The 115343-nt window shown below is 59.7% G+C and carries 107 protein-coding genes and 2 tRNA genes (1 of these 109 running past the window's edge); 58 read left to right on the top strand and 51 right to left on the bottom strand.

Going from position 1 to position 115343, the window contains the following annotated elements; genetic code table 11:
* Both ACGHU1_RS07115 and ACGHU1_RS07110 read left to right on the top strand, forming a co-directional pair.
* On the top strand, window positions 1-708 hold the 3' portion of the coding sequence (locus ACGHU1_RS07115; RefSeq protein ID WP_390585102.1) for an SDR family NAD(P)-dependent oxidoreductase. It extends 105 nt beyond the left edge of the window; 708 of the gene's 813 nt are visible here — the last part of the coding sequence; its start codon lies beyond the left edge, outside the window; the stop codon is at window positions 706-708.
* A gap of 6 nt (window positions 709-714) precedes the next feature.
* Window positions 715-1602 carry an alpha/beta fold hydrolase gene (locus tag ACGHU1_RS07110; RefSeq protein ID WP_390585099.1) on the top strand — a complete coding sequence of 296 codons (888 nt, stop codon included), beginning with the start codon at window positions 715-717 and terminating at the stop codon, window positions 1600-1602.
* A gap of 6 nt (window positions 1603-1608) precedes the next feature.
* Here ACGHU1_RS07110 and ACGHU1_RS07105 read toward each other — a convergent pair whose 3' ends face one another.
* Window positions 1609-2715: a DUF2332 domain-containing protein gene (locus ACGHU1_RS07105; protein ID WP_390585097.1), complete on the bottom strand. Its 1107-nt coding sequence runs from the start codon at window positions 2713-2715 to the stop codon at window positions 1609-1611.
* A gap of 85 nt (window positions 2716-2800) precedes the next feature.
* Here ACGHU1_RS07105 and hisG point away from each other — a divergent pair, with 85 nt between their 5' ends.
* The 6 genes from hisG (at window position 2801) to ACGHU1_RS07075 (ending at window position 9510) form a co-directional block, all read left to right on the top strand.
* Entirely contained in the window at window positions 2801-3487 is a 687-nt protein-coding gene (gene hisG, locus ACGHU1_RS07100) for an ATP phosphoribosyltransferase (RefSeq protein WP_390585094.1), read from the top strand.
* Window positions 3487-4779 (top strand): histidinol dehydrogenase, encoded by a 1293-nt coding sequence (gene hisD, locus ACGHU1_RS07095; RefSeq protein ID WP_390585091.1) that lies wholly within the window; start codon window positions 3487-3489, stop codon window positions 4777-4779. Before hisG ends, hisD begins: the two co-directional genes overlap by 1 nt.
* Window positions 4776-5249 (top strand): transcription antitermination factor NusB, encoded by a 474-nt coding sequence (gene nusB / locus ACGHU1_RS07090; RefSeq protein ID WP_390585089.1) that lies wholly within the window; start codon window positions 4776-4778, stop codon window positions 5247-5249. The genes hisD and nusB overlap by 4 nt, the downstream gene beginning before the upstream one ends.
* A 17-nt stretch (window positions 5250-5266) precedes the next feature.
* Complete coding sequence (thiL, locus tag ACGHU1_RS07085; RefSeq protein WP_390585087.1) at window positions 5267-6139, top strand: thiamine-phosphate kinase; 873 nt, start codon at window positions 5267-5269, stop codon at window positions 6137-6139.
* 213 nt (window positions 6140-6352) lie between these two features.
* A complete protein-coding gene (locus ACGHU1_RS07080; RefSeq protein WP_390585085.1) occupies window positions 6353-8470 on the top strand; it encodes a sodium-translocating pyrophosphatase in 2118 nt (705 codons plus the stop codon).
* A gap of 116 nt (window positions 8471-8586) precedes the next feature.
* The gene (locus tag ACGHU1_RS07075; protein ID WP_390585083.1) at window positions 8587-9510 is read left to right on the top strand and encodes an acyl-CoA thioesterase; all 924 of its coding nucleotides are present in this window, start codon (window positions 8587-8589) and stop codon (window positions 9508-9510) included.
* A gap of 13 nt (window positions 9511-9523) precedes the next feature.
* Here the strand turns inward: ACGHU1_RS07075 and ACGHU1_RS07070 are convergent, their stop codons facing one another.
* A complete protein-coding gene (locus ACGHU1_RS07070) occupies window positions 9524-10342 on the bottom strand; it encodes a universal stress protein (RefSeq protein WP_390585081.1) in 819 nt (272 codons plus the stop codon).
* A gap of 141 nt (window positions 10343-10483) precedes the next feature.
* Here ACGHU1_RS07070 and ACGHU1_RS07065 point away from each other — a divergent pair, with 141 nt between their 5' ends.
* A complete protein-coding gene (locus ACGHU1_RS07065; protein WP_390585078.1) occupies window positions 10484-11977 on the top strand; it encodes a carotenoid oxygenase family protein in 1494 nt (497 codons plus the stop codon).
* 505 nt (window positions 11978-12482) lie between these two features.
* Window positions 12483-13097, top strand: coding sequence for a superoxide dismutase (locus tag ACGHU1_RS07060; RefSeq protein WP_390585077.1), 615 nt, complete (start codon window positions 12483-12485; stop codon window positions 13095-13097).
* Window positions 13098-13182: 85 nt separating this feature from the next.
* On the opposite strand, the gene ACGHU1_RS07055 is transcribed toward ACGHU1_RS07060, so the two are convergent.
* Both ACGHU1_RS07055 and uvrC read right to left on the bottom strand, forming a co-directional pair.
* Window positions 13183-14238, bottom strand: coding sequence for a fatty acid desaturase (locus tag ACGHU1_RS07055; RefSeq protein ID WP_390585074.1), 1056 nt, complete (start codon window positions 14236-14238; stop codon window positions 13183-13185).
* 71 nt (window positions 14239-14309) lie between these two features.
* Window positions 14310-16253, bottom strand: a complete 1944-nt coding sequence (gene uvrC / locus ACGHU1_RS07050) for an excinuclease ABC subunit UvrC (protein WP_390585072.1) — start codon at window positions 16251-16253, stop codon at window positions 14310-14312.
* A gap of 243 nt (window positions 16254-16496) precedes the next feature.
* On the opposite strand from uvrC, the gene ACGHU1_RS07045 reads away from it, so the two are divergent.
* The 4 genes from ACGHU1_RS07045 to ACGHU1_RS07030 all read left to right on the top strand — a co-directional run bounded on the left by ACGHU1_RS07045 (window position 16497) and on the right by ACGHU1_RS07030 (window position 21761).
* On the top strand, window positions 16497-17930 hold the full coding sequence (locus ACGHU1_RS07045) for a heme peroxidase family protein (RefSeq protein ID WP_390585069.1): 1434 nt from the start codon (window positions 16497-16499) through the stop codon (window positions 17928-17930).
* Window positions 17931-18053: 123 nt separating this feature from the next.
* Window positions 18054-19259 carry an NAD(P)/FAD-dependent oxidoreductase gene (locus ACGHU1_RS07040; protein WP_390585066.1) on the top strand — a complete coding sequence of 402 codons (1206 nt, stop codon included), beginning with the start codon at window positions 18054-18056 and terminating at the stop codon, window positions 19257-19259.
* A gap of 229 nt (window positions 19260-19488) precedes the next feature.
* Window positions 19489-20955, top strand: coding sequence for a wax ester/triacylglycerol synthase family O-acyltransferase (locus ACGHU1_RS07035; protein WP_390585064.1), 1467 nt, complete (start codon window positions 19489-19491; stop codon window positions 20953-20955).
* Window positions 20955-21761, top strand: coding sequence for an esterase/lipase family protein (locus ACGHU1_RS07030; protein ID WP_390585062.1), 807 nt, complete (start codon window positions 20955-20957; stop codon window positions 21759-21761). Before ACGHU1_RS07035 ends, ACGHU1_RS07030 begins: the two co-directional genes overlap by 1 nt.
* Here the strand turns inward: ACGHU1_RS07030 and ACGHU1_RS07025 are convergent.
* Window positions 21758-24751, bottom strand: coding sequence for a hypothetical protein (locus tag ACGHU1_RS07025; protein ID WP_390585060.1), 2994 nt, complete (start codon window positions 24749-24751; stop codon window positions 21758-21760). The genes ACGHU1_RS07030 and ACGHU1_RS07025 overlap by 4 nt on opposite strands.
* 233 nt (window positions 24752-24984) lie before the next feature.
* On the opposite strand from ACGHU1_RS07025, the gene infA reads away from it, so the two are divergent.
* The 9 genes from infA (at window position 24985) to purQ (ending at window position 32007) form a co-directional block, all read left to right on the top strand.
* Complete coding sequence (infA, locus tag ACGHU1_RS07020; protein ID WP_007163491.1) at window positions 24985-25230, top strand: translation initiation factor IF-1; 246 nt, start codon at window positions 24985-24987, stop codon at window positions 25228-25230.
* Window positions 25231-25239: 9 nt separating this feature from the next.
* Window positions 25240-25812: a Maf family protein gene (locus ACGHU1_RS07015; RefSeq protein ID WP_390585055.1), complete on the top strand. Its 573-nt coding sequence runs from the start codon at window positions 25240-25242 to the stop codon at window positions 25810-25812.
* A complete protein-coding gene (locus tag ACGHU1_RS07010; RefSeq protein WP_390585052.1) occupies window positions 25805-26773 on the top strand; it encodes a ribonuclease E/G in 969 nt (322 codons plus the stop codon). Before ACGHU1_RS07015 ends, ACGHU1_RS07010 begins: the two co-directional genes overlap by 8 nt.
* The gene (gene yacG, locus ACGHU1_RS07005; protein ID WP_390585049.1) at window positions 26770-26958 is read left to right on the top strand and encodes a DNA gyrase inhibitor YacG; all 189 of its coding nucleotides are present in this window, start codon (window positions 26770-26772) and stop codon (window positions 26956-26958) included. Before ACGHU1_RS07010 ends, yacG begins: the two co-directional genes overlap by 4 nt.
* 120 nt (window positions 26959-27078) lie before the next feature.
* Window positions 27079-27153 (top strand) — tRNA-Phe (locus ACGHU1_RS07000).
* Window positions 27154-27192: 39 nt separating this feature from the next.
* Window positions 27193-27999 (top strand): phosphoribosylaminoimidazolesuccinocarboxamide synthase, encoded by an 807-nt coding sequence (gene purC / locus ACGHU1_RS06995; RefSeq protein ID WP_390585046.1) that lies wholly within the window; start codon window positions 27193-27195, stop codon window positions 27997-27999.
* Window positions 28000-28065: 66 nt separating this feature from the next.
* Window positions 28066-30948, top strand: a complete 2883-nt coding sequence (locus ACGHU1_RS06990) for a M16 family metallopeptidase (RefSeq protein WP_390585044.1) — start codon at window positions 28066-28068, stop codon at window positions 30946-30948.
* Window positions 30949-31066: 118 nt separating this feature from the next.
* Window positions 31067-31318 (top strand): phosphoribosylformylglycinamidine synthase subunit PurS, encoded by a 252-nt coding sequence (gene purS / locus ACGHU1_RS06985; protein WP_390585042.1) that lies wholly within the window; start codon window positions 31067-31069, stop codon window positions 31316-31318.
* Entirely contained in the window at window positions 31318-32007 is a 690-nt protein-coding gene (gene purQ, locus ACGHU1_RS06980; RefSeq protein ID WP_390585039.1) for a phosphoribosylformylglycinamidine synthase subunit PurQ, read from the top strand. The genes purS and purQ overlap by 1 nt, the downstream gene beginning before the upstream one ends.
* Window positions 32008-32019: 12 nt before the next feature.
* On the opposite strand, the gene ACGHU1_RS06975 is transcribed toward purQ, so the two are convergent.
* The 3 genes from ACGHU1_RS06975 to ACGHU1_RS06965 form a co-directional block, all read right to left on the bottom strand.
* Entirely contained in the window at window positions 32020-34251 is a 2232-nt protein-coding gene (locus tag ACGHU1_RS06975) for a putative bifunctional diguanylate cyclase/phosphodiesterase (protein WP_390585036.1), read from the bottom strand.
* Window positions 34252-34502: 251 nt separating this feature from the next.
* Window positions 34503-36338: a glutamine--fructose-6-phosphate transaminase (isomerizing) gene (gene glmS / locus ACGHU1_RS06970; protein ID WP_390585033.1), complete on the bottom strand. Its 1836-nt coding sequence runs from the start codon at window positions 36336-36338 to the stop codon at window positions 34503-34505.
* 100 nt (window positions 36339-36438) lie between these two features.
* Window positions 36439-37449, bottom strand: coding sequence for a DMT family transporter (locus ACGHU1_RS06965; protein WP_390585030.1), 1011 nt, complete (start codon window positions 37447-37449; stop codon window positions 36439-36441).
* 114 nt (window positions 37450-37563) lie between these two features.
* Here ACGHU1_RS06965 and ACGHU1_RS06960 point away from each other — a divergent pair, with 114 nt between their 5' ends.
* On the top strand, window positions 37564-39099 hold the full coding sequence (locus ACGHU1_RS06960) for a CpaF family protein (protein ID WP_390585027.1): 1536 nt from the start codon (window positions 37564-37566) through the stop codon (window positions 39097-39099).
* A 9-nt stretch (window positions 39100-39108) separates the two neighbouring features.
* On the opposite strand, the gene ACGHU1_RS06955 is transcribed toward ACGHU1_RS06960, so the two are convergent.
* Complete coding sequence (locus ACGHU1_RS06955; RefSeq protein ID WP_390585025.1) at window positions 39109-39354, bottom strand: hypothetical protein; 246 nt, start codon at window positions 39352-39354, stop codon at window positions 39109-39111.
* 64 nt (window positions 39355-39418) lie between these two features.
* Here ACGHU1_RS06955 and ACGHU1_RS06950 point away from each other — a divergent pair, with 64 nt between their 5' ends.
* The 3 genes from ACGHU1_RS06950 (at window position 39419) to ACGHU1_RS06940 (ending at window position 40774) form a co-directional block, all read left to right on the top strand.
* The gene (locus ACGHU1_RS06950) at window positions 39419-40399 is read left to right on the top strand and encodes a DMT family transporter (RefSeq protein ID WP_390585022.1); all 981 of its coding nucleotides are present in this window, start codon (window positions 39419-39421) and stop codon (window positions 40397-40399) included.
* On the top strand, window positions 40396-40524 hold the full coding sequence (locus tag ACGHU1_RS06945) for a hypothetical protein (RefSeq protein WP_390585020.1): 129 nt from the start codon (window positions 40396-40398) through the stop codon (window positions 40522-40524). Before ACGHU1_RS06950 ends, ACGHU1_RS06945 begins: the two co-directional genes overlap by 4 nt.
* Before the next feature lie 121 nt (window positions 40525-40645).
* Window positions 40646-40774 carry a hypothetical protein gene (locus tag ACGHU1_RS06940; protein ID WP_390585017.1) on the top strand — a complete coding sequence of 43 codons (129 nt, stop codon included), beginning with the start codon at window positions 40646-40648 and terminating at the stop codon, window positions 40772-40774.
* Here the strand turns inward: ACGHU1_RS06940 and ACGHU1_RS06935 are convergent.
* The 15 genes from ACGHU1_RS06935 to ACGHU1_RS06865 form a co-directional block, all read right to left on the bottom strand.
* On the bottom strand, window positions 40771-41367 hold the full coding sequence (locus ACGHU1_RS06935; protein WP_390585014.1) for a DUF938 domain-containing protein: 597 nt from the start codon (window positions 41365-41367) through the stop codon (window positions 40771-40773). The genes ACGHU1_RS06940 and ACGHU1_RS06935 overlap by 4 nt on opposite strands.
* A gap of 2 nt (window positions 41368-41369) precedes the next feature.
* Window positions 41370-42935 carry a long-chain-fatty-acid--CoA ligase gene (locus ACGHU1_RS06930; RefSeq protein ID WP_390585011.1) on the bottom strand — a complete coding sequence of 522 codons (1566 nt, stop codon included), beginning with the start codon at window positions 42933-42935 and terminating at the stop codon, window positions 41370-41372.
* A gap of 89 nt (window positions 42936-43024) precedes the next feature.
* Window positions 43025-43471, bottom strand: a complete 447-nt coding sequence (locus tag ACGHU1_RS06925) for an ABA4-like family protein (protein WP_390585008.1) — start codon at window positions 43469-43471, stop codon at window positions 43025-43027.
* On the bottom strand, window positions 43471-44223 hold the full coding sequence (locus ACGHU1_RS06920; RefSeq protein ID WP_390585006.1) for an NAD(P)H-binding protein: 753 nt from the start codon (window positions 44221-44223) through the stop codon (window positions 43471-43473). Before ACGHU1_RS06920 ends, ACGHU1_RS06925 begins: the two co-directional genes overlap by 1 nt.
* Entirely contained in the window at window positions 44216-45400 is a 1185-nt protein-coding gene (locus ACGHU1_RS06915; RefSeq protein ID WP_390585537.1) for a deoxyguanosinetriphosphate triphosphohydrolase, read from the bottom strand. Before ACGHU1_RS06915 ends, ACGHU1_RS06920 begins: the two co-directional genes overlap by 8 nt.
* A 350-nt stretch (window positions 45401-45750) precedes the next feature.
* Window positions 45751-46449 (bottom strand): aspartate/glutamate racemase family protein, encoded by a 699-nt coding sequence (locus ACGHU1_RS06910; protein ID WP_390585004.1) that lies wholly within the window; start codon window positions 46447-46449, stop codon window positions 45751-45753.
* 77 nt (window positions 46450-46526) lie between these two features.
* Window positions 46527-47531: an alpha/beta fold hydrolase gene (locus ACGHU1_RS06905; protein WP_390585001.1), complete on the bottom strand. Its 1005-nt coding sequence runs from the start codon at window positions 47529-47531 to the stop codon at window positions 46527-46529.
* Window positions 47528-48565 carry an SO2930 family diheme c-type cytochrome gene (locus tag ACGHU1_RS06900; protein ID WP_390584999.1) on the bottom strand — a complete coding sequence of 346 codons (1038 nt, stop codon included), beginning with the start codon at window positions 48563-48565 and terminating at the stop codon, window positions 47528-47530. Before ACGHU1_RS06900 ends, ACGHU1_RS06905 begins: the two co-directional genes overlap by 4 nt.
* On the bottom strand, window positions 48562-49752 hold the full coding sequence (locus ACGHU1_RS06895) for a parallel beta-helix domain-containing protein (RefSeq protein ID WP_390584996.1): 1191 nt from the start codon (window positions 49750-49752) through the stop codon (window positions 48562-48564). Before ACGHU1_RS06895 ends, ACGHU1_RS06900 begins: the two co-directional genes overlap by 4 nt.
* A 72-nt stretch (window positions 49753-49824) precedes the next feature.
* Window positions 49825-50184: a hypothetical protein gene (locus ACGHU1_RS06890; RefSeq protein WP_390584994.1), complete on the bottom strand. Its 360-nt coding sequence runs from the start codon at window positions 50182-50184 to the stop codon at window positions 49825-49827.
* A 13-nt stretch (window positions 50185-50197) separates the two neighbouring features.
* The gene (locus tag ACGHU1_RS06885; RefSeq protein WP_390584992.1) at window positions 50198-51646 is read right to left on the bottom strand and encodes an NAD(P)(+) transhydrogenase (Re/Si-specific) subunit beta; all 1449 of its coding nucleotides are present in this window, start codon (window positions 51644-51646) and stop codon (window positions 50198-50200) included.
* Window positions 51647-51649: 3 nt separating this feature from the next.
* Window positions 51650-51931, bottom strand: coding sequence for a proton-translocating transhydrogenase family protein (locus ACGHU1_RS06880; RefSeq protein ID WP_390584990.1), 282 nt, complete (start codon window positions 51929-51931; stop codon window positions 51650-51652).
* A complete protein-coding gene (locus ACGHU1_RS06875; RefSeq protein WP_390584989.1) occupies window positions 51931-52128 on the bottom strand; it encodes a hypothetical protein in 198 nt (65 codons plus the stop codon). The genes ACGHU1_RS06880 and ACGHU1_RS06875 overlap by 1 nt, the downstream gene beginning before the upstream one ends.
* Before the next feature lie 239 nt (window positions 52129-52367).
* Entirely contained in the window at window positions 52368-53489 is a 1122-nt protein-coding gene (locus ACGHU1_RS06870; protein ID WP_390584986.1) for an NAD(P) transhydrogenase subunit alpha, read from the bottom strand.
* Between the two features lie 16 nt (window positions 53490-53505).
* Window positions 53506-53628 (bottom strand): hypothetical protein, encoded by a 123-nt coding sequence (locus tag ACGHU1_RS06865; RefSeq protein ID WP_390584983.1) that lies wholly within the window; start codon window positions 53626-53628, stop codon window positions 53506-53508.
* A gap of 255 nt (window positions 53629-53883) precedes the next feature.
* Here ACGHU1_RS06865 and ACGHU1_RS06860 point away from each other — a divergent pair, with 255 nt between their 5' ends.
* Together ACGHU1_RS06860 and ACGHU1_RS06855 are read left to right on the top strand one after the other, a co-directional pair.
* On the top strand, window positions 53884-55341 hold the full coding sequence (locus ACGHU1_RS06860; protein WP_390584981.1) for a sigma-54-dependent transcriptional regulator: 1458 nt from the start codon (window positions 53884-53886) through the stop codon (window positions 55339-55341).
* 44 nt (window positions 55342-55385) lie between these two features.
* On the top strand, window positions 55386-56144 hold the full coding sequence (locus ACGHU1_RS06855; RefSeq protein WP_390584977.1) for an SDR family NAD(P)-dependent oxidoreductase: 759 nt from the start codon (window positions 55386-55388) through the stop codon (window positions 56142-56144).
* Window positions 56145-56147: 3 nt separating this feature from the next.
* Here ACGHU1_RS06855 and ACGHU1_RS06850 read toward each other — a convergent pair whose 3' ends face one another.
* From ACGHU1_RS06850 to ACGHU1_RS06830, 5 genes are all read right to left on the bottom strand, one after another.
* Complete coding sequence (locus ACGHU1_RS06850; RefSeq protein WP_390584974.1) at window positions 56148-57380, bottom strand: alkaline phosphatase D family protein; 1233 nt, start codon at window positions 57378-57380, stop codon at window positions 56148-56150.
* A 78-nt stretch (window positions 57381-57458) separates the two neighbouring features.
* Window positions 57459-58586 carry a dihydropteroate synthase gene (gene folP, locus ACGHU1_RS06845; RefSeq protein ID WP_390584972.1) on the bottom strand — a complete coding sequence of 376 codons (1128 nt, stop codon included), beginning with the start codon at window positions 58584-58586 and terminating at the stop codon, window positions 57459-57461.
* Between the two features lie 199 nt (window positions 58587-58785).
* Window positions 58786-59934 (bottom strand): site-specific DNA-methyltransferase, encoded by a 1149-nt coding sequence (locus tag ACGHU1_RS06840; protein ID WP_390585534.1) that lies wholly within the window; start codon window positions 59932-59934, stop codon window positions 58786-58788.
* 556 nt (window positions 59935-60490) lie between these two features.
* Window positions 60491-61414, bottom strand: coding sequence for a calcium/sodium antiporter (locus ACGHU1_RS06835; protein ID WP_390584970.1), 924 nt, complete (start codon window positions 61412-61414; stop codon window positions 60491-60493).
* A 30-nt stretch (window positions 61415-61444) separates the two neighbouring features.
* Complete coding sequence (locus ACGHU1_RS06830; protein WP_390584969.1) at window positions 61445-62062, bottom strand: ribonuclease HII; 618 nt, start codon at window positions 62060-62062, stop codon at window positions 61445-61447.
* An 18-nt stretch (window positions 62063-62080) separates the two neighbouring features.
* On the opposite strand from ACGHU1_RS06830, the gene ACGHU1_RS06825 reads away from it, so the two are divergent.
* From ACGHU1_RS06825 to ACGHU1_RS06800, 6 genes are all read left to right on the top strand, one after another.
* Window positions 62081-63265: a PQQ-dependent sugar dehydrogenase gene (locus ACGHU1_RS06825; RefSeq protein WP_390584967.1), complete on the top strand. Its 1185-nt coding sequence runs from the start codon at window positions 62081-62083 to the stop codon at window positions 63263-63265.
* 62 nt (window positions 63266-63327) lie between these two features.
* Window positions 63328-63885 (top strand): GNAT family N-acetyltransferase, encoded by a 558-nt coding sequence (locus ACGHU1_RS06820; protein WP_390584965.1) that lies wholly within the window; start codon window positions 63328-63330, stop codon window positions 63883-63885.
* An 89-nt stretch (window positions 63886-63974) separates the two neighbouring features.
* Window positions 63975-64535 carry a DUF1285 domain-containing protein gene (locus ACGHU1_RS06815; RefSeq protein ID WP_390584963.1) on the top strand — a complete coding sequence of 187 codons (561 nt, stop codon included), beginning with the start codon at window positions 63975-63977 and terminating at the stop codon, window positions 64533-64535.
* A 17-nt stretch (window positions 64536-64552) separates the two neighbouring features.
* Entirely contained in the window at window positions 64553-65152 is a 600-nt protein-coding gene (locus ACGHU1_RS06810) for a CoA pyrophosphatase (RefSeq protein ID WP_390584962.1), read from the top strand.
* Window positions 65149-66342 carry a CCA tRNA nucleotidyltransferase gene (locus tag ACGHU1_RS06805; RefSeq protein WP_390584960.1) on the top strand — a complete coding sequence of 398 codons (1194 nt, stop codon included), beginning with the start codon at window positions 65149-65151 and terminating at the stop codon, window positions 66340-66342. The genes ACGHU1_RS06810 and ACGHU1_RS06805 overlap by 4 nt, the downstream gene beginning before the upstream one ends.
* 249 nt (window positions 66343-66591) lie before the next feature.
* Window positions 66592-67140: a hypothetical protein gene (locus tag ACGHU1_RS06800; RefSeq protein WP_390584957.1), complete on the top strand. Its 549-nt coding sequence runs from the start codon at window positions 66592-66594 to the stop codon at window positions 67138-67140.
* A gap of 85 nt (window positions 67141-67225) precedes the next feature.
* On the opposite strand, the gene parC is transcribed toward ACGHU1_RS06800, so the two are convergent.
* From parC to ACGHU1_RS06780, 4 genes are all read right to left on the bottom strand, one after another.
* Window positions 67226-69520 (bottom strand): DNA topoisomerase IV subunit A, encoded by a 2295-nt coding sequence (gene parC, locus ACGHU1_RS06795; protein ID WP_390584954.1) that lies wholly within the window; start codon window positions 69518-69520, stop codon window positions 67226-67228.
* 86 nt (window positions 69521-69606) lie between these two features.
* Window positions 69607-70092 (bottom strand): hypothetical protein, encoded by a 486-nt coding sequence (locus ACGHU1_RS06790; RefSeq protein ID WP_390584951.1) that lies wholly within the window; start codon window positions 70090-70092, stop codon window positions 69607-69609.
* Window positions 70093-70167: 75 nt separating this feature from the next.
* Window positions 70168-71880 carry an AbgT family transporter gene (locus ACGHU1_RS06785; RefSeq protein ID WP_390584949.1) on the bottom strand — a complete coding sequence of 571 codons (1713 nt, stop codon included), beginning with the start codon at window positions 71878-71880 and terminating at the stop codon, window positions 70168-70170.
* Window positions 71881-71948: 68 nt separating this feature from the next.
* On the bottom strand, window positions 71949-72725 hold the full coding sequence (locus ACGHU1_RS06780; RefSeq protein WP_390584946.1) for an ion transporter: 777 nt from the start codon (window positions 72723-72725) through the stop codon (window positions 71949-71951).
* 143 nt (window positions 72726-72868) lie between these two features.
* Between ACGHU1_RS06780 and ACGHU1_RS06775 the strand changes: the two genes are divergently transcribed.
* The 3 genes from ACGHU1_RS06775 to ACGHU1_RS06765 all read left to right on the top strand — a co-directional run bounded on the left by ACGHU1_RS06775 (window position 72869) and on the right by ACGHU1_RS06765 (window position 77326).
* Window positions 72869-73423 (top strand): type 1 glutamine amidotransferase domain-containing protein, encoded by a 555-nt coding sequence (locus tag ACGHU1_RS06775; RefSeq protein WP_390584943.1) that lies wholly within the window; start codon window positions 72869-72871, stop codon window positions 73421-73423.
* 218 nt (window positions 73424-73641) lie between these two features.
* Window positions 73642-74610, top strand: coding sequence for a DUF4349 domain-containing protein (locus ACGHU1_RS06770; protein ID WP_390584940.1), 969 nt, complete (start codon window positions 73642-73644; stop codon window positions 74608-74610).
* Window positions 74611-74689: 79 nt separating this feature from the next.
* On the top strand, window positions 74690-77326 hold the full coding sequence (locus ACGHU1_RS06765) for a M14 family metallopeptidase (RefSeq protein WP_390584937.1): 2637 nt from the start codon (window positions 74690-74692) through the stop codon (window positions 77324-77326).
* A gap of 7 nt (window positions 77327-77333) precedes the next feature.
* Here the strand turns inward: ACGHU1_RS06765 and ACGHU1_RS06760 are convergent, their stop codons facing one another.
* Genes ACGHU1_RS06760 through ACGHU1_RS06750 form a run of 3 tightly spaced genes read right to left on the bottom strand, consistent with a single transcriptional unit; the run spans window position 77334 to window position 79722 of the window.
* Entirely contained in the window at window positions 77334-77663 is a 330-nt protein-coding gene (locus ACGHU1_RS06760) for a 2Fe-2S iron-sulfur cluster-binding protein (protein WP_390585531.1), read from the bottom strand.
* 2 nt (window positions 77664-77665) lie between these two features.
* Entirely contained in the window at window positions 77666-78739 is a 1074-nt protein-coding gene (locus tag ACGHU1_RS06755) for a cysteine desulfurase family protein (protein WP_390585528.1), read from the bottom strand.
* Complete coding sequence (locus ACGHU1_RS06750) at window positions 78736-79722, bottom strand: cysteine desulfurase family protein (protein ID WP_390584934.1); 987 nt, start codon at window positions 79720-79722, stop codon at window positions 78736-78738. The genes ACGHU1_RS06755 and ACGHU1_RS06750 overlap by 4 nt, the downstream gene beginning before the upstream one ends.
* A 128-nt stretch (window positions 79723-79850) precedes the next feature.
* Here ACGHU1_RS06750 and ACGHU1_RS06745 point away from each other — a divergent pair, with 128 nt between their 5' ends.
* Together ACGHU1_RS06745 and ACGHU1_RS06740 are read left to right on the top strand one after the other, a co-directional pair.
* The gene (locus ACGHU1_RS06745) at window positions 79851-80507 is read left to right on the top strand and encodes an alpha/beta hydrolase (protein WP_390584932.1); all 657 of its coding nucleotides are present in this window, start codon (window positions 79851-79853) and stop codon (window positions 80505-80507) included.
* Window positions 80508-80960: 453 nt separating this feature from the next.
* Window positions 80961-81647: an energy transducer TonB gene (locus tag ACGHU1_RS06740; protein ID WP_390584929.1), complete on the top strand. Its 687-nt coding sequence runs from the start codon at window positions 80961-80963 to the stop codon at window positions 81645-81647.
* A 24-nt stretch (window positions 81648-81671) separates the two neighbouring features.
* Here ACGHU1_RS06740 and ACGHU1_RS06735 read toward each other — a convergent pair whose 3' ends face one another.
* Entirely contained in the window at window positions 81672-81881 is a 210-nt protein-coding gene (locus ACGHU1_RS06735; RefSeq protein WP_390584926.1) for a hypothetical protein, read from the bottom strand.
* 102 nt (window positions 81882-81983) lie between these two features.
* Between ACGHU1_RS06735 and ACGHU1_RS06730 the strand changes: the two genes are divergently transcribed.
* From ACGHU1_RS06730 to ACGHU1_RS06710, 5 genes are all read left to right on the top strand, one after another.
* A complete protein-coding gene (locus ACGHU1_RS06730) occupies window positions 81984-82352 on the top strand; it encodes a DUF3597 domain-containing protein (RefSeq protein WP_390584924.1) in 369 nt (122 codons plus the stop codon).
* A 51-nt stretch (window positions 82353-82403) separates the two neighbouring features.
* Window positions 82404-84284, top strand: coding sequence for a DUF885 domain-containing protein (locus ACGHU1_RS06725; protein WP_390584921.1), 1881 nt, complete (start codon window positions 82404-82406; stop codon window positions 84282-84284).
* A 38-nt stretch (window positions 84285-84322) separates the two neighbouring features.
* The gene (locus ACGHU1_RS06720) at window positions 84323-85954 is read left to right on the top strand and encodes an FAD-dependent oxidoreductase (RefSeq protein ID WP_390584918.1); all 1632 of its coding nucleotides are present in this window, start codon (window positions 84323-84325) and stop codon (window positions 85952-85954) included.
* A gap of 76 nt (window positions 85955-86030) precedes the next feature.
* Window positions 86031-87587, top strand: coding sequence for a hypothetical protein (locus ACGHU1_RS06715; RefSeq protein ID WP_390584916.1), 1557 nt, complete (start codon window positions 86031-86033; stop codon window positions 87585-87587).
* Between the two features lie 99 nt (window positions 87588-87686).
* The gene (locus ACGHU1_RS06710) at window positions 87687-89291 is read left to right on the top strand and encodes a DUF1570 domain-containing protein (protein WP_390584914.1); all 1605 of its coding nucleotides are present in this window, start codon (window positions 87687-87689) and stop codon (window positions 89289-89291) included.
* A 26-nt stretch (window positions 89292-89317) separates the two neighbouring features.
* Here the strand turns inward: ACGHU1_RS06710 and ACGHU1_RS06705 are convergent, their stop codons facing one another.
* From ACGHU1_RS06705 to ACGHU1_RS06690, 4 genes are all read right to left on the bottom strand, one after another.
* Window positions 89318-90169, bottom strand: coding sequence for a glutaminyl-peptide cyclotransferase (locus ACGHU1_RS06705; RefSeq protein WP_390584912.1), 852 nt, complete (start codon window positions 90167-90169; stop codon window positions 89318-89320).
* A 28-nt stretch (window positions 90170-90197) separates the two neighbouring features.
* Window positions 90198-90722 carry a DUF937 domain-containing protein gene (locus ACGHU1_RS06700; protein WP_390584911.1) on the bottom strand — a complete coding sequence of 175 codons (525 nt, stop codon included), beginning with the start codon at window positions 90720-90722 and terminating at the stop codon, window positions 90198-90200.
* A gap of 42 nt (window positions 90723-90764) precedes the next feature.
* Window positions 90765-91088, bottom strand: coding sequence for a hypothetical protein (locus ACGHU1_RS06695; protein WP_390584909.1), 324 nt, complete (start codon window positions 91086-91088; stop codon window positions 90765-90767).
* Between the two features lie 164 nt (window positions 91089-91252).
* Window positions 91253-92869: a phosphoenolpyruvate carboxykinase gene (locus tag ACGHU1_RS06690; RefSeq protein WP_390584907.1), complete on the bottom strand. Its 1617-nt coding sequence runs from the start codon at window positions 92867-92869 to the stop codon at window positions 91253-91255.
* Between the two features lie 373 nt (window positions 92870-93242).
* On the opposite strand from ACGHU1_RS06690, the gene ACGHU1_RS06685 reads away from it, so the two are divergent.
* From ACGHU1_RS06685 to ACGHU1_RS06655, 7 genes are all read left to right on the top strand, one after another.
* Window positions 93243-94001, top strand: coding sequence for a response regulator transcription factor (locus ACGHU1_RS06685; RefSeq protein ID WP_390585526.1), 759 nt, complete (start codon window positions 93243-93245; stop codon window positions 93999-94001).
* Window positions 93994-95577: a stimulus-sensing domain-containing protein gene (locus tag ACGHU1_RS06680; RefSeq protein ID WP_390584904.1), complete on the top strand. Its 1584-nt coding sequence runs from the start codon at window positions 93994-93996 to the stop codon at window positions 95575-95577. Before ACGHU1_RS06685 ends, ACGHU1_RS06680 begins: the two co-directional genes overlap by 8 nt.
* Complete coding sequence (locus ACGHU1_RS06675; protein WP_390584901.1) at window positions 95574-96014, top strand: HPr kinase/phosphorylase; 441 nt, start codon at window positions 95574-95576, stop codon at window positions 96012-96014. The genes ACGHU1_RS06680 and ACGHU1_RS06675 overlap by 4 nt, the downstream gene beginning before the upstream one ends.
* Before the next feature lie 68 nt (window positions 96015-96082).
* Window positions 96083-97042 carry an RNase adapter RapZ gene (gene rapZ / locus ACGHU1_RS06670; protein WP_390584899.1) on the top strand — a complete coding sequence of 320 codons (960 nt, stop codon included), beginning with the start codon at window positions 96083-96085 and terminating at the stop codon, window positions 97040-97042.
* A gap of 17 nt (window positions 97043-97059) precedes the next feature.
* Complete coding sequence (locus tag ACGHU1_RS06665; RefSeq protein WP_390584896.1) at window positions 97060-97485, top strand: PTS sugar transporter subunit IIA; 426 nt, start codon at window positions 97060-97062, stop codon at window positions 97483-97485.
* An 8-nt stretch (window positions 97486-97493) separates the two neighbouring features.
* Window positions 97494-97772: an HPr family phosphocarrier protein gene (locus ACGHU1_RS06660; RefSeq protein ID WP_390584893.1), complete on the top strand. Its 279-nt coding sequence runs from the start codon at window positions 97494-97496 to the stop codon at window positions 97770-97772.
* A 44-nt stretch (window positions 97773-97816) separates the two neighbouring features.
* Window positions 97817-98611 (top strand): TrmH family RNA methyltransferase, encoded by a 795-nt coding sequence (locus tag ACGHU1_RS06655; RefSeq protein ID WP_390584890.1) that lies wholly within the window; start codon window positions 97817-97819, stop codon window positions 98609-98611.
* Between the two features lie 229 nt (window positions 98612-98840).
* Here the strand turns inward: ACGHU1_RS06655 and ACGHU1_RS06650 are convergent, their stop codons facing one another.
* From ACGHU1_RS06650 to ACGHU1_RS06640, 3 genes are all read right to left on the bottom strand, one after another.
* Window positions 98841-99443 carry a hypothetical protein gene (locus tag ACGHU1_RS06650; protein WP_390584887.1) on the bottom strand — a complete coding sequence of 201 codons (603 nt, stop codon included), beginning with the start codon at window positions 99441-99443 and terminating at the stop codon, window positions 98841-98843.
* A gap of 147 nt (window positions 99444-99590) precedes the next feature.
* Window positions 99591-100673, bottom strand: a complete 1083-nt coding sequence (locus tag ACGHU1_RS06645; RefSeq protein ID WP_390584884.1) for a GIN domain-containing protein — start codon at window positions 100671-100673, stop codon at window positions 99591-99593.
* Window positions 100674-100744: 71 nt separating this feature from the next.
* Window positions 100745-102163, bottom strand: coding sequence for a DNA recombination protein RmuC (locus ACGHU1_RS06640; protein ID WP_390584881.1), 1419 nt, complete (start codon window positions 102161-102163; stop codon window positions 100745-100747).
* A 103-nt stretch (window positions 102164-102266) separates the two neighbouring features.
* Between ACGHU1_RS06640 and ACGHU1_RS06635 the strand changes: the two genes are divergently transcribed.
* A complete protein-coding gene (locus ACGHU1_RS06635) occupies window positions 102267-102671 on the top strand; it encodes a four-helix bundle copper-binding protein (protein WP_390584879.1) in 405 nt (134 codons plus the stop codon).
* A gap of 34 nt (window positions 102672-102705) precedes the next feature.
* Here the strand turns inward: ACGHU1_RS06635 and ACGHU1_RS06630 are convergent, their stop codons facing one another.
* From ACGHU1_RS06630 to recR, 3 genes are all read right to left on the bottom strand, one after another.
* Window positions 102706-102981 (bottom strand): hypothetical protein, encoded by a 276-nt coding sequence (locus ACGHU1_RS06630; RefSeq protein ID WP_390584877.1) that lies wholly within the window; start codon window positions 102979-102981, stop codon window positions 102706-102708.
* A 24-nt stretch (window positions 102982-103005) separates the two neighbouring features.
* Window positions 103006-103584 carry a peptide deformylase gene (locus ACGHU1_RS06625; RefSeq protein ID WP_390584875.1) on the bottom strand — a complete coding sequence of 193 codons (579 nt, stop codon included), beginning with the start codon at window positions 103582-103584 and terminating at the stop codon, window positions 103006-103008.
* Between the two features lie 98 nt (window positions 103585-103682).
* The gene (recR, locus tag ACGHU1_RS06620; protein WP_390585523.1) at window positions 103683-104276 is read right to left on the bottom strand and encodes a recombination mediator RecR; all 594 of its coding nucleotides are present in this window, start codon (window positions 104274-104276) and stop codon (window positions 103683-103685) included.
* Window positions 104277-104328: 52 nt separating this feature from the next.
* On the opposite strand from recR, the gene fmt reads away from it, so the two are divergent.
* From fmt to ACGHU1_RS06605, 3 genes are all read left to right on the top strand, one after another.
* On the top strand, window positions 104329-105234 hold the full coding sequence (gene fmt / locus ACGHU1_RS06615) for a methionyl-tRNA formyltransferase (protein ID WP_390584873.1): 906 nt from the start codon (window positions 104329-104331) through the stop codon (window positions 105232-105234).
* Window positions 105231-106004 carry a tRNA pseudouridine(38-40) synthase TruA gene (gene truA, locus ACGHU1_RS06610; RefSeq protein ID WP_390584871.1) on the top strand — a complete coding sequence of 258 codons (774 nt, stop codon included), beginning with the start codon at window positions 105231-105233 and terminating at the stop codon, window positions 106002-106004. The genes fmt and truA overlap by 4 nt, the downstream gene beginning before the upstream one ends.
* A gap of 70 nt (window positions 106005-106074) precedes the next feature.
* Window positions 106075-107190 carry a zinc-binding dehydrogenase gene (locus tag ACGHU1_RS06605; protein ID WP_390584869.1) on the top strand — a complete coding sequence of 372 codons (1116 nt, stop codon included), beginning with the start codon at window positions 106075-106077 and terminating at the stop codon, window positions 107188-107190.
* Window positions 107191-107298: 108 nt separating this feature from the next.
* On the opposite strand, the gene ACGHU1_RS06600 is transcribed toward ACGHU1_RS06605, so the two are convergent.
* Entirely contained in the window at window positions 107299-108279 is a 981-nt protein-coding gene (locus ACGHU1_RS06600) for an asparaginase (RefSeq protein WP_390584867.1), read from the bottom strand.
* Window positions 108280-108388: 109 nt separating this feature from the next.
* Between ACGHU1_RS06600 and ACGHU1_RS06595 the strand changes: the two genes are divergently transcribed.
* Window positions 108389-108464: transfer RNA gene (locus ACGHU1_RS06595), tRNA-Val, on the top strand.
* 256 nt (window positions 108465-108720) lie between these two features.
* Here ACGHU1_RS06595 and ACGHU1_RS06590 read toward each other — a convergent pair.
* Both ACGHU1_RS06590 and ACGHU1_RS06585 read right to left on the bottom strand, forming a co-directional pair.
* Complete coding sequence (locus ACGHU1_RS06590) at window positions 108721-109971, bottom strand: aromatic ring-hydroxylating dioxygenase subunit alpha (RefSeq protein ID WP_390584864.1); 1251 nt, start codon at window positions 109969-109971, stop codon at window positions 108721-108723.
* 169 nt (window positions 109972-110140) lie between these two features.
* On the bottom strand, window positions 110141-111361 hold the full coding sequence (locus ACGHU1_RS06585; RefSeq protein WP_390584862.1) for a phosphotransferase: 1221 nt from the start codon (window positions 111359-111361) through the stop codon (window positions 110141-110143).
* Window positions 111362-111550: 189 nt separating this feature from the next.
* Between ACGHU1_RS06585 and ACGHU1_RS06580 the strand changes: the two genes are divergently transcribed.
* Window positions 111551-113380 carry a winged helix-turn-helix domain-containing tetratricopeptide repeat protein gene (locus ACGHU1_RS06580; RefSeq protein ID WP_390584859.1) on the top strand — a complete coding sequence of 610 codons (1830 nt, stop codon included), beginning with the start codon at window positions 111551-111553 and terminating at the stop codon, window positions 113378-113380.
* Between the two features lie 383 nt (window positions 113381-113763).
* On the opposite strand, the gene ACGHU1_RS06575 is transcribed toward ACGHU1_RS06580, so the two are convergent.
* A partial coding sequence (locus ACGHU1_RS06575; RefSeq protein ID WP_390584857.1) for a hypothetical protein occupies window positions 113764-115343 on the bottom strand: 1580 nt, incomplete at its 5' end.

The raw sequence follows: 115343 nt of genomic DNA, 5'->3' as shown, positions 1-115343 counted from the left end.
GGACGCGATGAAGCGCGATTGCAAGATGTGGCGAAAGACTGCGGCGAGACGCTAATCCTGCCGTTCGATGTTCGCGATGATAACGCGCTGGCCGATGCCACTTCCAAAGCGATAGCGTGGAAGGGCGGCGTAGATGTTGCCTTTGCCAATGCTGGAGTGTCCCAGCGCAGCCGCGCGCTGAACACCGATATGCAGGTCTACCGGGACATTATAGCCATTGATCTGACGGCGCAAATCGCGTTTTCCCAAGGTCTGATCGGGCATATGACGCAGCGCGGATCGGGCGCGCTCGCTTTCATTTCCTCAATTGCCGGCAAGGTCGGCGTGCCGATGCGCACGGCGTATAGCGCGGTCAAATTCGGGCTTGCGGGATATGGCGATGCCCTGCGCGCCGAGCTTTCGCAAACGGGGGTGCAGGTCCACGTCATCTATCCCGGATCAGTCGCGACCGATGTGGCGCGCAACGCGATGCTTGGCGATGGCCGCAAACGCGGGCGCAGTGACAAGGCTATCGATGAAGGCATCCCGGTCGCCGATGCGGCCAAGGCAATGCTGGACGGGATGGCCGCCGGAGAGCGGGAGATCATCGTTGCGCAAGGCGCAGAGGCAGGCATGGGCGAAGTGCGCCGCACGCCCGAGGCGCTGCTCGACCAGATGGCGGGGATGGTCGCAAATGGATATATGGAAAAGATGGAAAGCGAGGGCTGAGGCCAGATGGAACAGAAACGCGTCGCGCTCGCCAATGGCATCCACCTCGACTGTGTTGATGAAGGGCCGGTTGATGCGCCTGCGCTTATCTTCCTGCACGGCTTTCCCGAAAGCCACCGCACGTGGCGTCACCAGATCGCGCATTTCAAAGATCGCTATCGCTGCATCGCCCCCGACCAGCGCGGCTATCGCGGCTCGTCAAAACCGCAGGAGGTCGATGCCTACACGCCTGACAAGCTGATCGGCGATGTCTTCATGCTCGCCGATGCGCTGAACGTTGGAAAATTCACGATTGTCGGCCACGACTGGGGCGGCGCGATCGCATGGGGCGTGGCACTTGGCGGGCAGCATATGCGCGTCGAGCGGGCGATTATCGCCAATGCGCCGCACCCGGCAATCTTCCAGAAACTGCTTTACACGCATCCCGGCCAGCGAGAGGCAAGCCAGTATATCCGCGGTTTTCGCGACCCGGCCAACGATCCGCTGATTAAGGATCAGGGGCTTACCGGGCTGATGCAGCAAGAGGTCAAATGGGACAGGCCGCAGGCGATGGAGCCGGAAGAGCGCGACCAGCTGCTGCGCGACTGGCAGAACCGCGATTCGGCATTCGGCATGATCAATTATTACCGCGCCAGCCCTATCACGGTGCCCACGATGGACGAACCGTTTGAGATCCCCGCTGCCTATGTTGCGCCTGTCCTGCCAAAACTTACGATCCCTACGCTCGTAATCTGGGCGCTCGACGATCTTGCATTACCGCCGGAAAATCTCGAAGGACTGGACGAGATAATCGACCCGTTGACCATCGAACGCGTGCCCGATTGCGGGCATTTCGTCCCATGGGAAGCGCCAGGTGCTGTGAATGCGGCCATGACGCAATTTCTAAACCGGTAATGGGCTTTAGCCACCGCTCCATTCGACCCAGGCCCCGTGCGGGTGCGCGTGGCTTAGCAGCACCGTTTCGCCGCTATGATCGCCGCCATCCCAAAGGCGCACTTTCAGCTCGTGCCGGAATGTCTTGGGATCGGTTTCCAGCGATACCCAGCCGAGCGGCCGATCTGAAGATGCAAGCTCGCCAGCAGCCTCGAATTGCGCAGTGATGGCGGCCTGCGTGCTTTCGGGCATGTATTGCCACATGATCGAATGGAACATGACCCGCGCGGTGCTGCCCGCTTGCGGCTGGGCAAGAAACCATTTGACGAACGCGCCCGCATCTTCTCGCGTTAATACAGGGGGCTGATTGCTCGCCAATTCGATTGCCGCGTCGATCCGTGCCATTCTTCCCGGTGCGTCAGGCCAGACATAGCTTTTCAGCTTTAACGCACTGTCAGCATCCGACAGGTCAATTGGTGCAAGATCGCATCCGGCCACGGACAGGATCTCGAAATCCTCAGTTGCAGCTGGCGGAGAGGCGCCTTTCCATTCCGGCGCGATGTGCATGGGCGAATTTGCAGGCCCGACCACTGTCTCGCCTAAAGTGAACCGGTACCGGTCAAGCATGGTGATCACACCCGCGCTCGCGCCCAGTTCAAACAGCTCAAATTTCCTTTGCGTCCGCTGCGCCAGCCATAACAGTCCGCCCATGATGCTGGCTGCCCGGCCAGCCTCGTTCGTCTGCGGCGGTCCATCCAGCCAAGGGAGCAGCTGCGCATCGAATTGTTCGACCAGTTCGCATACGAGAGCGTCAACGCGCTGCTGATCGGCGATCTGGCCGCTGTAAACGCGCGCCAGCCTGTCGTCCTGTCCCGAAAGCAGCAAATGGTGCAATCCGCCTGCAACGCGCAGCGGCATCGCATCTTTCAGCGTCAACCCCTCCCACCCGGCGATCCGTCGCCCTGTCAGCGTGTCTGTGCGCAAAACCGCCTTCAGTGCGCGCACGATCCGCGCGGTGCATGGCGCAGCGTTGATTTCGGCATGTTCAGCCTGCCAGTCGATCGCCGCGCCGATATCCTCAATCGCCATTACGGTGCTGTAATCCGGTCCCGAATTCGCATCTGTCGCCGACATTTCCGCATCTCTCCTGTGCGTGTGTCCATTGCCCTTTCGCATGCCAGTGCCTAAGTGCCCCAGCGCAATCGGACAAAGACACGAAATGACTATCGATCAAGCCAATGACGCATTCGGGCAGCTGACCTTTGCTGTTCCCAAAGGACGTATCCTCGACGAGGCGCTGCCGGTTATGGCTGAGGCCGGAGTGGTGCCCGAAGACGGCTTTCACGACAAGTCCAACCGCTCGCTGTCCTTTGACTGCACGCGCGAAGACATGCGGATTATCCGGGTGCGCGCATTCGATGTTGCGACATTTGTCGCGCACGGCGCAGCGCAGATCGGCATCGTCGGATCGGATGTGATCGAGGAATTCGATTACGCCGACCTCTACGCGCCTGTCGATCTCGATATTGGTCACTGCCGTCTGTCCGTCGCCCGGCTAGAACACGATACCGCAGAAAATGCCGGCAGCAGCCATCTGCGCGTTGCGACCAAATATCCCAATCTCACTCGCAAGCATTTCGAGGCTGCGGGTATTCAGGCCGAATGCGTCAAGCTGAACGGCGCAATGGAGCTTGCCCCCTCGCTCGGACTTGCGCGGCAAATTGTCGATCTGGTGTCGACAGGCCGGACGCTTGCGCAGAACGGTTTGGTCGAAACGAGCAGGATCATCAACATTTCCGCCCGATTGATCGTCAACCGGGCTGCATTGAAAAAAGATCCGCGCGTTGCCGACCTGGTTTCGGCTTTCCGCAGCAATGCTGAAACTCGCACTGGAAAGGCCGCCTGATGCAGTCGCTTTATTCACAAGACGCAGGATTCGAGGCCGCGTTTCAAAAGCTGGTCAATGGGCGGCGCGAAACCGATAGTGATGTCGCAAAACAGGTTCAGTCGATCCTCCGCGATGTAAAGGGTCAGGGTGACAAGGCGCTGTTTGAATACACCCAGCGTTTCGACCGGTTTTCACTGAGGACCGAGGCGGACTGGTCGATCACAGCGGATCAATGCAAGCAGGCCTATGATGATCTCGATGATGAGCTGCGCGATGCCCTGAATCTCGCGGCAACGCGGATCAGGGCCTATCACGAGGCACAATTGCCCGAGAACCGCGATTATACCGATGATGCTGGCGTGCGGCTGGGCGCGATCTGGCGCCCGGTGGATGCTGCCGGTCTCTATGTGCCGGGCGGCCGGGCGGCATATCCGTCTTCGCTGCTGATGAATGCAATCCCGGCCCGCGTGGCAGGGGTTGAACGGCTTGTAGTCGTGACCCCGACACCCGGCGGCACTACCAACCCGATGGTGCTTGCCGCCGCGCACATCGCCGGTGTCGATGAAATCTGGCGCGTTGGCGGAGCGCACGCGCTCGGTGCGCTTGCTTATGGCACGGACAAGATCAAACCGGTCGATGTGATCACCGGCCCCGGCAATGCTTATGTGGCAGAGGCGAAACGCCAGCTTTACGGTGTTGTCGGTATCGACATGGTGGCCGGCCCTTCGGAAATCCTCGTCATCGCCGATGGCAAGAACGATCCCGATTGGATCGCAGCCGATTTGCTAAGTCAGGCAGAGCACGATCCGACATCGCAGTCGATCCTTATCACCGATGATGAAGGTTTCGGGTTGCTCGTGCGCGATTGCCTGAGATTGCAGCTCATGCAGCTTTCAACGGGCGAAACCGCCAAAACGAGCTGGGAAGCCAATGGCGCTGTCATCTATGTTGAGGATTTGGCGGCGCAGGCCCCTGCCCTTGCCAACCGGCTCGCCGCTGAGCACGTCGAACTGGCGGTCGACAATCCAGAAGCGCTGATGGCCGACATCCGGCACGCAGGCAGCGTCTTTCTTGGCAGGATGACACCCGAGGCCATCGGGGATTATGTCGCGGGTCCAAACCATGTTTTGCCGACCGGACGCCGAGCACGCTTTTCCAGCGGGCTTTCGGTGCTCGATTTCATGAAGCGCACCAGCTTCCTCAGCCTCGACGAGGCGTCCTTTTCAGCTATCGGCCCTGCCGCAGCTGCCCTTGCCCATGCCGAAGGTTTGCCGGCACATGCCAAATCGGTGGAGCTCCGCATCAAATGAATACGACCGCCCGATCCGCCGCCCGTTCGACCGCGCGCCTTGCCGCCGTGCAGGCATTATACCAGCAGCAGATGGAAAAAACCCCGCTGCCGAAGCTGCTCAATGAATTTCACCAGCACCGGCTAGGCCGCGAGATTGATGATGAGGATCACGAAGGCGAAGTTTACACCGATGCAGAAGTCGAATTTTTCGACGATATTGTGCGCGGTGTCGATGCGCGCCGGGATGAGATCGACGCGATCCTGACGGCCAAGCTGGCAGCGGGCTGGACCCTCATGCGGCTGGACAAGACCATGTTGCAGGTGCTGCGCGGCGGCGCATACGAATTGCTCGCCCGCGCAGACGTGCCAAAGGCCGCAGCAATCAGCGAATATGTCGATGTCGCCAAAGCGTTCTTCGATGACCGCGAAGCCAAGTTCGTAAACGGCATTCTGGATGCGGTGGCCAAGGACGCGCGTCAAGTTCGCTAGGCTGTGACGGGCATGGTATGCACGCCGCCATGATGACCGAGCGCGAATTTTTGTCTGCCCTGCAAACCTTGCCGCTGCATCCGGGCGGGCGCGGGTTGAAAGATGACTGCGCGCTCATCGAAATCGGCGGCGAGACGTTGATCTTCAACCATGACATGATGGCCGAAGACACGCATTTTCGCCGCGACGCGGACCTCGCCGATGTCGCGTGGAAACTGGTCGCAATCAATCTGTCCGATCTTGCGTCAAAGGGCGCAGAACCTGTCGGCATCATGCTGGGCCATTCGCTAGGCGGCAACGACCAACGGTTTATCACCGGTCTGCGCGAGGCGATGCACGAATATTCGGTTCCGCTGATGGGCGGAGACACCGTCGCCGCCACTGGCGCAAGCACATACAGCATCACCGCAATTGGCCGCGCCACAAGCCAGCCAGTGCCCTCCAGAACGTCTGCAAAGCCCGGCCAGCTGCTATATGTCACGGGTACAATCGGGCGCGCGATGCTGGGTTTCGAAGGGGTTTCCAAGCACCTCGAGGCATTCAATCGGCCCCGCGCCTGTATTGCAGAGGGGATCGCACTGGCACCGCAGGTCGGCGCGATGATGGATGTGTCGGACGGCCTGCTGCTGGATGTCTACCGCATGGCAGAGGCCAGCGGCGTATCGATTTCGCTCGATCTATCCGCGATACCCGTAGCTGACGCGAAAAAGCGTGACGAATGCATCCGATGGGGCGATGATTACGAGCTGCTTTTCACCCTGCCCCAAGGCGTGCCACCAGCCGTATCAGCGACACTGATAGGCACGGTGGAGCAGCGCGGATTTGTTCCGATATTTATTGACGGGCACCCGGTCGCCAACAGCGATGGCCTTGGCTACCAGCACGGCTGAACGCGCGTCAAAGCCGCGCGGCCAATCGCGGCAGGTGTGACACCCTCCACCCCTCCCAAAACTGCCTAGAGGCAGGCTCTATCCACCGCGCAGACTTGTCAGCTTGCGGCAAGTTCGTATGACTGTGCGGATTGCGCCGCAAAAAATATAAGCGGGATCTTTTAAAAAGGGTGCAATTCTCAAAAATTTCCGCGTCTTGAGAGGGGATATTTCGTGGACTTAATTCTGATATCAATCGGGCTGGGACTGCTCGCCGTGATTTACGGCGTAATTACTCGCAGCCAAGTGCTGAGCGCCAGCGCCGGAAATGCAAAAATGCAGGAAATCGCCGGTGCCATTCAAGAAGGCGCGCAGGCCTATTTGAACCGCCAATACACCACCATCGGGATCGTCGGCGTTGTCGTCGCGGTCATAGTCGGGGTTTTCCTCGGATTGATCCCGGTGGTCGGATTTGTCGTTGGCGCCGTACTCTCCGGCGCTGCTGGATATATCGGCATGAACATTTCCGTTCAGGCCAATGTCCGCACCGCGCAGGCGGCAAGCACGGGTCTGCAAGAAGGTCTGACCCTGGCATTCCGCGCCGGCGCGATTACGGGCATGCTGGTTGCCGGTCTTGCGCTTTTGGCGATCGCTGTGTTCTTTTATGTACTGATCGGACCCATGCAGCTTGAGCCTAACAGCCGCGCCGTTATCGACGGACTGATCGGGCTCGCATTCGGTGCTTCGCTGATTTCGATCTTCGCGCGTCTCGGCGGAGGTATCTTTACCAAGGCGGCCGATGTGGGCGCCGATCTGGTTGGCAAGGTTGAGGCCGGGATACCGGAAGATGATCCCCGCAACCCAGCCGTGATCGCTGACAATGTGGGCGATAATGTCGGCGATTGTGCCGGTATGGCTGCCGATCTGTTTGAAACATATGTTGTGACTGTCGGCGCGACCATGGTTCTGACCGCACTGCTGCTAACCCAGCTGGGCGAGCTGCTGCTGCCATTGATGGCGTTGCCGTTGCTGATTGGCGGGGCATGTATTGTCACCTCGATCATCGGCACATATTTCGTGCGGCTTGGCGGGGGAACGAATGTGATGGGGGCCATGTATAAAGGCTTCATCGTCACCGCCGTGCTTTCTATCCCGCTGATCTATCTCGTGACGCAATATGCGCTCGGCTCGGTCGGAACGGACATGAACACGGTGATTAACGCGGGAACAGGAATGGTCGAATTTACCGGCATGGACCTGTTCTATTGCGCGATTATCGGCCTGCTTTTGACCGGCATCATCATCTGGATCACAGAGTATTATACGGGCACCAATTTCCGCCCGGTGCGCTCCATCGCCAAGGCTTCGGAAACGGGCCACGGCACCAACGTGATCCAAGGGCTGGCCATCAGTCTGGAATCGACCGCCCTGCCGACACTGGCAATCATTGCTGCGATTATCGGCGCGTACCAGCTGGCAGGTCTGATCGGCCTAGCTTACGGAGCAACCGCGATGCTGGCGCTGGCCGGTATGGTCGTCGCTCTCGACGCGTATGGACCGGTGACCGACAACGCAGGCGGCATCGCTGAGATGGCCGGTCTGGACGACAGCGTTCGTGAAAAAACCGATCTGCTCGATGCAGTCGGCAACACAACGAAAGCCGTGACCAAGGGATATGCAATCGGTTCTGCCGGTCTTGCCGCTCTGGTCCTGTTCGCTGCCTACACCGCCGATCTCCGGGCTTACTTCCCCGAAGCGACGGTCGATTTCAGTCTGGAGAACCCGTATGTGATCGTCGGTCTCCTGCTGGGCGCATTGCTGCCGTATCTATTCGGCGCAATGGGCATGACCGCCGTTGGCCGCGCAGCAGGGGACGTGGTGAAAGACGTGCGTGAGCAGTTCAAAGAGAAGCCCGGGATTATGGATTTCTCCGAGAAGCCTGACTACGCACGGACCGTCGATCTGGTGACCAAGGCCGCGATCAAGGAAATGATCATTCCTTCGTTGCTGCCAGTGCTTGCGCCAATTGTGGTCTATTTCGTCATCACTCTGCTTGCCGGTCAGGACAACGGCTTTGCCGCTCTTGGCGCGTTGCTGCTGGGTGTGATTGTCGGCGGTCTGTTCGTCGCACTTTCCATGACAGCCGGCGGCGGCGCTTGGGACAATGCGAAGAAATACATCGAAGACGGCAATCACGGCGGCAAAGGGTCGGAGGCTCACAAGGCCGCAGTTACCGGCGACACTGTCGGCGACCCGTACAAGGACACAGCCGGGCCTGCCGTGAACCCGATGATCAAAATCACGAACATCGTTGCGCTGCTTTTGCTCGCGGCTCTGTCTGGGGCGCATTAACCCGCCCATCCGATTGATCGGAAGTTGACCCCGCCCGGAGCGATCCGGGCGGGGTTTTCCTTTGCCGGTCCGCTGCAATCTTGACCTTAAACCGTCCTGACCGCATTGCCGCACGCATGAGCGACAATCCGACCCCTGAAAAGCTAGCCGACGGGCTGGTCCGCCTCCTCACAGTCGAAAAACGCGGCGCCGATATTTATGCGGGCCACCCGCAAAAGGGCGGCGTCGGGCGCGTGTTTGGCGGGCAGGTACTAGCACAGGCCCTGCAAGCGGCTCAGGCCTCGGTCATCGATGGCAAGACCGCCCACTCGCTCCACGCATATTTCCTGCGCGGAGGCAAGGAAGGGATGCCGATCGAATACAGGATCGAGCGGGATTTCGATGGGCGCAGCTTTTCAAACCGGCGCGTGGTCGCCGCGCAGGAAAACGAGGACGGGACCAGCACGCCTATCCTCAACCTGACCGCGAGCTTTCAGACGCCGGAAGACGGGCTGGAGCACATTGACGCAAAAATGCCCGACGTCGCGCCGCCCGAAGAGCTTAAGTCCGATATGGAAATGCGGCGCGCAATGGCCGACAAGATCGGCGACAAGCTGTCCGACGCACAGCGCGCGCTGATGCTGCGCCCTCGCCCGATTGAAATGCGCACGATTGACCGGCTGCACTGGATGAATTCCGAGCCGCGAGAACCCAAGGCGCATACTTGGTTCAAAACGGCGGCGGCGCTGCCCGATGATGCAGACCTGCACCGCGCGATCATCACCTATGCCAGCGATTACACGTTGCTGGGGACCAGCGCCCTGCCCCACGGCCTAAGCTGGATGCGCGGCGAGCTTGTGGGTGCCAGTCTCGATCATGCGATCTGGTTCCATCGGGAGGCGCGCGCGGACGAATGGCTGCTTTACGCGACAGACGCGCCATGGTCGGGCAGCGGGCGCGGCTTTAACCGGGGCCGCATCTTCAACCGGGCGGGCGATCTGGTCGCAAGCGTTGCGCAAGAGGGCATGATGCGAAAGCGCAAGGCCAAGCCCGCCGGCTGAGATCAGCGCAGCTTTAGTGCGCTAGGAAAATCGGCAATTTCGGGTCGGTTAGCGACCGGCGCGTGACCCCGCCCAGCAGCATCTCTGCCAGCCTTGAGTGTCCATAAGCGCCCATCACCATCATCGAACAATCGCGCTGGCTCGCCGCGGCAAACAGCGCGTCCGAGATTTTCGCATCGCCGCGAGGGATCTCGACAATTTCGGCCTCGATATCGTGGCGGCTGAGGTATTTTGCCCCTTCGCTGGCGGGGAAATCAAACCGGTCCTTGTCATCTTCCTCTGCAACGCTGATCAGCTGCACATCGCTGTCGAATTTGAGCAGCGGAACCGCAGCACGCAGTGCGACACAGGCCTCTGACGAACCGTTCCACGCGATCATGACAGGGCTCGTCAGATCAAGCCGCTTTGTTTCGCTCGGCACAACGAGAACCGGAACCGGCGCTTTCAAAGCCAGAGTGCCTGCCATGCTGGATGGGCGCCGGGTGCCTTCTTCGCCTACATCGTGGGGGCCGACAATGACGAGGTCATGCAGGGCCGATTGTTCCATCAACCGGTGTTCCGCCATTCCGTAAAGGAATTTCCATTCCCAATTCACGTCCTCGTTTTCGAGGTCAGCGGTGATCCGTTCGCGCACCTCTGCGGCGGCCTCCCTGATACGGGGCATCGCGGCGGCCATTGCCGATCCGTAAAAATCACCGGGGGCAAAAACCTCGAAACTTACAGCCTGAAGGAACGTGATATGCGCGCCAGTGACGCGGGCAATATCCAGGGCGACCTGCATTCGGGCCTCCATTGCGTTGTCACCGTCAGCGTGAACCAGAATAGATTTCATTGGGACTCTCCTTGTGTATGCCGGAAAGTGTGCGCCGAATGGTCCGTTGCCGCCTTGATCCACGTCAAAACACCCGCAAAATTTAGGCGTTTTCTTGGCTGCTGCTCTTCTATAACCTGCATGGGAGGAGAGAAACCCAATATGCAGATTACCCGTCAGCCCCCTGTCAAAATTACGCTTCAGCCGTCGAACCATCCGTATTTGTCAGGGCCGTGGACGCCAGTTCACGAAGAGGTTGTCGTTGAAGAGCTGGAGGTGATCAAAGGCGAAATTCCTGCGGATATTGACGGAATTTATCTACGCAACACCGAAAACCCGGTGCATCAGCCGCTGGGGCGGCATCACCCCTTCGATGGGGACGCGATGATCCATCAGGTCAGCATTTCGGGCGGTAAAGCCAGTTATCGCAACCGCTTTGTGCGCACCCAGTGCTTTGTCGAGGAACAGCTATCCGGCGGTGCGATCTGGGGCGGGCTAATGGACCCGCCATCGCTTTCCAAACGGCCCGGATTTGGCGCGCATGGCAGCCTTAAAGACACCGGAAGCACCGATATCATCGTGCATGCGGGAAAGGCGCTGGCGACGTTTTATCAATGCGGAGAGGCATGGCAGCTCGATCCTTTAACGCTGGACAATCTGGGCAAAGCGCCGTGGGGGCCGCTGGACGGCGTCTCCGCGCATCCCAAGGTGGACGAGGCAACCGGAGAGTTGATGTTCTTCAACTATTCCAAACATGCCCCTTACATGCATTACGGCGTGGTAGACCGCGATGGCACGCTGTCGCATTATGTGCCGATCCCGCTATCCGGCCCGCGCCTGCCGCACGACATGGCGATCACCAAAAGCTGGTCGATCCTTAACGATATGCCGCTGTTCTGGGATGCAGACCTTCTTAAACGCGGTATCCATGCCGCGCGTATTCACGAAGGTATCCCGACGCGTTTCGCGCTCATCCCGCGCCGCGGCCAGCCGGAAGACATCCGCTGGTTCGAAGCGTCTCCGACCTATGTCCTGCATTGGACCAACGCGTGGGAGGAAGGCGAAGAGGTCGTCTTGGAAGGGTATTATCAGGACAAGCCCATGCCCGATCCGATTGAGGAGGCGGGCGAGTTCAGCCACATGATGGCTTATGTGGATGAGCATTCATTTCAGTCGCGTCTGCACCGCTGGCGGTTCAACCTTTCCACCGGGGAATGCACAGAGGAGCGATTGTCCGACCGGATTGTAGAATTCGGCATGATCAACCCAAACCGGCTGATGAAAAAGTCGCGCTATGTGTGGTCCACAACCACGCGGCCCGGCTGGTTCCTGTTCAACGGGTATTGCCGGCAGGATACGCTTACCGGTGAGGAGCAATTGTTTGAGCTGCCGGACGGTGTCTATGCCAGCGAAAGCCCGATGGTCCCGCGCACCCCTTTGCCCGGCGAACAGATCGCCGATCTGGCCGAAGATGATGGTTATCTGGTGACGTTCCTGATTGATGAGAATTCTGGAAGTTCGCAACTGGCGATCCTCGACGCGGCTGACGTTACCAAGGGGCCGATTTGCCTCGCAAAACTGCCGCACAAGATCAGCAGCGGTGTCCACTCGGCATGGGTGGGCCATGGTCAATTGCAGGCCGACCGGGCAAGCTAAATCTGTTTTGCCTACACACCGTCAGGGTCATCACCACTGCCAGATCAGCGTTCCTCTGATTTCGGCTCCGGTCACGCTCGCAGGTGTCTCGTTGGAAGACTGATATTTTCGCATACCTCGAAGCGAGTACCGCCCGTTGCGCGCCCGCGCTGCGACCGTTTTCACAAGTGTTCCGAAATGCGGATGATCCACCAGGACAACATCGTTTTTCAAGACCGTGCGTTTCCGCCGGAAAAGCGCAAGTGTTCCGCCAGGCAAGGTCGAGTCCATTGATTGCGCATTTACGCGCAGCAAAGTAAAACCAAACAACCTCAACCTATGCTCCCTCGCGCATCGCTTTCATGTCCCGGTATTACCGAGAAAGGTGTGGTACGGCGCTGAACGGGGGGATCAGGACATTCCGCTATTGCCTGACGCGTATAAATCCGACCGAGGGTATGCAACCTTTCCGCGCGGAATGCGTTGTGGTTAAAAGAATTCAAGTTTTACAAGAAGAGGTATCATCGTGACTTTCCAACTCATCGACCTTCCCTATGACGACACCGCTCTGGAACCGGCCGTTTCAGCGAAAACCCTGTCGTTCCATTATGGCAAACACCACCAGGCCTATATCGACAAAACCAACTCCGCGATCGAAGGTACCGATCACGCGGATGCTTCGTTGGAAGCGGTTGTTTCCGCGGCACGCGGCAGCAATCAGGGCCTCTTCAACAACGCGGCGCAAAGCTGGAACCATGCATTCTACTGGCATTCGATGGCTGGCGAAGAAACCGCCCCGTCCGATGAACTGAAAGCGAAAATCGAAAGCGCGTTCGGCTCCGTCGATGCGCTTAAAGATAAGCTGAAAGAGCGCGGTGCAGGACACTTCGCCAGCGGCTGGGTCTGGCTCGCTGAAAAGAACGGCGAACTCACCATCGAAGAAACGCATGATGGCGACACCATCGCCGATCAGGACGGCGTAAACCCGCTGCTCGTCGTCGATCTGTGGGAGCACGCATACTATCTCGATCACCAGAACAAGCGGCCGGCCTATCTCGATGCGGTCGTTGGTTCCAAGCTGAACTGGGCTTTCGCCAGCGAAAATCTCGCGCGCGGTGAAGCGTGGACTTACCCGAAGTAAGCGCCTTATCCGAACAATGAAAAGGCCCGGCCCGCACACTGCGGACCGGGCCTTTTTCGTTGGACCGCTGCTTCTATCAGGCGGCCTATGCGGCGAGCCGTTTGGCTTCGCGGAAACTCACCAGCTTGCGCCGGTTTTCGTCCCATAACGTAAGCAATAGCGGCTTGAACGTTTGGCGAGTCGTATACCTGTTGACCTCTGCCAGCTCAGGATGAGTTTTCAGCACGTCGGGCAGGCGGTAAAATGGAATCCGGCTCATCAGGTGGTGGACATGATGGATGCCGATATTGGCAGTAAACCAGCGCAGCCCGATCGGCAGGTCAAGATACGTGCTGCCGAGCAAGGCCGCATCGTGGAATGTCCACTCACGTGCATGATCCCAGTGCGCGTCCTCAAACTGGTGCTGGATATAAAACAGCCAGACACCGACAGAAGCCGCCGTAAGCAGCACAGGAACGAACACAAGCACGGTTGCAAGCAGACCGAACTGATAGATCAGGCCAGCCATGATAACCGCAATCACGGCATTGGTGGCCATCGCGCTGATCCAGTAAATTGAACCCGCTTTCATCAGACCGATGGGAAGCCGGTGGCGAAGCATGAACAGATATGCCGGACCAAATCCCAACAGGACAATCGGATGGCGATAAACCCGGTAACCGAGCCGGCCTAGCCACGACAGCTCACGAAATTCGCGTACTGTCAGCGTATCGACATCGCCAAATCCGCGCGCATCCAGATTGCCGGTGCTGGCATGGTGAAGCGCGTGCGAGCGTTTCCAGCAATCGTACGGGGTCAAGGTCAGCACACCGATCGCCCGGCCCAGCCAGTCGTTCATCTTTCGGTTGGAGAAATATGATCCATGCCCGCAATCATGCTGGATGATGAACAGCCGCAGCAGGAACAGTCCGGCCAGCGGTGTTGCCAGCAGCGCAAGATAATACCCGGCGGAAACCGCCGCCAGCAACGCTGCAAACAGCGCCGCGAACGGCACGAACGTAATTGCAAATTCCCACCAGCTACGTGCGGCATTCGGCGTGCGGAACTTGGCCAGGTCCCGCGCAATCTGTTTCGGGTCAAGACTGGTGTCGACAGGCTGCGGGGCCGCAGGTGTGAGGCCGTCAGTCGTATGATATGTCACGAAAGATCCTATTGGTAAGTTGGCTTACGTGGCTAGCTGCCAATTGCGACTTTGTCACGACACACTGCCGATCAACCGCTTGTATGATAAAAATCGTAAACTTTCCGCGCAACCGTCTCGCTGACACCGGGTGCGCGCTGCAAGTCTTCCAACGCGGCGGCGCGAACTTTGCTGGCGGTTCCGAAATGCAGCAGTAATGCACGTTTGCGGGCCGGACCGATGCTGGGAATCTCATCTAGCGGAGAGGCGGTAATCGCCTTTGACCGTTTCGCCCGGTGCGCCCCGATGACATAGCGGTGCACCTCGTCGCGCAGGTTCTGAAGATAGAATAGCAGCGGCGAATTTGTCGGCAGGGTTTTCTCGCGTCCATCCGGGAAATGGAACACTTCGCGCCCCTCGCGGCCATGATGTGGCCCCTTGGCAATACCGATGACTGCCAGATCTTCGATGCCGAGTTCGCCCAGCACCTCCATCACGCTCGACATTTGGCCCTTGCCACCGTCAATCAGGACGAGGTCCGGCCACACTCCGGCGCGTTCGCGGTCGGGATCGTCTTTCATGGCGCGAGTAAAGCGCCGCTTCATCACCTCGCGCATCATTGCAAAGTCATCGTTCGTCTGCGCTTCGCGGATGTTGAATTTCCGGTACTGTGATTTCTCGAAGCCTTCGGGACTGGCGACAATCATGGCGCCGACGGCCTTCGTCCCCTGAATGTGGCTGTTATCGTATACCTCGACGCGCTGCGGCGGGGCATCCAGTTCGAGGAATTCCGCCAGCTCGCGGTTCACCTTTGCCTTGGTCCCGGTTTCGGCCAAGCGGCGCTCCAGCGCATCAGTGGCGTTGCGGCTGGCCTGCGCCATAAGTTTGCGCCTGTCGCCGCGCTGCGGGATAGAAAGCACGACTTTCTTTTCCGCGACTTCGGACAGGGCCGCTTCGATCAACTCGCTTTCGGGCAATTCGCGATCAACCAGCACGGTCGATGGCGGCGGCACCTCTTCATAAAATTGAAGCATCACGTTGGAGAGGACCTGCGCCTCTTCGACGTCTTTCGTGTGGCTGGGGAAGAACGCGCGGTGTCCCCAATTCTGCCCGCCGCGAATGAAGAATGCCTGCACGGCAATATGACCGCCTTTGGCAGCGAGAGCGAAGACATCAGCGTCCCCCACCCCGCTGGCGTTGATTGCCTGGCTACCTTGAATGAACGTGGCGGCGCGCAAACGGTCGCGCAGGATCGCAGCCGTTTCAAAATCAAGCTCTTCCGCCGCTTTTGCCATTTGCTTTTCAAGGTCGGCCTGCACTTTCCCCGACCTTCCGGCGAGGAAGTCCTTCGCTTGGTTTACCAGCCCGTCATATTCGTCTTTTGATATCCGGTCGACGCACGGGGCCGAACACCGCTTGATCTGGTAGAGCAGACAGGGCCGGTCACGATTGTTGAAAAAACTGTCAGTGCAACTGCGCAGCAGGAACAGCTTTTGCAAAGCATTCAGGGTGGTGTTGACGTTGCCCGCGCTTGCGAAGGGGCCGTAATAATTGCCTTTCGCCCGCCGCGCGCCGCGATGTTTGTGGATACGCGGAAAAGCATGATCCGCGCGCAGCAGAATAAACGGAAAACTTTTGTCATCGCGCAGCAGCACGTTGAACGGCGGGCGAAACCGCTTGATCAGCTGCGCTTCCAACAGCAGCGCCTCCGCTTCGGAATTGGTCGTCACAATTTCCATGCTGCGGCATTGGCTGACCATGCGTTGCAAGCGGCCTGTCAGACCGTTGATCTGCGTGTAATTCGCCACCCGCGCCTTTAGACTGCGCGCCTTGCCAACATACAGCACATCGCCGCGCGTATCGCACATCCGGTAAACGCCGGGCACAGGCTTCAGCGTCTTTACCGTTTCGCGAATGGCGGTGACGCCCGCCTCCAGGTTCGGTTTGGCACTGGAGACCGTGTAGGCCGCGCGTTCCTCGTTGAAACGTTCGGCTCCTCTGGGGTCATGCGGTGTTCCAGCGGGGGTTTTCGACATGATGTGCAGATAGGGTCTGAGCCGCCCGGATGGAAGCGGGGACCTGTGCAAAGGCCCCCCCTTGTATACTTTCGCCAATTACTGCGCCCCATCAATCACTCGTCGCTAAATATACACCTTATGACGAATCTAATAGAGTAAAAATACGGGACCGATTTAGTGTTTGGATAAATATAAAAGTAACGGGTTGTCTAACTATAACTAACAGGAGGATAACCCGTGTCCAATTCAGAACATCATGGCATGAAGCAGTTCGAAGGATTGTCGCCATATTGCAGTGCCAGCCAATATGGTGAACCGCAGCGCGACGACCGGTTCGGACGATTATTCAAAGACATACCGCCAAACTACACGCACCCTGATATTCTGATCGAAATCGGCAGGGTCGGCGGCAACATGGAAGACCCCGATGACAAGGGCCGCACCATGTCCGTACCTGTGGGGATGGTCTTCTTTGGCCAATTCGTCGATCACGACATCACGCTGGACGCCTCGACCACATTCGATAGCGTTGTCGACAATCCCGGCGAAATCGCCAATCTTCGCACGCCGACGCTGGACCTGGATTGCATCTATGGCCTCGGCCCGGAGGCGCAGCCTTACCTATTCAATCAGGATCGTGACCCCGGTCCTCCCTCCCGTCCCGGACCGTTTGCGGGCGTCAAACTGCTGACGGGCGCGGACAATCCCGGTCAGGCCGGCATCCCGGAAAGCGATCTGCTGCGTTCGCCCAATGGCCGCGCGATCATTGGCGATCCGCGTAATGATGAAAACCGGATCATCAGCCAGATACAGCTCGCAATTATCCGCTTTCACAATCACGTGGCGCAGACACTCCATGACGAGGAAGGGCTGAGCGGACACGACCTGTATGAGGCTGCCCGCGAAGAGACGACATGGCATTACCAATGGGCAGTCGTGAACGATTTCCTGACCGACATGTGCGGGGAGCCGGTGGTCGAGAAAATCCTTGGCTGCGGACGCCAGGTTTATTGCGGTAAAGTGCCTTTCATCCCGGTCGAGTTTTCGGTCGCGGCATACCGGTTCGGCCATTCCATGATCCCGATGAAACTGCAGGTGCAGATGAACGGCGACCCGCTGGAATTGTTCGGCGATGAGCTGGGGCAGGGTTTTGACCCGCTCAACAACCCTGCCGCTATCGTGGACTGGCATGAACTGCTGTTCACACCGGAAAACAGGCAGGTCGAACGCGCGCAAAAGCTCGATACCAAATTGGCGAAAGACCTACTCGACCTACCGTTTATCGATCCGGCGGCCCCTGCAAAGGAAAAGTCATTGGCGACACGCAACCTGCTGCGCGGCAACACTTTCCTGCTGCCCGCCGGAGAGAAGATTGCGAAGGCAATCGGCGAAAGCGATGCCAACATCAAAAAGGTCGTCGATAAGGCCAACGATGTGAACGGTGATCTGGGCGCGGAGGGCATTCCACTGTGGCTCTATATCCTTGCAGAGGCCGAAGTCATTGGCCGCGCCCGCAAGAACGAAAACGCGAAAAAGGGCGAAGGGCTAGGCCCAGTTGGCGCGACCATTGTGGCAGAGGTGATTATCGGCCTGCTCGAACTTGACGATCATTCCTATCTCGGCGCGAACCGCAATTGGTCCCCGCGTGAAGAATGGAACACTCTGGGTAAACTTCTGACGGTGGCCCAACCCTAACCATCCGCCGTCAATCCGCGCGGAGCGGAACTGGATTATTCGCCCCCGATCCGGTTTCGCTCCGCGCATTTCTTTCGGCCAAAGCGCATTGGCAAAACCGCTGACAAAGCCTAGCGCCGCGTTATGCCTGCCCCATCCAATTCGTATGATGTCATAATCCTGGGCGCAGGCGCCGCTGGCCTGATGTGCGCTGCACGGGCAGGCCAAAAGGGGCTGCGCGTCGCGGTGCTGGAAAAGGCTGAGAAACCGGGCAAGAAAATCCTGATTTCGGGCGGCGGGCGGTGCAATTTCACCAATATCCATGCCGGTCCGGGAAATTACCTGTCCGACAATCCGCACTTCGCGAAATCCGCGCTAGCCCGCTATTCTCCGCAGGATTTTATCGACCTTGTTGATCGCCACGGCATCGCCTGGCACGAAAAGACCTTGGGCCAGCTGTTCTGCGACGGCTCGGCCAAACAAATCGTGCAAATGCTGCTGGATGAATGCCCGCCGGACACTGTGGATGTCATCTGCGATGCCGAAGTAAGCGCGGTGGAGCTTGTGGAGGGCAAATATGGCGTGATAGCCAGCGGCAAAGTGTACACAGCGGGCAAACTGGTCATCGCCACCGGCGGCCCTTCGATCCCGAAAATGGGCGCGAGCGGGTTTGCCTACGATCTTGCACGGCAGTTTGGCCTGAAAATCGTGGAGCCGCGCCCTGCGCTCGTCCCGCTGACGCTGGGCGGAGACGACGTTCTGTTCCGCGAACTCTCCGGCGTGTCTGCACCCGTTTCTGCCAGCGCGGGCCGCGGCAAGGCAAAAGCCCGCTTCGATGAGGCGGCGCTGTTCACGCATAAGGGGCTGTCCGGTCCGGCCATCCTCCAAATCTCGTCCTATTGGCGGCATGGCGAAGAAATCGGCATTTCGTTTCTGCCGCAGGCCGATGAAGAATGGCTGCTGTCGTTGAAACGCGATCACCCGCGCGCCACGATCCGGGCGGTCCTGCGCGAACATTTGCCCGCACGGCTCGCCGATGCGCTGTCCGAACGCATCGGGCTGGAGCGCGAATTTGGCAATGTGCCGGATAAAGACCTGCGCGCTGCCGGGCGCAAACTGGTTGACTGGCGCTTCTCACCGAACGGAACCGAAGGGTTTGCCAAAGCGGAAGTTACCATTGGCGGGATCGCCACTTCCGAGCTTTCATCGCGAACAATGGAAGCAAAAAAAGCGCCGGGCCTCTATGCAATCGGTGAAGCGGTGGACGTGACCGGATGGCTGGGCGGATACAATTTCCAATGGGCCTGGGCCAGCGGCGTCGCCTGCGCCGAAGCGATGGCAGAGCAATAAAGTTGCGCGCACCCTTTCCCTAGCGGCAATGATTGCCGTCCGCGTGAGGTTGTAACGGAACTGAAACAGGCTTACGCCCGTAACCAAGAGCCAAAAGGCCGGGTCATCCTCGAACTGTTTCGCCTTCATTTTGCGCAGCGGTAGGGTGACAAGAAAGCAGGAGAGCGCCTTGCGGCAATTGCAGGGAATGGACTCGTCGTTTGTCGCGCTGGAGTCCCCTAATTCGCCGATGCATATCGGCAACTTGCTGATCTACAACCCGGCCACGGCTCCGGGCGGCTTTGTCCGTTTCAAGGATATCCTGAAATTTTTCGAAGACCGGATGCACCTGTCAAAGACCATGCGGCAACGGCTGGTGCGCGTCCCGCTCGACCTGGATTATCCATACTGGATCGAAGATCCGAATTTCGATCTGGAATACCACCTGCGCCATGTCGCCCTGCCCAAGCCCGGCGATTGGCGGCAATTGTGCATTCAGACCGCGCGCATCCATTCCCGCCCGATGGATCTCAACCGACCGCCATGGGAATTTACCGTGATCGAAGGGCTGGAAAATGTCCGCGACTTCCCGCCGGGCTGCTTTGCATTCGTGACCAAGGTGCACCATTCCGCCATCGACGGGATGAGCGGGATTGACCTGATGGAGGCCGTCCACACGATGACCCCGTCGACTGCACCGCCAAATTCGGCCGATGACTGGAAGCCTGAAAAAATCCCTGGTCCGGTTGAGCTGCTCGGCAAATCCTATATCAATGCCCTGCTTAATCCGCTGAAACAGGCGCAGGTTGCGGCGCAGGCCGTCCCGGGCGTTGCCAGCGCGATCAAAGGCCTCGTCACACGCGATTTCAAGCTGACGACCGACCTCGTCCCGCCGCGCACCCGTTTTAACCGCTCCATCTCGCCGCACCGCGTTGTCGAAGGGCGCAGCTTTTCGCTTGCCGAAATGAAGTCGATCCGCGCGCTGTTGCCGGAGGCAAAGGTCAATGACGTGGCGCTGACTGTGATAGGCGGCGCGCTTCACAAATACCTAACGGCCAAGGGTGATCTGCCCAAATCGACCATGACCGCAATGGCCCCTATCTCCGTCCGGTCTGACAATGAGAAAGGGGACATGGGCAATCAGGTCGCAGCCATGATCGCCCCGCTCGGCACACATATCGCAGATCCCAAAGAACGGCTGGAATATGTCTTTGGACAAACCAGAAATTCCAAGGCAATGACAAACGCCTTGGGTGCGCGCACCATGACCGAGGTGAGCAAGGTCAACCCGCTGCTATACATGGCTCTTGGGTCGCAATTGTTCAGCCGGGTCAGCTTGGCGCATAAGGTTGCGATGCCGTTCAACACGGTTGTCACCAATGTGCCAGGACCGCCGATCCACATCTATTCGGCTGGCGCGCGGATGGAGAGCATGGCGCTGTCCCTCATCTGCCTGACAGACGGGCTGGGCCTTGCGCATATCGTGCAAAGCTATGTCGATGAGGCCATTATCAGCTTTACCGCTTGCCGCGATATCATGCCTGACCCGGATTTTTACGCCGAGTGCATTCAGGAGAGTTTCGACGAAATGCTAGCCGCAGCCACACCGGCCAGCGCAAAGCAGACCAGACAAACGCCACGAAAGACGGCGGCCAAGAAACCGGCAAAACGAACGCCAAAGAAAACAACGCGTCGCATCGCGAAGGAGATCGAATAATGGCCAGCATGGCACCCAGCATTCACGGAAACGGACAGGACACGCCCGCAGCGGTTCCGCCAAACCGTTTCTGGACCTTCGCAGAGGGGCGCGCCCTTTTCGAACTTGGGGCGTTTTACGCCGCGACCCCGCTCCTGTCGGCGTTACCGAAAGGCGATGGCCACGCGGTCGTCACCCTTCCCGGCTTTATGGCGACGAACAATTCGACTGTGCCGATGCGCCGGTTGCTAAGCCGCCTTGGCTATGATGCGCACGGCTGGGATTCGGGCCGCAATGTCCGTGTGAACGAGGCGCTTCTGTCGCGGCTCGAAAAACAGCTTCAGCGACTGCACAAAAGCACCGGGCGCGCAGTCTCCCTGATCGGCTGGAGTCTGGGCGGCGTGCTTGCTCGCGAACTGGCAAAGCTACACCCGGACAAAGTGCGGCTGGTCGTCAGTCTGGGCAGTCCGATTTCGGATGATCGCAATCACACCAACGCAGCGCGCCTGTTCAAATTCTTTAATGGAGAGGAACCTGAAAACCTGCGCGGCGGCCAGTTTCAGGGCCTGGACACCGCGCCGCCCGTGCCCACAACATCGATCTTTACCAAGACCGATGGGATCGTGCACTGGCGCGGAAGCGTGCAGCAGCCGGGCGATCACCCGACCGAGAATATTGAGGTGTATGCCTCCCACTGCGGGATGGGTGTAAACCCGTCGGTGATGGTTGCATTGGCTGATCGGCTGTCGCAGGCCGAAGGGGAATGGTCACCCTTCGCACCAAAGCTGCACCAGCGCATTCTCTTTCCAAAAACGCGGATTGATTAAAACAGCTTCCGCAGATCAATTCCTACAAACCGGCCTGTCGGATCGATCAGGAACGGCTGGTAATTGATCGGCGTGTCGCCGTTTTCATCGGTCACCTGTCTGCGTGCGTCGAAGACATTGTCGACGCGAAAACTGACGCGAAAGTTTTTGAGCAAGCCGTCATTGCGGCCCACGAGTTCGCCGACATTGGTGAACACGCGAAGGTCGAAGGTCGCAAGATCATCCAGAAAGATATCGGTGCTGCCCGGTAAATCCGATCCGTTTACCGTGGCGGAACCGGTGTATTGGCCTGACAGCCGCATCCCGATCCCGTTGCCGAAGATGCCGGCTTCCAACCGCGCCGAATGCTGGGCCAATCCGAACGCACTGGTGGAATCGCCATCCAGCTGGTCGAGGACTGGCACGCCCGGTGCGATCAGAATCTCGTTCTCCAGCTCCATATTGTAGGTCAGGTTCGCGAAATAGCGCCAGCCTCTGCGTCCTCCCGGAGGCCCAGCGAGCGGGTTGAAGCCGCCGCCGCGGCGGGCCTGCTGGCCGCCACTTTGACCGCCTCCCGCTTGCTCTGCGCCGGCTTGCTCTCCGCCCGCAGCTTGACCGCCGCCCTGACCTTGTCCGCCTCGCGGACTGCGCGCGCAGAAAAATTCGCGGAATTGGGCAAGGCGCTCTGGCGCGATTTCGCCGTTCTCGTCGCGGGCGCGTGACAGCATGCGCTCCATCCGCTGCATATCGACGCCGGGAAACTCGCTGGACATGTCTTCCCCGCTCTCCGCCGCTGCGACAAGCCGCGTGAGGAAATCCAGTCCGTCATCGGCGCAGACCTTTTCGCGGAATGCAGCGATTTGTGCGCGTTGCTCTTCGGTTGGGGGGCTGCCGTCACCGCGCGGCCCGCGCCGCGCGCCGGTGCCCGGCTGGCCGGATGCGGCATCTGGGGCCGATTGCGGGCGGGATGGCGCAGTTCCGGCATTGGCAGGCCGCCCGCTAGCCGCTCCGCCTCCAGAACCGCGCTCGCCGCGAGCCGAACTGTCGCCGCCGCCGAAACTGCCGCGCGTGGTTAGGATAAATTGCAGCCTGTCGGCGCGCGTTTCCGCGTAGGAAACCGGGCGGCGGTCAAGTGCGATTAGGGTTCCGCCCGCATCGCGGGTCACTCGGTCGGCAAAGGCATCCTCGATCGCCGGCGTCAGCGCCGGGAAGCTTGACGTAACATCGTCAGAGCGGTTGCGGATATATTCGATGGAAAAGCGTGTTCCGTCCCAGAACGGCAATTCCCAATTGGCCGCGAATTTCCAGTCGCGCTGGGTTTCGGCGGGCAGCAGCGGGTTGCCGCCGGTCGTAACGGTCGCCAGCACGGATTCGCCATTGGTGAAGTCGAATACGGCGGTGTTGAACGATGTAACTTGCGGATTGCCCAGATTGCCCAGCGAAGAAGCGACCTCGCGAACGATGTAATTGGCGGACAGGTCAAGATTGTCGAACGGCGACCAGTTAACGCCCACATTGAAATCGCCCAGCAATCCAAAATCGGACAAGTCCTCCAGACCGGCCTGCGCCGTGAAGGTTAAACTGCCCAGTGCATCTGCAAATCCGTTGCGGCGGCTTGTGATCGGAATGACCAGATTGGCCCCTGTCGATAGATCGCGGCGTGTCAGCTGCGCGGACTGCGCGGTGCGGGTGTCGGAGCTTTCGATCTGCTCCCAATCCACGCCCAGATCGAAGGTCGCAATCACCTCTCCGCCGGGAAGCTCAGCTACGGGGCCGCGCAATGTCGTGAGCGCCGTTCCCGCAATCGTCTGCGTTTGCGCGATATCGAAACCGCGATCGACAGCGCTTGGCAGTTCGCCGTCCAGTGCAAGTGTGCCGGCGAGCGCATCTGCCTCTAGCTGATTGGTATCGAATTGCTGGTCGATCTCGCGCTCGACCTCGGTCAGGCTCGCATCGAAGGTTGAGGTCAGCTGAAAGGCATTGACCTGTTTGCTGATCGACCCGGCAGCCGAAACCGTATCGGTCGCAACACGCTGTTCCAGCGGCGTGTCTTCGCCAAATGTGCGAAGCAGGCTGTTGCCATCCGCATCGGTTAGCGTGACGGTATCGAGGCCGGAGAGGGAACGGCTGTCATTGCGGGTGTAATTGAGGTTGGCCGAAACCGAAGTTCCGCTTTCGAGATACGCCTTTGCCCAGCTGATATTGGCTTCCAGTTGCCGGGCATCGGAAACGAGGCTGCGCGCAAGCGCCGGGTCGGGATCGGTAGCGATGCCGGAAACCGATCCATCGGTCTGGATGATATCGCGCTCTGCCTCGGTCAGCAGCGAGGTGTCATTCGCCTCCAGATTGATGTTGAAGCGGCCGCCATCGGCAATTTTGAGATAGCCAAACTCCTGTTCATTCACCCAATAGCCGCCGCGATCCGGCCCCTCGAACTCCAGCTCGATTTCGCGGCTTGCATAATTTTCTTTGAGGATGAGGTTGATGACGCGGCGGTCAGGCGAAAATCCAAAACGCTGCGCGACTTCTTCGGGAAACACCTCTACCCGTGCCAGCGCCTCTGGCGGGTATGAACGCAGTTCGCGGAAAGAGCCGACGCGGATGCCGTTGACCAGAATGATCGGGCGTCCGCCATCGCCGCGCCCGCGCGCAGAGCCTGTCTGGTTGGTGACCTGCGTTACCAGATCGGCAATCGAGGCCACGCCTTCTGCGGCGATATCTTCTTCGTTCAGTTCCAGCAGCGGGGCGGTTTCGACGTCCAGTTGCCCGCGTAGGCGCTGGGCGGAAACCACGATCTCGCCCTGCTCACCATCACCGCCAGAGGAGACATCAATGCCGTCATCGTCCTGCGGTGCTTCTGGCGCTGGCTGCAATTCGAGTGTGCCTGCACCTGAATACAATGCGTTGCGGGTGTCATCGGCAGTGGCGGGTTGGGACAAGGCAGCTGCTGTCAGGCAGGCAATACCGGTGGATACGCGAAGCCGCGCACGGGCGGAGAGGGGGAGGATCATGCGCACCCTTTTTACCATGTTGGAGCAGCGGACAAGCGGCGTAATTGTATCGGTTTGCACCAAAACTTACGGTCGAACAGCACAACTGGACGCACCGCCCATTGTTCCCGATGAAGCAATTGCGCGGCTTGAGGCTTCCAATTTGGCGTTCGCATCGCTAAATGGCCCGCCAGACCCGATCGTGGGTCGATTTTTTTAGCGCCCATGGCGCACATACATATTGAAGGAACTACATGGCCAAGGAAGAACTCCTCGAAATGCGCGGGCGCGTCGTCGAGCTGCTGCCCAATGCGATGTTCCGGGTCGAGCTTGAAAACGGTCACGAAGTTCTGGGCCACACGGCGGGCAAAATGCGCAAGAACCGCATCCGTGTGCTGGTCGGTGACGAAGTGCTTTGCGAGCTTACCCCGTATGACCTCACGAAGGCGCGCATCACATACCGCTTCATGCCGGGCCGCGGCGGACCCGGACCGCAATAAACCAAGCAGTTGACCGCGCTGCACCTCACTCTCGCATCAGCCAGTCCGCGCCGCCGCGAATTGCTTGGCCGGTTGGGCATAAGCCCCGATGCGGTAGTGCCAGCCGATATCGATGAAAATCCGCTAAAGGCGGAGCGTCCTCGCGACTATGCGCTGCGCATGGGCGAGCAGAAAGCCGCTGCGATTACCGCGCCCGGCTATGTGCTTGCCGGTGACACCGTCGTTGCGGCCGGCCGGCGCATCCTGCCCAAGACCGAAACCGAGGGCGAGGCACGCGATTGCCTGCAATTGCTTTCCGGGCGCAGGCACACCGTGCTTTCCAGCATTGTTCTGCGCGCACCCGGCGGATCGCTGAAATCGCGGATCAGCGAGAATGTCGTCCGTTTCAAATCGCTCTCACCGGAAGAAATCGATGCTTACATCGCTGGCGGAGAATGGCACGGCAAGGCAGGCGGATATGCCATCCAGGGCGCAGCCGAGGGGCTGATCCAGTGGATCAGGGGCAGTCATTCCAGCGTAATGGGCCTGTCGCTTTACGAGACGCGCGCGCTGCTGAAATCGGCTGGTTTCGCCATTGGCTGACTGGCTGATCGAGCGCGGCATAGGCGAGGAGCGCGCACTTCTTGTCGAAAACGGCGACGTAATCGCTGCAAAGCTGCGCTGGCCCGGCGAACTTTATTGCGGCAAGCCGGCCCTTGCTAAACTCGTTTCCAAGCAGAGCGGCAGTCGCCGCGGTCTTGCCGTCGACGACGATGGCAATGAGCTTTTGATCGATAAATTGCCTGCCAATGTTCAGGAAGGGCAAAGCTTCGGCGTGCAGGTTACTCGCGCAGCCATAGCCGAACGTGGCCGCCTGAAACGCGCGACTGCGCAGATCGTAAATAAAGACCGGCCCGCCCAGCTACCCGACCAAGGCAATTGCTTTGCCCTTGGAGCCAATGTGCACCGCTTTCCAGCGGGGCTATGGGATGAAGTGTGGTCTGCGGCATCATCGGGCAGCATTGCGTTTGCGGGCGGAGAAATCCTTGTCAGCACCACACCGGCCATGACGGTAATCGATATCGACGGTGATGCGCGGCCTCGCGACCTCGCCCTCGCTGCCATCCCAGCCATCGCTCAGGCTCTTCGCTGGTTCGACATTGGCGGTTCTGTTGGGATCGATTTTCCGTCCATCGCCGAAAAGGCTGGCCGCAAGGAAGTGGATTCGGCCTTGGAGAACGCGCTGGGCGACTGGCCGCATGAGCGCACCGCCATGAACGGGTTCGGCTTTGTGCAGCTCGTCGCGCGGCTTGAGGGTCCTTCGCTGCTACACCGGTTCGCCGCCTCACGGACAGGCATGTGCGCCCGCATGGCGCTGTGCCGAGCAGAGATGGCGGAAGGTGCAGGCGCGGTGCTGCTTGTCACGGTCCACCCCGCGCTCAAGGCGAAACTGAAACCTGATTGGCTTGCGCAGCTCGCCCGGCGCACCGGTAAACAGGTTCGCATTGAAACCAGCGCCGCCCTTGCACTCGAGGCGAGCCAGGCCCAGATAATCGGGGCATGACTACGAAGCCGACAAAACCCTGCCCGATCTGCAGGAAACCCCGCAGCGAACAGCACACGCCATTTTGCTCCGTAAGGTGCAAGGACCGCGATCTCGCGCAATGGTTTGGCGATGGCTACGCCGTGCCAACCAGGCCTGCATCGCCTGAAGAAATCGCCACGGCTGACTGGGACCAACAGGACTAGGCAAACAAGATCGGGTTTTCGCCCATTTCCTCTTGCCAAGGGCGCGGCACTTCGCCATAGGCCCGCTCTCATTTGCTCGCCGGTTTGGACGATTCAGCTCAGATCGTCGCCGCAGCAAGGGCCCGGGTAGCTCAGGGGTAGAGCAGCGGATTGAAAATCCGCGTGTCGGTGGTTCAAATCCGCCCCCGGGCACCACTTGCTGAAGGTTCAATGCCGAGCTGGGAGGCTGTTTTCATGTCCCGTCGTCGCCAGATTTACGAAGGCAAGGCCAAAATCCTCTATGAGGGGCCAGAGCCGGGCACGATCATCCAGTATTTCAAAGATGATGCGACCGCGTTCAACGCGGAAAAAACCGGCACCATCAATGGCAAGGGCGTGATCAACAATCGCATCAGCGAACATGTTTTCAGCCGCCTGTCACATATCGGCATTCCCACCCACTTCATCCGCCGCCTCAACATGCGGGAGCAATTGGTGCGGCAGGTCGAAATCGTCCCGATCGAAGTGGTCGTGCGCAATGTCGCCGCCGGTTCGATCTGCAAACGGCTCGGCATCGAAGAAGGCGAGCCGCTTCCCCACACGCTGATCGAATATTATTTCAAAGATGATGCGCTGGGCGACCCGCTGATCGCGGAGGAGCACATTGCGTGTTTCAACTGGGCCAGCAATGAAGAGATGCAGGACATTTCTTCGATGGCGATCCGCATCAATGATTTTATGTGCGGAATGTTCGCCGCCATCGATATCCGCCTTGTCGATTTCAAACTTGAGTTCGGACGGCTTTATGACGGGGATTACAGCCGCGTCATCCTCGCCGATGAAATCAGCCCCGATGGCTGCCGCCTGTGGGATATGAAATCGGGCGAGAAACTGGACAAGGACCGGTTCCGCCGCGATCTTGGCGGTGAGGAAGAGGCCTACCGCGAAGTCGCACGCCGTCTCGGCCTGCTTCAGGAAGAGGATAACGGTCCGGGCGAGGTGTTCGACCTGTCCAGCCACCGCTCACGCCTGCGCGGCACTCCGCCCACTCCAAAGAAATAGACTGACAGCACCCGTTCATTCGCTAAGCTGCAATGCTTGAGGGATGAGAAGGTACTTTCAGACACAATGAAATCGACGGCACGCGTGTTCGCTGCGGGGCTTTTGCTTGCCCTGCCCAATACCGCTTTGACCACTGCACTCGCCGCACAGGAAAGCGGTCCTGCGCAAACGCAGACTGCTGATGAGGAGCCGGTCTGGGCATTCGAGACAAGCGATATAGAGGTCGATCCCGGTTACGTTTTCGGCCAGCTTGATAACGGCATGCGCTATATCCTGCGCGAAAACGCGACGCCGGAAGGAACAGCAATCGTCCGCATGCGGATCGATTCAGGTTCGCTGGACGAGACTGAGACCGAACGCGGGCTGTCGCATTACCTCGAACACATGGCTTTCAATGGCTCGACTGGCATTCCAGAGGGCGAGATGATCAAGCTGCTGGAACGCGAAGGGCTGGCCTTCGGGGCCGATACGAATGCGGCGACCGACCTTTCTGCCATTACATATATGCTGAACCTGCCCCGCAATGACGAGAGGCTGCTGGACACCGCGCTGATGCTGATGCGGGAAACCGCGTCCGAACTCACCATCGCCCAGGATGCGGTAGAGCGCGAACGCGGCGTCGTCCTCGCCGAACGGCGCGACCGTGCAGGATACAGGCAGCGCGCGCAGGAAGACGCGTTTGAATTTCTGGCACCGGGTGCGCGCTTTGCCCAGCGCCTGCCCATCGGCACGATTGAAAGTCTGGAGGGCGCAACCGCGCAGAAACTCCGCGATCTATATGCCCGCGTCTACACGCCCGCGAACACCACTCTGGTGATTGTCGGCGATTATCCGGCAGACGTGATGGAAGCGATGATCCGTGCCAAGTTTTCCGATTGGGAAGGCGGCGCTGCCCCGGTCGATCCCGAAACCGGCCCGGTCGACATAACACGCGCCGGGCAGACAGATATCTATATCGATCATGCCCTGTCCGAAAGCGTGTCTATGACAATGCTAGGCCCGTGGCGCGACCGCCCTGATACCGCCGAAGAGCGCAAGGCGGCGACCATTCGCGGGATCGGATACCGGATCATCAATCGCCGCCTCGCCCGCTTGGCACGCGGCGAGGACGCTCCTTTCAGAGGGGCGCGCTATGGCAGCAATGACCTGTTTGAGGACGCCCGCACCTCTTCGCTTACTGTATCGAGCGCGGATGGCGAATGGCGCAAAGGCGTGCTTGCCGCCGTTAGAGAGGTGAATGAGGCGCTTACCTACGGGTTCACTCAGGCAGAGATCGATGAACAGCTCGCCAATACGCGTGCCAGCCTTGAAAACGCAGTTCAGGGCGAGGCAACACGGACGAACAATTCGTATGTCGGACCGGCCCTCTCATTGATCTCAAATGATCGCATTCCGACTACCCCTGCCTATCGCCTCGCCCTGTTCGCGGAATTGGAGGGCGAATTCACGCCGCAAAACGTGCTGGGAGCCTTGACGATGGATGCAGCGCCGCTGGTTGCTCCTCTGATCCGGTTTCAGGGGCGTCAGGCTCCTGCGGGCGGCGAAGATGCCCTGCGCACCGCGTTCTCCGATGCAATGGCATTACCGGTTGCTACGCCTGAAGATACCGGCCCTGCCAAATTTGCTTACACCGACTTTGGCGAGCCGGGGATTGCTGTATCGGATGAACGCGAAGACCGGCTCGGCTTTCGCTACGTCACCTTTGCCAATGGCGTGCGCCTGACCTTGAAACAGACCGATATTCGCGAAGACCGGGTCAGTTTCCGCATGTCGGTGGACGGCGGCAATCTGATGAACACAGCCGAAAATCCGCTCAAAACCGCGATGGTGTCCGCCCTTGCCGGTGGCGGTCTGGGTCGGCACAGTCAGGATGAACTTGGCTCCATCCTTGCGGGAAAGACGGTTTCGTTTGGTCTGGGCAGCAGCGCGGAAAACTTCGTGATGAGTTCCAGCACCACGCCGCGCGATCTGGATCTGCAATTGCAGCTTGCAGCAGCCACCCTGACCGATCCCGGCTATCGCCGCGAAGGTGCAGAGAGATACCGGCGCGGTATCGAGAGTTATTTCGCCAGCCTCGACGCGACCCCTTCCGCTGCACTGGGAACCCAGATCGGCGCGATCCTGTCAGACGGCGACCCGCGTTTCTCGCTTCAACCGAAAGAGGCGTTTCTCGACCTTGATTATGCCAAACTTGACGCGGCAATCGGCGACCGGCTGGCGAATGGCGCAATCGAAATCGCCCTTGTCGGCGATTTTGACGAGGATGCCGCAATTGCTGCGGTTGCATCCACGCTGGGCGCCCTACCCCCGCGCGAAGCTGATTTCCTGCCAAGGGAGGATGCCCGCACGCGGACATTCACAGGCGACCGCACCTCACGCACCATCACTCATGCAGGCGAGCCTGATCAGGCGATCCTGCGGCTTTATTGGCCGACAACCGACGATGATGATTTTGCCGAAACCGTGCGTCTCTGGCTGCTTTCGCAAACCGTCAGGCTCGAAATGATCGAACGCCTGCGCGAAGAATTGGGACAGGCCTATTCGCCCTACGCCACCATGTCGAATAGCCGGGTTTACCGCGACTACGGCACATTCTCGCTCGGCGCGGCGATTGATGTCGATCAGGTCGCTCCGACACGAGCGGCGATCGACGCATTGATCGCAGATTTCCGCAGCGGGGATGCCATAAACGACGACTTGGTCGAACGCGCGCGCAAGCCGCTGCTCGAAGGGTATGAAAACGCGCTGAAGAGTCTGGGCGGATGGATGGGGCTGGCCGACAACGCTCAGAGCCAGCCCGAAAGACTGGATCGCTTTTTCGACGGGCCTGATCTGCTTAAATCTCTAACGCCCGCCGATTTGCAGGCCGCTGCGGTCCAATATCTTGATCCCGCCGCCGTGCTTGAGGTGAAAGTTGTGCCCGGAGAGGATGCCCGAACGCCGGATTGATACATCGGCGCGTTGCAGTCTGCGGTGGGCAATTTGCCGGCGGGCGATTGCGCCGCGCCATATCGCCGCTATAGGGTCGATCACGTCACAGCCACAGTCCTGATCTAGGAACCAGCCCATGAAAGTCCGCATTCTCGTCCGTCTGAAACCCGGCGTTCTGGATCCGCAAGGCCGGGCAGTGCACCACTCGCTTGAGGGATTGGGGTTTGATGGTGTCGAAGATGTGCGCATCGGCCGTATGATCGAAATGGATGTTGCCGACGACACCAGCGACGAAGCGTTGAACACGATGTGCGAAAAATTGCTCGCCAATATGGTGATCGAGGATTTCGCGATTGAAAAACTGGACGGCGCGAAGGAGCCGGCCTGATGGCTTTTCGCGCTGGCGTAATCACTTTCCCCGGATCGAACTGCGACCGCGACATGGCCGTCGCTCTTGAAGCGGTTTCGGGCGAACAGGCGATCCGCATCTGGCACGGCGATGCCGACCTGCCCGGCAATCTTGATCTGATCGCCCTTCCCGGCGGGTTTTCCTACGGCGATTATCTGCGATCCGGCGCGATGGCGGCCAACAGTCCGATCATGCGGGCCGTGGTTGCAGCGGCGGCTCGCGGTGTGCCCGTGCTTGGCGTTTGCAACGGATTTCAAATCCTGACGGAAAGCGGGCTTTTGCCCGGCGCACTGATGCGCAATGCAGGCCAAACGTTCATCTGCCGCACCGCCTCTTTGTCGGTTGAGAACACATCCTCACCATTCACCAGCGGGTTTGCCCAGGGTGAGACGATCCGCGTGCCCGTCGCCCATCATGATGGCAATTATTTTGCCGAGGAAAGCGTGCTCGACGCACTCGAAGCGGAAGGCCGCGTCGCCTTTCGTTATGGCGAGTCGGTCAATGGGTCGCGCCGCGACATTGCCGGCATCCTTAGCGAAAATGGCCGGGTGCTGGGAATGATGCCGCATCCCGAACGCGCGATGGAGGCTGCATCGCATCCCTCCCTTGGCGGAGCGGATGGCCGGCGCCTTTTTGAAAACCTGATCGGATCGCTTGTCAGCGCCTGACCGGAAGCGGCGTCAGCCTGCTTTCAAATCGGTTTTCTTGATGTCGAAAAGACGGCGCGCTTCTTCCTTTGACATCGGGCGGCCAAAATAGAACCCCTGAATCTTGTCGCAGCCCAGACTGCGGATCAATTCCGCTTCCTCGGATGTCTCGACGCCCTCTGCGGTCGTCGTCATTTCCAGGCTGTTGGCCATCGCGACCACGGCGTTGATGATCGCCAGGCTTTCATTGCTGTTTTGCGCCGCCCCCTGAACGAAGGTGCGGTCAACCTTGATCGTTGAAAAGCGCAGCTTGCGCAGATAGCCAAGCGAAGAATAGCCGGTTCCAAAATCATCCAGCGCAACCGAACATCCCAGCGCCATGATCTGTTCCAGCGAGTTGCGGGCCGTAGTCGCATCGCGCACGAAAATGCTCTCGGTCACCTCGACCTCCAACCGCTCGGGCCTCAGGCCGCTATTGGTCAGGGCATCGATGACGTCCTGATGAAATTCCGGCTCGAGCAATTGCTCAGGCGATACGTTGACGTTGACCTTGATGTGATCCGGCCAGGTGCGTGCTTCAAAACAGGCCTGTTGCAACACCCACCGGCCAATAGGGATGATAAGCCGCGTATCTTCAGCCAGCGGGATAAATTTGCCCGGACTGACAAAGCCATGTTCCGGACTGTTCCAGCGCACCAGCGCCTCGAAACTCACGATCTCCTCACTATGGGCGTCAACGACCGGCTGATAGTGGAGGACAAACTCGTCACCGCTCAGCGCCTTGCGAAGCGAAGCCTCCAGCCGGCGGCGTTCCTCTGCGGTGGCGTGTAATTCCGGTTCGAAGCGGCAGTGTTCGCCGCCGCCGACATCCTTTGCGCGGTAAAGCGCGAGGTCAGCGTTGCGCATCAGCTCCTCGACAGAATTGCCGTCGCGCGGACCGACGGCAGAACCGACGCTGGCACCGACATAAAGGGTATGTTCGTCAACCTGATACGGTTCAGACAAAGCTTCGATAACCAGCCGGGCAATCTTGTCGATCGCGTCGTGATCGTCGGCTGTGCGAATTACGATTGCGAATTCGTCGCCGCCCAGTCTGCCGCAAAGCAGCCGGTCGCCAATGATGTCCCGGAGCCTTGAGGACACCTGCGCCAACAACTTGTCACCGACCATGTGGCCCAGCGAATCGTTGACGGCTTTGAACCGGTCGAGGTCGACCATCAGAAGAGCGCATCGGCTGCGCCGCTTATGGGCATACCGCAGCGCCTCGCCGAGCCCTTCGTTGATTTGCAAACGGTTGGGAAGCGAGGTCAGCGTATCATACCGGGCTAGGTAAGCGATCTTTTCGCTGGATGCGCGCTTTTCGGTTACGTCCGAACCTACCCCGCGAAAGCCAAGGAAGCGCCCGCGATCATCAACTATCGGCGTGCCCGACAGCTCCCACCAGCGTTCCTCACCCCTGATCGAGACATGCACGATCAGGTTCGAGAAATTTTCGCGGTGCTTCAGGCGTTCTGCCAACTCGCGCAGACTCGGCGCGTAATCGCGCGGGTTGCAATCGGGCAGAGCGATCAGCTCCAGCAGCGGTTTGCCCTCCGCTTGTTTTTGTTCCTGCCCTAAAGCAAATGCGAAGCGCGGGCTTACTGAACGCAGCTGCCGATTGGTATCGACTTCCCAAAGCCAGTCAGCCTCGTTCTCCTCAAACTCGCGCAGCAGCAGGGAGACTACTTCCTCTTTTTCCGCGATGGTGGATTCGGCGGTTCGCGCGACCAGATGCAGCCGCGCCATTTCAATCGCTCCCAGAATGGCGGCAATCATGAAGATAAGCGCCGCAGCCATCGTGAGCCAATACCCCTGGAGCGCGCAGTGTATCATCGTCGCTGAACAGAGGATAATTGTTGAAGTTACGATGTTGATGGGCGAGTTCGTGAAGAAGAAAATCGATCCCGCGATCAAGGCACCGTAAATCATCAGCAGCGCGGCAAAATCGGCCTGACTGCCAAATGGCGCAAACGCCAGCACCGGCACCGACCAGACGAGCCCTGACATCATCGCGCCTGATAGGTTTTGCGTGTAATTCTGCGGCACGGGGCGCTGGCTTTTCGCTGCCAACCGCTTGTCGATCAGTATCCCGCGAACGTGAACCGCAGCCAGCGCCGCAGTCCAGAGGCACAGCCAAACGGGCTCCACTTTGCCCAGGAACATGCGGATGACAAACAGGGCGAGCACCGCATTGGCGTAAGCTCTCTGGAACGTGAATTTCGCCATCGCAGAATCTTGCATACCGCGCAGGCGCGCCCATTCAGCATCGCTGCCGCCCCCTAACTCAAGGACATCAGAAACGGACAAATGAGGCTCGATGACCTTTGGCGGAGTGGCGGCAGGTGTATTCACAGTGCCGAAGGAATAGTTTGTAAAGGTTAGGACCGGGTAAAACCCGCGCGCATTCTTTAAAACAGCGACATCCCAGGAAAGCCCCTTAAAATATCGAAATATCAGAGACTTATAAAAAACCCGGATTATTCGACCGTTACCGATTTGGCCAGATTACGCGGTTGATCAACATCCGTGCCTTTCACCACCGCCACATGATAGGCCAGCAGCTGGACCGGTATTGCGTAGACAAGCGGCGCGATCAACGGGTGAACCTTTGGCATTTCGATCGTTGCCATACAGCCTTCGCCAGCGTCCTCCAGACCCTTTGCATCGGAAATCAGGACAACCTTGCCGCCGCGGGCGCGGACCTCTTCCATATTTGAAACAGTTTTTTCAAATAGCGGCCCGGACGGAGCGATAACGACCACGGGCACATCATCGTCAATCAGCGCAATCGGGCCATGCTTCATCTCGCCCGAGGCATAACCTTCGGCGTGAATGTAACTGATTTCCTTGAGTTTTAACGCACCTTCTAGCGCGAGTGGATAATCTTGCCCCCGCCCCAAATACAGCACATCGCGCGCCGGTGCGATCAGCGGAGCCATCGCGGCGATGTCATCGTCATGATCCAGAGCGGCGTTAAGGCAGGCGGGCGTTTCGAGCAGGTGCTCGACAACTTCGATCTCCTCCTCGCGGCTCATCAGCCCTTTTCTCACCGCCATATGCGCAGCAAGTGCCGCCAGAACGGCAAGCTGGCAGGTGAATGCCTTGGTCGATGCGACGCCGATTTCCGGCCCCGCATGAGTGGGCAGCAGCAGGTCGGCCTCGCGCGCCATCGTGCTGGTCGGCACGTTGACGACGACGCCGATGGTCTGCCCTTCAGCCTTGCAATGACGCAGTGCCGCCAATGTGTCTGCGGTCTCTCCGCTCTGGGAGATGAACAGCGCAAGCCCGCCCTCCTCCAGAACAGGGTCGCGGTAACGAAATTCACTCGCCACATCGATGTCGACCGGGACGCGGGCGAAATGTTCAAACCAGTATTTCGCCACCATCCCGGCGTAGAACGAAGTTCCACACGCCACGATTGTCAAACGGCGGACGGAGGAGATATCGAAATCGAACTGCGGCAGCGCGACGGAATTGTCATCGCGGCGCAGATACGACCCGAGCGTTTGCGCCACGACCGTGGGCTGCTCGAAAATCTCTTTCTGCATGAAATGGCGATAATTGCCCTTTTCCGTCGCGGATGCTGACGCACCGGATGCACGGATCTCTCGGGTGACTTCGCCGCCTTCAGTATCGAAAATCTGGACGCTGTCGCGGGTGATGACCGCCCAGTCACCTTCTTCAAGATAGGAAATACGCTGCGTCAGCGGAGCCAGTGCAAGCGCATCCGATCCCAGATACATTTCCGGCTCTTCGCCTTCGGGACCGTACCCGACCACCAGCGGCGAGCCGAGCCTTGCACCGATCAACATGCCGGGGTGCTGGCGGAATGCGATGGCGAGTGCGAACGCTCCGCGAAGGCGCGGCAGCACATCGCGCACAGCCTCTACCGGGGTTTCACCGTTTTCGACGCGCCGGGAGATAAGGTGCGCGATAACCTCGCTATCGGTTTCGCTTTCAAAAACGCGGCCATCCTCGCGCAGCTCAGCGCGCAGCTCTTTGAAATTTTCGATGATGCCGTTGTGAACAATGGCAACCTCGCCGGTCGCATGGGGGTGCGCATTTTCCGATGTTGGCGCACCGTGGGTGGCCCAGCGGGTATGCGCGATACCGACCATCCCCGGCGCATCATCTTCGCGCAGGACACTGACGAGATTGTTCAGCTTACCCTTCGCCCGGCGGCGGATCAGTTTGCCATCGTGAAGCGTGCAAATCCCGGCGCTGTCATATCCGCGGTATTCCATCCGCTTCAGCCCATCGACCAGCCGGTCCGCAACAGGTTCGCTTCCAACAATTCCGATAATGCCGCACATGTCTGAAACTAGTCCCTGTTGCCGTCTAAGCCATCAATTCTAAAGGCGAATGCTGCCTTCTCGATTAACAAGCGATCGAGAGGTGCGTCGTTTCTAAACGCTATTGATCCGGCGGCAAGCCTCGTGATGCAACTGTCCCGTTCAGGCCATCTCGCCATAGATACAAGCCTGCGCCGATAATCAGCGATGCGCCGCCGATCGTGTATGCGTCGGGACGGTCCTCAAACCACCACCAGCCCAGCGCAATGGCGACCAGCATCTGCACATAGATTGCAGGGGCGACCTGCGATGCGCCCGCTTTCGACAGCCCGATATAGGCGAGCCAATGGGCGGTGCTGGCAGTGCCGGCAACTACAATACAGCGCAGCGCGATGTCCCAGCTCGGCCAGTCGAAATCGAGCGCCGGTATACCGGACAGTTTGATCCCTGCGCAGAGCAATATCAGGATCGGGGCACAGATCGCAGCCACGAAAACCTGCATCGATAAGGCGCTGGCTTGCCCCGCACTTGCCCGGTTCGCGATCATCATCAATGCAAAGAATATGGCCGAAATCAGCGGAAACAGCGCGCCCAGACCCAGCTCGGCCAGATTGGGCCGCAGGATGATTGCAACGCCCAGCAGCGAAACCAGCGACACGGCCCACATGGACGGGCGGACCCGCTCTCCCAACAGCGGCACGGACAGCATCTGCGTGAGGACAGGTGCAAGAAACCCGATCGCCATCGCCTCGGCCAGCGGCATGATATAAATGGCGGAGAAAAAACAAACCGATGCAATCGCCAGCGATGCGCCCCGGCCTATTTGAAGCCAAGTGTTGCGGGGCCGAAAAGCTGACGCGCCCTCCTGCCTCAGCAAGAGCGCAGACAGAACGATGGCACCAATCGAAAACCGCAGCGCCGCGACAGCGTATGCCGGCGAAGCGCCTGCCATGCTTTTGACGACTGCATCGCCAACAGAAAGCAGCGCAAAGCCCGCAATGGCATACGCTACGCCGGTGCGTTCGCTCGCCGTCATCTGCCACGTCTCATCGCTTGAACCATGCTGCCCCTGAACGTCGATCCGGCCAAACGCAAGCGAAACGCCGATGCGTGCGTGAAACCGGTTTCGCATGGTTCGATTTTAGGAAAAAAATAAGGTTTCCGAATTATTCACCACTCTTCGAGAGGCACTGTTCGCTGTATTGCGAGCAAGTGCGATTATGAAATTTGTCCTCGGGGGCTTGGAATGAGCGCATTCGGTAAAAAAGGTGGAGCAGGCGGTTCGAAAACGGGCGGCCGCCCGGCATTCGGCGTTGCGCGCCCTATGAAAACCGGGACACCTTCGGGCAATGATTCCAAAGGCGGCGATCAGTTTCCGCCGCTTCCTGGCGAAGGCGAGAAGGCTAAGTCGGCCGCGCCTCCTTCGCAAAGCTCCAAACCTCAAAACGCGGCAGAGGCGATGGATCGCCTGACCGAGCGGATGAACGCAACGCACGATACCGAATCCGAAACCGGAGGGTTCGAGGCGAGCGTCCACAAGATCAAGGAACAGGTTCTCCCCCGCTTGCTTGAAAGGGTTGACCCTGAAGCCGCAGCGACGCTGACCAAAGAAGAGCTGTCAGAAGAATTTCGTCCGATCATCATGGAAGTGCTGGCCGAACTGAAGGTCACGCTGAACCGGCGCGAACAATTCGCGCTTGAAAAGGTTCTGATCGACGAGCTTTTGGGCTTCGGTCCGCTTGAAGAGCTGCTTAACGATCCAGACGTTTCCGATATCATGGTGAACGGTCCCGATCAGACCTATATCGAGAAAAAGGGTAAGCTTACCATCGCGCCGATCCGGTTCCGCGATGAACAGCATCTTTTCCAGATCGCCCAGCGCATCGTGAACCAGGTTGGCCGCCGCGTCGATCAGACCACGCCGCTGGCCGATGCCCGTTTGAAAGACGGTTCGCGTGTGAACGTGATTGTCCCGCCGCTCTCGCTGCGCGGGACCGCGATTTCCATTCGTAAATTCTCCGAGAAACCGATCACGCTCGATATGCTGAAAGAATTCGGCTCAATGTCGGACAAGATGTGTACCGCGCTGAAAATCGCGGGCGCTTGCCGGATGAACGTCGTTATCTCTGGCGGTACGGGTTCGGGTAAAACCACCATGCTCAACGCCCTGTCGAAAATGATCGACCCGGGCGAGCGCGTGCTGACGATCGAGGATGCCGCCGAACTCCGCCTGCAACAGCCGCACTGGCTGCCGCTGGAAACACGTCCGCCGAACCTCGAAGGGCAAGGCGCGATTACCATCGGTGACCTTGTGAAAAACGCCCTGCGTATGCGTCCTGACCGCATCATCCTGGGTGAGATTCGCGGCGCGGAATGTTTCGACCTTCTCGCCGCGATGAACACGGGCCACGATGGTTCGATGTGTACGCTTCACGCTAACAGCCCGCGCGAATGCCTTGGCCGTATGGAGAACATGATTTTGATGGGCGACATCAAGATTCCGAAAGAAGCCATCTCGCGCCAGATTGCTGAATCGGTCGATATCATTGTGCAGGTGAAACGTCTGCGCGACGGCTCGCGCCGCACCACCGACATCACCGAGGTTATCGGGATGGAAGGCGATGTCATCGTCACGCAGAACCTGTTCAAGTTTGAATATCTGGACGAAAGTGACGACGGCAAGATTCTGGGCGAATTCCGCTCATCGGGTCTGCGTCCTTACACGCTGGAGAAAGCGCGCCAGTTCGGGTTCGACCAGGCCTATCTGGAGGCGTGCCTTTAAGGGCTGCCGTCAGAGGTTTCCCAAGACGACCGGCAGGCTCATCGCAAGCAGGCCGCCGCCGATCACAGCGCAGGCCAGGAAAAGCCCTGTCCACGGCATGAAGCCGACGCGCTCCAGCTGGGCGACATTCCTGCGCCGGTTGCGCACGCGCTCCATCACGGCGCACAGGGCGGCCATCACCCAGAAACCGCCGCCTGCCAGCGCCAACTGCGCGGCATCGCTCAATAGCTCGAATTGCACCCAAAGTTGTGTCACGCCTGCGCATGTAGAGGCGCACCGCGCTTGCGCAATCCCCATTGCAGCCTAAAGCCCGCTGCCAATGGATGGATCAGTCGCCCGCCCCCGCCCGTTATTGGCGCTCGCCATCCGGCTTGCCACCGCAGCTGTTTTGGCGACCATGGCCATGCTGGTCAAAGTGGCCGGGACACGCGGCGTCCATTTGGCAGAGCTGGTGTTCTGGCGTCAGGCCATAACTCTCGTGTGCCTGGTAGCCGTGCTTGGGATCTGGGGCAGACTTGCCAGCGTAAAAACGGCGCGGTTCGGCGCGCACGCCCGCCGCGCCATCTTTGGCATCACCGGCATGTTCTTTGTATATGGCGCGGTGATCCTGCTGCCCCTGCCAGAGGCGACCGCGATCAGTTTCACCGCTCCGTTCTTTGCCGTGATGATCTCTGTCATCGTATTCCGCGAGAAAGTCGGCATTTATCGCGGCGGGGCCGTGGCGCTGGGCTTTACCGGGGTGCTGCTGATCACTCAGCCAAGCTTTCTTGGCGGGGCAAGCGATCTGGTCGATCCGGTCGGCGCAGCGGTGGGCCTGATCGCAGCATTGCTGGTGGCCACCATCAGTTTCCAGATTCAGGACCTAAACAAGACCGAAACGCCGTGGAGCATCGTGTTCTGGTTCGTCGCGCTCACCACACCGCTAACCGCGCTGGCGTTGCCGTTTGTGATGCAATCCCATTCCGCAGAGACCTGGGCGATTATCGTGGCAATGGCGCTCTGCGGCGCTTTGGGTCAAATTTTGCTGACAACCTCGCTACGTTTCGGTTCTGCCGCCGTCATCCTGCTCATGGATTACACTTCGCTGCTGTGGGCGACGTGGTATGGATGGAGCGTGTTCGGCTCCGCCCCGGGCGCCGGATTATGGATCGGCGCGCCGTTGATCATCGGGGCGGGCGCACTCATCGCCTTTCGCGAGAGGCAACTCGCCAGAGCCACAAGACGGTCCGCCGCATCCGAGGAACCAAAACCGATGGAAGCGATTGAAAGATCACAATGTTCAGGAAAGGAACAATTATGATCCGTAAAACCATGATCGCAATCGCCCTCGGCGCAATGACGCTTTCTGCTGCTGCATGCAATACAGTGCGCGGTGTTGGTGATGATCTCAACTCGGCAGCAGACGCTGTCGATGAGGAAACATAAAAACAGGCGGCATTTTTAGTTTGCCGCAAAACAGGGGCTCGCCGGAAAGGCGGGCCCTTTTTGTTTGCCACTAGACTATTTTGCGGCGATCTTGTTGCTTTGGTATCTCAAGGATTCCGCGATGAAGCATAAACTGATCTCTGCCGTTCTGCTTGGCTCCCTGATTATCTCGACCGCGGCGTGCAATACCGTGCGCGGGCTTGGCGATGATCTCAAATCCGTCGCTGACGCGGTAGACGACGAAACTTAAGACCGGCGATAAACCAGCGTAAGGTTGTTGGCAGGCATTTCGAAGCGCGCCGTGCGCTCAAATCCGTGGGCAGCGGCGACGGCGCCCACATCGCTGATCTGGCGAATGCCCCACTCGTTATTACGTGCTTTCAGGCTGAGGTCGAATTCGAGGTTCGACGGAGCAGGCTCGATGCCCTGCTCGAAATAGGGTCCATATAGGATAACCGGCGCGCCTTTTTCGCGTAAAAGCCGGGCCGCTCCTGAAAACAGCCCGATCGTCGCAGCCCATGGGCTGATATGGACCATGTTGATGCAGACAATCGCATCGGCGGATTGAAACGGCCAATCCTCTGCCGCAGCGTCGATGATGGCAGGCTCCAGCAGGTTTTCGCCCTCATAATCGTTCCGGTAGGCAGTTATGGAGCCGGCGGCTTCCGCATCGGGATCGCTCGGCTGCCAATTGATGCGCGGGAATTTTCCGGCGAAATACACCGCATGTTCTCCAGTCCCGCTGGCTATTTCCAGCACGGTTCCACTGGGCGGCAATTCGTGCGCGAGTACCTCGGCAATCGGCGCTCGGTTCCGCTCGGTCGCGGGGGCGTGTTTCTTCACGATCAGCCGACCTGCCTGTCCTGACCTTCCCAATAGGGGTCACGCAATTGCCGGCGCAGGATCTTGCCCGATGGGTTGCGCGGCATTTCGGGTATCACATCGACCGTCTTGGGCGCTTTGAATGCAGCGATGCGTTCGCGGGTGTAGGCGATGATATCGCTTTCATCGACGTCATGCCCCGGCTTGCACACGACGCAGGCTTTTACCTCCTCGCCCCATTTTTCCGACGGAATTCCGATGACGGCAACCTCCGCGATTGCCGGATGGCCATAGATCGCGCTTTCAACCTCGGCGGGATAGACGTTTTCACCGCCGGTGATGATCATGTCCTTGATGCGGTCCTGAATGTAGACATAGCCGTCTTCGTCCATGATCCCGGCATCGCCCGTGTGCAGCCAGCCATCGGCGTCGATTGTCTTTGAAGTCGCATCGGGCAGCTTCCAGTAACCGGCGGTATTGGACGGCGATTTGATGCAGATTTCCCCGATCTCGCCAAGTGGCACCGGCGTGTTGTCCGCTCCGCGCACCTCTACCTTTGCGCCCGGCACGGCTTTGCCCGCCGACCGCATCCGCTTGTTACCATCAATCGAGTGGTCCTCCGGGCCCAGCGCGGTGACAGTGCCGGTGGTTTCAGTCATGCCGTAAAGCTGGACAAAGCCTGCATTGGGCATCGTCTTCACGGCCTCTTTCAGCAATTCGAGCGGCATCGGAGCAGCGCCGTACATCATGAATTTGAGTTTGCTGAAATCGGTTTCGGCGGCTTTCGGATGCTGCACCACCATCTGCAATGCGGCGGGCACGATAAACAGATGGGTCGCGCCCGCTTCAATCGCGCTGAGCACCCCGTCGGGAGTGAATTCTGCATCGATCCGGCAGCGCACGCCGTTACAGATGGAATTGTTGATAAGGCCGGTGCCGCCAATATGCGCGCACGGCATTGCAAACAGAACGCAGTCGTCCGCTTCGTAATGGTTCCAGTCGACGCCCGCTTCATTGCCGGTGATGCGCAGGCGGAACAGGTTTTCATTAGAAAGCTGCACGCCTTTCGGATTGCCAGTTGTGCCCGAGGTATAAAGTTGCAGGATCGGCTCATCGCTGTCTGCGCGGGTATATTGCGTCGCCGGTTCATGCCCGGCGATAAGCCCGTGCGCTTCCGCCTCTGCGATCACCTCGGGTTTGGTCGGCAGATCAGCCGCGACCGAACGCGCGGTTTCGGCAAATTCATCACCCGCAAACAGCAGTTTCGCTTCGGTGTTTTCCAGTATGAATGCAATTTCGGGCGGAGCCAGGCGCCAGCCAATCGGGGCCATCACCACGCCGCAGCGCCCGGCCGCGGCATAGACCATGCAGTGCAAATCACTGTTCTTGCCCAGCCAGGCGATCCGATCGCCTTTTTTCACGCCGCGCGCTTCAAATAGGGAGATGATGCGCCGCGTTATCTCATCCAGTTCGCGAAAACTGGTGGTGCGCCCCTTATGGTCGAGCGCAATCGTATCCGGTCGTTCCTTCGCCCAAAAATCGATAATGTCATCGAAATGGGTCAGGGTGTGCTGGCTGGCATCACTCATCGCGGTATTCTCCCAATGTCTCTTTTTGTAGGAGAATAGGGCATTTGGACGCGCAGTCTAGCGAGCAATAATTGCCGCTGGCAATGCGCTCAAGACCACCGTCCCGAGGCGCGGGCGCGCGGTTCGCGCACCAGCAGCCAGATCAGCAGGCCAACCGGGCCGGCCATGAATGTGGCCAGCAGAATTGGCGCCTGCAGCCAACGCGAAAAATACTTCGCATCGGCATCACGCGCGATCCACAATCCCACGAACAAATCGAATGCGAGATAATGCGTCCAACCGATGACGACGCCCGCATCGCTGCCGAAAATCGCGCGCACGCCCTCTATCGACGTGAAATCCGTACCCCCCTCGCCCGCTGGAACGAACCCGCCCAAAACCGCAATCAGACAGGCGGCATAGATCAGGCATAACAAACCGATGCCCGCATACATGATGGCCGAAAGCAGTGCGGGCCAGCGCGGCAGGGCGATCAGGCCGATCCACGCGGCAAGCGCCATGAAATTGACCGTGCTGAAGACAAAGCTCCAGTCCATTATTCTTCGAATTCCTTCTCGGCCTTGGCCCGCCATTCGCGCGCGGCCCGCTTCATCGCTTCATTATCATGCGTGAACCGGCCCTGTGCCCGCCTTAGCGCCAGACCCAGCGCCGCCTGCGCCACCAGATCGGCGTCGATAGAGTGATACATCTCGTATTTCGAAGGGAGCAGCGGCTCGATCAGCGGCGCAACCAGCATGCCCGCTTTTTCGGCCAGCCGGAAATCACCCGCACGCGCGCCGCGCAGCAGGCCGGGACGCAGAATATCGAGCCGTTTGAAACCGACTTTTGTGACGAGCTGTTCGGTTTCACCTTTGACTCTCATGTAAAGCGATTTTGATCCCGGATCCGCTCCGGCGGCGCTGATCAGCACCATATTGAGCACGCCCGCTGCCTTGGCAGCCTCCGCCGTGCTGAGGATAAGGTCCTGATCGACGGCACGAAACGCCTCTTCATCGCGTCCCGCTTTTTTCCACGTTGTGCCGAGCGCGCAGATGAAAGAGCGCGGTTTCACAGCCTCGAAAACCTCGCCCCATTTGGCAGGTTCCGCCACGAACATTTCCATGCGCGCACCATCGGGCAGTTTTGCCTCGCGCCGGCTGATACCGACTATCCGGGCCTGATCCCCCTCGCTGGCAGTCCTGATCACGCGTCTGCCGATCAGCCCCGTTGCGCCGACCATGCCGATCCGTTCGGGCACTTTGCGCCCCATGGTACGCTTTTCAGCCGCGCCGCGGCGAAGATTAGACATTGCTCAAACCCTCCGGTCTTTCGCCATATATTTCCGCCACCGCCTGCATGGCGAAACTGTCGCTCATCCCCGCGATGAAATCAGCAATCGTGCGGGCCCGCTGCGGATCGTGCTGCGGCAATCGGGCCTGCCAATCGTCCGGCATGAGCGAAGCGTCTTGTGAATACGCTGCGAACAGCCTGGCCACAACATCGCGCGCCCGCTCCGCTGCGCCAACCTGATCGGGATGGTAATACAGCTTTTCGTACATAAAAGACTTAAGCTCGCGCTCATGCCCCGCCATGGATGGCGAAAATCCGCCAATCTGTCGGTCCGCCGCGCGAATATCCGCCGCGCTATCCATGCCCGCAGCCTGAGCGCGGGTGTGCTCGATCACGTCGTTCACCATCAGGCCGATCTGGTCTCGGATCAATTCGCGCAGCATCCGGTCGTGCGGTGCCCCCGGAAACCGCCGTTCCACTGCGCGCCACTGATCAGCGACAAAATCGAGTTCGAGCAAATCGTCGAGTTCCAGGAAACCGGCCCGCAGCCCGTCATCAATATCGTGATTGTCATAGGCGATATCATCGGAAATCGCTGCAATCTGCGCCTCCAGCGACGGCCATGTGCCAAGGTTCATTGGAAACGCCTCGTCCAGCTCGGCCAAGGCCCAGTTTGGCGCGTGCACTGGTCCGTTATGCTTTGCCAGCCCCTCTAGCAGGTCCCATGTCAGGTTCAGCCCATCATGCTGCGGATACGGGCTTTCGATACGCATCACTGTGCGCAGCGCCTGCGCGTTGTGGCAAAATCCGCCATGCCGGCTCATCGCTTCGGATAAGGCTGCCTCTCCCGCGTGTCCAAACGGCGGATGGCCAAGATCGTGGGCAAGGCATAGCGCCTCTGTCAGATCCTCGTCCAAGCCGAGCGCGCGGGCCAGAACCCGTCCGATCTGTGCGACTTCCAGGCTGTGGGTCAGACGGGTGCGGTAATGGTCACCCTCCGGCGCAATGAAAACCTGTGTTTTCGACTTCAACCGCCGAAAGCTCATCGAATGGATGATCCGGTCACGATCGCGCTGAAACGCGCTGCGCGGCCCCCTGTTCTCGCCATGTGCAGATACATGCGGCGCGCGGGAAGAGACGTCGAATTCCCGTTCGCCAGATTGAGACGGGTCAGCGGCGTAGGGTGCGCGAGTAATCACGCAACAGCGATTAAGTCAGCAGGCCCGATGGCTCAACGGGAACAGATCAGCAACCTGCCATGATAGCCGTGGACAGCAAACGTTTCGGCGCGATCTCCGCACAAAAGCCGGGAATGTGAAGAAAGGAGAAGGGCCGCTTCCATGTGCATTGGGGAGCTTGGAAGCGGCCCTTGGGACCTCAGGCGACCCGAGGACCCGGATTGTTATGGTCGGTTCCAATACAATTCCATGCTCGCAGGTAGCAGACATTGCAGATGATGCACCGACCACCGGCTAAACTTGCGTCAAGTTGGGCGCGCAGGGCGATTAGTCGAGAGGTAATCCCCACGCACTGTCACGAAACGAGGTTATGCGTCACTCTCTAGCATCCACTCGGCCGCCGCCGCGCAGTGGATTCGTGTTGAATCGAAAACCGGCAGCACATTCGCATCGACATCCACAACCAGATTCAGCTCGGTGCAGGCAAGAACGATCGAATCCGCGCCCTCTTGCGCCTTGTTGGTGATGATTGTTTTCATCTGCCGCTCTGCGTCACGCGTCACTTTGCCGACCATCAATTGCTGGTAAATCAGCTTGTCCAGCGCATCGACCGTATTCATGTTCGGCGCCAGCAACTGAACCCCGTGCGCGACCAGCCGTTTGCGGTAAAAACTTTCCGTCATGACGTTCTTTGTGCCGATGAGAGCCGCGGTTTTCTTTCCCGCTTTTTGCATCGCGATCCCGACATGGTCGGCGATATGCAGAATCGGAATGTCCACTGCACCTGCAACATCGTCATACAATTTGTGCATGGAATTGGCGCCGATAATCAGCCCTTGCGCCCCTGCATCCTCAAGCCGTTTTGCACAGCGGGTCAGCACGCCAGACGCGCGTTTCCAGTCCTGCTCATTCTCCAGCCCGTAAAGCTCCCGAAAATCGAGGCTTTCGACCAGCATGGGCGCACTCGCCATTGGCGCGGACCGTTTGTGGATTATACGGTTGATCCGGTCGTAATAAATGCCGGTCGACACCCAGCTCATGCCGCCGATCAGTCCCAATTTGCGCAAAAGATATTCCTCGATGTTAGGCTATCGTATTGACAATGATTTAGCGCGGAACTTGATCCTGCGTCCAGATCAGGTGGTTAATTCGTGTCAGTGGCAGAAACACGCGAAAATGGCTGCGCGTCAAGCCACCGGCGCAGATCGGCCAGCGTCGCATCGGGCACCTCTTTTTGCGGCAGGTGCCCTACGCCATCGTAAACAACAAGATCGCTGTTTGGCATCGTCTGGTCGAGCCACCGGCCGGCGCTAAGCGGGATCAGCCTGTCCTCGTCACCCCAGATAATCAGCGTGGGGGCCTGGATCGCCGCGATTTGCGCCTCTGTCAGAGGATCGTAGTTTGCCGAAAAGCGCGCCAACGTTGCGGCCCGATTGCCGGGAAAACGCAGCAATTCCCAATATCGGTCGATCATTGCATCATCGACAACCTCCTTGACCGAAACTGTCTGCTCAAGGCTCTGCGCAATCAGACTTCGCGGGGTAATCTGCTCGGCAATTTTGTTGATGCCCGGCAGGCGCGCAATGGTGAAACCGATATTTCCGCCGCCACCATCGTCATCGGCTTCGTCATTGCGCACTTCATCCGGGATCGGGCCGCCGCTCGCATCGACCAGCACAAGCCCGCCGACACGCTCTGGATAGGCCGCTGCGAAAGCGAGCGCGTGTTTGCCGCCCATGGAATTGCCGCCCAGCACAAAACGGTCGAGATCAAGCGCATCGGCAACCTCGCCGATGTCTTCAACAAAATTGGCGATGCTGTAATCATCGTCCGGGTCTCCGCCAGTAAGGCCATGGCCGACCTGATCGAATCGGATGACGCGGTAATCCGCGCTTAACCCGTTTGCCCATTCATCCCATGTGTGAAGATCAGAATTTGATCCGTGAAGCAGGACGATTGCGGGCGCACCGCGCGGACCTTCGTCGCGCAAATGGACCCGCACTCCGCTGCCGATCTCGACAAACTGCGATGGATTGCCACCATATTTCGCAATCATCGCCTCGGCATCGGTGTCCGGTGTGCGAAAGATCAGGAACACGGTGACGAGCAGCGCAATCAGCACCGCGGCAATGCGAAACAGCCATTTCATGATGCGGGCATGCCCTCGATCCAGTCTTTTACGATTGCCAGCCCCTCTTCATCGGTTGTTGACCGCCCCAATTCAGGCATTGCCACACCCGCCTCGGTTGACTTCATCCGGTACACAAGAATGGACGCATCGGGGTCGCCCGGCGCGATTGAAACGGAATGCCCGCCAGCGCCCCGTCCGGCGGCGACAGGCGGCTTTCCAATGCCCAACGCAGCCGGATCCTGCTGCTCCCACCTCAGATCAAGCCCGGAATTGGACGCACCGCCGCCCGGTTGATGGCAATGCGCGCAGTTCACATCTAGATATGCGCGGGCAAGATCGGCGGTTTTCTGGCCCGTGCGCCCCTTGCGATCTGCGCGATCCGCCCATTCCGGCAACCCGGCTCCGGCGGCAGGCATGGCGGACAGGTGCCCCGCTTCGAACATCGAAGACAGCCATTCACGCGGCAGATTGCGGGCCTTTGGGCCTATCGGAATAACCTCGCCATCCTTGCTATGGCACGTCTTGCACTGGTTCTTGTTCGGGATGCGGTAGCTGATTTCCGCCCCATCTGGCCGGGTGACGGCAATGCGCGCGCCGGCAAGCGCCAGCACCGCATCACTCTGATCCTCGTTCCAGCGATAGGGCAGCGCGACCCACCCCTCTGTCCGGTGAAGCAGGACGCGTGTTTCGATGAGGCGGCGCGCGTCCCCTTCTCCAAAAGCGAACGTTTTGATAATCGCGGTGCCCACCGGCATTTCGAGCAGACCATCGCCGTTCGGCGCGAATTGTGTGCCAGCCGGGCTGTAGATAAAGCGCAGTTTATCCGCCCCATCGGAATAGAGCGGGGTCTTTAGCCGATAGAAACGCACCTCAGCCGCCGGTTGCTGCGCTGTTTGATCGGTAAAGAAACCGAACTGCGAAAGCGCACGCGGCATCCCGTCCATTACCGCCGCGTCGTTCACCTGCGGCACCGGCGGCGGAAGGGCGCGCGCGGCGATAGAGCCGGCAAACGCGGCTGTCGCAAGCCCTAGGACTAGCACCGATGTCTTCACTTAAGACGCGCCTCCATCTCGGCAGGCAACGCGACCGGAGAAAGCGCGGGCGCTTCGCCTCCAACGACAGGATTCAGCATTGACGGGTTCGCTTCGGTGAATGGCTGTCCAACAGTCTGAAGGCCAAGCGAGGCGACCGAAACCGCATCCTCAACCGCCAGATTGGTGTGCAATCCATCGGTCAGGATCGGAGGCAGCGCGCCGCCAAATGCCGCGGCGAGCATCGGGCCTCCTTCAAAATCAGGGGCACCGCCGCCGGACCCGTAAATGTTTCCGCGCACGACCACATCTGCCGGGCGCGGCTTGAACCGTTCATCGCTGTATTCACCCTGATACGCGATCAGCATGACGTGCGAGGTCATGTTATCGACGAGCGCATTGTCCAGCACGTGCACGCCGGTATTCGCCATGATCATAACGCCTGTTCCCGCAGGGACGCTTGCGACGATGTTGCCTTCTGGCGCGAAATTATCGGTGTTGTTGCCAAACACCGCATTGCGCGCGATCAGCACATCGCCGCCGCCAACCTTCGGCAGGCCGGGCAGATCGAACACCAATATCCCGCCAGTGTTGCGCACGGCGAGGTTCTCCGTCACCTCGGCGTGATTGCTGTTTTCAATCTCGATACCCGCGACGTTTTCTTCAACACGGTTACGGCGCACGATGATGTTTTCCGACTGGCCGACATAAATCCCAGCATCGGACGCTCCGCGAACGTAGCTGTCCTGAACGAGGATATTAGACGCCTCTACCGGGTAAATGCCATATGCGCCGTTGGATGCCTTTGGCCCGCCGGTCCATTCAACCCGCAGCGCGTGGTACACGATCCGGTCGGCGCCTTTCGATTTGATGCCGTCCCCCTTCGCATTCTCGACCGCAAAATCGCGCAGCGTCACGTTGTCGGAGGTGACCAGCAGCCCCTCACCCGCGCCTGCCTGGTTCGTGAAATCGAGGACCGAGGCATCCATGCCCGCCCCCCTCAGCGTGACGCCATCGACATCCAGACTTAGCCCGTCAGTCAGCACATACCGGCCAGCCTGCAACACCACTTCATCGCCCGGCTGCGCAAGAATGAGAGCTTCCTGTAGTCGTTCCTGCGCGCCCTCACCCGGTGCCACAGTGTGCGTTTCAGCCAGCAGTGGCGCTCCGCTTGAAAGCGCCAGCGCGGCGGCCATCGTCCTGATCATGCAAATTCTCCCTCTCCCGGCCAGCATGATGCGCGGGAAGGCAGGGGTTGGCAAGCCTGCTAGCGCGGCGCGTTACAATCGCTGGAGCATAAGGTCGAAACCGCAGGACGCTGCCGTCTTTGCAACGGTTTCAATGGCTTCGCGGTCGTCAACACGCCGCAGCCGCTCCATCGCCTCCCCCGTGGAAAGCGGGACGCGGCTTTCGCCCTCCTGCGGGGCGGCACGCTCAAGCTTGCGCAGCTGGCCCAGGGTAAGCTGGTCCACCAGCCGCGATGCCATGCAGTCGGCCATCGGCGCAGGCACCTGATTATCGAGCAAGGCCTGCTCGATCCGGGCCTCTGTCACCTGATCGACAAAGCCATCGCCGCGCAGGAAAAACCACGCAGCAATCCCGATCAGGAACACGATCAGCAGGATGACGATATTGCGCATTGACCAGTCCGGCTTAATCGAGGGACTTGTTGATTTCCTCGACCATCTTCTTCGCATCGGACAGCAGCATCATCGTCTGGTCCATGTAGAAGACATCGTTGTCGACACCGGCGTAACCCACGCCGCCCATCGAACGTTTGATGAAGAAAACCTGCTTGGCCTTGTCCACGTCGAATACGGGCATACCGTAAATCGGCGATGTCTTGTCGGTCTTCGCCGCCGGGTTCACCACGTCGTTTGCGCCGATGATAAACGCAACGTCGGCCTGCGCGAATTCGGAGTTGATATCCTCCAGCTCGAACACCTTGTCATATTCGACGCTGGCCTCTGCCAGCAGCACGTTCATGTGCCCGGGCATCCGGCCTGCGACGGGGTGAATGGCGTATTTGACCTCGACACCCTTTGCCTCAAGCAGGTCGGCCATTTCGCGCAAGGCGTGCTGCGCCTGGGCGACCGCCATACCGTAGCCGGGTATGATGATGACCTTTTCGGCCTGTTCCAGCATGAAGGCCGCATCGTCGGCGCTGCCCTGTTTGAACGGGCGCTGTTCGCGCGCCTCTCCGCCGCCAGCAGCAGCGTCGGCGCCAAATCCGCCCGCGATCACACTGATGAAACTGCGGTTCATGGCTTTACACATGATGTAGGACAGGATCGCACCGGAAGAGCCAACCAGCGCGCCGGTGATGATCATCGCGGTGTTGCCGAGGGTAAAGCCCATCGCCGCCGCAGCCCAGCCGGAATAGCTGTTCAGCATCGACACAACGACCGGCATGTCCGCGCCGCCAATCGGTATGATCAACAGGAAACCGATGACAAACGCCAGCACCGATAGCGCCACAATAAAGGGCAGCGTTTCAGCCGGACCCGTCGCCATCGCGAACAGCGCCGTCAGGACGATAATCGCGGCAAGCGTGCCGAGATTGATGATGTGGCGGCCCGGCAGCATGATCGGCGAACCGCTCATCTTGCCCGACAATTTGGCAAACGCGATGACCGAGCCTGAGAATGTGATTGCGCCGATGGCGATGCCCAGACCCATCTCGATCTTGCTGACAGGCGAGATTGCACCGTCCACGAGCAGGCCGAATGCGCCTGGGTTAAGATACGCAGCCCACCCCACCAGCACGGCGGCAAGGCCGACCAGCGAGTGAAAACCGGCCACCAGTTCGGGCATGGCCGTCATCGCGATCTTGCGCGCGATGGTAAAGCCGATCAGCCCGCCAATCGCGATCGCAATGGCAATCTCAACGATGTTAGCGATATCATGCGTGACAAGGGTCGTGATGACCGCGATCAGCATCCCGATCATGCCGTTGCGATTGCCCGCACGGCTTGTCGCCGGACTGGATAGCCCGCGCAGCGCCAGAATGAAGAATACGCCGGAGATCAGATACGCAAGCGGCACCCATGCCGGTGTTGCCGAAGCCGCGTCTGCCGCGCCTGCCAGAAGGGAGAAGGTCATCTCTTACTTCTCCTTTTTCTTGTACATGGCGAGCATTCGCTCGGTCACGGCGAACCCGCCGAAGATATTGATACTGGCCAGAACCACTCCGGCTAGGCCGAGATATCTTGCAATCGCGCTACCGGCCTCAGCCGAAGCGATCAGCGCCCCGACAATAATCACCGAAGAAATGGCATTAGTCACCGCCATCAGCGGCGTGTGCAGCGCGGGCGTTACCGACCAGACCACGTAATAGCCGACGAAACACGCCAGCACGAAAATTGATAGGATTGAGATAAAGTCCATTACGTTTCCTGTCCGGATTGCGGCTCGATTAGCGCTTCCATTCTATCTAGGACGCTATTGGCCATAGCGATTTCCAGCTTCTCTGCCTGACGTGCCGTTGCTTCGTCGATTTCCGCGCAGGCTATATCCACCAATGACATCCGATAATCATAGTCGGCCTTGGCGATCGCCAAATCCATTTGTTGGCGAGATGCCATCAATTTTTCCTGCATATCGCTATATCGCGCCCTTACCGGCTCCATCGCAGCGGACGATCCGCAAGGGTCATGAAGGATCGGTATCACGATTGAAGCCTCTGAGCGCAGCTGAGCCCCGTTTCGTGCATCTTCTAGCGAATATGAGAAACCGACCGCTGGGGATGCGGGCACTTGCGCTGCGAGCGTGCATGGAGCTGACACCTGTGCAGCCCCTATGGCCAAGACACCCAAAAGCGCCTTCATGCCTTAAGCCGCTCGTTTACAATTTCGCCGCCCTTGGTCAGGCGGATGGCGTCGCCGATCTCTTCATCGAGTTCGGGCTTGCCCGCTTCCGTGTCCCAGAAGGCGCTGAGGAAGTTGAAGTGGTTGCGCGCAAACAGCGCCGATGCGTCGGCGGCCAGATGTGCGGGCGTGTTGGCGTATCCGATGATGGTCACGCCGTGTTTGACGACAACCTCGTCAGGCTTCGACCCTTCGACATTGCCGCCTTGTGCAACCGCGAGGTCGAAGATGACGCTGCCCGGTTTCATGGTAGCGATCTGGGTATCAGTGACGAGCACCGGTGCGGCGCGTCCGGGGATCAGCGCAGTGGTGATGACGATATCCTGCTTGGCGATGTGTTCGGAAACGAGCTTCGCCTGCGCAGCCTTGTATTCATCGCTCATCTCGGTCGCGTATCCGCCTGAACCTTCGCCTTCGATCCCGGCGACGTCTTCGACGAAGATCGCTTTTGCGCCAAGACTTTGGATTTGTTCTTTCGTGGCAGAACGCACGTCGGTGGCAGAAACCTGCGCACCCAGACGCTTTGCCGTGGCAATCGCCTGAAGCCCTGCGACCCCTACGCCCATGATAAAGCACCGCGCCGCCTGGACTGTGCCAGCGGCGGTCATCATCATCGGGAATGCGCGGCCATATGTGTCCGCAGCGTGGATCACAGCCTTGTAACCGGAAAGGTTGGACTGGCTGGACAGCACATCCATGCTTTGCGCGCGCGTGATACGCGGCATGAATTCCATCGAGAGCGCCTCAAACCCTGCCTTTGCGTAGGATTCGACCAGTTGGCCATTGCTGAACGGATCGAACAGCGCCGCCACCCATGCCCCGGGTTTTGCACCGTTAAGCAGCGCGGTGTCCGGCGCCTGCACGCCCAGCACGATGTCTGCGTCCTTCACGCATCCTGCAGCATCGCCGATGCTCGCTCCCGCCTCGGCGTACGCTTCATCGGGGATCGACGCGCCGCCTCCAGCACCCGCCTCCACTGCGAACTCGTTGCCGAGGCCAATGAATTTCTTGACCGTTTCAGGAGATGCGGCAACCCGCATCTCGCCCGCGGCGCGCTCTTTCAGGACAGCGATTTTCACGTGGTTTTATCTGCCTTTATTCGGCGATGAGGATGATTACGAAAAGTGTTATGACTGCGATGACAGGCACGGCCCATTTAAGTGTGCCCATAAAGCTGCTGTAGGTTGCGCGAGCCTTGTCCATATCGTGCGTCGCCATGGCAAAGATATCCTCTTTCAATGGTAATAATGATTTCAGCAAACGAGTGCTGACTAGTTTATTCTTACGCCCGTATCGTGCGCAGCCGCTGCACTCAAGCCCGCGATAATGTCAGGGGCGTGGAAATTTGCGGATGATTTGCCGCTCTGACGCGCGATCAGCCTTAATAAGGTCTTTACCTCATACCCCTAAACCCACTGGACGTTTAACCCTGGGACGATTGCCGGGGAGCTGAAGGGATTCGCGGTTCAACCTATGTCCGACATGGATCTGCACCTCGATAATTGCGCCGATGCGCCGGACAATAGGCGTCATGTGCTACTGATCGACGATGAACCGGCACAAAGCCGGTTGATTACGGCGATTGCGGCGCGTGACGGTTGGCGCACGCTGGTCGCTCCTGACGGCGAAACTGCGATTGCGATGCTGGGCACACGGGAAGGCATGCGCCTGTCTGCAATCCTGCTCGACCAGTGGGTGCCGGGCGATGATACCTGCGCTCTGATTGCCGAACTGAAAAAGCGCCGCCCCGCCCTGCCGATCCTGATGCTGACCACCAGCGCTTCTCCGCTGCTCGCTGTCGAAGCGATGCGCGCGGGCGCCAGCGATTACCTCGTCAAACCGGTCTCTCCTGATCGGTTGATGGAAGCTCTGAGCAGCGTCACTCGCCCCGAAACGCCGCAGGATGAGCTTGCACCGCTGACGGAAAAACTGTCCGCGGCGCTCGATTTCGATGCGATGATTGGCACCGCGCCCAAATTTCGTACCGCCCTTGCTCAAGCGGCAAAGGCTGCCCGCGGGCACGGCAATGCTCTGGTCGAAGGCGAAAGCGGAACGGGCAAGGAGATGCTGATGCGCGCAATGCACGCCGCCAGCCCGCGTGCAAAGGAATCGCTGCGCTTCATCAATATCGGCAGCGTGCCGCCAAATTCTATCGAATCGGTGCTGTTCGGGCACGAACCCAACGCGTTTCCCGGCGCATTCGACCGTCAGATCGGCGCATTGCAGCACAGCGATGGCGGGACTTTGGTGCTTGACGATGTGGACCGGCTGACAGCGCACATCCAGTCGCGTCTTTCCGAAGTCACAGAAACCGGGATCGTGCGGCCCATCGGGGCCAAGCATGGTTTCCGGGTCGATGTGCGCTTGCTCGCCGCCAGCAACATCGGACTCGCCGATCTGGTCGGAGCGGGACATTTCGAGGCCAAGCTCGCAAAAAAACTGTCCGCGACGCGCATCTCATTACCGCCACTGCGCGAACGCAGCGGTGATATCCCTGCGCTGACACGTCATTTCCTCAGCCGTATCGGAGAGCAACCTGGGCTTAAGCACCTGTCGGTCTCTGACGGCGCGCTCGCACTGCTCGCCGCTTACGATTGGCCGGGCAATGTCCGCCAGCTTCAGTCTGTCCTGTTCCGCGCCGCTGTCTATTGCGACGGCAATTCGCTGACAGCGGAAAGTTTTCCGCAGCTGCTCGAAATGCTGGGCGAGATCGAGAGTGACCCGTTCGCCAGCTCGCATGACGGCATGGGCGTCATGCTCTACACCGACGATGGCAATTTGCGTCCGCTTGAAGAGATCGAGGCCGATGTCATTCGCCTCGCCATCGGGCACTATCGCGGGCGAATGACAGAGGTTGCGCGCAGGCTCGGCATTGGCCGATCGACGCTTTATCGCAAACTGTCGGACCTCGGGATCGACAACGCGGCCTGATTGACCGCTTGATAGCGTCCCGCCTTTTGCCTAGCGGCGGACATATGACACATCATAAAGACTTCGCAGGGCGCACCGCGCTCGTCACGGGTGCCGGTTCCGGCATTGGAGCCGCCTGCGCAAAGGCGCTTGCCGACAGAGGTGCGGCCAAACTGATCCTGATCGACGTAGATGAGGCCGGGCTGTCCGCGCTCAGACTGGAATGCGAGGTTGAACGGGTTATCGGCAGCGTCGCGGATGAGACGCTTTGGAACGATCTGGAGCCGCGTCTCGCCGGGCTGGATCATGCCATCGCCAATGCCGGTGTCGGCTCTTCGGGAAAGATCACTGCGCTGACGATGGCGGAATGGCGCCGGGTGATGGACGTCAATCTGGACGGCGTGTTTCTGACTTTGCGAGCCGCCATGCGCGCTATGAAAGACGGCGGCGGCAGCGCGGTTGTCACTTCGTCCTCCACCGGCATCAAACCGATTGCTGGCATCGGGCCTTACGGCGTTGCGAAAGCGGCCGTGTCCCACATGACCCGCATCGCCGCCTTGGAAGGTGCGCCCAATGGCATCCGCGTCAATGCAATTGCACCGGGCGGTGTCGATACCGCGATCTGGGAAAGCTCCGATGACTTTCAGCAGTCCGTCAAGGCGCAGGGCCGGGACGCGACGATCAAGGGTATGGCCGCAACCACCCCGACAGGGCGTTTCGCCACGTCGGAGGAGATTGCTGGCAATATCCTTTATATGTTGTCAGACGCCGGATCGAACCTGACCGGTCACATTATGGTGTCCGACGGCGGTTTCACGCTTTAGGCGTCACCAGCCGACAGTCCGCGTTACCCGGACTTCGCCTTCACTGCCGCGCAGGCTCGTGGTGAAGGTGCGCGCATCCCAGTCGATTTCGACCAGCCCGAAATTCTCTTCCGAGATGAAGTCGGTGAGACGCTTTGGATCGGGTTCGCGCGCGGTGTTACGCTCGGTCGAAGAGAACGAATAGTTGAGCGATGACGATGTCAGCTCCCACATCTGTTCACCGCCAGCCGCAGCGGGCGTATCTGTATAAATGCCGCCTGCATGGCGGTCGCCTGACAGCATCACCAGCCCGCTATCTTCACGCGCGGCGAGCATCCGGTACAGCTTTGCCCGCTCCAGCGGCAGTGCTTCCCAGCTTTCGTAATCATGAGCGTCGGTGATGACCTGTATCGAGGAAACCAGCACGCGCAGATCCGCAGGCTTGGCAAGCTCCTGCTCCAGCCATGCCCATTGATCGCCGCCAAGCATCGTCTTCGATGCATCATTGCTCGGCACATATGGCCCCAGCGGCGGACGCTCAGGCGTGTATTCCATCCGGTCGAGATCGCTGCGGAAGAACCGCGTGTCCAGCATGATGATCTGCGTCACTTTGCCACCGGTGCCGAATGTGCGGCTTTCATAGATGCCGGGGCGCGATTTTACTTCATCCGATGCGCCCCAAAATGTTTCAAACAGCGTTTCGGACCAAGTGCGAAAGGTGAAGTTCGCGCCTGCATCGTTGAAGCCGTAATCGTGATCGTCCCATGTGATCATCATCGGAACCGATGCGCGAAAACGGGTCAGTTCGGGCGTCTCGGCCTGCTGCTGGTATGCCATCCGAAGGGTGGTCAGCGCCGCATCGCCGTTCCAGCCAGAATCGCCGTAATTGTTGTCGCCAATGAACAGGAACAGGTCCGGGCCGGTCGCCGCGATCCGGTCCCACATATGCTGGGAGCGCGACTGGTGGTTGCAGCTGCCAAATGCGAGGCGCGTGATCACCGTGTCCGCTTCGATCGCGGCGTTTTCCGGCGCGACCGGCAGGTCGATGCGCTGCTCCAGCTTTGCGTAATACGCCGCGAGCAGGTCTTCGGCATAAATCGGCACATGGCCATCGCCGTGCATCGCGTGAGGCTTCGCATCGCCGCCTGCATCATGGTGCGCAGCTGACTGGTGGTGGCCATGTCCGTCCGCCATCGCGGGCGCCGACAGCAGCGCGGCCGCGGCAGAGGTTAGGGCGAGGTGCGATAAGGTGCGCATCAGTAAAGTCTCCGATAATCGTATTTGTCGCCGCTTTGGCGTATTCGCATGACGGTATTGCGACGGCGCGCCGCCGGGTCAATCCAGCGGTAATTGCGAAAAGTCGGTGAGCGCCGCATCGCGCGTTCCGCGCCACACATTGCGCGCCTGCACGGTCTCTTTCACGTCATGCACGCGCAGCATATGCACACCTGCATCCATGCCCCTGCATGCGAGCGCCAGCGATCCGCCGAGCCGGTCTTGCGCGGCCTCCTCATTAGAGAGCGCGCCGATCATCCGTTTGCGGCTCACACCGAGCAGCAGCGGGCTGCCCAGCGCGTGAAACAGCGGCAGGGAATTGATGAGGGCGAGGTTGTCCTTGAGCGACTTGCCAAAACCGATGCCGGGATCGAGCATGATGCGATCTTCTGCAATGCCCGCCGCGATGGCCCGGGTGCGCGCGTTTTTGAGGAAGTCGAACACGTCGCTGACGACATCGGAATATTCGCCGCCTTCGTGAAGGTCATCGCCGCTGCCGGGCGCGTGCATCAGGATTACGGGGCAGCCGGTATTCGCGGCCAGCTCTGCAGAGCGCGGATCGTATCGGAGAGCGGACACATCGTTGAACACGTGCGCGCCAGCGTCGATTGCGGCCTCCATTACCCCTGCACGCCGTGTGTCCACGCTGATCGCGGCGCCCATCGCCTTGCAGTATTCGACTGCCGGCAGAACGCGGTCTTTCTCGTCACCTTCCCAAGTCGCTGCTGCACCGGGCCGCGTGCTTTCGCCGCCTATGTCGATGATCGCTGCGCCCGCTTCCAGCATGGAAGCCGCGTGCGCCTGTCCTGCATCGGCTTTGTCCAGAAACTCGCCGCCATCGCTGAAACTGTCGGGCGTTACATTGAGCACACCCATCACCTGCGGCTGGTCGAACCGGATCGTGCGCTCTCCCGCGATCAGCGGTGCGTGAACCTTTTGCAGGTTGGCCCATTGCTGCTCCGCTTCGGTTGCCAGCAGCCCGTCGAGCTCATCGAAGACCTGCTCCGCCTCGCGCGCGCCGAACAGTTTGCGCTCCACAGCTCGCTCACCGTCCCGCACCACCATGGCAAAGCGGCTGGCATAGACCATAGTGCCCGCCAGCCGGATCGCCGCTCCGTGTTCGGTGTGCGGCGACGGCACCAGGCCAATGGGGTGAATGTAGACGCCTCTTTCAAACGCTGCGGTCATGGCTTTGGCCCCGTGTAACGGTGTAACATGGACCGCATGTTACACGGTCCTGAGCAAAGAAAAATCGCCTTGGCACACGCGCCGAGCATTGGGCGCGAAACACGGTCAAAGGCGGCTGAAAGGTTCATGCTCTGCGTCTTAGTCTGCCAGCGCGTTGTAGGACAGCGGCACAGAGCCGCAGCCCGCACTTGCGCGAAGGTCAGCCATCCTCATTCGCGAGCAAATAGGTTTGCCGCGCTGCGTCGATAGGCTTCACATCCCTGCTTCCGCCTTCATCGACTTCGTAATGCCAGAAGGTCCAGCCATTGCAGCTTGGGGCGCCTTGCAAATCCTTGCCAAGCCCATGGATTGATCCGGTCTTACCGTCCAGTTCGAGCGAACCGTCCGCGCGGACAGTCGCGACCCAGCGGCGTTTCTTGTCGAAAACCTGCGTGCCCGGAACGATCATCCCTGTTTCCACCAATGTGCCAAAGGCGACGCGCGGTGCGGCCTTTTTCGACTGCATCGTTTTGAGCGCGCTCTCATCCAGTGGCAGCTCTTTCTCGATCCGTTTCATCGCGACACCGCGATAAAAGTCTTCGCGCTCGCAGCCGATCCATTCGCGGCCCAGCCGTTTCGCCACAGCGCCCGTCGTGCCGGTGCCGAAAAACGGATCAAGCACCACGTCGCCTGCCTCTGTCGTGGCGAGCAGCACGCGGTAAAGCAGCGCCTCTGGCTTTTGCGTGGGATGCGCTTTCTTGCCGTCTTCTTTCAGCCGTTCGCCGCCTGAACAGATCGGCAGCACCCAGTCGCTGCGCATCTGCAGCTCATCATTAAGCGTTTTCATCGCGCGGTAATTGAAGTGATAGCGCGCCTTTTCACCCTGGCTCGCCCAGATCATCGTTTCATGCGCGTTGGTGAAACGGGTGCCTTTGAAATTCGGCATGGGATTGGTCTTGCGCCAGACAACATCGTTGAGAATCCAGAACCCCAGATCCTGAAGGATCGCGCCGACGCGGAAAATGTTGTGATAACTGCCGATGACCCACAAGGCGCCATCCGGTTTCAGCACGCGCCGCGCCTCTATCAGCCAAGCGCGGGTGAATTCGTCGTAAACCTTGAAGCTGTCGAACTGGTCCCAGTGATCGGTAACCGCATCGACTTCGCTGCCATCAGGACGGTTCAGATCGCCGCCCAATTGCAGGTTGTAAGGCGGATCTGCGAACACGCAGTCGATCGAATTGTCGGGCAATGTGCGCATCGCCTCGATGCAGTCACCGGACAGAATCTGGCCGATGGGCAGCAGGTCGCGGACCTCTTTTTCCGATGGTTTGGTGACACGCTTCGTGCGCGCCTTGGTTGTTTCGATCACACCCACGGCGAAATTCCTCGACCTTGTTTTGCAGACTTATCCACAGGGTGAGTCCTGAGGGAGTCCGCGTCAAGGAAAGATTCTGGAGGAGTATGGTTAAAGCGGCGTAAACCAAGTTTCGCTTTACACGGAACGAAAGGTGACCGGCACAAGATGTTGAGTCCGCAAGCGTTTACAGGACTCGATATGCAGGGGTGTGGCGCGAAGGACTCGTTGTTTGTTTTTCGCAGCCCATCCGGGCTGCGGCTTCCTCGGCCCTTTCGGGCCTGCGGGCGGGCGGTCGCCCTTGCGGCGCTTCGCGCCGTGCTCCGCAGCCCCTTTCTGAGATAGCGCACGTCGTCTTGGCGCTTGGCTGATGGCTAGGGGTGGTGCGAGCCGCAGGCTCGCCAGCGCGCGACCGCGCGCCGCCGCTCATGCGGCGTAGCCAAGCGGGCCGAATGGCCTGCGCCCGGCGCTTGAGGGCGCCAAACAAAAAACCGGATGGGCTTGCGCAAATAAAAAACCGGATGGCCCGCGCGCCGCCGCTTGAGGGCGCCAGACAAACCCAAATCCTCTAGCTGAAAACGAGCACCACATTCGCGGCAAACGCCGCCACCAGTGCCGCGCCCAGCCAGCGACCGATCCGCTTTGCTTTCCACAGCAGCGCGAGCAGCAGCAGCGCACTGCCCGTAAGCAGCGCCATTTGCAGGCCGACAAGCTCCAGCGGCAGGGCAAACGGTGCAATGCTCATGGTTGCGCCGCCGATCAGCAGGACGTTGTAGATGTTGGAGCCGACGACATTGCCAATCGCAAGGCCCGGTTTCCCGCGCAGCGCAGCGGCAATGGATGCGGCCAGCTCTGGCAAGGATGTGCCGACGGCCACGACGGTCAGGCCGATCACCGTTTCGGGGACGTTGAAAATGGTCGCAAGTTCGATCGCCCCGGTGACAAGCGCATTACCGCTTGCGACCAGCACCACCAGCCCGACGGTGAAAAATCCGATTGCGACCCAGATCGAGCTGGGAGCCTCGTCTTCCTCTTCCTCCATCTGCGCCGCACCGGGGTGGCGATATCGCCACACGATGTAGCCGAGTATCCCGCCCAATAGCGCGACACCGATCCAGCGCGCGCCCAATTGCGACCAGATCAGCGCCCACAGCAGCAGCGTCACGCCCAATGCAACCACCGCATCGCGGCGGCCCGTTCCAGTCAAAACGATAGGCGTGACAAGCGCCGAGACACCAAGGATGAGCAGCGTATTGGCAAGGTTGGAGCCGACGATATTGCCCCATGCAATCTCGGGCGATCCCGCCATCGCAGCCTGAACGCTGGCGACCATCTCTGGCATGGACGTCGCAAAACCGACGATCACAAGCCCGGTAAAAAGCACGGAAACGCCCAGCTTGTGCGCAATGCCCACTGCACCGCGCACCAGCAGCTCCCCGCCAATGGCAAGGCCGACCAATCCGGCAAGGCTAAGGAGAATCGCGTTCAGCATGGCGCGCCGCCTACGGCAGTTTTGCAGGCTTCACAAAAGGTTTGCTTGCGCGACGGGGGCAAAGCTGCGGCGATGAAGTGATGTGGGGCCATGGACACGCAACGCCTCCATGTGTTCGGCTGTTCCATACCCCTTGTTCCGTTCCCACCCGTATTGCGGATGCGCGGCTGCGGCCTCGATCATCATCCGGTCGCGCCATTCCTTGGCAATGATGGAAGCCGCGCTGATGGCAGGTTCGATCCCGTCGCCCCCGACAATCGCCCGCGCCTGCCAGCGCCAGCCGTCCCGCCGTCCGGCAGGCGTCATGTTTCCATCGATCAGAATTTCGTCAGGAACCGAACTGCTTTTGGTGGCCAGTTCCGCAACGCAGCGGGTCATCGCCTCCATCGTCGCCTGAAAGATATTGAGCCGGTCAATCTCGCCTGCATCGATCACCGCAACCGCCCAGCCGCAGGTGCTGCGAATGCTCTGGTCGAGCGCGGCGCGCCGTTTCGCCGATATTTTCTTGGAATCGTCGAGACCTGCGGGTATATCCTCGCCCAGAACCACGGCAGCCGCCACGACCGGCCCTGCCAGCGGCCCGCGCCCGGCCTCATCGACACCGATGATAAACGGCGCTGCGGTCACGTACCGGCACCAAATGCGCATTGCGGAGTTATTCGAACCATGACCAAATTTTCCAAGCTTCCGTTTATCCTTTCGCTATCTACCCTCGCGCTCGCAAGCTGCGCCATGGGCGAAAATGTGGACAGCGCCGATGCCGGTGCCGCAGGCGCAACAGCCGATGTGGCTCTCTCGATTGATCCCATGGGTGAATTTAACGAACCATGGGCGATCGAATTTGCGCCGGGCACAAACATGCTTTTCATCACCGAGAAATCGGGTGCGCTCAAATTCATCGACACCGCCGCCAATGATGGTGCGGGCCGGATGGGCAGCGTTTCGGGCGTGCCAGAGGTCGCTTACGGCGGTCAGGGCGGGCTTGGCGATATCGTGTTCCTCGAAAGCGAAGCAGGCGCGGATATTGGCGAACGCACGGTCTATCTCAGCTGGGCAGAAATGGGCGATGGCGGGACACGCGGCGCAGCTGTCGGGCGCGGCACGCTTTCCTGCGCAGCAGCAGATGCCTGCGCGATCAGCGGGCTTGAGGTAATCTGGCGGCAAGCACCCAAGGTCGAGGGACGCGGGCAATATTCGCACCGTATCTCGGTTTCACCGGATGAGCAGCACCTGTTTATTGCCAGCGGCGACCGGAAGAAACAAACACCTGCGCAGGACACCACCAACACACTGGGTTCCATCGTGCGCCTGAACCTTGATGGCACCCCGGCAGAGGGCAATCCGATGGCCGATCAGGGCGGCGTTACGGCGCAAATCTGGTCCTATGGTCACCGCAACATCCTGGGCATGGATTTTGATAGCGAAGGGCGTCTGTGGGAGATCGAGCATGGTCCGGCGGGCGGCGATGAGCTCAACCTCGTCAAAGAGGGGCAGAATTACGGCTGGCCCACGCGCAGCTACGGTGAGAATTACAATGGCGACCCGATCCCCGATCACACAGAGGATGACGGCTTCGCCAAGCCCGCCGCGCACTGGACGCCCGTGATCGCGCCGGGTGATATGATCATCTATTCCGGAGACATGTTCGGCCCATGGCAAGGGGACGCGATTATCGCAGGCCTCGTCAGTCAGGGGCTCGTGCGGGTGGAACTCGACGGAGAGACCGCCGCCGAGGCAGAGCGTTACGATATGGGCGCGCGCATCCGCTCGGTCGAGGAAGGCCCCGATGGCAGCATCTGGATTGCCGAAGACGGCCCGGAAGGCAGAATCCTCAAGCTGTCGGCGCAGTGACTGGCCGGGTAAAGTAAAACTTGCTCGTCACCGCTCCGCACGCGGTCTAAGCGCCCCTCCTGATGGACGCCGATACAGCCACCCTTATCCCGCTATCCGCGGTCGAGCCCGACATGGTCGAGCAATTGCTGGACCGTGACTTCGGGCCCGATCGCCATGCGCGCACCGCGTACCGCATCCGCGCCGGGATGCAGTGCCTCGATGCACTCAGCTTTGCGGCTGTGGACGCGGAAGAAATGCTGGTTGGCACGATCCAGTGCTGGCCGATTGCGCTGATCGGCGATGATGCGCGGCCCGTTCCGCTGGTGATGGTCGGTCCGGTGGCGGTCCTGCCAGAACGTCAGGGCGAAGGGTTCGGTATAGGGCTGATGGCGGCCATGCTGGACGCCGAAGCGCGGCTTTCTGCAAGCGGATCGCCTTCGTTTCCGCAAGTGCTGATTGGCGATGCGGAATATTACGGACGCTGGGGTTTTAGCGCCAATGCAACCGGCAGCTGGCGCTGTCCCGGCCCGTATGAACAGGACCGCTTGCTGGCGCGCGGCGCGGCGTTATCCGCCATGCCCGCATCCGGCGTGCTAGGCCCGTGGAACCCGGCAGGCGGGCTCGACGGTAAGGGGTAAAGCGAAATCTGGCGCGGCGACCGCCCGCAAACACGCAGACAAATACACATTGGCGGGAACCACGCACCGCCGCGCACGGTTTGAACCCCATGCCTTATGAACCGCCCCCTTATCTCGCCGAACTCACTCTTGCCCAGATTGCCGAACAAGTCGCGCAGCGAAAGCTGCCTCCGGTTGAAGGTTGGGCGCCCCAGCAAATCGGTGAAAGCCACATGCGCATTGCCGCCGATGGCACATGGTTTCACGAGGGCGATCCCATTCGGCGCCCCGCAATGGTGCGCGCATTTTCCGGCTTGCTGATCCGCGATAAAGCCGCGCAGCACTGGCTCGTCACCCCGTTTGAACAATTGAGCATCGAGGTTGACGACGCAGCCTTTGTCGCGACCGACTGCGTGATGCGCGACGGGGAAATCGCGTTTCGCCTCAACACCGATGAACTGGTCATCGCCGGACCTGACAATCCGATCCGCGCGGCGGGCGATCCTGACACTCCGGCTATTTACCTGACTGTGCGCCGGGGCTGCGAGGCGCGGCTGAACCGGTCCACCTATGCCCAGCTTGCCGAAATCGCGATGGACACCAGCGGAGACGATCTGGAGCAGGGTTTGATGGTCACGAGCCAGGGCGCTATCTTCTCTCTGCGGCCATAACGCCTTATGCCCGCTGTATGAGCACGGTTTTCGATTCTCTCAAAACTGCGTTCGACGCGGGCCATGCGCGCGAGATCCCGGACCTTTTGTCAGACGCCGCATTCGCAGATGGCCGCGCCACCCCTGCCGCCGTGCTAATCGCAGTGACCGACGCGGCGGAAAACCCGCAAGTGATCCTGACTCAGCGCCCCAATGCGATGCGCGATCATCCCGGACAGGTCGCCTTTCCCGGCGGCAAGATTGATCCCGGCGAAGACGCTGTCACCGCAGCGCTGCGAGAGGCGGAAGAAGAGCTTGCCCTGCCGCGTAAAAAGGTGCGCGTGATCGGCACCAGCGACCTCTATCAGACCGGCACCGGCTTCGCCGTCACGCCGGTGCTGGGTGTGGTTCCGCCGGGGCTTGACCTGAAACCCAACCCTGCCGAAGTCGAAGCATGGTTCGAAGCGCCGCTTGCACTGCTGCTTGATAGGAGTAACTGGTCGGTCAACGAAGTGTTCTGGAAGGGGGCGAACCGGCGCTATCTCGAAATGGATTACGATGGCTTTCGGATTTGGGGCGTAACGGCGGCAATCATCGCCAATCTTTCCTTGCGCATGGCGCTGGAGGACGAGGCGTGAGCGCGCGTGAATTCCCCGGTTCCCTGCAAGATGCCGCGTGGCCCCGGCTTGAAGGGCTGACCGCGATCACCGCTGCGCTGGGCGCGGACGCAATCCGCTGGGTCGGCGGCGCGGTGCGCGACACCTTGCTGAATGACGAAGTGATCGACGTTGATTGCGCCACCACGCACCTGCCCGATGCGGTGATCGACCTGTGCGCAAAGGCAGGCATCCGCACCATCCCCACCGGGATCGACCACGGCACTGTCACCGCACTATCCGGCGACAGCACGGTTGAAATCACCACCCTGCGCCGCGACGTGGCGACCGATGGCCGCCGCGCGACAATCGCCTTTGCCAGCGACTGGCGCGATGACGCCGCGCGGCGCGATTTCACCATCAACGCGCTGTATGCGCATCCCGAAACGCTGGAGATATCCGACTATTTTGGCGGACTGGACGATCTGGCCGCGCGCCGTGTGCGCTTTATTGGCGATCCGAGTGAACGCATCGCCGAAGACCATTTGCGCATCCTTCGCTATTACCGTTTTCAGGCGCGGTTCGGATCACAGCTTGATCCGCAGGCAGAGGATGCGTGCGCCGCAATGGCCGATACGCTTAAGGGATTAAGCCGTGAGCGGGTGGCCGATGAACTGCTGAAATTGCTTGCCCTTCCCGATCCGGGCGAAACGGTTGAGCGGATGTATGACCGCGCCGTGCTGCGCGTGATCCTGCCGGAAACCAGCCTGAAACAGGTCGAATTGATGCGCGACGTTATCGTGCGAGAGGCCGAGCAGGGTTTCGCGCCTGATCCGCTGCGCCGGCTGTCGGCATTGCTACCACCCTCCCCCGATATTGCAGAGATTGTCGCGGCGCGCCTGCGCCTGTCGAAAACACAGCGCGGTGTGCTGGTCGGGACGGCATCCCGGCTGGAAAGCGACCGCGATGCGCCCAGAGCGCTGGCGTATAACGAAGGGACAGGTATCGCGGTCAATCGCCTGCTGCTGATGGACGGCGACGTGCGCAGCATCGCTGATTGGGACGTGCCATCTTTCCCGCTGAAAGGCGGTACAATCGTTGCGCGGGGCGTCGGGGCCGGTCCGCAAGTTGCCCGTATCCTCAAATCCATTGAGCAGCGATGGGTTGCAGAAGGTTTCCCCGCCTCCAGCCGCGTGGACGAATTGCTGGACGAGGAACTGAGCCGAACTTGACGTTTACGTTAAGGCGCGCTTCAGACGCGGCCCTGCATACAGAGGGTTCTGAACGGCACCTTGTATTGGTACGCAGGTCCGATTACTAACCCACCCGCGCACGGTGCAATTCGGTTGTTTGTGCGCATTCCATCGCTGTCGGTGCCGATCGAAATGGTCTTTTCTAACAGAGGCTGATTGGCGGATAAGCGTGTGCTGCCCTCTCCAACGTGGTGGCCGTTCGACGAGACAAAACGGAGAAAATATCACATGAATTTCAACAAGCTTGCTATCCTTGCCGCCCCTGCACTTGCCCTTGCAGCGACCCCGAATATCGCCGCTGCGCAAGACGCCGGAACCACTGTGTTCGGTAATGACGACGCGCCTGTTGGTACGGTTGAGAGCAATGCCGAAGGGATCGTCACCGTCGACACCGGAACGTATAAAGCCCCGCTGCCCGCAGAATTGCTGGCCGAGCGTGAAGGCAAATGGACCGTCAACGCGACGAAAGCCCAGATCGAAGGCATGATGGCTCAGCAGGTCGCCCAGCAGGAAGCCGCCGCCGAGGCTCAGGCAGCCGCCGAAGCTGAAGCTGCTTCCAAACTGGATGCCGCCCTTGCAGTAGGTACGCCGGTGATTACCGCCGATGCGCAGCCACTCGGCACGATCAGCGAGCTTATGGACGCGAATGTCGTGGTTGAGAACGACACGGTCGGTCTCGTCACTCTGCCGCGCGATTTCTTCGCTCTCGATGCGGATGATGCTCTTGTCGCCCGCGCGAACCTCGCCGACATTCTGGCAGCTGTCCAAGGCGGCTAAACCAGACCGATATTGATAGAAAAAGGCCGGCGGGAACGATCCTGCCGGCCTTTTTCATGTCTGCGTTTGGTCCGCCTCTCGGCGATCAGTCGAAACGGTTATCTTTCGGGAAGCCCTGCGGCGGCAGACGCCCTGCGGCGCTGCGTGCGACTTTCCATTGCCAGATTTCGTTTTCTGTCCGGGTGCGCTCCCCCGATCCGCCCATCTGCCAGCTCAGGCCGTCTTCCAGTTTGAACGTGGTTGCATCAGACAATCCGCCATCGCGGTAACGCTGCATCATCACGCCCTGCCCGCGCGCCATGACCGGCATTTCCTCAAGATTGAATACGATCAGCTTGCGGTTGTCACCCACGCAGGCGACGTGATCGTCCTCGGCGCCAATTTCGCGGATTACGCGCAGTTCGGCGTTGCCTTTGAGGTTCACCACCTGCCGGCCTTTGCGCGTTTCGGCGAGCAGTTCGTTCGTTTCCGCGACGAAGCCTTTGCCATTGGTCGATGCCAGCAGCAGGCGGCCACCGGGCTTGTGCACGATCATTTTTGCAATGCCGGTGTCCGCCTCCAGATCGATCATGTTGCGCACCGGCTCGCCAAATCCGCGCGCGCCCGGCAGTTTATCACAGCCGAGCGTGTAAAAACGGCCATTGCCCGCCGCGATCAGCAGTTTGTCAGTGGTCTGCGCGTGGAGGATAAAGGCAAGCGCGTCGCCCTCCTTGTATTTAAACTCCTGATCCAGCGGCACGTGACCGCTCGCCGCCCTGATCCAGCCCTTTTGCGAGAGGATTACCGTCACCGGCGCTTTCTCGATCATGGCGTCCATCGAAAACTCGACCGCCGGTTCCGCTTCTTCGATGCGGGTACGGCGCGCGCCCAGCTTGGTATCCTCGGCGTAATCCTTACGCAGGGTGCGCAGGTCTTTTTTCAGCCGCGTGCGCTGGCGGGCCGGGCTTTCAAGCAATTTGGCAAGATCTTCCTGCTCTGCCTCAAGGTCGTCCTTCTCCTGCCGCAGCTGCATTTCTTCCAGCTTGCGCAAGCTGCGCAGGCGCATGTTGAGGATCGCTTCGGTCTGGCGGTCGGTCAGGCCGAATTCTTTCATCATCACCGGCTTCGGCTCATCCTCGGTACGGATGATCTCGATCACGCGGTCGAGGTTGAGGAAGGCGATGATGTAGCCTTCGACCAGTTCCAGCCGCCGCGCGATCTGATCCAGCCGGTGCTGCGTGCGGCGCTGCAGAATCTCGATCTGCGCCGCCGTCCAGTTGGTCAGCAGTTCCTTCAGCCCCATGACCATCGGCGTGCGGGTCGCATCCAGTACGTTGAGGTTGAGGCCAAAGCGCGTTTCCATATCGGTCAGCTTGAAGATGCTTTCTTTCAGCAGCTCCGGATCGACATTCCGGCTTTTGGGGACAAGCACGATGCGGATCGTCTCGTCGCTTTCATCGCGCACATCTTCGAGGATGGGGAGCTTCTTGTCCGCGATCGCCTGCGCAATTTGCTCGATCAGCTTGCCCTTTTGGACCTGATACGGAATTTCGGAGATGACGAGCTGCCATTGCCCGCCGCCCAGCCGTTCAATCCCGGCGGATTTATCCTCTGCCTTCTCCGCTTCGGGAGCCTCGAACACGCCGCGCACGCGGAATGACCCGCGCCCTGTTTCATAAGCGTGGGAGATAACCTCTTTGCTATCGATGATCTGTCCGCCGGTGGGCAGGTCGGGACCATGAAACAGTTCCATCAGGCGCGCATGTTCGACATGCGGATTGTCGATCAGCTCCAGCGTGGCGTCGATGATCTCTGCGACATTATGGCTGGGAATGTTGGTCGCCATGCCCACCGCAATCCCGCTCGCCCCGTTGGCCAGCAGGTTCGGGAACAGTCCCGGCATCAGCTCGGGCTCTTCCTCTTCGCCATTATAGGTCGGGATGAAATCGACCGTGCCCGCGTCTAGCCCGTCCATCAGCTGCATCGCGGTCTTGGTAAGGCGCGCCTCGGTATAGCGGTAAGCAGCGGCGTTATCGCCGTCGATATTGCCGAAATTCCCCTGCCCCTCGACCAGCGGATACCGCAGCGAAAAATCCTGCGCGAGCCGCACCATCGCGTCATAGGCCGCCGTGTCGCCATGCGGGTGGTATTTGCCGATCACCTCACCCACGACGCGAGCGGATTTCTTGAACGTGTTGGACGGGTCCAGTTTTAGCTGGCGCATCGTCCACAGCAGCCGCCGGTGGACCGGTTTCAGCCCGTCGCGCAGGTCCGGCAGGGAACGCGCGGTAATCGTGGACAGGGCATAGACCAGATACCGCTCTGACAGGGCGGCATCGAAAGGCGCATCGACAATCGCGTCGAACGGATCAGAATCGTCGGGAGTGGTGGTTTCGGACATGGCGATGACTTAGCAACGCCCGGCCGCGCGGGGGAGAGGCGTTTCCACAGGAATGGGTATTGGTCGGAATTGGGGTTGGGAGCGGACTATAATTCAAACGAGATATCAACCTTATGAGAGCTTGATGATCTGCCAGTCACGTCACCGCGATGATCCTTGCTGACGAGGCTTTCTATGGCCTGCGAGGAAGGAAATCGAAATCTGCGGCGAAGCCATTCGTCGGCCTTTAATTCAAGCGCTCGGGCCTTGATTGATCCGAGAGCTGGAAGCCTATGCCTATCGCCGTAGGAAGCGAGGTAGTACTCGCAAAATTGCCTTAGATAGACGTGGTTGGCATTTGACGCTCCCAAAAGTGAATCATGGCATTTCTTGAACCACAGCCGCGCTTCCGAATGTCGGTCTTCTAAGAGTAACAGGATGGCATTGTTTGCACTGATGTAAGGAAAGTCCTTGATCGCATAGACCATTGAGCGATCCATCCATTTTCTAGCCACGACCAGTTCACGACGGTCAAAATAATAGCCCGCTACAAGGTAGCAGAAAACAGTTTTCGTGGTTCTAAATGCCGACACGGTATCTCCAATCGTGAGGGCAGATATGCCATGATAATGGAACGACCGAAACCGGGTCGGTACCAGACCTTCTCCTCAGACCGAATAAAACGTCGGTGAGCCCGGCCCGACAGGGATTCCCAGCACGAACGTCCAGAGGTAGAAAAACACCGACCAGAACGCCATGAAAAACATGGAATAGGGCAGCATCATCGCGATGAGCGTTCCGACCCCCAGATTGCGGTCATACCGCGTCGCCCAGGCGAGGATCAGGCCGAAATAACTCATCATCGGAGTGATGATGTTCGTGGTGCTGTCCCCGATCCGGTAGGCCGCCTGAATGGTTTCCGGCGCGTATCCGATCAGCATCAGCATTGGCACGAAAATCGGCGCGGTCACGGCCCATTGCGCGCTCGCCGAACCCAATGAGAGGTTGATGACCGCACACAGCAGGATGAACATGAAAAAGATCGCAGGCCCGGTCATGCCGGTTTCCACAAGGAAGTTTGCCCCCGTCACCGCCGTAATCGCGCCCAGATTGGTCCATCCGAAAAACGCGACGAACTGAGCGGCAAAAAACACCAGCACGATATACAGGCCAAGCGAGGACAAAGCCGCCGCCATGGCGTCAATAACATCGCGGTCAGTCTTCATCGTGCCCACCGCGCGGCCGTAAGCATAGCCAAGCGCGATGAAGAAAATGAGGATCCAGACCACGAACCCGTCAAAAAACGGGCTGTCGATCCGGTCGCCGGTTTCCGGGTTGCGGAACACGCCCCATTCGGGCGCGAGCGTCAGCGCCATCAGCGCGAGCACACCGAGCAGCGCATATCCGGCCCAGCGCAGCCCCTTACGCTCATCGGCGGACACTTGCTCCATCATGCGGTCGTCCAGGATCGTCTCGTCAGCGGCAGACTTGTCATACTCGCCCAGCTTTGGCTCGACGATGTAGATCGTCACCAGCGAACCGATGGCCGTGATCAGGAAGGTGGAGGCGAACATGAAATACCAGTTCGCTGTCGCGACCACGGTGTATTCGGGGTCGATCAGACGCGCGGCCTCTTGCGTAATCCCGGCAAGCAGCGGATCGATTGTGCCGATCAGCAGGTTCGCGCTGTAGCCGCCCGATACACCCGCAAACGCCGCCGCCATGCCGGCGAGCGGATGCCGTCCGAGCGCATAGAAAATCGCGCCCGCCAGAGGGATCAGCACGACATAGCCCACCTCCGATGCGGTGTTGGAGATGATGCCCGCAAACACGATTGCGACCGTCACCAGATGTTTCGGCGCGCCCAGCACCATCGCGCGCACGGCGGCGGATAGCAGCCCGGATTTCTCCGCCACGCCAACGCCCAACATCGCGACCAGCACCACGCCGAGCGGGGCAAAGCTGGTAAAATTGTCGACCAGATTGGTGAAGATGCGCCGCAGCCCGTCGCCGTCCAGCAGGCTGACCGCGCGGATCATCCCGTCCTCTGCCACACCCGGAGCGCCCGCAGGCCGAGGGTCGATTACCGCCACCCCCATCGAACCGAGCAGGCCAGAAAGCAGGACGATGCCCAGTGCAAGGATCGCAAACAGCGATACCGGATGCGGAAGCAAATTGCCGAGCCATTCGACCCCGTCGAGAAACCGGGTGAAGGCGTTGCGGCGGGTTTCAGCCGGTTTGACAGCCGGTTGATCGGCCGCGCTGGGTGCGCCGTCGGACATGAATGTGCTCCAGTTGGAAGGATGTGCGCCGCGCCGGGGCGAGGCATTGAGAAACAAGCGCCCTTCATCCCACCAGAGCGCGCGCGGATCAAGAGTCATGAATGGCCGAGGTTTGACGGGCGCTGAATGGACAATTTGTGCCCTGCCCGCCGCAGCAGCGCCCGGCGCTATTCCTCGCGCTGTTTTCGCAACGCCGTCACTTCTTCGCGCAACCCTCTCAATTCGGTGATGATCAGCTCACGTTCGTCGTGCGCTTCTTCATCGGTTGCTTCGGCCATGGCGTTGACGATCACACCGATAAACAGATTCAGCACGATGAAACTGGTGACGAGGATGAACGGCACGAAAAACGTCCACGCCCACGGATAGACCTCCATCACGGGCCGTACGATGCCCATCGACCAGCTTTCCAGCGTCATGATCTGGAACAGCGAATACAGCGAGGAGCCGAGCGAACCGAACCATTGCGGGAAAGCCTCGCCAAACAGCTTCGTCGCCATAACCGCGCTGATGTAAAACAGCAGCAACAGCATGATGATCACCGTGCCGATGCTGGGGATTGCGCTGAACAGACCGACGATCACCTTACGCATACTGGGCACGACAGACACCAGCCTGAGCGCCCGCAAAATGCGCAGGGCACGCAAGACAGAGAACTGCTCCCCCGCGGGCACCAGCGCCGCGCTGACGATTGCGAGGTCGAAGATATTCCAGCCATTGCGGAAAAAGGCGAGGCGGTAGGCGAACAGCTTCAGCAGCAATTCCACCACGAAAATCGCGATCGCGATGGTATCAAGCTGGCGGACAAGCCCGCCTACCTGCTCCATCACCGCAGGCGAAGTTTCGAGGCCCAGCCCGATCGCGTTGATGACAATCACGGTGATGATGAACCGTTCGAACCAGCGCGCCTCGACCAGCGTTTTCGCACGCATCTGCAATGTCATTTCCGGTTTGCTCCGAGGGAGTTGTCGCGCCCGGCACGGTCGCTGTTTCGGCTCGCCTTACCACCGCAACGGCCCAGCCGCCAACACGGAACATATGACGGCCCCATGCGTAGAGTTACCAAAGCAAATCCAAGGAGATTAAAATGACACGCATCCTCATCATCGCCACCGACGGTTTTGAACAATCCGAGCTTATGGAGCCGAAATCGCTTCTCGAAGACGCAGGCGCCAATATCACGGTCGCCAGCCTCGAAGAAGGCGAGATCAAGGGTTGGAATGACGGCAACTGGGGTGACAGCGTCTCTGTCGACCTGACCGTGGAAGAAGTATCGGAAGGCGATTACGACGCGCTTCTGCTGCCCGGCGGCCAGATCAACCCCGACATTCTGCGCATGAACGAAACCGTGATCGACCTGGTCAAACAGTTCGACGGCGCGAACAAGCCAATCGCGGCAATCTGTCACGCACCATGGCTGCTCGCAGAGGCGGACATTATCGACGGCAAGACCGTAACCGGCTGGCCATCAATCCGCACCGACCTTGAAAACGCAGGCGGCGACATTGTCGACCAGACCGTCGCAGTGGATGGTAACCTGATCACCAGCCGCAACCCCGATGATATTCCCGCCTTTACCAGCACACTGATGAGCGCGCTGAAAATGGCAGACAACCTCGATCGCATCCCAGAGGACGCATAACGCGTAACTGAAACGAGTTCAGTCATGGCCTCCCGTCATTTGGCTGGCTCAGACCCCGTCCTGCTTCGGCATGGCGGGGTTTTTCATGTCTTCTCTGGACTTTAGGGACTGATTGATATGTTGTAACATTATAAACCTTGCATTGTGGCGAGAATGTGGCACAAATAAGGCTCAATTAAGGCGCGACTCGGTTTATCGTCCCAATTCGGAGAGAGAAAATGCGTGCAACTGCCCCCTGTTTGCTGACTGCAACGCTGCTGATCGCAGCCTGTTCTGACAATTCTGAGCAGGAAATGACCGAGGAGGTTTCAACCTACGATGTGGCCGTGGCCGAAATCGCGGAGCCGCCTTCGCCTCCGGCATATGTCCCTTCCTCAGCCGACAGAGAGGCTGCGCAAGAGGCTTCGGCCGGCGGCGGAGACATCGCCAGCGCGGGCGGCGCCATCCCCGTCAGCTTGCCGCAAATCGCCTATCGCTATGCCCTCGGCTTCCGCTTGCCATCGGACGCGATCAAGCCGCTGCAGGAACGCCATGCCGATATGTGCGAAGCGCGCGGTGCAAATGTGTGCCGCATCATTTCCATGCAGCAGACCGACGAGGACGGCGATTATGCCTATGGCAATTTGCAACTGGCCATCGCTTCGCAAGCAGCCCGCGCATTTTCAAAGGAGATGGAAAACAGCTCCGGGCCGGTCGATGGCGAGCTTGTCTCGTCCTCTATCGAGGGCGAAGACCTGTCCAAACAGATCGTCGATACCGAAGCCCGCCTACGCGCCCGCACTGTCCTGCGCGACCGTTTGATGGAGGTGCTGCGCACCCGCCGCGGCACAGTGGCCGAACTGGTGCAGGCCGAACGCGGCGTTGCTCAGGTCAATCAGGAGATTGATCAGGCGAGCAGTTGGCTCAATGAAATGCGCGGCCGGGTCGCCTTCAGCAAGATGGCGATCAGTTACCAGTCGGGCATGCCAAACGCTGGCGGATTTACCGATCCGATCCGCAGTGCGTGGGGGTCGATGGGCGGCATTCTGGGTTCGATTGTCGGGTTCCTGATGGTCGCGGTGACCGTTCTGGCACCCATTGGCCTGCTCGCCTTCCTAGTCTTCAAATTGTGGCGCTGGAACCGCCGCAGCTTTGACGAAACCCAAGCAAGCGAAACACAGCATTCCGCGCCAATCGAAAGCGCGTGAACGCCGCGCTTGACCCCGCGCATCGCTTACCGGAGAAACGGCCTCTTGATCGGGTGACGTTTCACAAAGGGAATATGCGATGCGCGGGTTACTACGGCGGTTTGTGGCAGCGTTTGCCGTATTGGCTCTAACCCCAGCGGCTGCATCAGCGCAGTCCTTCCTCGAAGCGCAATTCGATCCCGCCGTCCCCACCCTGTCCGAAACCGTCGGGCATGAACCGGGGGCGCGGATCACTTCCCCGGAGGAAGCACTGACATATCTGCGCGCCCTTGCCGAGGCAGCGCCCGACCGGATGAGGATGGTCGAATATGCGAGAAGCTGGGAAGGTCGCTCGCTCAATTACGTGATCCTGACCGCGCCCCAGAACATGGCACGGCTGGATGATATTCAGGCCGACCTCGCCAATCTCTCCGCCGGGCGCGCGGGCAATGGCAACGCGTTGCCGGTCACATGGCTTACCTACGGCGTGCACGGCGATGAGATCTCCTCAACCGATGCAGCGTTGATGACCGCCTATCACCTGCTCGCCGCCCAGGGCGATGTGCGCGCCGAACAGATCCTGCGTGACACTATCGTGGTGCTCGACCCGATGCAGAACCCTGATGGGCGCGCTCGCTTCGTCAATCATTTCCGCAGCGCGGTCGGCATCGTTCCCTCCGCTGATCGTCAGGCGGCGGAGCACGATCAGGAATGGCCATCGGGCCGCGTCAATCATTACCTGTTCGATCTTAACCGGGACTGGTTCACATTGAGCCAGCCCGAAACGCGCGGCAAGGTCGCAGCCATCCGTCAGTGGAGCCCTGTCGTCGTGGTCGATGTGCATGAAATGGGCGGAGATGAAACATACTTCTTCAGCCCCGCCGCGCAGCCGCTTAATCCGAACATCACCGCCAGTCAGCGCCGCGCCTATGAGGTGATCGGACGCAACAACGCCGCATGGTTCGATCGCATCGGGGAGCCATATTTCACGCGCGAGGTCTATGACCTGTTCTACCCCGGTTACGGCGACACATGGAACACGCACCACGGCGCCATCGGCAGCACGTATGAGCAAGGGTCCGCGCGCGGGCTGGTGTTTGAACGGCGCGACGGAACTGTGCTGACCTACGGCGACGGAGTGCGCAATCACTTCATCGCGAGCCTTTCGACCGCAGAGGCGGTGGCGAACAATGCAGACATGTTCCTGTCGGATTATGCCGCCTACCGCGCCGCGAATGCGAACGGCGCAGCGGGCAATGGCACCTATGTGATCGACCTATCCACCCGCCGCTGGAATGCCGAGGCGCTGGGCCGCAGGCTGGCCGCGCAGGGCATCGAAGTTGTGCGGCGTGGGGGCGCAGCGACCGTCTGCGGAAAAAGCTATCCGCAAGGGTATATCGCCGTGCCGCAGGCGCAGCCCGCCGCGCGTCTGGTGCGCAGCCTGCTGGACCGCGACACGCCGCTACCGCGCGATTTCGTGCGCGAGCAGGAACAGCGCCGCTCTAACGATCTGCGCCATGAGCTGTATGACGTGACCGCGTGGTCGGTCGGTCTGATGTCCGGCGCTGACGTCAACCTGTGCAGCGGCTCTGCCGGTGGGGAGACCCTATCCGGTGACACGCCAATCCCGTCCGTCGCTGAAGGATCAGGCAATTTTGCAGTCGCCGTTCCGTGGACCGATAGCGGTCAGGCGCGGCTGATTACGCTGGCTTTGCGCGGAGGATTGGAAGCGCGCGTCACGGATGAAGCTTTCACCAAATCGGGACGGGATTTCCCGCGCGGAACCGCCATTTTCACCGCAAGCGCAAACGGCGATGATGGTATGGCCCGGCTTTCCGCGATTGCCCGCGAGGTCGGCGCGCACACGGTCGCGCTGGACAGCAGCTGGGTAGAGGCTGGTCCCAACCTGGGCAGTGAAGCCTTTGCGCGGCTCACCCTGCCCAAGGTCGCGATTGCATGGGATGAGGGTATCTCGCAGCTAAGCGCGGGCGCGGTCCGGTACGTGCTGGAACAAAGGATCGGCCTGCCGGTCACACCGATCCGCACCGACCGCTTCGCGCGCGCCGACCTGAGTGATTACGATGTAGTGATCGTACCCAATGGCTCGCCGGCAGGTGCGATGGGTCAAGGAGGCGTTGCAGCGCTGGGCGATTTCGTAAAGCGCGGCGGCGTGCTGGTCGCGATCGAAGGCAGCCTCAACGCCTTCACCAGCGGAGCCGATCCGCTGCTGGCGGTGAAACGCGAAGCCGCCTTGGGCCTCAAACCGGAAGAAGACGGTGAAAACGGCGATGAGGACAGCGAACCTGCACTCGTCGAGGCCAGCGAGCTGACCAGCGCGGATGATTATCGTGCCGCGATCCAGGACCAGCAGGCGGTGCCCGACACCCTGCCCGGCGCTTTGCTGAATACGGTGGCGGATACCGACCACTTCCTGTCGGCAGGCTATGACGGCGGCGCGGTTGTCGATGCGCAGGGATCGCAAATCTTCACCCCGCTCGACCGTGCAGATGGCATCAACGTGATGCGGTTCGCCGCAGCCGATGATCTGATCGCCAGCGGATATGTGTGGGAGGAAAACCGGCGGCAGCTCGCGTTCAAGCCGTATTTGATGGCGCAGCCCAGCGGTGACGGCATGATGATCGGGTTCGCGCATGATCCAACCGTTCGCGCCTATCTCGACGGGCTGGATTTGCTGTTGGCGAACGCGGTGCTGGTTGCGCCTTCGCGGGTGCGCTGAGCGCCGGTTACATCTTGCGCGCGTCGGCGCTGTCTGCGGGCACGCTGACGGTCAGGCCGTCTAGTTCAGAGGTAAGGTCGATCTGACACGATAGGCGGCTAGTGCGGCGCACACCGGCGGCGAAATCGAGCATGTCTTCCTCTTCCTCGCTCGCCTCGGTCAGTTTATCGAACCAGTCCTCGGCGACGACAACATGGCAAGTTGAGCACGCCATTTGCCCTTCGCACGTGCCCTCCAGCGGCAATTCCGCCGCTTGGCCTACGCGCAAAAGGTTGTCGCCCGCCTCCGCCGCCGCCTCAACCGCGTTGCCGCGCGGGTCCATGAAAGTGACTTTGATGCTCACAGCCCCTGCGCCTCTGCCGCCGCGTTGATTTCCTGTGCTGCTTTTTCGAGGTCTTCCATCTGCGTGTAACGCCCGAAACCCAGCCGGATGGAGTTTTTCGCCTGCTTGTCCGACAGCCCGATGGCCTTCAACACGTGGCTAGGTCTGCCAGAGCCGCTGGCGCACGCGCTTCCGGCGGAGAACATCACGCCCCGGCACTCGCTCATCAGGCGGTTCACATCCAGTCCGTTGCGGCGGATGTTGAGGTTACCGTGCCAGCGAGCATCTTCTGCACCATTTAGCGTCCAGTCGGAAAAAAGCTCGCGCGCGCGGGTCCAGAGCGCCTCGACATGCTCGGCGTCCTGCTCGCGCAGTTCTTTTGCCAGATGTGCCGCCGCGCCAAACCCCGCGACGAGGGCAGGCGAAAGTGTGCCTGACCGTTCGCTTTCCTGAAGGCCGCCGGTGATCTGCGGGTCAAGCTCGACCCCGTCCCGTACCCAGAGCGCGCCGATCCCCTTGGGGCCGTGCAGTTTGTGGGCCGACACCGCGATCATATCGGCGTGGGTGACCTCCATCTTGCCGTATGCCTGCACCGCGTCGATCAGGAACAGCGCGTTCACTTCCTTGGCCTTGCGATGCCAGTCGATTGTCGGCTGGACGGTGCCGATTTCATTGTTGATCTGCATCACCGCGATCAGCCGCGTATCGGCGGGCACGTCCTGCGCCGTGTTGCACTGCCCTTCCTTCGACACGTTCAGGATGTGCGCCGCGTTCAGCGCCTTCGCCGTGTCCAGGACAGCGGCGTGTTCAATGGCGGAGACAGACACCGATCCGCCGCTGCCTGACCCGCGAATGGCTAGGTTGATCGCCTCGCACGCATTGCCGGTAAAGATCACGCGCCCGCCCGCTGGCAGCAATGCGGCCACGCGGTCACGGGCCAGCTCTATCGCCGCCTTCGCCTGTCGGCCCATCCGGTGGGAGGAATGCGGGTTGCCGAACCCGGTGCCTTCCGGCCCGTCCAGCCAGCGCAGCATGGCATCACGCGCCTCTGGCGCAAGCGGGGTGGTGGATTGGTAATCGAGATAGATCATTTCAATGAAGTCCACGCAGCGGCAAAGCGTTCCAGATCATTCGCAGTCGTGTTCCAACCAATGCTGACGCGGATCGTGCGCGCGGCCACATCGTCCGGCACCCCGAATGCGTCCAGCACGCGGCTTTTCTTGAGCGTGCCAGAAGAGCAGGCGCTGCCCGCCGAGACGGAGAAACCCTGCGCATCCAGGCGGATCAGCAAAGCCTGCGCGCTGATCGAGGGGTGGGTCAGCGCAAAAATATAATCGGCCTGATCGCCAATAGAGAGAATATCGCCCGAAAATGCGCTTGCGAATTCGGCGCGCTGCTCGGCATTGGTGGCCCAGTCGCCGGCTTCGAGAGCGGCAGCCATCCCGAGCGCGGCAGGCATGTTCTCTGTGCCCTGACGATATCCACGCTCATGTCCGCCGGTCGGTTCCAGCAGGTTGAAATCCCGCACCAACAGCGCGCCGATTCCGATTGGCCCGCCAAATTTATGGGCCGAGACAACCAGCATATCAGCGCCGGGCAGATCGATCTTTCCCGCGCTTTGCGAGCAATCCGACAGCAGCACCGTGCCGGTCGGCCTGATAGTTTCCGCCATCTGGTCCACCGGATTGATCACTCCGGTTTCGGAATTCACATGCTGCACGGCGAGGATGCTACCCTCGCCTAGCTCGATGTCGTCTGAAAATACCTCCGCATTCGGCGCCGCGCGCACAACAGAGTCGTGTTCGACCGCGCTGATAATCCGGCGCTTCGCCTTGGCCTGACCCAGCCCGATGGCCAGCGCCTCGCTCGCGCCGCTGGTGAAGATCAATTCACCGTCCCAGCCCAGCGCCGCCTTGATCCGTGCGCGCGCATCCTCCAGCGCGGCCTTCGCCTTGCGCCCCTCTCCGTGTGGGGAGGAAGGGTTCGCCCACAGCGCGAAACCGTCCTCAATCGCTGCCCGCGCTTCGGGGCGCAGCGGAGAGGTTGCCGCATGGTCGAGATAGGTTCGTTTCATGTCAAACCGGACAGCTTTGGGACTGGTCTGGAAAAAATTGCGAATTCTGCATCACTCCCTATATAGAGCGCGCTTTGCCGCGCGCCACCCGGTCCGCGCGGTCACAACTTTTTGCCGAAGGTCCATCCATGCCATCAGTCATCTTCCCCGGCCCAGAAGGCCGTCTTGAAGGTCGTTTCTCCCCTCCCCCGCGCCCGCGCGCGCCTGTCGCGATGATCCTTCATCCGCACCCCGAAGGCGGCGGAACGATGAATGACCGGATCGTGCAGCGGCTATACAAGACATTTGCCGACCGCGGATTTGCGACGTTGCGCTTCAATTTTCGCGGCGTGGGCCGCAGCCAGGGCAGTTTCGACAACGGCATTGGCGAACTGTCCGACGCAGCAAGCGCGCTCGATTGGGTGCAGTCGATCCACCCGGAGGCACAGACGACGTGGGTTGCCGGCTATTCGTTCGGCGCGCTGATTGGCATGCAATTGCTGATGCGCCGCCCCGAAGTGCGCGGGTTCATCTCCGTTGCGCCGCCTGCCAACATGTACGATTTCTCATTCCTCGCGCCATGCCCGGCGAGCGGGATTTTTGTGCAAGGTGCAGCCGACACCGTGGTTCAGCCGACTGCCGTGCAGAAATTGGTCGATAAGCTGCGCACACAAAAACACATCACGATCCACCATGACGAGATCCCGCGCGCGAACCATTTCTTCGAGAACGAAACCGAAGACATGATGAAGTCGATCGACAACTACCTCGACTTCCGCCTCTCACCGGATTGTCCAATCAAATAATCCTGTAAGGATATTTGATTGGTTTTTGTCTAGCGCCCTCAGGCGCCGGGTGCGGGCCATCCGGCCCGCTTGGCTGCGCCGCATAAGCGGCGGCGCGCGGTCGCGCGCTGGCGAGCCTACGGCTCGCACCATTTCGAGCCATCAGGGTTGTGCCAAGACATCTTGCGCGACATCGCATTGTCGCTGCGGAGCACGGCGCGCAGCGCCGCAAGGGCGACCGCCCGCCCGCAGCGCCGCAGGCGCGAGGAAATCGCGCCCCGGATGGGGTGCGCAAACTAAAACGCCCGGCGCTTGAGGGCGCCCAACAAACAAAGTCCTGAAACGCAACGCGAAATAGCTTGCGATCATTATGTTATGTTGTAACATTGCAGACGAGAGGTGCCGGTGCAGACGCACGAACCTCCGTCAGATCCGGCGCTCCTCACGAAAGAAAGTGAGAGAGGAATCGCCGATATGAGCTATGCAAACACAGCCAATAAAGCCAGTCCCGCCGCCCTGCTGGGCGCGCTGGGTGTGCCCGCCGCTTTCGGCGCGGTGCTGGTCTTGGGCCTCGCGGTGAAAGTCACCATGCCTGATCGCATTGAAAACCCCGATACCTTTGATGTTAAACCCATTGAACCAGACGTGCCCCCGCCCCCGCCAAAGCCGACGCAGGAACAAACAGCAGAGACACCCGCGGTCACTCCGACATTTCAGGCACCAATTGATCCGCCGTTCGATTTCGACTTTACGCCCGGCCCGTCAAAACCGATCGATCAGCTTCCCGGACTGGATACAGGCGTGATCGGTCCGGTCGAGATTCCCGGAAACGGACTTGGTATCGAACCGGCACCCACCCTGCCCAATCCCGTCAGCGCCAGCCCGCGCGGCAATCCGGGCCGCTGGGTGACCGATAACGATTACCGCAGCAACTGGATCAGGCGCGGCATGTCAGGCGTTGCCGGGTTTACGCTTTCAATTGATGAAAAAGGGCGCGTCAGCGATTGCGCGATCACACGGTCAACCGGGCACGAACAGCTGGATGCGGCGACCTGTAAACTGATTGAAAACCGCGCGCGCTTTGATGCGGCAAAAGACAGCTACGGCAAACCTGTCGCCGGCACTTACCGCAATTCGGTCAACTGGAAACTGCCTGAATAAACGCGGATTGATCAGGCAGCGGCCCTACCCCCCAGCCGCTGCCTCCACCGCGTCGATCGGGGCGGTCCCGTCATCTGCCGGGACCGTCCAGATCAACACATTCACGATGGCGATAACCGCCAGCAGCACCATCAAAGCGGGCTGTTTCGCCTCGCCCGTGCGCCGCCAGAAAACGAACGCCCCTGCGATCAGGGCGAACGCAGTCAACATTACGATGGAAAGCACGATATTCATGAACGAATAGCCTCGTCGAGCGTTAAATTGATGCAGGTTCCGCAGGGCAATGCTTTGCACGCGCCGGCACAGCATTTGCAAGATTATAAAGAGGAGGAATTCATGGGTATTTTCAGTTCAATCAAAAACGCAATTTTCGGTGAAGACAAAGATGAGCCGACCCCCGCACCAAAATCGCCAACCACCACTCCCGCTGCATCACCCAAGCGTGCGCCAATCAGCAGCGTTGATGTTGAGAAGCGCCTTTCGAACATGTCGGGCGCGGAAAAGCTCAACTGGCGCACATCGATTGTCGACCTGATGAAACTTGTCGGTATCGATCCAAGCTATGAAAACCGCAAAGAGCTCGCGCATGAGCTTGGCAACACCGATTATTCGGGGACGGCAGAAGACAATATCGCCCTGCACAAAGCGGTAATGAACAAAATCGCTGCATCGGGCGGTATCGTGCCAAAAGAGCTTAAGGATTGATCCTGAAAAACCGGGTTTGACAGGCCCCCACCGGCCATTAAACCCCTCTCCATGAGAGAGAAACAGAACAAAATCACACGCCGTCAGGCCCTGCGTTCAACTGCAATGGGGCTTGGCGGCGTTTCTGCATTGGCGCTGGTGCCGGGCTGCGCTGGCCCGGTCTACAATTCTTCAGCCACTGGCGCGGGATCAAGTGCGGGCGCGGGTGCAGCAAATGCGATGCTGGACGAAATCGCCTATGCGATGCTGGAACACGAGCCATCGCGTGCGACCACGCTGGGTGTCGATACCGGCAGCTACGCGCACCTCCGCGGCAAGCTGGAAGACCAGAGCCCGGAGGGGCAGGATGCGTATGCCTCCACACTTCGGGACAGCCTGAACCGGCTGCGCGCCTATCCGCGTGACGGGCTGGACACCGAAACGATCACCAATATCGAAGTCGTCGAAAGCGCCTATGAGCTCGCGCTCGATGGTTTTGCCTTGCCTTACGGAGATACCCCCGTCGGCAATTGGCGCACCGCGCCCTATGTCGTCATCCAGAATGTCGGCGCCTATATCGGATTGCCCCGTTTCATGCAGTCCGACCAGCCACTGCGCAGCGCCGAGGATGCGGATTTTTATCTGGAACGCGTGAACGCTTTTCCTGCCGCTCTCGAAGGGGAGCTGGAACGGATGCGGCGCGCGCGGGCGATGGGCGTGGTTCCGCCCGATTTCCTGATCGACAAAGCCATCGCGCAGATGGAGCTGTCCATTGCGAGCGCGGCAAAAGGCGAGCTGTTTGCCGATCACCTGCGCGCCAAACTGAATGAAATCGGCCTGTCCGATGACCGCGCGCAAATGGCGCTCGCCATGGAAAGCGGCGCGATTGCCGGTGCGCTGGGCAGCCAGCTTGATGAATTGAAAGCGCAGCGCGGCGTTGCAACCTCCGATCCCGGTATCTCTGCGCGCCCCGGCGGCGAAGAGTTTTACGACTGGGCTCTGCGATCCAGCACCACGACCCGCCTGACGCCCGATGAAATCCACAATCAGGGTCTTGAAGAACTGGAATTGCTGCATGACCGCATGGACCCGATCCTGCGTGAAATCGGCTACACCAGCGGCACTGTGGGCGAACGGATGCAAATCCTGTCCGCCGATCCGCGCTACAAATTCTCCAAAGGTGACAAGGGGCGCGAGGAAATCTTCGCCTTTATCGATGACCGTGTCGATTGGATACGCGCCCAAATGCCGCGCGCTTTTGACCAATTGGTCGATCCCAATCTCGAAGTCACCCGCATCCCCATAGCCGAAGAAGCCGGCGCGCCCGGCGCGTATGGCGGCGCGGGCAGCAAGGACGGGACGATACCGGGCCGGTTCTGGATCAACCTGCGCAGCACCGATCTGCACCGCAAATACGATCTGGCTGACCTGACCTATCACGAGACGATTCCGGGCCATGTGTGGGAGGGCGGATATTCCAATCGCCTGCCGCTGATCCGCTCAATCCTCGCCTTCAACCCGTTCAGTGAAGGCTGGGCGCTGTATGGCGAACAAATTGCCGATGAGCTCGGCGCGTATGAAGATTTCAAGGTGGGTCGGCTTGGCTATCTGCAAAGCCTCGCCTTTCGCGCGTGCCGCATGGTGGTCGATACCGGGCTACATTCCAAAGGCTGGAGCAGGGAGCGCGCGCGCAGTTTCTTTGTCGAGCGCAATGGCTCGAAATACGAAGAAGTCGCGAGCGAAGTCGATCGCTATTGCAGCTGGCCCGGACAGGCGACCGGATACAAGCTGGGCCATAGCGAGATCGTGCGGCAACGTTCCCGCGCAGAAGCTGAGCTGGGCAGCGATTACGATCTCAAGGCGTTTAACACCGCCGTCATACTCGGCGGCAACAGCCCGCTCGACGTGCTGGAAAAAACCGTATCACGCCACATTGCGAGCGCGCGCAGCTGACCGAATTCGACATGTAGCGGGCACGAAAGGACACCGTCATGGAGCAGCTTGGAGAAGACCTCGAAACCATGCGCCGCGTGCCTTTGGCCGATGCGCATGTGCAGGCGATTTGCGAAATCGGGGAAGAGAAAGCTTATCCAAAGGGGCATTTCTTCGCGCGCAGCGGCGATCCGATGGAAACTTTCGTCTACGTAATCGAAGGCGAGATCGAAGTGGTCGATCCCTATAGCGGCGAACGGATGCTCGACGCATCACTTGGCCCGGCACAATTCATGGGCGAGATAGGCTTTCTCAATCGGGGCAGCTGGTTCCTGTCCATGCGGGCCGCGACCGAAACCCGCGTGATAGAGGCACCGCGCACGGCGATGCTGGACCTGATGGCCCGCGTGCCAGAGCTTTCCGATCACGTCATCACGGTCTTTGCTGCGCGGCGCAGGAAACAGTTTGAGATGAGGAACTCCTCGGTCAAGATCATCGGAGCAGACCGGGATGGCGATGTGCAGGCGTGCGAACGGTTTATGTCGCGCAACCGTATCCCGTTTCAAAGCTTTGATATGGAGGCGACCGATAGCGAAACCGCGCAGGTCTGCGATCTGTCAGGGCACCAACCCTCGGTCATTCTGGGCACGGACCAGAAACTCGAAGACCCCACCCCGCGCAAGCTGGCACAATATCTCGGACTGGATCTCGACATCTGTTCGCAGCGCACATTTGACCTGCTGATCGTCGGCGGCGGCCCTGCGGGCGTGGCGGCGGCGGTGTATGCCGGATCGGAAGGCCTCGACGCGCTGGTGATAGAGGACACCGCGATTGGCGGGCAGGCGGGCACGTCCAGCCGGATTGAAAATTACATGGGTTTTCCAACCGGTATCAGCGGAACTGACCTCACCTATCGCGGGCAAATTCAAGCGCTGAAATTCGGCACGAGGTTCGTCATGCCGCGCCGCGTTGTCGGCCTGACCCGGCGTGAGGACGGCAGTTTCTGCGCGCAGATCGACGATGACGACGAGATTTGCGCTGACGCAATTCTGGTAAGCACAGGGGTGCAATATCGCCGCCTTCCGCTCGATAACCTGGAGGCGTTGGAAGGCTCGGGCATTTTCTATTCCGCGACCGAAATGGAATCGCGGTTTTGCAAGAACACAGAAGTCGTCGTCATCGGCGGCGGCAACAGCGCCGGACAGGCGGCAATGTTCCTTTCCCGCTCGGCATCGCATGTCCATCTGGTGGTCCGATCCGGCAGCCTTGCGGCCTCCATGTCGAGCTATTTGTCGAGCAGGCTGGAATCCGATCAGAAAATCACGATCCATTACAACACCACAGTCACCGCCCTGCACGGCGACGACTGGCTGAACGGTGTCACGTTTGAAACACCGGACGGCGAAGAGCGCGTCGATACCCGCGCGCTGTTTATCATGATCGGCGCTGCGCCCAACACTGGCTGGCTGTCCGGTCTGGCAAAAACCGATGAACGCGGCTTTGTCCTCACCGGCTCAGATGTGGGCCGCGAAAGCCCGTTCGAAACGGGCACGGACGGCATCTTTGCCGTCGGAGACGTCCGCGCTGGATCAGTGAAACGGGTTGCCAGCGCCGTTGGCGAGGGGTCCGTCGTGGTCAGCAAGATCTGGAGCTATCTCGATCAACGAAGGGCAAAAGCGAACCGCGCTTAATCAGCGGCACTGCAAAATCCCGTTGCGCAATGCAAAGACTGTTGCCACAAATCGCCATGCAGGGGATCGCATGGTCATGATTATTCGGAATTTTTCACTGGTTTTATCAGTATTCGCGCTGGCGCTGGGCATCGTCCCTGCACAGGCCGAATGGTTCGAAGCCTCCTCGGATCATTTTGTGATCTATGCCGATGACAGCGAAGAGAATGTCCGGATCTTTGCCGAGAAACTCGAACGGTATCACAGCGCAATGGAACGCTATACCCAGCGCGACCTGCCCAGCCCCAGCCCTTCAAACCGGATTAACGTTTACGCGCTTGGCTCTGCCGATGCTGTCCGGCGGCTTGCGGGTGCAAGCGGTGTAACCGGGTTCTACCTCCCGCGCTCACAAGGCAGCGTCGCCTTTGTCCAAGATACCGAAACCGTGGAGGGACGCCCGACACTGTCGACCAAAGTTTTGCTACATGAATACGCGCACCATTTCATCAGCTCGATGGATCGGTTCGCCATGCCGCTTTGGATGAATGAGGGTGCAGCCGAATTCTTTTCTTCCGCCTATTTTCATGAAGACGGATCAGTCTATCTGGGCATGCCGAATTCGTACCGCGATTTCACGATCTTCTGGAAAGAAGACGAAATGACCTCGGTTCGCGAATTGCTCGACCTTGATTGGGAGCGTCTGAAAGGGCGCGGCGCAAAGGCCAAACAATCGTTCTATGGCCGAAGCTGGATTCTATATCATTACCTCTCGACCAATGAGGATCGCGCCGGACAATTGCGCGAATACTGGCTCGAAGTGCTGAAGGGCACTCCGTCACTCGACGCGGCGCGGGACGTTTTCGGCGATTTGGGCGTGCTGGAACGTCAGCTTAACATGTATTTTCGCACCCGTGGCAAACGTGCCTTTCAAGTGGCGGCAGACGAAATCTCTGTTAGCCCGGTCACGCTGCGAGCGTTGAGTGTCGGCGAAGCTGAGATGATGGACGTACGCGTCCGGTCAGACCGCGGCCTGGGCGCTGACAAAGCCGCAGATTTAGCCAAAGAGGCGCGCCGCATTGCCGCCGATTATCCCGAGAATGCGGCGGTCCAGTCGATCCTTGCTAAGGTGGAATTCGAGGCGCGTAATGACAGCGCCGCGATTGCAGCGGCGCAGCGTGCCATCGCAATTGATCCAGACATTAGTTCTGCGCATCTCAGCGCGGGACTGGCGATGTTCAGGGCGGCCCGTGCCTCGCCCGACGCGGAGCAAAAACGAGCAGGCTATTCGCGTGCGATGCAAGCACTTGAAACCCTCGAAGCGTTGGAGGCGGACCATATCGTCCCCAAGATTTACGCGTATAGATACTACGCGGAACAGAAGCTCAAACCGACTGACAGCGCCAAGGCGGCGCTGGTGCGCGCCGCCGAAATGGCGCCGTTCGATCAGGAGTTGTGGCTGGTGACTGGTATGATGCACATGAACGACGGGCGTATAGCCGACGCACGGGCCGCGCTCCAACCGATTGCCAGCAACCCGCATGGCAACGAAAAGGCGGAAGAGGTGCGCCAGTTCCTGACCTTCCTTGCGACCATACCCGAAGGTCAAGCCGTCCCTGTCCAAAGCGCGATCTCTTCGTATTTCATAACCGAATAGACCGGACCTGCACTGTCAATCTAAAGTTCGGCTTCAGGAATAGCTTGCGCGATCAGGAAACTATTGGCAGTCTTCGACCGGCAAAAGGGGCGCAGGGTCATGAATTTACGTATTTTTTCTTTTACTTTTGCACTGATCGCGCTCGCATTTGGTTCGCACGCAGCGAAGGCCGACTGGTATGAGGCATCGTCCGAACACTTTGTCATCTATGCCGATGACAGTGAGAAAGACATTCGCCGCTTCGCTGAAAACCTTGAACGGTATCAAAGCGCGCTTGCCAACCTGACGGGGCGCAAACTGGAAAATCCCAGCCCCTCTAACCGTGTGACGATCTTCGTCGCAGGATCGGGGCGCGATATAAGGCGTCTTGTCGGGGAGAAAAACAGCAATATCGCAGGTTTTTACATTCCCAGAGCGGGCGGCAGCAAAGCGTTCGTGCAGAACATTCGCCACAAGAACGGCTATCCGCATTTCTCTACCGTCGTGCTGCTGCACGAATATGCGCACCATTTTCTGATCTCCACCAACCGTCACGCAATGCCCCGCTGGTTGAGCGAAGGCGCAGCGGAATTTTTTGCGGCAACCACGTTCAACAAGGATGGAAGCATCCTGATCGGCCGCCCAGCGCAGCACCGCGCTTATGAGCTGTCAGATCGCACTCCGGTAACGGCGTGGGAACTGCTCGACCCCGAACTCTCGGCGGAGGCCGGAAGATCAGCGAATAGTGGCTTTTACGGGCGCAGCTGGCTGCTCTACCACTACCTGACCTTTTCAGAGGAGAGGCCCGGTCAGCTCAACGCCTATTGGCAGCAAGTCGCCAGCGGCGTCCCTTCTCTCGAAGCGGGAGAGGCCGTGTTCGGCGATCTGCGCGAGCTGGACAGGGATTTGAAAGCGTATTTGCGCGAACGCCGGATGTACACATTCAACCTTGGCCCCGACCGGTTGCAGATCGGCGAAGTAACCTTGCGCAAACTGCCTGAGGGCGAGGCGGAAATGATGCCGCTGCGGATGGTGTCACAGCGCGGCGTCACCCGGGAACAGGCGGAAGAACTGCTGCCCGAAATCCGCGAAGTGGCCGCGCAATATCCCGGTGATGCGGGCGTGCTTTCCGCGCTGGCAGAGGCTGAATACGATGCCGGAAACGATGACGCCGCTATCGCCGCTGCCGACCGTGCGATTGCCATCGATCCGGCCCGCGCCAACCCCTATGTGCAGAAAGGGTACGCGCTGTTCCGCAAGGCTTCTGATGCGGACGCCAGCGAGGCCGATGCAGCCTATGAGGCAGCGATGAAACCGTTCGGCGATTTGAACAAGCGCGAAAACGATCACCCGCTGCCGCTGATCTATTTCTATCGCAGCTTCGCCGAACGCGGCATGTCGCCTCCAGAAAATGCCCGTGCGGCGCTGAAACATGCCGCGCGCCTCGCCCCGTTCGATCAGGGATTATGGGTGCAGGTGGCGATGATGCAGGCGCGCGAGGGAAAGATCGAACTTGCCAAAGCCAGCCTGCAACCGCTCGCCGCCGATCCGCATGGCAGCGGACCTGCAAACCTGGCCAAGGCAATGATCACCGCGCTTGATAACGGGACCGAGGGTGAGCCTTTCCGCCTGAGGACGGGCAGTGCAGCGATAATGAGCATTGATCTGGATGATGATGACGCTGATGCGGATGACGATGGTGAAGGTGGCGCGGGCGGCGAGTAAATCCTGCCAATCCCTGCGCACAAACCTCAGCCGACCCGTGCAGTCGTTTCCACCAGCCTGATTTCGAACAATGTCGGCCACAGCTTTCCGGTAACAAACAGCCGGCGGCGATCCGCATCCCATGCGATGCCGTTGAGCACCGCTCCGATGCCGGTTGCTGGCACCTGCGATGTGATGCCCCGCAGATCGATCAGGCCTGTGACCACGCCTGACTGCGGATCAATGATCGCGATATAAGGAGCGCGCCAGATATTGGCGAAGATTTGGCCGTCGATCATCTCCAGCTCGTTAAGCTGGGTTAGCGGATCACCGTTCAAAGTGACTTTGACACTGCGCTCCACCTCATACGTGTCAGGGTCGATAAAGCGCAATGTGTCACTGCCGTCGGAAAAAACAAGTCCATCGTCGGTGGTGGTCAGCCCCCACCCTTCGAAGGGAAAATCGGCAATCGACGCAATTGGCGCAAGCGTATCCAGCCGCCAGCGATGCACCGCATTGTCGCGCCACGTCAGACTGATCAGGTCGCTGTGCCACAGCGCCAACCCCTCCCCGAACTGATCGGGCGGAATGTCCTGTTCCATCAGCACTTTGCCAGTTTCCAGATCGACCTTGCGAACGCGCGACTGCCCGACACGGCCCGTGCTTTCATAAAGCGCGCCATCATGCCACAGCAGCCCCTGGGTAAAGGCGCCGCTATCGTGGGGATACTGCGCCACAATTTCGGCGCGGTAGACCACCGGCCCGGTATAGGCGCTTTCCGATTGAGTCTGAGGCTGGGCCTCCGCAGCAGCGACATCGGCCGGCGGCGGCGCAGCCTGAGGGGCAGCGCCCAGCAGCAACGGAGCTGCGAGTAAGAGAGGCAGGCTCTTGCGGGTCACGCGCATAGCGTAAAGCGATGCGGCTTAATCAGCGCTGCATCATGCCTCCGATAATCGAACCCAGAATGCCGCCCATCGGGTTTTGCGAAGAAGACGCACCGGTGCTGGCCCCGCCAGTCGCCTGCTTGGCCATGTAACCCGCCACCGCCATGGCGAGGATCGGGAGCATTTTCTTCAGCAGGCCTTCGTCGATGCCGGTCATCGCGGCGACCTCACCGGCAACAGACCGGCTGACATCTTTGCTACCGAAAATCGTGCCGAGGATGTCATTGCCCGGCTGCGTCGGCGTCGGGCTGTTTCCCAGCACCGCATCCAGCAGTCCGCCGCCCAATCCGCCTCCAGAAGATCCGCCGAGGATTGCTCCCGCCAGACCGCCCAGTCCGCCCATCGGATCAGGCGTGGTCGATCCGCCGGTCGCGCTGCGCCCCATGCCTGCGACAATCGCGGGCAGCAACGCACCGGCGGCGGTTTTTGCAGTGGTTTCATCCACGCCCAGCTCATTCGCCATGGAGGTGATCGCGCCGGTTTGCTGCAACATCTGTGCAAGGCTCATATCAGCCTCCTGTCTTGAATTTCGAAACGGGGCGGCTTGGGACTATTTCTTGCCGAAAAAGCCCGAGGCCATGTCCGCAATGTCATCAAGCGGGCTGCCATCGCCATCCTTGTCGAGCATGGAGGCAAAGCTGGTGAGCGATCCTTCGCCGCCGATCTGCTCGACAATCTGGCTCAACACACCGGTATCAAGGCCGGTCTTGCTCGACGCGAGTTCAACCGTGTCGCCTTCCATCTGGTGTGTCTGGCCAAGAACCGCGATCGCTTTTTCCGCCATTGCAGGATCAATTCCGACCTTCTCCGCCAGGTTTGCAACATCATCAGGCGCGCCGCCGATGTTCTTAAGAATTCCGTCGAGCAGGCTCATAATGTCTCTCCTTGGCTGATTCGCTGCGTGAGTGTGGCGCAAAACAGGGCCAAAACCTAGCGGCGACGTGATAGAAAAAGCCCCGCCCGGCGCATTCACACCAGGCGGGGCTCCCCTCTCCAGCTCGTAAAGCTGTATCTGGCCTCTTCAGCTTCTCTGGCAGATTAAGCTGCGACCGGTCCGGCCGGTGCCGCCTGCCGCACGCCTTCGTCCACGTGCGGTGCAAATTCGGCAAAGTTATCGATGAACAGCTGCACAAGCTTGTGCGCGGTCGCATCGTATTCACTCTTGTCCGACCATGTGCTGCGCGGATCGAGGATCGTCTGGTCGATCCCCTGCTCTGCCAGAACGGGCACATGGACAGGCACGTCGAACCCGAAATTGCGATCCTTGCGGAACTCCACATTGTCGAGATCCCCGTCGAGCGCCGCGTTCAGCAATGCTCGGGTTGCCTTGATCGGCATCCGGTTGCCGACGCCGTATTTGCCGCCGGTCCAGCCGGTGTTGAGCAGCCAGCACTGAACGCCGCCTTTGGCGATGCGCTCTTTCAAAAGGTTGCCGTAAACGCTGGGGTGACGCGGCATGAAAGGCGCGCCAAAACAGGTCGAAAATGTTGCCTCGGGTTCGGTTACGCCGATTTCAGTTCCAGCGACCTTTGCAGTGTAGCCTGACAGGAAGTGATACATCGCCTGATCAGGCGTGAGCCGCGCAATCGGAGGCAGAACGCCGAACGCATCGGCAGTCAGCATCACGACATTGCTAGGCACTGGCCCGAGGTTCTTCTCGCTCGTGTTCGGAATATAATTGATCGGATAGGCACCGCGCGTATTTTCGGCGAGCGAATTGTCGTCGAAATCCAGCTCGCGCGTTTCTGGGTCCATGACCACGTTTTCCAGCACCGTACCAAAGCGGCGAGTGGTCGCGTAGATTTCCGGCTCTGCCTCTTCGGACAGGCGGATCATCTTGGCATAGCAGCCGCCTTCGAAATTGAAGACTGCAGTGTCGGACCAACCATGCTCGTCATCGCCGATCAGCGTGCGGCTGGCATCGGCGGACAGTGTGGTCTTGCCAGTGCCGGACAGGCCGAAGAACACGGCGGTCTTGCCGTCTTCGCTGATATTTGCCGAACAGTGCATCGGCATCACGCCTTTGGTCGGCAGCAGGTAATTGAGAATGCCGAAGACGCTCTTCTTCATCTCGCCAGCATAGCGTGTGCCGCCGATCAGGATCAGCTTTTCAGTCAGGTTCACCGCAATCACGGTTTCGCTGTTGGTGCCGTGGCGCTGGGTATCGGCCTTGAACGTGGGCAAGTCGATGATCGTATATTCAGGGGCGAAATCCGCCAGCTCATCAGCTTCCGGGCGGACCAGCAGGGTGCGGATGAAAAGGTTGTGCCAGGCCAGTTCGTTGATCACGCGCACATTCACGCGGTGTTCCGGCTGCGATCCGCCAAAGAGGTCCGCAACGTAAAGCGTTTCCTTGCCTGCCACCGCGTCCATGAAGTCCGCTTTGAGATTGGCGAAATGCTCTGGCGTCATGGAAGCGTTGACCTTGCCCCACCACACCGTGTCTTCGGTTGTCGCATCGCGCACGATAAATTTGTCTTTCGCACTGCGTCCCGTTTTCGCGCCGGTCTGAACGACCAGCGCGCCATGTTTCGACAGCGTCCCCTCGCCTGCTGCCAGTGAAGCCTCAACCAGCGCGGGCGTGCCGAGATTGGGGTGAATTTCTGCGCGGGTTTCGATCCCCTGACTGGACAGCGATTGGGCAAGAGGCGTCAACGTGAAATCTCCATCGAAGGAATAAAACAGCGAGCGGGAACCGACAAAATCCAGGCGACTTGCATACGTATGCACATCGCAGCAAAATCGGGCATCTTGATGTTCGTTTGAAACAAAAGATGCCAGTTGGAAGTTCGTCCGATCCCAGACAGGTTTCGCATAGAAGCACGTCCCGCCTGCGTCAAACTCGCTTAAGGATAATCCCACAAAGGCGTAGTGCACGTGCGATGAAAGCCCCGTGCCGCAGCGCGTTGTTTCTGCGCGCCGAACCGGCTAATCCAATGGACGAACTGGCGCGCCCCCCTGCGCCGCAGGAGAGATGTTCATGACCGAATCGCCCCGCGATGAAACGGGAATTGGCGAAACCGAAAGGATGCGCAGCAGCGCAGACACCGCAGTGCCCACTCACGCAGAGGATGCAGCGGTAATCGCGCTGGTCGATGATGATCGCAATATCCTGACCACGGTTTCCATCGCCCTGCAGGCCGAAGGGTTCGTCACGCGGCTTTATTCCGACGGTGAAACCGCGCTCAAGGCGCTCATTGAAAATCCGCCTGCACTGGGCGTGTTCGATATCAAGATGCCCAAGATGGACGGAATGGAGTTGCTCCGCCGCGTGCGTGAGGAAGTGCCGCTGCCGGTCATTTTCCTGACCAGCAAGGATGACGAAGCCGATGAAGAGGCCGGGCTGGAACTGGGCGCGGATGATTATATCGCCAAACCGTTTAGCCAGCGGCTTTTGATCGCCCGTATTCGCGCCATTTTGCGCCGCGCCGACCCAGTGCGCGAAACCGCTGGAGAGAGCGGCGGCGATCGCGAGGTTGCCAGCCAGAATCTTGCGCGCGGGCGGCTGCAAATGGACCCCGCCCGTCACCAGGTCACATGGGACGACAAATCCGTCAGCCTGACCGTAACCGAATTCCTCATCCTTGAGGCGCTGGCCGCGCGGCCCGGTGTCATCAAAAGCCGCAATCAATTGATGGACGCAGCCTATCCCGACGACATCTTCGTCGATGATCGCACGGTCGACAGCCACATCAAACGAATGCGCCGCAAATTCCGCGTCGTTGATCCGCAGTTCAAGGCTATCGATACGCTTTACGGTGCAGGTTACAGCTTCAACGATGGCTGAGACCGGCCCGCAAAGCCAGCCTGCCGACGCCGCCCGGATCGGCGATGCGAAAGAGCGGCTGAGCGCCAGCGGCAGGCTATCACTTACTGCGCGCATTCTGGCGGTGAATATCCTCCCGCTCGCCCTGCTTGGCGGGGGCTTGTTCTATCTCGACACTTACCGCACGCAGTTGATCAACGAACGGTTCAAGCTGGCCCGGATCGAGGCACAGATTACCGCAGAGGCGCTGGCGGGGGCAACGCGCGAACGGCAAGACGCTTTGCTGGTCCAGATCGGCAAGGAACAGCGCATGCGGCTGCGCATGTTCGACGCCGACGGAACGCTGTTGGCCGATAGTTTCGCGCTGGACACGCCCTCGTTCGAATTTGACGATATCAACGATGACAGCTGGGAGCAGCAGCTTTCGCGCTGGCTGGACCGCACCGTGGACACAATCGTTAGCGCCGAGGCGGTGACCGATTACGTTGAGCCTGAGGCACAGACCGCCGACGCTTGGCCGGAACTTGTCCGCGCGCGCGAAGTCGGCCGCAGCCAGGTTACGCTTTACGATTGGGAGGATGGCACACCCGTCATCACCGCCGCTGCGCCGGTCGCACTGGACGGGGCGACGCTGCTGACGGTGCGCAACGCGACGGACATCACTGCAACGGTGCGTGCGGCGCGCAGCACGCTAGTGACAGGGGTGCTGCTGGTCCTGTTCGCCTCTGCGATGCTGTCGCTTTACCTCGCGCGTACAATCGTCACCCCGCTGCGAGAGCTATCCAATGCCGCGGTCAAGGTTCGCCAGGGTCGTGAGCGCGAGGTGGAGGTGCCGCGGCTGCCGGAACGCGGCGACGAGATAGGACGGCTGGCCCGTGCAGTGTCAGACATGACAGGGGCACTGCGACAGAGGATCGACGCGGTGGACAGTTTCGCCGCCGATGTCGCGCATGAGATCAAGAACCCTCTCGCCAGTCTGCGCAGCGCCATTGAATCGCTGCCCCGCGTCGAGGATCCTGAGCTGCGCCGCGAGCTGGAGCAGATCGCGACCCACGATGTGCGCCGGATCGACCGGCTGGTCACGGAAATCTCCGATGCAAGCCGGATCGACGCGGAAATGTCGCGGGCAACGCGTGAAAACATCGACATGGCCAGCCTTGTCACGGAGATTATCGGCGGACGCGAAAACCGCGCCGAAAACCACAATCACCGGATAGAGCTGAGGACGCGCGGCTTTGCAGCAAAGGTCTCCGGCGTGGGTATGCGGCTGGAGCGGATTGTCGAAAACCTGCTTGATAATGCCGTGTCTTTCTCCCCTCCCGAGGCGCCGATTGAGGTTTTGATCGACAATGATGGCAATTGCGTCACTCTCATGGTCTGCGATTCCGGCCCCGGCATTCCACAGGACGCCCGCGAAAAGGTTTTTCACCGGTTCCATTCCATCCGGCCCGAGCAGGAAGATTTCGGCAACCATTCGGGTCTGGGCCTCGCCATTGCCCGCGCCATTGCCGAGGCGCATGACGGCTCGCTCATCGCGGAGGCGCGGCCCGATGGCAAACCGGGCGCGTGTTTGCGCCTGCGCCTGCCGCCAGCATGACAGACACAGGCTCGATCATTATTCAGGCCACCGCGGTTGCCATCGGCGGCAGGGCGCTCCTGATTGAGGGGCCTCCGGGGTCCGGAAAGTCGAGCCTTGCGCTGGCGCTGATAGATCGCGGCGCGACTCTGATCGGCGATGACGGCATCACGCTGGCCGCCCGAAACGATCGCATCATCGCGTCCCCGCCGCCGAATATCGAAGGTCTGCTGGAAGTGCGCGGGGTGGGTATTCTCCGGTTTCCGACCACCTGCGACATACAGGCGGCGCTGATATTGATGTTGGGCCGCGAGGCTGAACGCCTCCCGAAAGCCGCCGAGACCCGCGAGATTTGCGGATGCCTGATCCCTGAAATCCCCTTTGATCCCGGAACGATAGCCCCTGCCCCCCGCGCCGAGCTCGCCTTGCAGCAGCACGGCGTCCGCCTACACGATTGAGAGATTTCCGGCGGATCGTGTAAAAAAGTCGCTTTCACATTGGGTCGCATTCTCGCAAGAAAGACCGCATGGATACCGGCCACCCTTCCAAAACTGCCACGAACTCGCCTGCATCAGGGGCGCGCCGTCGATTGCTGCTGGTGACCGGATTGTCCGGCGCGGGCAAATCGACCGCGCTCGATGTGCTTGAGGACCTCGGCTGGGAAACGATCGACAATTTTCCGGTGCGATTTCTCGAACGGTTGGTGTTACCCTTCGACGATCAGTCCGACGAAGACCGCGGCCCGCTTGCCATCGGGTTTGATTCGCGCACGCGCGGCTTCGTTCCTGCCGACATCATCGCCTTGCTGAAATCGCTTAACGAAAGCGACGGACTGTCGGTTAGTTTCATGTTCATTGACTGCGCAGATAGCGAGCTTGAGCGGCGCTACAACGAAACCCGCCGCCGCCATCCGATGACGCAGGGCCGGCCTCTGCTCGACGGGATCGGGGCCGAGCGCGAATTGCTGGAGCCGCTGCGCCGCTGGGCTGATACGGTCATCGATACCAGCGCGCTCGCGGTGAACGAATTGCAGGCGCATATTCGCGACCAGTTCGACACCAGCGGGGCGAGCGAGGCGACGCTCACCATCTCCAGCTTTGGTTTTGCACGCGGGATGCCGCCGCTTGCCGATCTGGTGTTTGACATGCGGTTTCTCGATAATCCGCACTGGGTCGAAGGTTTGCGAGAGCTGACCGGACGCGACGCGCCGGTGGGCGAACATATCCGCAAAGACCCCGCTTTCGCCTCGGCTTACGAGGGCATTCACGATCTGTTATTGACGCTGCTGCCGCTCTATCAGGCGCAGGGAAAGGCGTATGTGCATATCGCATTCGGTTGTACCGGAGGTAGACACCGTTCGGTTTTTACCGCCGAAGAGATGGCGCAAGGCTTGCGCGAGGCAGGATTTTCGCCCACTGTCCGCCATCGAAATTTGGGCTCCCGTGCGACCGATGAAATCGAACGCGCACCCGGGCTAGGTAACTGACGGACACACATTCCCGCATGATTGGTTTGATCCTGGTCACCCACGGCCGTCTGGCTGACGAATTTGTCGAAGCGATGGAACATGTCGTCGGCAAACAGACCGGTATTGAAACCGTCTGCATCGGCCCCAGCGACGATATGGAGCAGCGCCGCGAGGAAATTGCCGCAGCGATCAAGTCGGTCGATACCGGCGGCGGTGTCATCATCCTCACCGACCTGTTCGGCGGCACACCGTCCAACCTCGCCATATCGCTCCTCGACACGGGCCGCGTTGAAGTGATCGCCGGGATCAATCTGCCGATGCTCATCAGGCTGGGCGGCGCGCGTAAAAGTATGAACGTGGTCGAGGCGGTCGAGGCCGCGCAGCAGGCGGGCCGCAATTACATCACCGTGGCCAGCGAATTGCTGGGCGATACCGCCGCACCGGCCGCCGTAAAGGGGTAATCGCAAGGATGAGCGAGCTGCGCCGGAACGTCACCATCGTCAACAAACGCGGGCTCCATGCCCGCGCCAGCGCCAAATTCGTCGGCGCGGTTGCTGCCTTGCCAGATGGCGTTTCCGTGCGGGTGGCAAAGGACGCACATGAAGCCGCTGGCGGCTCCATTCTCGGCCTGATGATGCTGGGCGCTGCGAAAGGCGACAATGTCGATGTCATCGTCAGCGGAAACGAGGCTGAAACTGTCCTTGGCCAATTGGTCGGCCTGATCGAGGATGGCTTCGGCGAAGAATAGCGCCGGACCTTCCCCACGAAACCAAACCGCGAAACACCGCTGCAATGCGCAAACAGATCACCGGATTTTCCAACCCGACCGTAAAATACTTGCGGTCCCTGCGGGACAAAAAGCACCGCAAACGCGCAGGCCAGTTCCTGGTCGAGGGGCTGCGTCTGCTGGAGGATGCCCGCGAAAGCGGCCGCATTCCGCGCCAGATCGTTATGGCCGAAAACCGTGATCCGCATCCTTTGATTGAGCGGCTTGAGGCGGAGATTGCAGCCAGCGGCGGCGAAATTATCGAAACTTCGCCCGATATCCTGACCAAGATTACCGGCAAATCCAATGCGCAGAGCGTGGTGGGCGTGTTCGATGAATGGGACACCGCGCTTGACCGTATTAACTGCGAGGCCGCGCCGATCTGGCTGGTGGCGCAGGCGCTGCGCGATCCGGGCAATCTCGGCACGATGCTACGCACCGGCGATGCCGTGGGGGCAGGCGGGCTAATCCTGATCGACGATTGCGCCGACCCGTTCAGCGCCGAAGGCGTCCGGGCGAGTATGGGCGCGGTCTTCACACAGAGCCTGGCGCAGGCCCGGTGGGAGGATTTCGTGCCGTGGCTGCGGGGCGGCGCGGGCCAGCTTGTCGCGGCTAGCCTGCGCGATGCCGTGCCCTATCGCGGGGCCTCTTACGAAGCGCCGTGCTTCATTCTGGTCGGCAACGAATCGCAAGGTTTGCCGGAGGATTACGAGGCGGAATGCGATCTGCGTGTGACGATGCCGATGCGCGGCCGCGCCGACAGCCTGAATGCGGCAGTAGCGGCTGCGGTGCTTGCTTATGAGGTGCTTGCCGGGCTGTAGGACGTGCCTGACAAATTGGCTCAGGTGTCATGCGGTGCCTACAAGTGTTTCTCTATGATTTTCAGTGGTTTGTGAATGTAGGACACGGGTGACACTTGTCCAACATTTGTGCACGCGCATCATCTTTGTGCCGCTGGAAGGGGGGGATGCCGACGATGTGAAAGAGCCGTCTGAAACATGGCGATTTTGGCCGGAGTAGGAAACCGCGGCCTGGCGCTTAATCATTCACTCACTCGGCAGGGCGGGGTTTTCGCCAATCGGCCAAATGGCAATGCGCTGCAACCTCGTGCGTTTCGTCCCAGCACCGCTGCATCGCCTCAAGCACATTGAGGTTCATCGGCCATGGCAAGCTGAAGCGTTTTCCGTCCACGCCGACCGCGTTGTCCCATCCGGCAGGCTTTGGCAGGGCGGCCAATGCGGCTGCCGCACCATCGAGGCCGCTTCGATTACGCCGGAGAAAAGCGATGTTGCCGTGCACATACAGGTTCCATGCGACGGCGGAGAACGCCCCATCGGTCCTGAAACTCTGCTCGAACAAGGGTAAGGCCTGCTCGGTCTCGCCCGCATAGGCCCACATCTGAGCCTCATGAAACGGGATTATGCCGTCGATCTCGTCGCTGCGACGCTTACGGTATTCGCGCAGCAGTTCTGCGGCCTCGACATAACAGCCAGCCTTGTAGAGCGGTCGCCACCCCGATCCCTCGGTCTGATCAAACGCCGCAAAATCGAGCGCAAGCAGCGCCTCTGCGTTATGTGCGCACGGCGGATCACCGGCGCCGACCGCCGCCCAAGCCGTGATCGCCAAGAGCGTCGAAACAACATCGCTGGGCACGCGTCATTCTCCTTTCAGCTGATAGTGCAGAAGTCGGAAAACTTCGCAAGCCTGCCGCCTGTAATTTGGTGACTTTGGCTAGTGCTGAAAGTGTGGGCGGGATTGGATGTCTGAAATTGGGTGGAAAGCGGACGCCTTTTTAGGCCGTCACCTGCAATCGATACGATCCGAATTCGCGGGCTGCGAGATGCATGTCCCGCCTCCGACGACTTCAACGCGTCCGCCTCGGCGCTGGCGAAGCAAAATTTCGGAGTCGCCCGACACGTCAGCGTAGATTGAGCCTGCACCGCCAACCGCCATCTTCGCGTTCGTCACGCGCAACCGCTTTGCGTCGATCAAACCGGCGCCGCTAGTCAAGTAGGTCGCCTCACGAGCAGATCCGCCCACCAATATGCTCCCGGCCCCGTTCGTCGTCAAATCGACCTTCCCAACATCAAGTCTGGTCACTTCGATCGATCCAGCCGCTTCTGTTGTTGCGGCGAAACTATCGCCCTTTGGACCGTTAATTTCGATCTGCGTCGGTCCGTCGATGTTTACGGATGACAGGCCCGAAGTCAAAATGGAGACGTTCACGCCCGCACCGGGATTCCAACTTCGTTCTGCTCCTTCGCGAAAGCGGATCGTGAGAATTCCGTCATCGACTGAAACGATGACGTCGGCGGTCATTGTCCGTGGCCCCACAAGAGAGACCTGGCTAGCTCTATCGCTCACAAAGACGCTCACTTTGAACGCGCCTGACACCTTCAGTTGGTCGAATTCTTCAACGGGTATGGCGAGCACTGGGAAGTGGTTAGGATCGCTTTCCTCTGGGTTAGCTGAGTTCGACTCATATGCCGGATCGTTAGCTTTCCAATGCGTTTCGTGCGTCGAAAATGTCAGGGCGAGTGCAGCAGTGGTAAGCAGGATCATGAATGTGGCTCCGATGTAGACCAGCCGACGACGCGCGCTGGATTCCATCACAGAACTAAATGCTGCAATCGTATCGCCCACCCCGATAGTGCTGCGTCCCAAGTTATTAGGGGGTACCTCCTCCGCCTGCCCGAGGATTCGCGCAGCTTCCCGGCTGTTCGAAACGCCCAGATGACGCCGGGCTTCACGCAGATGCTCGGTCACGGTGTGGACCGATATGTCCAGTTCGCGCGCAATCGATTTCGTGTCGAAGCCTACCAGCAGAAGACGCAAAATCTCCTTCTGACGGGGAGTTAGTTTTTGGAGGCCGTCGACATTCATTGCAGTCATTATTCAGGAAAATGCATAGGTCAGCAACTGGATCGCTTACCCCCACTCAGTATCAATCCACCCTATTCCGCAGCGTCGCGTCCGCGCCTGCTTGCGTCTTCGATGGCATCAACCTCGCTGGCATCGGCGGCGTTGTAGTTGGGCGTGCTTTCCACCAGCGGCACTTCCTCGATTTCCGCCTTGCCGATCTCGATACCCTTGTCCGCCAGCCGCTTGCCCGATGACAGCACGTTGCGTTCAAAGCTGCCGACGAATTTGTTGTAGTTCTTGACCGCGCTGTCCAGCCCGCCGCCGACGCGTTTCAGATGCTCGGACGCGACGCGCAGGCGGTCATACAGCTCCGCGCCCATCTTGCCGATTTCTGCCGCTTCTTCCGCCATCTTGTCCTGCCGCCAGACCTGCGCGACCGTGCGCGCGATGGCGACGAGGTTGGTCGGCGTGGCGAGCAGCACCTTGTTGCGGAAAGCGAAATCCCACAGCTCCGGATCGTGTTCGAGCGCGGCTGCGACAAAGTGCTCTCCCGGCACGAACATCACGACGTAATCGGGCGCGTCGTCAAACTGGCTCTGATAGCTTTTCGAACCGAGCGTCTGCACATGATTGCGCATGGATTTGGCATGGCCGTCCAGATGCAGCTTGCGCTCGGCATCGTCGTCCGCCTCGAACGCGGCCTGATAGGCATTCAGAGAAACCTTCGCGTCGATCACCAGTTTTTTCTGGCCCGGCACATTCACGATGGCATCCGGGCGCAGACGTCCGCCTTCGGTATCGACCGACTGCTCGAGGTGGAAATCGGTGTGCTCTGCCAGCCCGCACTGCTCCAGCACGTTTTGCAGCGCACGCTCACCCCAGCGCCCGCGCGCCTTGGGCGCATTGGTCAGCGAATTGCCCAGCCGCTGCGCCTCTTTGCGCACTTCTTCCTGCGACAATCGCATCCCTTCGATCTGTTGGTGCAGCTTGGCAAAGGCATCGGTGCGCTGGCGTTCGAGGTTGCCTACCTGTTGTTCGTATTTTTCCAGCCGCTCGCTGACCGGTTTTAGCAGGTTTGCAACCGCTTCTTTATTCTGCGTTTCGGCATCGCCCAGTCGTTTTGCCGCCTCGCTCGAGAATTTCTCGCGCGCGGCCTCCAGCACTTTTGCGCCGGTGTTTTCGAATTCCTTGAGCAGCTTGTCGCGCGATTCTTCGAGCAGGCGTTTCTGCTCTTCGAACCCGGCGCGTTCCGCCTTCATCGCGGAGTTTTCACCGCGCGCCGCGTCCAGCTGCGCGGTCAATATATCGGCGCGCGCGGCGCGTTCCTCTGCGGCGGAAAGCGCGACCTTCGCCTCTCCCAGTTCAGCAATCGCGGTTTTAAACTCGCCCTCGCGCGTATCAAGCCGGTCGCGCAGGTCCCCAGCCGGCTTCCCGCCCAGAAACCAGCCAATGCCAAGGCCCACGAGCAGCGCGATAATGCCGATTACGGCGATGAGTATGTTTCCGTCCATGCGCGGAACATAGCTGGAACGCTCACGCTCGCCAAGCGTCTAAATCAGCCAATGTGGAACCAATCCCCAGCCCCGTTCGCTGCATCATCAAAGGAGATTATTTATGTCGATCAAGGAAATGATCCAGGATCACCCACATGTGGGCGATGATTACAATTCGGAACTGGGCGAAGCGGTGAAGCACGCCATGTACGCCGCGGCAATCATCAATTCATGCGCTGATGCGTGTCTGGCTGAAGAGAATGCAGGCGAGCGTGCAGAGTGCATCCGCCGCTGCCTTGACGCGTCAGACGCCTGCACCGCGTTTTACCGCATGGGATCACGCCGCACGGGACAGAACGTGATCGCCATTCGTGCAATGGGCCTCGCCACGATTGTCGCGTGTGAGCAGTGCCACGCGCTGTGTTCAATGCACGATGACCGCCACTGCAAACGCTGCACGCAGATGTGCGAAGAAGTGATCCGCGACGTGAAAGCCGCGCTGGGCCGGATGAAGACTGAGGATTGAGCGAACTCGCGCCCGCGGCATCAAGAGATAAATTCTATGCCGCTTGTCGGACTTGTCCAAGATGACGGATAGCGGCGAAAAGCATCACGGCGATGCCAACAAGCTGGATTGCGGCCAGCACCCAATCGACAGCATCGCCCCGAAGCGTGCGCGAGAACGTATATGACCACATCGCAGCGAGCGCCAAAACGCCAAATATAATTAGCAAAAGTTTTGCTTTGGTCGGCGGTGCATCATCGGCGGCTCCCAGCGGTGAAATGGCGTCTGTCAGAAAGCCGATGGCGATAAATACCATCGACAGGATCACCAATATAACGAACCCGCCAACCAGCATTTAAGCAGCCTGACGCAGCTTCTTCAGCTTCTTGAGCGCCATCCCGCGCTTGAGACGGCTGAGGTGGTCAATGAACAGGATGCCTTCGAGGTGATCCATCTCGTGCTGCAAACAGGTCGCGAGCAGCCCTTCGAGGTTTTCCTCGTGGTGGTTGCCGTCGAGATCCTGATATTTGACCTTGCAGGTTGCGGGGCGATCGACGTCGGCAAAGATATCAGGGACCGAAAGGCACCCTTCCTGATAGGTTGAAAGCTCTTCTGCCGGCTCGATGATTACGGGATTGATGAAGACGCGCGGATCATTCTTGGTCGCGGGATGCGTGTGCGCGCCGTCGCCGTGATCGTGGTCGCACTCGACCGGATCGGCATCGGGGTCTTCGGGTTGGAGATCAATCACCAGCACCCGTTTGGGCACGCCAACCTGAATCGCGGCGAGGCCAATGCCCGGCGCATCATACATCGTTTCAAACATATCCTCGACCAGCTTCTTAAGCTCGTCGTTGAACTCGTCAGGTTCGACTGGGACAGACACGGTTTTGAGCCGGGGATCCGGCACCTCAAGAATTTCACGAATAGCCATCGTGTTAAAATATGCTGCACAGCCGAATTGTTCAAGCGAGCGTTGCCTTCAGACCGGAATTATCTCGAATTCCGAGAAACCGCACCGCGCGATGGCAATTAGACCGGCCGCCGCGCCCTCAGCGCCTGCGCCAGCGTGCCCTCATCAAGGTAATCCAGCTCACCGCCGACGGGCAGTCCGTGGGCGAGCTGGGTGATGCGGAGATTGTGCTCCTCCAGCCGTTCGGCGAGGTAATGCGCGGTCGTCTGCCCCTCCAGCGTGGCGTTCATGGCTAGGACGACTTCGTCCACGCTGCCATCGGCGACTCGGTCCATCAGGCTGGCGATATTGAGGTCTTCCGGCCCAACGCCGTCCAGCGCGGAGAGCCTGCCGCCCAGCACGTGATAGCGCCCCTGAAACAGCCGTGCCCGGTCCAGCGCCCACACATCCGCGACATCCTCCACCACGCACAGCGCCTTTGCATCGCGGCGCGGGTCGGCGCAGATACCGCAGGGGTCGCGCGTGTCGACATTGCCGCAGGTCTGGCATTCAACCAGCGTTTCGGAAACCGCGTCGAGCGCCTCCAGCAGGGCGGGCAGCGCCTGCTCCCGGTTTTTGACCAGCCAAAGCACGGCCCGCCGCGCACTGCGCGGGCCCAGCCCCGGCAACCGGGCCAATACGCTGGAAAGCGCCTCGATCTCTTGCGATGCCATAGACGGAGAGATAGGGGCTGGCGCACGTTCGAGAAAGGCCCACGCCAAAGTCATGCGCATCATATTCATGGGAACCCCCGATTTTGCGGTGCCTGCACTGGCTGCATTGCACGAGGCGGGGCACGATATCGCCTGCGTTTACACCCAGCCGCCGCGTCCGGCGGGTCGGGGCAAGAAACTGCGCCCCTCACCCGTTCAGGCCAAGGCAGAGGCGCTGGGATTGCCTGTGCGCTCACCCAAATCGCTGCGCAGCGAAGAGGCGCAGGCCGATTTTGCCGCGCTCGATGCCCATGTGGCGGTGGTCGCAGCCTTCGGCCTGATCCTGCCGAAAGCGGTGCTGGACGCCCCAAAGCACGGCTGCCTCAACATTCACGCCTCCATCCTGCCGCGCTGGCGCGGAGCCGCGCCGATCCACCGCGCGATCATGGAAGGAGACGAGGAGACCGGCGTTACGATCATGCAGATGGAGGCCGGTCTTGATACAGGGCCAATGCTGCACATCGTCCGCACTCCTATCGAGGATAAGACCACCGGCGAACTGACAGAGGAGCTGGCAGAGCTGGGCGCAGCGGCCATGATCGAGGTGCTAGCCGATCTGGGCAGCTATTCACCGCAGCCTCAGGATGACGGCGACACCACTTATGCGCCCAAGATCGACAAGGCCGAGGCGCGCATCGACTGGTCACGCCCCGCGCATGAACTGGTGCGCCATTGCCAAGGTCTCGCCCCCTTCCCCGGCGCCTGGTTCGATCTCGACGGGGAACGGATCAAATTGCTGTCTGCCGAGGAAACCGGCGGCTCTGGCGAGGCGGGCACCGTGGTCGACGACGCTTTGACAATCGCCTGCGGAAGCGGCGCGATCCGCGCGCTGCGCCTGCAACGCGCCGGAAAACCCGCGATGGACCGAGAGGATTTCCTCCGCGGTCGGCCCGTCGCGGCGGGGACTGTGCTCGATTGACCCGCTTCGCCCTCACATATGAATTTGACGGCACGCCCTATCAGGGGCTCCAGCGGCAAAAGCACGGACCCAGCGTGCAGCAGGCGATGGAAGAGGCATTGCGCGGTGTAACGGGCCAAGAGATCACGCTGCATTCGTCTGGCCGAACCGATGCGGGCGTGCACGCGATCGCGATGCGCAGCCATGTCGATATCGACACGGACCTCACCGCGTTTCGCCTGATGGGCGCTATCAACGCGCATCTTCGTCCGCACCCGATTGCGGTGAATGCGTGCGATGTGGTCGATGATGAATGGCATGCGCGTTTTTCATGCATTGGCCGCCGCTATCTTTACCGCATCGTCAACCGCCGTGCGTCGCTGGCGCTGGCTAAGAACCGGGCGTGGCAGGTGGCCCCCGCTCTGGATGTGGACGCAATGCACGAGGCCGCGCAATCGCTGGTCGGGATGCACGATTTCACGACATTCCGGTCAGTCAAATGTCAGGCGAAAGACCCTGTCAAAACGCTCGACCGGCTGGATGTGAGCGCGGCGTCCGGTCCCTATGGTCCGGAAATACACATCCGTGCCGAGGCGCGCAGTTTCCTGCATCATCAGGTGCGGTCAATGGTAGGCTGCCTTAAATTCGTCGGCACCGGCACATGGAAAATTGCCCGCGTGGCAGAGGCGCTGGCCGCGCGCGACCGGCAGGCGCTTGGCATGAACGCGCCGCCGCAGGGTCTTTATTTTGTCGAGGCGATCTATCCGGAAGATGACCGTGCGGGCGATTGACCCAACGTCACACTGGTAATGCCTCGCGCGGTGTCCTAGCTCGTCCTCAACTCATAAAAGGAGACGGATAATGACCACGACCGGCAAACAGCTTTTCTCAACACTTTCAGCAGACGGCAAACTGACCCTCGAAATCAGTGAAGAGAGCTTCTCCGAGCCCACCGGCAATCAGGTGCTGGTCAAGATGGAAGCGGCACCGATCAATCCCTCCGACCTCGCGCTGCTGACCAGTGCCGCCGATTTCGAAAACGCCGAATATTCCGCTGGCAAGGTTGTGGCCGACATGCCCGAACCGTTCCTGTCCGGCCAAAAGGGCCGTCACGGGCAGCGCCTGCCCGCTGGCAACGAAGGGGCCGGGACAGTGATTGCAACCGGCGACAGCGACATGGCGAAGGCGCTGATGGGTAAACGCGTCGCCTGCGTACCGGGCAATGCGTTCAGCCAGTATGCCATCGCCGATGCGATGATGTGCCTGCCGCTGGGCGAACACAGCGCGGAAACCGGCGCGTCCAGCTTCGTCAATCCGATGACCGCATTGGGCTTCGTCGAAACCGCAAAAATGGAGGGGCACGATGCCATCGTGCACTTGGCCGCTGCATCAAACTTGGGCCAGATGCTCAACAAGATCTGCCTTGAAGACGGTATGAAGCTGGTCAACATTGTGCGCCGGCAGGAACATGTCGATCTGCTAAAATCCCAAGGCGCGAAACACGTCGTGAACTCCAGCGACGATGATTACATGAAACAGCTGCGCGATGCGATTGCCGAAACCGGGGCGTTCCTCGGCTTTGATCCCATCGGCGGCGGTCAGAACACCGACAATGTATTGAAAGCGATGGAGCAGGTCGCGGTCACCCAGATGGACGAATATTCGCGCTATGGGTCGAACCAGGACAAAAAGATGTATCAATATGGCCGTCTGGACCTGCAAAATCCGACCATCCTGACGCCGTCTTACGGTCTGCAATGGACGGTCGCCGGCTGGCTGCTGACCCCGTTCCTCGCCAAGGCAGGCATGGAAACGGTCGTCAAGATGCGCACCCGCGTCCAGCAGAACCTGACAACGACCTTTGCCTCAAGCTACAAGGCGAAAGTGAACCTCGAAGAGATGCTGACGAAGGACGCGATCACCGATTATCGCCAGATGAAAACCGGCGAGAAATATCTGGTCACGCCTTGGGGCTAAGCCGCTCTTTCGACTGAGAACATGGGGTGGGATTGCAGCGGGAAACTCCGCTCGCCCATCCTTTCCACCAACGACCGGTTTACTAGGAGGCTCCGCTCTACGCGAGTGTCAGCGGCGATCAAATTCCGACTGGATCGCGGCGAGATCGGTAACGCCTGCCGCGACCAGCAATTGCAGCAATATGCGCGCTTTTGCCGGGGACAGGGCGCGCGCGGCGATGAAGCCGTTCGTGTCATCCTCCGGTTCGCGGTCGACCAGCCCTTCGGCAAGGCGGCTGGCGCGCACGACCCGCAGACCAGTGCTTGCAAGCTCTGCCAAGCGCGCGCGGACAGGCTCGGGCATGTTGCCCTCTCCCACGCCGCACACCACGATCCCGCGCGTGTCATTCGTGACCAGCCGTTCCACATAATCGGGCGTTATGCCCGCATGGATGAACAGCACCGGCACATCGGGCAAGTCAGCGCGGAATGCAAAGCGCGCATCCTCGCCCATACGCCACGGCGCGCCGAACCAGTCGAGCGCGCTGGGCGTGACCAGCCCCACGGCATCGCGCGGAAAGCCTGCAAAGGCATCGGTGCCGCGCGTGCGGTTCTTACGGATATCCCGAGCGGCGAAAACACGGTCGCCCATAACCACCAAAGCCCCGCGGCCAGCGGCTTCGCGATCAGCGGCGACCTGCACGGCATTGGCAAAATTGCGCAGCCCGTCATATCCCACCGCCGTCGCCGGCCGCATCGCGCCCACCAGCACCACAGGCTTGGTCGTGGGCAGCGTCAGGTCGAGCAGAAATGCGGTTTCCTCGACCGTATCGGTGCCGTGGGTGATGATGATCCCGTCGAAAGCAGAATCGGCAATCCCGTCATCCGCCGCCGAATGCAGGTCGCGCCAGATTGCAGGTGTGATGTCTTCCGAGCCGATATTGGCGATCTGTTTCCCGGTGAATTTGGCATCGAGGCCCAGCGTGCGGACCTGCGCCAGCAATTCCTCGATCCCGATCTGGCCGGGCCGGTAATCGTGCCGGGTGGCCGAATCCGCCGCGCCAGCAATGGTGCCGCCGGTCGCCAGAACAAGGATATGGGGAGTGCTCATGAGACGCGCCTTTACCGCTGCAATGCAATTATCGCCACATGCGTGATTGATTTTCAAACTTATGCCGCTAGATAGCCCTCTCTCGCCGGTTTCGGCGGACCAGTGGTTGGGGCGATTAGCTCAGTTGGTAGAGCATCTCGTTTACACCGAGAGGGTCGGCAGTTCGAGCCTGTCATCGCCCACCACGTCAAACCCGCGAAAGACCGCGGTTTTCAGCCTCAAGACGACGTATCAGCGAATGCCTGCGGGGTGCGCCGCGAATGCTGTGTATACGCCGTGTATACAGAGACCTTTAGCGAATCGCGGCCAACAAGGATTCCCAAAGACGGCCTCTTCTGGCGTATGTTGGTTTTGCGCCTCCGGTGCGGACATTCACACGGGTTGAGCCAATGTGCAGAAGCGGTCATCGTGTGCTCGCAATATCACCTGAGGTTCTGGGTCCTAACTTGCCGTTTCCAAGGGAGCACGGCCAAGGGCGTCACGGAAGCTCGAGTGGAAGTGGTGGAGTGGCGCTTCGTTGCGTCCGAATATCGAGTGCTTGAGCAGGCCCGATGTTGCGGCAATCTGCTGGTGTTCACCCATCACATAATCCTCTGCGGAAACAGTGCTTGAAAAAGCCTCCACCTGCGATTCAGGTGTGCGTATCATGGTCGAATCATTGCTCTTGGAATAAAGGTCTTCCGCTTTCAGCAAATTGCTGCCGTCCGGGTTCGCCGCCTTTTCCTTCTCATAGGACGCCATCGCTTCCGGCGTAAAATAACCGGCCACCCGAGTGATTGAACGGTGCGGATTTTTCGGATCGGGATAGATCCTGGCCATGTTCAGCCCGTTGGAATTGCGGACCGCCTGGATGTTTGGGAACAGGTAATAGAGCACAAAAGTGGCAGGGGTTATGGTCCATTCCTCTTCAGGCAATTCACGCAAATCATCAATGAGCTTACTTGCCGTCACGAAACGGTGATTGCGCCCGAATTCCTCGTAGGCAAGGTTGTTGCCGTAGAAGAGTTGCCCAAGGGTATCCTTGTGCAGTTTGGGAAAGTGGTAGGTCTCGCCAAACGTATCGTTCGCAAGCTTCCAGTTGAGTTTCATGTCGATCTCAAGATCGGCGACATGTACGTAGTCCGCAAAGTTCCAATCCTCGAGTTCTTCAAGCAATTCTGACCCTAGCAACCCCTCGACATTCAGCTCGGCATCGGGTTTGGGGTGCACGAACAGAATCCCTGCTTTTTCGGCCGCAGGCAGCTCCACCAACCCCATGCATGCCTTGTCCACGGGACCGAAGTGGTCAGCCTCCGGAACTGCGAGCAGCTTGCCATCATTGGCGAAGGTCCAGTTGTGAAAAGGACAGGTGAAGCGACCAGCTTTACCCTTGGGCTCTTGAGCGACGCGTGCGCCCCGGTGCCGGCAGGCGTTTAGAAAGGCGCGGAACCTTCCATCCCTGGACCGCGTCGCAAGCACGGGAATGCCGAAATCATCGATTGTGAAATAGCTGCCATTCTCCGGGAGGTCCCCGCTCAGCCCGATGACTTGTGGATGCTGCTGAAACAACGCAGCCCATTCCTGCGCAGCGAGATCGGGACAAGTATAATCCGAAGTCGGCAAACGGTACTGGACGCCGGCATCGACATTACGGTTCTCATCCAGCTGATCCATCAATTCCCTGATGATGCGGACAGTGGTTTGGTGCTTCATTTCGTTTCCCTCACAAAGCCAAGAAAATGGATTGGCACAGACTAAATGGCGGATCTAAACTTGCGTCCTGAACCAAGAGCGCTGCTTGCAAGTGGCCCGACATTTCAAGGCGTTACGCATCGCCCGATGGTTAGACGGCGAACGGGACCTTCACCCGGCGATGCCGAGACTAGGTTGGCTCAATGCCCCTTAGAAAGTCAGGGACATCCTGTTCCTGCATCATGGCTTCGCCGCGCATCAGCCAGACTTCCTTCCAGTCGAGCCCGTGTTCGCGGCACTCCTGGTCGAGCAGTGTTTCGTCAGTCTGTGCAATGGCGATGAAATTGATCAATTGGGTGAACAAGATGCCCAGCCTGTGATCGATCAGGAAGGCATCGAGGTCGTAATCTGTCACGCCAAGGCGCTCGAGCTGCGAGAGGTAATCGCTGAATATCTTCGCCTCGATCTTCCGCCGGGCTCCGGCTGTCAATCCAAGGTTGATCAGTCGGGAGACATCGGCCGCTCCGGGTCCGGCAACCGAGAACTGGAAGTCGATGATCGCAAATTTGCCCTCGCCACTGTCGTTGGGAAAGAACATCTGTTTGGCGTGATAGTCGCTGTGCATCAGCGTGAATGGCCTCGCCGCGATAAACGCCATTACCTCCTCGCAGCGCTCAGAGTAGATCCGCATTGCCTCGACGCTCGCCGGACAAGCGTCTTCCACCAGTTGCTCAACGCGCGCGATGGCGGCCTCCGCCCCTTGCGCGGCGTTACGCCAGTGATCCGGGTCATCGAGCTGCACCAGCGCGGTTTGCTGTTTGACGAAGCCGTCATTCCACCACCGTGCGTGCAGCTTGGCGACTTCCTGTACCGCAAGCCGAACTTGATCGAGCGAGATCGAATAGGATGGGGAATAGGACGGCTCCAGGTGCTCCATCAAAATCACCGCGTCATAGCTTCCCGGATCGAACTGGCTGTGGAAGCACCGGGCGAGAGGCAGGTCTTCGCCGCTGAACCGTTGGTAGAAAGCGGTCTCGCGCTCGTAGTGACGGAACGTGCGGCACATCTCGCGGGTATCAGGATCGCTAGCCGCCAGCTTTGCGATCATCCGCGTCGGCAGCGCGCACCGGCTGGTGTCATAGACGAGCGATATGTCGACGATATCGGCAGTCTGGCCCGGCTCGCTAAAGGGCTTCACTTGGCTACCAAGCACGGTGTGGCCGTTCAAATGGGGCCGAAGGACTTCATTGAGCCACGCCGTCGTAATGTCACTTGCTCGTGAAGGGATCGCTGGCCCGCGTTTGGCCACCCAATCTTTGGGTTCGGCCAGATTCGCATCCTCGATTGCGTGACTTTCGAACTGGTGTTCTTCGTCGGTGTAGCTGTCGCCGTTGTCTTTTGCGTAGACCATCGAACTTCTCCCCCTTGCTCTGTGCCGAATCAGTTGACGCGATTAAAACTGATCGACGAAATGCAAGTAGTCCTGAGGCGGTTCGGAGGTCTGTCTTAGGTCTTTCTTAGGCCCTGAAAAATTGGTGGATTTTGCCACGTTTGACAGCCGGACATGGCCTTGCCACAAAGCCAATAGGGGGGTCTAATTGTGGACCAGGTGCGCGTAGGAAGGGTTACGGTCGATTTCAGCAGCCTTGTCGTTGAAGGCGATGCGGGTCGATACTCCATGGAACCCAAAGTCCTTGATGTGCTCCAAGTGCTGGTTCGCAACCACGGTGAAGTCGTAAGCCGTGAAACCCTGATCGATCAGGTATGGGGGGTTGGCTTTGGCGGCGATGAAAGGCTCTCCCGTGCAATATCGCTGCTTCGAAAAGCATTAGGCGACACGCGGGGCCACCATGACCACATCGAGACCATCGCAAAGCGCGGGTATCGGCTGGTCGCGCCGGTTGCGGGTTTGGCGAAAGTTGCCGATGCCGCGTTCGACCCGCCCGAACAGTCGATTGCTGTTTTGCCTTTCGTCAATATGAGCGTCGATCCGGCTGACGAGACCTGCGCGGATGGGATTGCCGAGGAATTAATCAACGCACTATCGCATGTGCCGCAATTGCTGGTGACAGGCAGAACGTCCTCCTTCGCATTCAATGGGCATTCGAAAGACATTCGCGAGATTGGGGCCGCGCTGAATGTTGGATATGTGCTGGAAGGCTCACTGCGCAGGGACGGAAAAAAGGTTCGGATAACCGCGCAGCTGATCAAGGCCGATAACGGGTATCATCTGTGGTCGGACACATTTGAACAGACATCCACAAACGCGTTCGAGCTGCAGGACCGCGCCGCGACAGAGATCATCGAAGCTCTCTCTTTGGTCATGCATTTCTCACGGCCGGAGCGCATCGCCAAGCGGTCATCAACCAATGACGAGGCCTATTCCTTTTTCCTTCAGGGTCGGCAGCTAACCTACCTCGCCAAGGGTCAGACGACCATCCCGACCGCGATTGGATTGTTGGAAAAGGCAATAGAGCTGGATCCGAATTTCGCCGAGGCCATGAGTTGGCTTGCATTGGCCCATACAGTGCTGGGCGAACATTCCCTTACTACCGACTGGAAGCGGCATTATCATCATGGGGCTAAGGCACTCGAGCGGTGCCTAGCCATCGACCCGAACATACCTGAGGCTTGGCATACCAAGGGCACAATCCTCTCCCGCGAGCTGAAACTGGACGAAGCCTATGCAGCGTTCCAGAGAGCCTACGAACTGGACCCCAATGGGCAAAAGCCTCTCATTGGATTTGGCTATGCCAATTCCGCGATCGGCCACTACGACAAAGCATCTGAACTAATGAAAAAAGCGATCGTTACCGATCCGCTCAACGGCCTGTGGTATGGGCAGCTTGGCGGTATTGAACTGCAGCGCGGTGATATGGAAAGTGCCGAGAGATGCATGAACCAAGCCTATAATCTCGGCTTCGGACCGGCTGCCTTTACCGCCGCGATGTTGCTTGGCGAGCGCGAGGGGCCAAATGCCGCGATCGAGTTCGCCCAGCGATGCTTCGACGGACTAAATTGGAGCGATAAGGTCGAACTTAGTTCTCCGCTTGCCCGGAAATTGGCCTTTAACGCATTCTACCGTCGCGCTCGGCTCGCGACGTGGCTTGTGACTTCGAAACTGAAACGCCGCTACGCCGACAGCGAAAGCCAACCGACGATTTCCTCGATCATGGGGTTTTACTTCATGGATCAGCCGGGCAACCTTCTAGACGCGCTCTTGAGAAAGCCCAACACGCTGCCCGGATATGTGATCGGTCGATGCTTCGAGAAGACCAGCCGGGGCAAGAACCTGCGAGCACACCCAGACTTTGCAGAATTTGCCGAACGGATCGGCTTGGTTCGCGCATGGCAGAAATACGGGTGGCCTGATGTAGTGAAGCCAAATCCCGGGACCGATGGTTCGAACTTGCAGATTTCAGTCGATTGAGGGTGCGGCGCGGCTTCACTGATATGTGAACTGGTCCAAGCTGGGTTCGATTGCTGACAGGCAGCTTCCTTCTGGCTCCAGCCAAGAACCGCACAGTCAGCAAACGGCCCACTTCGAGCCGTCGTCAAACGTCGTATTTTGGGTGGGCAGCGGACATTTGGACTACCGCTCGGCTAGTGGCTTATGTTTGGACCGTAGCTACCTATATCGAGCTTATCGGCTCTGAGGTGACCCTTCAGCATCACGGCAAAAAGGATGAATTTATGATACGAATTCAAATAGCGGAATGAACTGGCTAATTTTTTCTGTTTGGGCATTGTCCTGCCCTAGCTAATCAAGCGTCCCACCTTAGCCGATGCATTGTTTAAACAGCGCCTGCTCGATCATCTGGTTGCTGCGATCAACGAAGGTGTAGGGACGGCGGCATCTACACTCATCGCCATCACCGGTGGCGGTAGCTGGACCGGAACATCGCATCGGACGGATGCCTCTTGTGTCATTCCGTCTTGGCTAATCCTTACATCAACTTTGTCCTCTGCCGAGCAAGCACTTCGAACGCGCGAGAAACTTTCTGCCAGTTGCGTCATAGGATCGAGACCATCGATGCGGATGATCGCGCTTCCATCGTTGAACGTGTCACATTCCGGTGGAACCGATACATAAAGCTCCGTGCCGTTCCGTTCGCCAGCGCCCCAAAATTCACCGCAAGCGGAAAGCACTAGTGAACGAGCGATCATTACCCGGGACTGAAATTGGTTTTCGGGCTCTTCCACGACTGGCACGACTGCCTGCACTGTTTCGAAGATATTGACCCAGCGAGCAGTTCCTTCACCGCTAAATATAGTATCGGCCTGCCTTAAAGCTGATGGGAACGACACTTCTCCTAGCGCGCGAAAGTCTGCGATCGTCGTTCCGTAGCTTTCTCCTGCGGGCCATAATTCACGCCACAGCGTCCAAATGTCTGGTCCTGTCGGGTGTTTCTGCATTTCTAAAGACGACAACCACTGGACAAGCATTCCGCACGAGTAGCGAGCGCGGCCCTGGTTTCTCGAGGATAGGTATTGAAATTCGTGATAGAGAACGGTGTTGGAACAATTATTATAACTTGCGATCAAACGGTCGTTGGCTCGCCCTAAATGGGGCATGCTCTCGTCAAGAGCCAAGACCGATGCAAACTCTGCGACTCCCTCGTGTAGCCACCAAGTGCTTGGGTCTGCGTGCTCTCGGTTCTGCCAAAGGTGGAAGATCTCGTGCGCCAAAAATTCAGCTGACAGCCGTTTTGTGTCGACCGATAGGTTTTCCTGCTCCGGCAAACGATATCGCAGGAAGATCACGCCGTTTTCGGTCACGTCGCCGCGATTGTAGGGGCGCTCGTCATAGGATGTTGTTAATAGGAACTTCGGCTTCAAACCTGCAGATCGTCCCATTCGTTCGGTATAATATAGCAGCAGCCCCTCAATCTGATTTTCGATTTCAACAGCTAAGTCTGAGCGTGCTCCTTGCGCGACAATGAATTCATAATCGGGTGTCTCGGTGCCTGGTATCCCGACATAAAGGTAGCCTTCAGAGTCCACCGAAGGTTCGAACCTTATCTGCCTCCCGCTGCGGTCAATGCCGGAAAGCCGCTCTATCCTTATTTCTGGAAGGATCGCCGGCGCAAAAATCAAATTACCGTGACCCTCGATATTCGACATTGTGGGGTAAATTGAGTTCACCTCTTCCAAGTCGGGCAAGATACGCACGACGACCGTTGTTCCAGGAGTTGCAAGGGTGACCACGCCATTCTCTAAAGCTTGGCCAGGAAGGGTCGCCGTCATCCGTGTATGGGGATTGGTATAATTAGCGCGGGATAATGTCAGACTTTCGATGGGTTCGGAAAATCCGAAAACCACCTCAACCGCATCTACTTTATCAATAATGACCACTTGCATTGAAAGGTCAGAACGGTTCGGTTCGGCATTCG

This window comes from Erythrobacter sp. MTPC3 (assembly GCF_042854385.1).
GTDB lineage: Bacteria > Pseudomonadota > Alphaproteobacteria > Sphingomonadales > Sphingomonadaceae > Erythrobacter.
The sequence above is the reverse complement of the archived record's forward strand: the minus strand, read 5'-3'. Positions and strand labels throughout refer to the sequence as shown.

Coding starts and splice junctions, on each gene's coding strand:
- ACGHU1_RS06785 (WP_390584949.1), bottom strand. CDS start 71,880: ATGACTCTTGATCCGCGCGCGCTCTGGTGGGATGAAGGGCGCTTGTTT.
- purC (WP_390585046.1), top strand. CDS start 27,193: ATGTCCCGTCGTCGCCAGATTTACGAAGGCAAGGCCAAAATCCTCTAT.
- ACGHU1_RS06745 (WP_390584932.1), top strand. CDS start 79,851: ATGCCATCAGTCATCTTCCCCGGCCCAGAAGGCCGTCTTGAAGGTCGT.
- ACGHU1_RS06815 (WP_390584963.1), top strand. CDS start 63,975: ATGCCTTATGAACCGCCCCCTTATCTCGCCGAACTCACTCTTGCCCAG.
- ACGHU1_RS06975 (WP_390585036.1), bottom strand. CDS start 34,251: ATGGCGAAATTCACGTTCCAGAGAGCTTACGCCAATGCGGTGCTCGCC.
- ACGHU1_RS06810 (WP_390584962.1), top strand. CDS start 64,553: ATGAGCACGGTTTTCGATTCTCTCAAAACTGCGTTCGACGCGGGCCAT.
- ACGHU1_RS06590 (WP_390584864.1), bottom strand. CDS start 109,971: ATGAAGCACCAAACCACTGTCCGCATCATCAGGGAATTGATGGATCAG.
- ACGHU1_RS06865 (WP_390584983.1), bottom strand. CDS start 53,628: ATGGCGACGCACGATATGGACAAGGCTCGCGCAACCTACAGCAGCTTT.
- ACGHU1_RS06645 (WP_390584884.1), bottom strand. CDS start 100,673: ATGAATGTCGACGGCCTCCAAAAACTAACTCCCCGTCAGAAGGAGATT.
- ACGHU1_RS06640 (WP_390584881.1), bottom strand. CDS start 102,163: ATGGACGGAAACATACTCATCGCCGTAATCGGCATTATCGCGCTGCTC.
- ACGHU1_RS06710 (WP_390584914.1), top strand. CDS start 87,687: ATGAATTTACGTATTTTTTCTTTTACTTTTGCACTGATCGCGCTCGCA.
- ACGHU1_RS06945 (WP_390585020.1), top strand. CDS start 40,396: ATGATCCGTAAAACCATGATCGCAATCGCCCTCGGCGCAATGACGCTT.
- ACGHU1_RS06835 (WP_390584970.1), bottom strand. CDS start 61,414: ATGCTGAACGCGATTCTCCTTAGCCTTGCCGGATTGGTCGGCCTTGCC.
- ACGHU1_RS06655 (WP_390584890.1), top strand. CDS start 97,817: ATGCGCAAACAGATCACCGGATTTTCCAACCCGACCGTAAAATACTTG.
- ACGHU1_RS06830 (WP_390584969.1), bottom strand. CDS start 62,062: ATGCGCATTTGGTGCCGGTACGTGACCGCAGCGCCGTTTATCATCGGT.
- ACGHU1_RS06780 (WP_390584946.1), bottom strand. CDS start 72,725: ATGACATTGCAGATGCGTGCGAAAACGCTGGTCGAGGCGCGCTGGTTC.
- ACGHU1_RS06675 (WP_390584901.1), top strand. CDS start 95,574: ATGACAGACACAGGCTCGATCATTATTCAGGCCACCGCGGTTGCCATC.
- ACGHU1_RS07105 (WP_390585097.1), bottom strand. CDS start 2,715: ATGTCGGCGACAGATGCGAATTCGGGACCGGATTACAGCACCGTAATG.
- nusB (WP_390585089.1), top strand. CDS start 4,776: ATGAATACGACCGCCCGATCCGCCGCCCGTTCGACCGCGCGCCTTGCC.
- ACGHU1_RS07110 (WP_390585099.1), top strand. CDS start 715: ATGGAACAGAAACGCGTCGCGCTCGCCAATGGCATCCACCTCGACTGT.
- ACGHU1_RS06930 (WP_390585011.1), bottom strand. CDS start 42,935: ATGAGTGATGCCAGCCAGCACACCCTGACCCATTTCGATGACATTATC.
- ACGHU1_RS06695 (WP_390584909.1), bottom strand. CDS start 91,088: ATGAGCCTGCTCGACGGAATTCTTAAGAACATCGGCGGCGCGCCTGAT.
- thiL (WP_390585087.1), top strand. CDS start 5,267: ATGCACGCCGCCATGATGACCGAGCGCGAATTTTTGTCTGCCCTGCAA.
- ACGHU1_RS06895 (WP_390584996.1), bottom strand. CDS start 49,752: ATGATCAGGACGATGGCCGCCGCGCTGGCGCTTTCAAGCGGAGCGCCA.
- uvrC (WP_390585072.1), bottom strand. CDS start 16,253: ATGTCGAAAACCCCCGCTGGAACACCGCATGACCCCAGAGGAGCCGAA.
- ACGHU1_RS07065 (WP_390585078.1), top strand. CDS start 10,484: ATGCAGATTACCCGTCAGCCCCCTGTCAAAATTACGCTTCAGCCGTCG.
- ACGHU1_RS06725 (WP_390584921.1), top strand. CDS start 82,404: ATGAGAGAGAAACAGAACAAAATCACACGCCGTCAGGCCCTGCGTTCA.
- ACGHU1_RS07030 (WP_390585062.1), top strand. CDS start 20,955: ATGGCCAGCATGGCACCCAGCATTCACGGAAACGGACAGGACACGCCC.
- infA (WP_007163491.1), top strand. CDS start 24,985: ATGGCCAAGGAAGAACTCCTCGAAATGCGCGGGCGCGTCGTCGAGCTG.
- ACGHU1_RS06905 (WP_390585001.1), bottom strand. CDS start 47,531: ATGAAATGGCTGTTTCGCATTGCCGCGGTGCTGATTGCGCTGCTCGTC.
- ACGHU1_RS06585 (WP_390584862.1), bottom strand. CDS start 111,361: ATGGTCTACGCAAAAGACAACGGCGACAGCTACACCGACGAAGAACAC.
- ACGHU1_RS06665 (WP_390584896.1), top strand. CDS start 97,060: ATGATTGGTTTGATCCTGGTCACCCACGGCCGTCTGGCTGACGAATTT.
- ACGHU1_RS06715 (WP_390584916.1), top strand. CDS start 86,031: ATGATTATTCGGAATTTTTCACTGGTTTTATCAGTATTCGCGCTGGCG.
- glmS (WP_390585033.1), bottom strand. CDS start 36,338: ATGTGCGGCATTATCGGAATTGTTGGAAGCGAACCTGTTGCGGACCGG.
- ACGHU1_RS07070 (WP_390585081.1), bottom strand. CDS start 10,342: ATGAAATCTATTCTGGTTCACGCTGACGGTGACAACGCAATGGAGGCC.
- ACGHU1_RS06660 (WP_390584893.1), top strand. CDS start 97,494: ATGAGCGAGCTGCGCCGGAACGTCACCATCGTCAACAAACGCGGGCTC.
- ACGHU1_RS07040 (WP_390585066.1), top strand. CDS start 18,054: ATGCCTGCCCCATCCAATTCGTATGATGTCATAATCCTGGGCGCAGGC.
- ACGHU1_RS06770 (WP_390584940.1), top strand. CDS start 73,642: ATGCGTGCAACTGCCCCCTGTTTGCTGACTGCAACGCTGCTGATCGCA.
- ACGHU1_RS07045 (WP_390585069.1), top strand. CDS start 16,497: ATGAAGCAGTTCGAAGGATTGTCGCCATATTGCAGTGCCAGCCAATAT.
- ACGHU1_RS06720 (WP_390584918.1), top strand. CDS start 84,323: ATGGAGCAGCTTGGAGAAGACCTCGAAACCATGCGCCGCGTGCCTTTG.
- ACGHU1_RS06820 (WP_390584965.1), top strand. CDS start 63,328: ATGGACGCCGATACAGCCACCCTTATCCCGCTATCCGCGGTCGAGCCC.
- rapZ (WP_390584899.1), top strand. CDS start 96,083: ATGGATACCGGCCACCCTTCCAAAACTGCCACGAACTCGCCTGCATCA.
- ACGHU1_RS06920 (WP_390585006.1), bottom strand. CDS start 44,223: ATGTCTAATCTTCGCCGCGGCGCGGCTGAAAAGCGTACCATGGGGCGC.
- ACGHU1_RS06735 (WP_390584926.1), bottom strand. CDS start 81,881: ATGAATATCGTGCTTTCCATCGTAATGTTGACTGCGTTCGCCCTGATC.
- ACGHU1_RS06685 (WP_390585526.1), top strand. CDS start 93,243: ATGCGCAGCAGCGCAGACACCGCAGTGCCCACTCACGCAGAGGATGCA.
- ACGHU1_RS06800 (WP_390584957.1), top strand. CDS start 66,592: ATGAATTTCAACAAGCTTGCTATCCTTGCCGCCCCTGCACTTGCCCTT.
- ACGHU1_RS06755 (WP_390585528.1), bottom strand. CDS start 78,739: ATGATCTATCTCGATTACCAATCCACCACCCCGCTTGCGCCAGAGGCG.
- ACGHU1_RS06950 (WP_390585022.1), top strand. CDS start 39,419: ATGGATGGATCAGTCGCCCGCCCCCGCCCGTTATTGGCGCTCGCCATC.
- ACGHU1_RS06885 (WP_390584992.1), bottom strand. CDS start 51,646: ATGACCTTCTCCCTTCTGGCAGGCGCGGCAGACGCGGCTTCGGCAACA.
- ACGHU1_RS06600 (WP_390584867.1), bottom strand. CDS start 108,279: ATGAGCACTCCCCATATCCTTGTTCTGGCGACCGGCGGCACCATTGCT.
- ACGHU1_RS06875 (WP_390584989.1), bottom strand. CDS start 52,128: ATGGCATCTCGCCAACAAATGGATTTGGCGATCGCCAAGGCCGACTAT.
- hisD (WP_390585091.1), top strand. CDS start 3,487: ATGCAGTCGCTTTATTCACAAGACGCAGGATTCGAGGCCGCGTTTCAA.
- ACGHU1_RS06960 (WP_390585027.1), top strand. CDS start 37,564: ATGAGCGCATTCGGTAAAAAAGGTGGAGCAGGCGGTTCGAAAACGGGC.
- ACGHU1_RS06860 (WP_390584981.1), top strand. CDS start 53,884: ATGTCCGACATGGATCTGCACCTCGATAATTGCGCCGATGCGCCGGAC.
- fmt (WP_390584873.1), top strand. CDS start 104,329: ATGCGCATCATATTCATGGGAACCCCCGATTTTGCGGTGCCTGCACTG.
- ACGHU1_RS06850 (WP_390584974.1), bottom strand. CDS start 57,380: ATGCGCACCTTATCGCACCTCGCCCTAACCTCTGCCGCGGCCGCGCTG.
- recR (WP_390585523.1), bottom strand. CDS start 104,276: ATGGCATCGCAAGAGATCGAGGCGCTTTCCAGCGTATTGGCCCGGTTG.
- yacG (WP_390585049.1), top strand. CDS start 26,770: ATGACTACGAAGCCGACAAAACCCTGCCCGATCTGCAGGAAACCCCGC.
- ACGHU1_RS06740 (WP_390584929.1), top strand. CDS start 80,961: ATGAGCTATGCAAACACAGCCAATAAAGCCAGTCCCGCCGCCCTGCTG.
- ACGHU1_RS06680 (WP_390584904.1), top strand. CDS start 93,994: ATGGCTGAGACCGGCCCGCAAAGCCAGCCTGCCGACGCCGCCCGGATC.
- ACGHU1_RS06730 (WP_390584924.1), top strand. CDS start 81,984: ATGGGTATTTTCAGTTCAATCAAAAACGCAATTTTCGGTGAAGACAAA.
- ACGHU1_RS06940 (WP_390585017.1), top strand. CDS start 40,646: ATGAAGCATAAACTGATCTCTGCCGTTCTGCTTGGCTCCCTGATTATC.
- purS (WP_390585042.1), top strand. CDS start 31,067: ATGAAAGTCCGCATTCTCGTCCGTCTGAAACCCGGCGTTCTGGATCCG.
- ACGHU1_RS06890 (WP_390584994.1), bottom strand. CDS start 50,184: ATGCGCAATATCGTCATCCTGCTGATCGTGTTCCTGATCGGGATTGCT.
- ACGHU1_RS06750 (WP_390584934.1), bottom strand. CDS start 79,722: ATGAAACGAACCTATCTCGACCATGCGGCAACCTCTCCGCTGCGCCCC.
- ACGHU1_RS06765 (WP_390584937.1), top strand. CDS start 74,690: ATGCGCGGGTTACTACGGCGGTTTGTGGCAGCGTTTGCCGTATTGGCT.
- ACGHU1_RS06775 (WP_390584943.1), top strand. CDS start 72,869: ATGACACGCATCCTCATCATCGCCACCGACGGTTTTGAACAATCCGAG.
- parC (WP_390584954.1), bottom strand. CDS start 69,520: ATGTCCGAAACCACCACTCCCGACGATTCTGATCCGTTCGACGCGATT.
- purQ (WP_390585039.1), top strand. CDS start 31,318: ATGGCTTTTCGCGCTGGCGTAATCACTTTCCCCGGATCGAACTGCGAC.
- folP (WP_390584972.1), bottom strand. CDS start 58,586: ATGACCGCAGCGTTTGAAAGAGGCGTCTACATTCACCCCATTGGCCTG.
- ACGHU1_RS07035 (WP_390585064.1), top strand. CDS start 19,489: ATGCATATCGGCAACTTGCTGATCTACAACCCGGCCACGGCTCCGGGC.
- ACGHU1_RS06635 (WP_390584879.1), top strand. CDS start 102,267: ATGTCGATCAAGGAAATGATCCAGGATCACCCACATGTGGGCGATGAT.
- ACGHU1_RS06965 (WP_390585030.1), bottom strand. CDS start 37,449: ATGCGAAACCGGTTTCACGCACGCATCGGCGTTTCGCTTGCGTTTGGC.
- ACGHU1_RS06700 (WP_390584911.1), bottom strand. CDS start 90,722: ATGAGCCTTGCACAGATGTTGCAGCAAACCGGCGCGATCACCTCCATG.
- ACGHU1_RS06855 (WP_390584977.1), top strand. CDS start 55,386: ATGACACATCATAAAGACTTCGCAGGGCGCACCGCGCTCGTCACGGGT.
- ACGHU1_RS06925 (WP_390585008.1), bottom strand. CDS start 43,471: ATGGACTGGAGCTTTGTCTTCAGCACGGTCAATTTCATGGCGCTTGCC.
- ACGHU1_RS06625 (WP_390584875.1), bottom strand. CDS start 103,584: ATGGCTATTCGTGAAATTCTTGAGGTGCCGGATCCCCGGCTCAAAACC.
- ACGHU1_RS06880 (WP_390584990.1), bottom strand. CDS start 51,931: ATGGACTTTATCTCAATCCTATCAATTTTCGTGCTGGCGTGTTTCGTC.
- ACGHU1_RS07075 (WP_390585083.1), top strand. CDS start 8,587: ATGAGCGACAATCCGACCCCTGAAAAGCTAGCCGACGGGCTGGTCCGC.
- ACGHU1_RS06990 (WP_390585044.1), top strand. CDS start 28,066: ATGAAATCGACGGCACGCGTGTTCGCTGCGGGGCTTTTGCTTGCCCTG.
- ACGHU1_RS06825 (WP_390584967.1), top strand. CDS start 62,081: ATGACCAAATTTTCCAAGCTTCCGTTTATCCTTTCGCTATCTACCCTC.
- hisG (WP_390585094.1), top strand. CDS start 2,801: ATGACTATCGATCAAGCCAATGACGCATTCGGGCAGCTGACCTTTGCT.
- ACGHU1_RS06605 (WP_390584869.1), top strand. CDS start 106,075: ATGACCACGACCGGCAAACAGCTTTTCTCAACACTTTCAGCAGACGGC.
- ACGHU1_RS07025 (WP_390585060.1), bottom strand. CDS start 24,751: ATGATCCTCCCCCTCTCCGCCCGTGCGCGGCTTCGCGTATCCACCGGT.